General features: G+C 42.9%; 117 protein-coding genes, 1 tRNA gene, 5 pseudogenes, 1 riboswitch and 1 other annotated feature (1 of these 125 running past the window's edge). Of the genes and pseudogenes, 26 read left to right on the plus strand and 97 right to left on the minus strand.

Translation table 11 applies throughout. The features are described 5' to 3' along the window. Positions 1 to 834 (minus strand) — a sequence feature (16S ribosomal RNA rRNA prediction is too short). Positions 835 to 1,783: 949 nt separating this feature from the next. Further along, positions 1,784 to 2,017 carry a hypothetical protein gene (locus COP04_RS11910; RefSeq protein WP_100488225.1) on the plus strand — a complete coding sequence of 78 codons (234 nt, stop codon included), beginning with the start codon at positions 1,784 to 1,786 and terminating at the stop codon, positions 2,015 to 2,017. A 322-nt stretch (positions 2,018 to 2,339) separates the two neighbouring features. Here COP04_RS11910 and COP04_RS11915 read toward each other — a convergent pair whose 3' ends face one another. Further along, positions 2,340 to 3,266: a LysR family transcriptional regulator gene (locus COP04_RS11915; RefSeq protein WP_100489659.1), complete on the minus strand. Its 927-nt coding sequence runs from the start codon at positions 3,264 to 3,266 to the stop codon at positions 2,340 to 2,342. Between the two features lie 116 nt (positions 3,267 to 3,382). Here COP04_RS11915 and COP04_RS11920 point away from each other — a divergent pair, with 116 nt between their 5' ends. After that, positions 3,383 to 3,760, plus strand: coding sequence for a CidA/LrgA family protein (locus COP04_RS11920; protein ID WP_157800279.1), 378 nt, complete (start codon positions 3,383 to 3,385; stop codon positions 3,758 to 3,760). Positions 3,761 to 3,763: 3 nt separating this feature from the next. Further along, positions 3,764 to 4,444, plus strand: a complete 681-nt coding sequence (locus COP04_RS11925) for an LrgB family protein (protein ID WP_100488227.1) — start codon at positions 3,764 to 3,766, stop codon at positions 4,442 to 4,444. A 107-nt stretch (positions 4,445 to 4,551) separates the two neighbouring features. On the opposite strand, the gene COP04_RS11930 is transcribed toward COP04_RS11925, so the two are convergent. From COP04_RS11930 to COP04_RS12070, 29 genes and pseudogenes are all read right to left on the minus strand, one after another. Beyond that, the gene (locus COP04_RS11930; protein WP_100488228.1) at positions 4,552 to 4,821 is read right to left on the minus strand and encodes a phosphocarrier protein HPr; all 270 of its coding nucleotides are present in this window, start codon (positions 4,819 to 4,821) and stop codon (positions 4,552 to 4,554) included. 51 nt (positions 4,822 to 4,872) lie between these two features. Then, positions 4,873 to 5,454 (minus strand): GRP family sugar transporter, encoded by a 582-nt coding sequence (locus COP04_RS11935; protein ID WP_157800280.1) that lies wholly within the window; start codon positions 5,452 to 5,454, stop codon positions 4,873 to 4,875. Between the two features lie 421 nt (positions 5,455 to 5,875). Continuing rightward, positions 5,876 to 6,145, minus strand: a complete 270-nt coding sequence (locus COP04_RS11940) for a hypothetical protein (protein ID WP_239984849.1) — start codon at positions 6,143 to 6,145, stop codon at positions 5,876 to 5,878. 292 nt (positions 6,146 to 6,437) lie between these two features. Next, positions 6,438 to 7,244 (minus strand): sporulation transcription factor Spo0A, encoded by an 807-nt coding sequence (gene spo0A / locus COP04_RS11945; RefSeq protein ID WP_100488230.1) that lies wholly within the window; start codon positions 7,242 to 7,244, stop codon positions 6,438 to 6,440. Positions 7,245 to 7,439: 195 nt separating this feature from the next. Continuing rightward, positions 7,440 to 8,714, minus strand: coding sequence for a SpoIVB peptidase (gene spoIVB, locus COP04_RS11950; protein ID WP_100488231.1), 1,275 nt, complete (start codon positions 8,712 to 8,714; stop codon positions 7,440 to 7,442). A 180-nt stretch (positions 8,715 to 8,894) separates the two neighbouring features. Then, positions 8,895 to 10,595 (minus strand): DNA repair protein RecN, encoded by a 1,701-nt coding sequence (recN, locus tag COP04_RS11955; RefSeq protein WP_100488232.1) that lies wholly within the window; start codon positions 10,593 to 10,595, stop codon positions 8,895 to 8,897. A gap of 110 nt (positions 10,596 to 10,705) precedes the next feature. Beyond that, positions 10,706 to 11,539, minus strand: a complete 834-nt coding sequence (locus COP04_RS11960) for a TlyA family RNA methyltransferase (protein WP_100488233.1) — start codon at positions 11,537 to 11,539, stop codon at positions 10,706 to 10,708. Next, positions 11,536 to 12,548 (minus strand): annotated as a pseudogene (locus COP04_RS11965) (transketolase C-terminal domain-containing protein); the annotation flags it as partial. The gene COP04_RS11960 and the pseudogene COP04_RS11965, both read right to left, overlap by 4 nt. A 60-nt stretch (positions 12,549 to 12,608) precedes the next feature. Continuing rightward, positions 12,609 to 13,565 (minus strand): annotated as a pseudogene (gene dxs / locus COP04_RS11970) (1-deoxy-D-xylulose-5-phosphate synthase); the annotation flags it as partial. A gap of 4 nt (positions 13,566 to 13,569) precedes the next feature. Continuing rightward, positions 13,570 to 14,193 (minus strand): CNNM domain-containing protein, encoded by a 624-nt coding sequence (locus tag COP04_RS11975; RefSeq protein WP_100488235.1) that lies wholly within the window; start codon positions 14,191 to 14,193, stop codon positions 13,570 to 13,572. Between the two features lie 754 nt (positions 14,194 to 14,947). Beyond that, positions 14,948 to 15,466 carry a polyprenyl synthetase family protein gene (locus COP04_RS20510; RefSeq protein WP_100488236.1) on the minus strand — a complete coding sequence of 173 codons (519 nt, stop codon included), beginning with the start codon at positions 15,464 to 15,466 and terminating at the stop codon, positions 14,948 to 14,950. Continuing rightward, positions 15,467 to 15,917: pseudogene (locus COP04_RS20515) on the minus strand (polyprenyl synthetase family protein); the annotation flags it as partial. A 20-nt stretch (positions 15,918 to 15,937) separates the two neighbouring features. Further along, positions 15,938 to 16,195, minus strand: a complete 258-nt coding sequence (gene xseB, locus COP04_RS11990; RefSeq protein WP_100488237.1) for an exodeoxyribonuclease VII small subunit — start codon at positions 16,193 to 16,195, stop codon at positions 15,938 to 15,940. Beyond that, positions 16,188 to 17,543, minus strand: a complete 1,356-nt coding sequence (gene xseA / locus COP04_RS11995; protein ID WP_193437470.1) for an exodeoxyribonuclease VII large subunit — start codon at positions 17,541 to 17,543, stop codon at positions 16,188 to 16,190. Before xseA ends, xseB begins: the two co-directional genes overlap by 8 nt. Continuing rightward, a complete protein-coding gene (gene folD, locus COP04_RS12000; protein WP_100489662.1) occupies positions 17,533 to 18,405 on the minus strand; it encodes a bifunctional methylenetetrahydrofolate dehydrogenase/methenyltetrahydrofolate cyclohydrolase FolD in 873 nt (290 codons plus the stop codon). Before folD ends, xseA begins: the two co-directional genes overlap by 11 nt. Before the next feature lie 99 nt (positions 18,406 to 18,504). Continuing rightward, positions 18,505 to 18,909: a transcription antitermination factor NusB gene (gene nusB, locus COP04_RS12005; RefSeq protein WP_100488239.1), complete on the minus strand. Its 405-nt coding sequence runs from the start codon at positions 18,907 to 18,909 to the stop codon at positions 18,505 to 18,507. 156 nt (positions 18,910 to 19,065) lie between these two features. Beyond that, on the minus strand, positions 19,066 to 19,473 hold the full coding sequence (locus COP04_RS12010; RefSeq protein WP_100488240.1) for an Asp23/Gls24 family envelope stress response protein: 408 nt from the start codon (positions 19,471 to 19,473) through the stop codon (positions 19,066 to 19,068). Positions 19,474 to 19,493: 20 nt separating this feature from the next. Beyond that, positions 19,494 to 20,846, minus strand: a complete 1,353-nt coding sequence (gene accC / locus COP04_RS12015; RefSeq protein ID WP_100488241.1) for an acetyl-CoA carboxylase biotin carboxylase subunit — start codon at positions 20,844 to 20,846, stop codon at positions 19,494 to 19,496. Between the two features lie 14 nt (positions 20,847 to 20,860). After that, positions 20,861 to 21,325 (minus strand): acetyl-CoA carboxylase biotin carboxyl carrier protein, encoded by a 465-nt coding sequence (gene accB / locus COP04_RS12020; RefSeq protein ID WP_100488242.1) that lies wholly within the window; start codon positions 21,323 to 21,325, stop codon positions 20,861 to 20,863. Between the two features lie 309 nt (positions 21,326 to 21,634). After that, positions 21,635 to 22,156: a SpoIIIAH-like family protein gene (locus COP04_RS12025; RefSeq protein WP_100488243.1), complete on the minus strand. Its 522-nt coding sequence runs from the start codon at positions 22,154 to 22,156 to the stop codon at positions 21,635 to 21,637. A gap of 21 nt (positions 22,157 to 22,177) precedes the next feature. After that, positions 22,178 to 22,840, minus strand: a complete 663-nt coding sequence (gene spoIIIAG / locus COP04_RS12030; RefSeq protein WP_239984850.1) for a stage III sporulation protein AG — start codon at positions 22,838 to 22,840, stop codon at positions 22,178 to 22,180. 5 nt (positions 22,841 to 22,845) lie between these two features. Beyond that, positions 22,846 to 23,478, minus strand: coding sequence for a stage III sporulation protein AF (gene spoIIIAF, locus COP04_RS12035; RefSeq protein WP_100488244.1), 633 nt, complete (start codon positions 23,476 to 23,478; stop codon positions 22,846 to 22,848). Between the two features lie 9 nt (positions 23,479 to 23,487). Then, on the minus strand, positions 23,488 to 24,684 hold the full coding sequence (spoIIIAE, locus tag COP04_RS12040; RefSeq protein WP_100488245.1) for a stage III sporulation protein AE: 1,197 nt from the start codon (positions 24,682 to 24,684) through the stop codon (positions 23,488 to 23,490). After that, the gene (gene spoIIIAD, locus COP04_RS12045; RefSeq protein WP_100488246.1) at positions 24,685 to 25,086 is read right to left on the minus strand and encodes a stage III sporulation protein AD; all 402 of its coding nucleotides are present in this window, start codon (positions 25,084 to 25,086) and stop codon (positions 24,685 to 24,687) included. It abuts the gene before it with no gap. Positions 25,087 to 25,096: 10 nt separating this feature from the next. Then, positions 25,097 to 25,300: a stage III sporulation protein AC gene (gene spoIIIAC / locus COP04_RS12050; protein WP_100488247.1), complete on the minus strand. Its 204-nt coding sequence runs from the start codon at positions 25,298 to 25,300 to the stop codon at positions 25,097 to 25,099. A gap of 48 nt (positions 25,301 to 25,348) precedes the next feature. Continuing rightward, positions 25,349 to 25,864 (minus strand): stage III sporulation protein SpoIIIAB, encoded by a 516-nt coding sequence (gene spoIIIAB, locus COP04_RS12055; protein WP_100488248.1) that lies wholly within the window; start codon positions 25,862 to 25,864, stop codon positions 25,349 to 25,351. Beyond that, positions 25,861 to 26,805 (minus strand): stage III sporulation protein AA, encoded by a 945-nt coding sequence (gene spoIIIAA / locus COP04_RS12060; protein ID WP_239984851.1) that lies wholly within the window; start codon positions 26,803 to 26,805, stop codon positions 25,861 to 25,863. Before spoIIIAA ends, spoIIIAB begins: the two co-directional genes overlap by 4 nt. A gap of 223 nt (positions 26,806 to 27,028) precedes the next feature. Beyond that, a complete protein-coding gene (gene efp / locus COP04_RS12065) occupies positions 27,029 to 27,586 on the minus strand; it encodes an elongation factor P (protein WP_100488249.1) in 558 nt (185 codons plus the stop codon). Between the two features lie 221 nt (positions 27,587 to 27,807). Next, positions 27,808 to 28,323 carry a YqhR family membrane protein gene (locus tag COP04_RS12070; protein WP_100488250.1) on the minus strand — a complete coding sequence of 172 codons (516 nt, stop codon included), beginning with the start codon at positions 28,321 to 28,323 and terminating at the stop codon, positions 27,808 to 27,810. Positions 28,324 to 28,583: 260 nt separating this feature from the next. Between COP04_RS12070 and COP04_RS12075 the strand changes: the two genes are divergently transcribed. After that, positions 28,584 to 29,531 carry a DUF1385 domain-containing protein gene (locus COP04_RS12075; protein WP_100488251.1) on the plus strand — a complete coding sequence of 316 codons (948 nt, stop codon included), beginning with the start codon at positions 28,584 to 28,586 and terminating at the stop codon, positions 29,529 to 29,531. 17 nt (positions 29,532 to 29,548) lie between these two features. Then, positions 29,549 to 29,956: an SA1362 family protein gene (locus tag COP04_RS12080; protein ID WP_239984852.1), complete on the plus strand. Its 408-nt coding sequence runs from the start codon at positions 29,549 to 29,551 to the stop codon at positions 29,954 to 29,956. A gap of 93 nt (positions 29,957 to 30,049) precedes the next feature. On the opposite strand, the gene COP04_RS12085 is transcribed toward COP04_RS12080, so the two are convergent. Further along, a complete protein-coding gene (locus COP04_RS12085) occupies positions 30,050 to 30,931 on the minus strand; it encodes a patatin-like phospholipase family protein (protein WP_100488253.1) in 882 nt (293 codons plus the stop codon). Positions 30,932 to 31,036: 105 nt separating this feature from the next. Continuing rightward, a complete protein-coding gene (mntR, locus tag COP04_RS12090) occupies positions 31,037 to 31,468 on the minus strand; it encodes a transcriptional regulator MntR (RefSeq protein WP_100488254.1) in 432 nt (143 codons plus the stop codon). Between the two features lie 201 nt (positions 31,469 to 31,669). On the opposite strand from mntR, the gene COP04_RS12095 reads away from it, so the two are divergent. Further along, positions 31,670 to 32,053 (plus strand): rhodanese-like domain-containing protein, encoded by a 384-nt coding sequence (locus COP04_RS12095; RefSeq protein WP_100488255.1) that lies wholly within the window; start codon positions 31,670 to 31,672, stop codon positions 32,051 to 32,053. A gap of 121 nt (positions 32,054 to 32,174) precedes the next feature. Here the strand turns inward: COP04_RS12095 and gcvPB are convergent, their stop codons facing one another. From gcvPB to gcvT, 3 genes are read right to left on the minus strand one after another with little or no spacing between them, the layout of a single operon-like run. Next, on the minus strand, positions 32,175 to 33,650 hold the full coding sequence (gcvPB, locus tag COP04_RS12100) for an aminomethyl-transferring glycine dehydrogenase subunit GcvPB (RefSeq protein WP_100488256.1): 1,476 nt from the start codon (positions 33,648 to 33,650) through the stop codon (positions 32,175 to 32,177). Next, complete coding sequence (gcvPA, locus tag COP04_RS12105; protein ID WP_100488257.1) at positions 33,643 to 34,998, minus strand: aminomethyl-transferring glycine dehydrogenase subunit GcvPA; 1,356 nt, start codon at positions 34,996 to 34,998, stop codon at positions 33,643 to 33,645. The genes gcvPB and gcvPA overlap by 8 nt, the downstream gene beginning before the upstream one ends. A gap of 14 nt (positions 34,999 to 35,012) precedes the next feature. Beyond that, positions 35,013 to 36,110: a glycine cleavage system aminomethyltransferase GcvT gene (gene gcvT / locus COP04_RS12110; protein WP_100488258.1), complete on the minus strand. Its 1,098-nt coding sequence runs from the start codon at positions 36,108 to 36,110 to the stop codon at positions 35,013 to 35,015. Between the two features lie 175 nt (positions 36,111 to 36,285). Next, positions 36,286 to 36,373, minus strand: a riboswitch (glycine riboswitch). 131 nt (positions 36,374 to 36,504) lie between these two features. On the opposite strand from gcvT, the gene COP04_RS12115 reads away from it, so the two are divergent. Both COP04_RS12115 and COP04_RS12120 read left to right on the plus strand, forming a co-directional pair. Further along, positions 36,505 to 38,181 (plus strand): DEAD/DEAH box helicase, encoded by a 1,677-nt coding sequence (locus COP04_RS12115; protein ID WP_100488259.1) that lies wholly within the window; start codon positions 36,505 to 36,507, stop codon positions 38,179 to 38,181. Next, on the plus strand, positions 38,159 to 38,962 hold the full coding sequence (locus tag COP04_RS12120; protein ID WP_100488260.1) for a YqhG family protein: 804 nt from the start codon (positions 38,159 to 38,161) through the stop codon (positions 38,960 to 38,962). The genes COP04_RS12115 and COP04_RS12120 overlap by 23 nt, the downstream gene beginning before the upstream one ends. Here the strand turns inward: COP04_RS12120 and comGB are convergent. The 3 genes from comGB to COP04_RS12135 all read right to left on the minus strand — a co-directional run bounded on the left by comGB (position 38,949) and on the right by COP04_RS12135 (position 41,728). Then, complete coding sequence (comGB, locus tag COP04_RS12125; RefSeq protein WP_100488261.1) at positions 38,949 to 39,980, minus strand: competence type IV pilus assembly protein ComGB; 1,032 nt, start codon at positions 39,978 to 39,980, stop codon at positions 38,949 to 38,951. The two genes, COP04_RS12120 and comGB, sit on opposite strands and share 14 nt — an antisense overlap. Continuing rightward, on the minus strand, positions 39,955 to 41,049 hold the full coding sequence (comGA, locus tag COP04_RS12130) for a competence type IV pilus ATPase ComGA (RefSeq protein ID WP_100488262.1): 1,095 nt from the start codon (positions 41,047 to 41,049) through the stop codon (positions 39,955 to 39,957). The genes comGB and comGA overlap by 26 nt, the downstream gene beginning before the upstream one ends. A gap of 292 nt (positions 41,050 to 41,341) precedes the next feature. Further along, on the minus strand, positions 41,342 to 41,728 hold the full coding sequence (locus COP04_RS12135; protein ID WP_100488263.1) for a Spx/MgsR family RNA polymerase-binding regulatory protein: 387 nt from the start codon (positions 41,726 to 41,728) through the stop codon (positions 41,342 to 41,344). A gap of 560 nt (positions 41,729 to 42,288) precedes the next feature. On the opposite strand from COP04_RS12135, the gene COP04_RS12140 reads away from it, so the two are divergent. After that, entirely contained in the window at positions 42,289 to 43,110 is an 822-nt protein-coding gene (locus COP04_RS12140) for a DUF6612 family protein (RefSeq protein WP_100488264.1), read from the plus strand. 137 nt (positions 43,111 to 43,247) lie between these two features. Here the strand turns inward: COP04_RS12140 and COP04_RS12145 are convergent, their stop codons facing one another. Next, positions 43,248 to 44,624 carry a murein hydrolase activator EnvC family protein gene (locus tag COP04_RS12145; protein ID WP_100488265.1) on the minus strand — a complete coding sequence of 459 codons (1,377 nt, stop codon included), beginning with the start codon at positions 44,622 to 44,624 and terminating at the stop codon, positions 43,248 to 43,250. 248 nt (positions 44,625 to 44,872) lie between these two features. On the opposite strand from COP04_RS12145, the gene COP04_RS12150 reads away from it, so the two are divergent. Further along, positions 44,873 to 46,510, plus strand: coding sequence for an IS1182 family transposase (locus COP04_RS12150; RefSeq protein WP_100488266.1), 1,638 nt, complete (start codon positions 44,873 to 44,875; stop codon positions 46,508 to 46,510). A gap of 234 nt (positions 46,511 to 46,744) precedes the next feature. Here the strand turns inward: COP04_RS12150 and COP04_RS12155 are convergent, their stop codons facing one another. From COP04_RS12155 to COP04_RS12185, 6 genes are all read right to left on the minus strand, one after another. After that, a complete protein-coding gene (locus COP04_RS12155) occupies positions 46,745 to 47,701 on the minus strand; it encodes a D-2-hydroxyacid dehydrogenase (protein ID WP_100488267.1) in 957 nt (318 codons plus the stop codon). Between the two features lie 331 nt (positions 47,702 to 48,032). Beyond that, positions 48,033 to 48,509, minus strand: a complete 477-nt coding sequence (locus COP04_RS12160) for an S-ribosylhomocysteine lyase (protein ID WP_100488268.1) — start codon at positions 48,507 to 48,509, stop codon at positions 48,033 to 48,035. A gap of 284 nt (positions 48,510 to 48,793) precedes the next feature. Beyond that, positions 48,794 to 49,915 (minus strand): NADH-dependent flavin oxidoreductase, encoded by a 1,122-nt coding sequence (locus COP04_RS12170; RefSeq protein WP_100488270.1) that lies wholly within the window; start codon positions 49,913 to 49,915, stop codon positions 48,794 to 48,796. A gap of 103 nt (positions 49,916 to 50,018) precedes the next feature. Next, the gene (locus COP04_RS12175; RefSeq protein ID WP_100488271.1) at positions 50,019 to 50,777 is read right to left on the minus strand and encodes an exodeoxyribonuclease III; all 759 of its coding nucleotides are present in this window, start codon (positions 50,775 to 50,777) and stop codon (positions 50,019 to 50,021) included. A 132-nt stretch (positions 50,778 to 50,909) separates the two neighbouring features. After that, positions 50,910 to 52,382 (minus strand): nicotinate phosphoribosyltransferase, encoded by a 1,473-nt coding sequence (locus COP04_RS12180; protein ID WP_100488272.1) that lies wholly within the window; start codon positions 52,380 to 52,382, stop codon positions 50,910 to 50,912. A gap of 104 nt (positions 52,383 to 52,486) precedes the next feature. After that, on the minus strand, positions 52,487 to 52,918 hold the full coding sequence (locus COP04_RS12185; RefSeq protein WP_100488273.1) for a GNAT family N-acetyltransferase: 432 nt from the start codon (positions 52,916 to 52,918) through the stop codon (positions 52,487 to 52,489). A 243-nt stretch (positions 52,919 to 53,161) separates the two neighbouring features. Here COP04_RS12185 and yidA point away from each other — a divergent pair, with 243 nt between their 5' ends. Then, positions 53,162 to 53,974, plus strand: coding sequence for a sugar-phosphatase (yidA, locus tag COP04_RS12190; protein ID WP_100488274.1), 813 nt, complete (start codon positions 53,162 to 53,164; stop codon positions 53,972 to 53,974). 135 nt (positions 53,975 to 54,109) lie between these two features. Here the strand turns inward: yidA and COP04_RS12195 are convergent, their stop codons facing one another. The 5 genes and pseudogenes from COP04_RS12195 to COP04_RS12210 form a co-directional block, all read right to left on the minus strand. Next, positions 54,110 to 54,511 carry a DoxX family protein gene (locus tag COP04_RS12195; RefSeq protein WP_100488275.1) on the minus strand — a complete coding sequence of 134 codons (402 nt, stop codon included), beginning with the start codon at positions 54,509 to 54,511 and terminating at the stop codon, positions 54,110 to 54,112. Positions 54,512 to 54,583: 72 nt separating this feature from the next. Then, positions 54,584 to 55,051, minus strand: a complete 468-nt coding sequence (locus tag COP04_RS12200) for a MarR family winged helix-turn-helix transcriptional regulator (protein ID WP_100489665.1) — start codon at positions 55,049 to 55,051, stop codon at positions 54,584 to 54,586. A gap of 102 nt (positions 55,052 to 55,153) precedes the next feature. After that, positions 55,154 to 56,104, minus strand: coding sequence for a ring-cleaving dioxygenase (locus COP04_RS20285; RefSeq protein ID WP_239984988.1), 951 nt, complete (start codon positions 56,102 to 56,104; stop codon positions 55,154 to 55,156). 93 nt (positions 56,105 to 56,197) lie between these two features. Beyond that, positions 56,198 to 57,007: pseudogene (locus COP04_RS20290) on the minus strand (DUF896 domain-containing protein); the annotation flags it as partial. Between the two features lie 202 nt (positions 57,008 to 57,209). Next, positions 57,210 to 58,412, minus strand: coding sequence for an MFS transporter (locus COP04_RS12210; protein WP_100488277.1), 1,203 nt, complete (start codon positions 58,410 to 58,412; stop codon positions 57,210 to 57,212). A gap of 134 nt (positions 58,413 to 58,546) precedes the next feature. Between COP04_RS12210 and COP04_RS12215 the strand changes: the two genes are divergently transcribed. Then, entirely contained in the window at positions 58,547 to 58,906 is a 360-nt protein-coding gene (locus COP04_RS12215) for a winged helix-turn-helix transcriptional regulator (RefSeq protein WP_100488278.1), read from the plus strand. Between the two features lie 68 nt (positions 58,907 to 58,974). Here the strand turns inward: COP04_RS12215 and COP04_RS12220 are convergent, their stop codons facing one another. The 4 genes and pseudogenes from COP04_RS12220 to COP04_RS12235 all read right to left on the minus strand — a co-directional run bounded on the left by COP04_RS12220 (position 58,975) and on the right by COP04_RS12235 (position 63,332). Further along, the gene (locus tag COP04_RS12220; RefSeq protein WP_100488279.1) at positions 58,975 to 59,280 is read right to left on the minus strand and encodes a Dabb family protein; all 306 of its coding nucleotides are present in this window, start codon (positions 59,278 to 59,280) and stop codon (positions 58,975 to 58,977) included. Positions 59,281 to 59,373: 93 nt separating this feature from the next. Then, positions 59,374 to 59,772, minus strand: a pseudogene (locus COP04_RS12225) (SDR family oxidoreductase); the annotation flags it as partial. Positions 59,773 to 59,855: 83 nt separating this feature from the next. Continuing rightward, positions 59,856 to 60,254 carry a DUF4064 domain-containing protein gene (locus tag COP04_RS12230; RefSeq protein WP_100488280.1) on the minus strand — a complete coding sequence of 133 codons (399 nt, stop codon included), beginning with the start codon at positions 60,252 to 60,254 and terminating at the stop codon, positions 59,856 to 59,858. Positions 60,255 to 60,794: 540 nt separating this feature from the next. Next, entirely contained in the window at positions 60,795 to 63,332 is a 2,538-nt protein-coding gene (locus COP04_RS12235; RefSeq protein ID WP_100489666.1) for a glycoside hydrolase family 31 protein, read from the minus strand. Positions 63,333 to 64,112: 780 nt separating this feature from the next. Here COP04_RS12235 and COP04_RS12245 point away from each other — a divergent pair. Beyond that, entirely contained in the window at positions 64,113 to 64,985 is an 873-nt protein-coding gene (locus COP04_RS12245; protein WP_100488282.1) for a helix-turn-helix domain-containing protein, read from the plus strand. A 307-nt stretch (positions 64,986 to 65,292) separates the two neighbouring features. Here the strand turns inward: COP04_RS12245 and COP04_RS12250 are convergent, their stop codons facing one another. The 6 genes from COP04_RS12250 to vanR all read right to left on the minus strand — a co-directional run bounded on the left by COP04_RS12250 (position 65,293) and on the right by vanR (position 71,755). Then, a complete protein-coding gene (locus COP04_RS12250; RefSeq protein WP_100488283.1) occupies positions 65,293 to 66,252 on the minus strand; it encodes an aldo/keto reductase in 960 nt (319 codons plus the stop codon). 152 nt (positions 66,253 to 66,404) lie between these two features. Continuing rightward, complete coding sequence (locus COP04_RS12255; RefSeq protein ID WP_100488284.1) at positions 66,405 to 67,382, minus strand: C40 family peptidase; 978 nt, start codon at positions 67,380 to 67,382, stop codon at positions 66,405 to 66,407. A gap of 439 nt (positions 67,383 to 67,821) precedes the next feature. Further along, positions 67,822 to 68,418: a GNAT family N-acetyltransferase gene (locus COP04_RS12260; RefSeq protein WP_100488285.1), complete on the minus strand. Its 597-nt coding sequence runs from the start codon at positions 68,416 to 68,418 to the stop codon at positions 67,822 to 67,824. A 515-nt stretch (positions 68,419 to 68,933) separates the two neighbouring features. After that, complete coding sequence (locus COP04_RS12265) at positions 68,934 to 69,869, minus strand: D-alanyl-D-alanine carboxypeptidase family protein (RefSeq protein WP_100488286.1); 936 nt, start codon at positions 69,867 to 69,869, stop codon at positions 68,934 to 68,936. An 82-nt stretch (positions 69,870 to 69,951) separates the two neighbouring features. Then, the gene (locus COP04_RS12270) at positions 69,952 to 71,070 is read right to left on the minus strand and encodes a sensor histidine kinase (RefSeq protein ID WP_100488287.1); all 1,119 of its coding nucleotides are present in this window, start codon (positions 71,068 to 71,070) and stop codon (positions 69,952 to 69,954) included. Continuing rightward, positions 71,060 to 71,755, minus strand: a complete 696-nt coding sequence (gene vanR / locus COP04_RS12275; RefSeq protein ID WP_100488288.1) for a VanR-ABDEGLN family response regulator transcription factor — start codon at positions 71,753 to 71,755, stop codon at positions 71,060 to 71,062. The genes COP04_RS12270 and vanR overlap by 11 nt, the downstream gene beginning before the upstream one ends. 299 nt (positions 71,756 to 72,054) lie before the next feature. Here vanR and COP04_RS12280 point away from each other — a divergent pair, with 299 nt between their 5' ends. From COP04_RS12280 to COP04_RS12295, 4 genes are all read left to right on the plus strand, one after another. Further along, complete coding sequence (locus COP04_RS12280; RefSeq protein WP_100488289.1) at positions 72,055 to 72,921, plus strand: aldo/keto reductase; 867 nt, start codon at positions 72,055 to 72,057, stop codon at positions 72,919 to 72,921. A gap of 217 nt (positions 72,922 to 73,138) precedes the next feature. Beyond that, complete coding sequence (locus COP04_RS12285; protein ID WP_157800282.1) at positions 73,139 to 73,579, plus strand: DUF4064 domain-containing protein; 441 nt, start codon at positions 73,139 to 73,141, stop codon at positions 73,577 to 73,579. Positions 73,580 to 73,705: 126 nt separating this feature from the next. Next, positions 73,706 to 73,779, plus strand: a tRNA-Pro gene (locus tag COP04_RS12290). A 308-nt stretch (positions 73,780 to 74,087) separates the two neighbouring features. Then, a complete protein-coding gene (locus tag COP04_RS12295) occupies positions 74,088 to 74,300 on the plus strand; it encodes a transcriptional regulator (RefSeq protein WP_100488291.1) in 213 nt (70 codons plus the stop codon). A 71-nt stretch (positions 74,301 to 74,371) separates the two neighbouring features. Here the strand turns inward: COP04_RS12295 and COP04_RS12300 are convergent, their stop codons facing one another. From COP04_RS12300 to COP04_RS12375, 16 genes are all read right to left on the minus strand, one after another. Then, complete coding sequence (locus COP04_RS12300; RefSeq protein ID WP_162297060.1) at positions 74,372 to 74,656, minus strand: hypothetical protein; 285 nt, start codon at positions 74,654 to 74,656, stop codon at positions 74,372 to 74,374. A gap of 82 nt (positions 74,657 to 74,738) precedes the next feature. Continuing rightward, on the minus strand, positions 74,739 to 75,236 hold the full coding sequence (locus tag COP04_RS12305) for a GNAT family N-acetyltransferase (RefSeq protein WP_100488293.1): 498 nt from the start codon (positions 75,234 to 75,236) through the stop codon (positions 74,739 to 74,741). A 38-nt stretch (positions 75,237 to 75,274) separates the two neighbouring features. Further along, positions 75,275 to 75,811 carry an HXXEE domain-containing protein gene (locus COP04_RS12310; RefSeq protein ID WP_157800283.1) on the minus strand — a complete coding sequence of 179 codons (537 nt, stop codon included), beginning with the start codon at positions 75,809 to 75,811 and terminating at the stop codon, positions 75,275 to 75,277. Between the two features lie 96 nt (positions 75,812 to 75,907). Continuing rightward, positions 75,908 to 76,225: a YqfO family protein gene (locus COP04_RS12315; protein WP_100488295.1), complete on the minus strand. Its 318-nt coding sequence runs from the start codon at positions 76,223 to 76,225 to the stop codon at positions 75,908 to 75,910. A gap of 70 nt (positions 76,226 to 76,295) precedes the next feature. Then, positions 76,296 to 77,084, minus strand: coding sequence for a hypothetical protein (locus COP04_RS12320; RefSeq protein WP_100488296.1), 789 nt, complete (start codon positions 77,082 to 77,084; stop codon positions 76,296 to 76,298). 216 nt (positions 77,085 to 77,300) lie between these two features. After that, entirely contained in the window at positions 77,301 to 77,990 is a 690-nt protein-coding gene (gene uppS / locus COP04_RS12325; protein ID WP_100489667.1) for a polyprenyl diphosphate synthase, read from the minus strand. A 127-nt stretch (positions 77,991 to 78,117) separates the two neighbouring features. Further along, positions 78,118 to 78,576 carry a GNAT family N-acetyltransferase gene (locus COP04_RS12330; protein ID WP_239984853.1) on the minus strand — a complete coding sequence of 153 codons (459 nt, stop codon included), beginning with the start codon at positions 78,574 to 78,576 and terminating at the stop codon, positions 78,118 to 78,120. A 49-nt stretch (positions 78,577 to 78,625) separates the two neighbouring features. Next, positions 78,626 to 79,255, minus strand: a complete 630-nt coding sequence (locus COP04_RS12335) for an NUDIX hydrolase (protein WP_100488297.1) — start codon at positions 79,253 to 79,255, stop codon at positions 78,626 to 78,628. Between the two features lie 2 nt (positions 79,256 to 79,257). After that, complete coding sequence (gene yqeK, locus COP04_RS12340; protein ID WP_420852791.1) at positions 79,258 to 79,887, minus strand: bis(5'-nucleosyl)-tetraphosphatase (symmetrical) YqeK; 630 nt, start codon at positions 79,885 to 79,887, stop codon at positions 79,258 to 79,260. A gap of 112 nt (positions 79,888 to 79,999) precedes the next feature. After that, the gene (purM, locus tag COP04_RS12345) at positions 80,000 to 81,055 is read right to left on the minus strand and encodes a phosphoribosylformylglycinamidine cyclo-ligase (RefSeq protein WP_239984854.1); all 1,056 of its coding nucleotides are present in this window, start codon (positions 81,053 to 81,055) and stop codon (positions 80,000 to 80,002) included. Positions 81,056 to 81,112: 57 nt separating this feature from the next. Beyond that, positions 81,113 to 81,967, minus strand: coding sequence for a DUF2785 domain-containing protein (locus COP04_RS12350; RefSeq protein WP_157800284.1), 855 nt, complete (start codon positions 81,965 to 81,967; stop codon positions 81,113 to 81,115). Between the two features lie 98 nt (positions 81,968 to 82,065). Then, the gene (locus COP04_RS20790) at positions 82,066 to 82,374 is read right to left on the minus strand and encodes a GNAT family N-acetyltransferase (protein WP_100488300.1); all 309 of its coding nucleotides are present in this window, start codon (positions 82,372 to 82,374) and stop codon (positions 82,066 to 82,068) included. 235 nt (positions 82,375 to 82,609) lie between these two features. Then, on the minus strand, positions 82,610 to 83,746 hold the full coding sequence (locus COP04_RS12360; RefSeq protein ID WP_100488301.1) for an ABC transporter permease: 1,137 nt from the start codon (positions 83,744 to 83,746) through the stop codon (positions 82,610 to 82,612). Further along, a complete protein-coding gene (locus COP04_RS12365; RefSeq protein WP_100488302.1) occupies positions 83,733 to 84,440 on the minus strand; it encodes an ABC transporter ATP-binding protein in 708 nt (235 codons plus the stop codon). Before COP04_RS12365 ends, COP04_RS12360 begins: the two co-directional genes overlap by 14 nt. Before the next feature lie 91 nt (positions 84,441 to 84,531). After that, the gene (locus COP04_RS12370) at positions 84,532 to 85,266 is read right to left on the minus strand and encodes an HAD-IA family hydrolase (RefSeq protein ID WP_100488303.1); all 735 of its coding nucleotides are present in this window, start codon (positions 85,264 to 85,266) and stop codon (positions 84,532 to 84,534) included. Next, positions 85,263 to 86,054 (minus strand): LysR substrate-binding domain-containing protein, encoded by a 792-nt coding sequence (locus tag COP04_RS12375; protein ID WP_100488304.1) that lies wholly within the window; start codon positions 86,052 to 86,054, stop codon positions 85,263 to 85,265. Before COP04_RS12375 ends, COP04_RS12370 begins: the two co-directional genes overlap by 4 nt. Positions 86,055 to 86,386: 332 nt before the next feature. Here COP04_RS12375 and COP04_RS12380 point away from each other — a divergent pair, with 332 nt between their 5' ends. The 5 genes from COP04_RS12380 to COP04_RS12400 all read left to right on the plus strand — a co-directional run bounded on the left by COP04_RS12380 (position 86,387) and on the right by COP04_RS12400 (position 91,181). Then, positions 86,387 to 86,803 (plus strand): MerR family transcriptional regulator, encoded by a 417-nt coding sequence (locus tag COP04_RS12380; RefSeq protein ID WP_100488305.1) that lies wholly within the window; start codon positions 86,387 to 86,389, stop codon positions 86,801 to 86,803. Next, on the plus strand, positions 86,800 to 87,333 hold the full coding sequence (locus COP04_RS12385) for a hypothetical protein (protein ID WP_100488306.1): 534 nt from the start codon (positions 86,800 to 86,802) through the stop codon (positions 87,331 to 87,333). Before COP04_RS12380 ends, COP04_RS12385 begins: the two co-directional genes overlap by 4 nt. After that, entirely contained in the window at positions 87,333 to 88,589 is a 1,257-nt protein-coding gene (locus COP04_RS12390; RefSeq protein WP_100488307.1) for an MFS transporter, read from the plus strand. The genes COP04_RS12385 and COP04_RS12390 overlap by 1 nt, the downstream gene beginning before the upstream one ends. Before the next feature lie 722 nt (positions 88,590 to 89,311). Then, a complete protein-coding gene (locus tag COP04_RS12395) occupies positions 89,312 to 90,700 on the plus strand; it encodes a GntP family permease (RefSeq protein ID WP_100488308.1) in 1,389 nt (462 codons plus the stop codon). Between the two features lie 127 nt (positions 90,701 to 90,827). Next, complete coding sequence (locus COP04_RS12400; RefSeq protein WP_100488309.1) at positions 90,828 to 91,181, plus strand: nuclear transport factor 2 family protein; 354 nt, start codon at positions 90,828 to 90,830, stop codon at positions 91,179 to 91,181. Positions 91,182 to 91,410: 229 nt separating this feature from the next. Here the strand turns inward: COP04_RS12400 and COP04_RS12405 are convergent, their stop codons facing one another. Further along, on the minus strand, positions 91,411 to 92,364 hold the full coding sequence (locus tag COP04_RS12405) for a ketopantoate reductase family protein (RefSeq protein ID WP_100488310.1): 954 nt from the start codon (positions 92,362 to 92,364) through the stop codon (positions 91,411 to 91,413). Between the two features lie 271 nt (positions 92,365 to 92,635). On the opposite strand from COP04_RS12405, the gene COP04_RS12410 reads away from it, so the two are divergent. After that, positions 92,636 to 92,968, plus strand: a complete 333-nt coding sequence (locus COP04_RS12410) for a hypothetical protein (RefSeq protein ID WP_239984855.1) — start codon at positions 92,636 to 92,638, stop codon at positions 92,966 to 92,968. A gap of 114 nt (positions 92,969 to 93,082) precedes the next feature. On the opposite strand, the gene COP04_RS12415 is transcribed toward COP04_RS12410, so the two are convergent. The 7 genes from COP04_RS12415 to COP04_RS12445 all read right to left on the minus strand — a co-directional run bounded on the left by COP04_RS12415 (position 93,083) and on the right by COP04_RS12445 (position 97,926). After that, entirely contained in the window at positions 93,083 to 93,943 is an 861-nt protein-coding gene (locus tag COP04_RS12415; protein WP_100488311.1) for an alpha/beta fold hydrolase, read from the minus strand. Between the two features lie 36 nt (positions 93,944 to 93,979). Further along, entirely contained in the window at positions 93,980 to 94,465 is a 486-nt protein-coding gene (locus COP04_RS12420) for a GNAT family N-acetyltransferase (protein ID WP_100488312.1), read from the minus strand. A 169-nt stretch (positions 94,466 to 94,634) separates the two neighbouring features. Continuing rightward, positions 94,635 to 95,051, minus strand: coding sequence for an ABC transporter permease subunit (locus COP04_RS12425; RefSeq protein ID WP_100488313.1), 417 nt, complete (start codon positions 95,049 to 95,051; stop codon positions 94,635 to 94,637). A gap of 156 nt (positions 95,052 to 95,207) precedes the next feature. Next, positions 95,208 to 95,978, minus strand: a complete 771-nt coding sequence (locus COP04_RS12430; protein ID WP_100488314.1) for an HAD family hydrolase — start codon at positions 95,976 to 95,978, stop codon at positions 95,208 to 95,210. A 35-nt stretch (positions 95,979 to 96,013) separates the two neighbouring features. After that, the gene (locus COP04_RS12435; RefSeq protein WP_100488315.1) at positions 96,014 to 96,721 is read right to left on the minus strand and encodes a YjjG family noncanonical pyrimidine nucleotidase; all 708 of its coding nucleotides are present in this window, start codon (positions 96,719 to 96,721) and stop codon (positions 96,014 to 96,016) included. A gap of 84 nt (positions 96,722 to 96,805) precedes the next feature. Beyond that, a complete protein-coding gene (locus tag COP04_RS12440) occupies positions 96,806 to 97,414 on the minus strand; it encodes a dienelactone hydrolase family protein (protein ID WP_100488316.1) in 609 nt (202 codons plus the stop codon). Positions 97,415 to 97,440: 26 nt separating this feature from the next. After that, complete coding sequence (locus COP04_RS12445) at positions 97,441 to 97,926, minus strand: GNAT family N-acetyltransferase (RefSeq protein ID WP_100488317.1); 486 nt, start codon at positions 97,924 to 97,926, stop codon at positions 97,441 to 97,443. Positions 97,927 to 98,253: 327 nt separating this feature from the next. On the opposite strand from COP04_RS12445, the gene COP04_RS12450 reads away from it, so the two are divergent. Both COP04_RS12450 and COP04_RS12460 read left to right on the plus strand, forming a co-directional pair. Further along, entirely contained in the window at positions 98,254 to 98,712 is a 459-nt protein-coding gene (locus COP04_RS12450) for a 2-thiouracil desulfurase family protein (protein ID WP_100488318.1), read from the plus strand. Between the two features lie 788 nt (positions 98,713 to 99,500). Beyond that, positions 99,501 to 101,240: an ABC transporter ATP-binding protein gene (locus tag COP04_RS12460; RefSeq protein ID WP_162297095.1), complete on the plus strand. Its 1,740-nt coding sequence runs from the start codon at positions 99,501 to 99,503 to the stop codon at positions 101,238 to 101,240. Between the two features lie 81 nt (positions 101,241 to 101,321). Here COP04_RS12460 and COP04_RS12465 read toward each other — a convergent pair whose 3' ends face one another. From COP04_RS12465 to COP04_RS12490, 6 genes are all read right to left on the minus strand, one after another. Next, on the minus strand, positions 101,322 to 102,959 hold the full coding sequence (locus tag COP04_RS12465) for an MFS transporter (protein ID WP_204988039.1): 1,638 nt from the start codon (positions 102,957 to 102,959) through the stop codon (positions 101,322 to 101,324). 104 nt (positions 102,960 to 103,063) lie between these two features. Beyond that, on the minus strand, positions 103,064 to 103,534 hold the full coding sequence (locus COP04_RS12470) for a MarR family winged helix-turn-helix transcriptional regulator (RefSeq protein WP_100488321.1): 471 nt from the start codon (positions 103,532 to 103,534) through the stop codon (positions 103,064 to 103,066). Between the two features lie 203 nt (positions 103,535 to 103,737). Continuing rightward, positions 103,738 to 104,244 carry a GNAT family N-acetyltransferase gene (locus COP04_RS12475; RefSeq protein WP_100488322.1) on the minus strand — a complete coding sequence of 169 codons (507 nt, stop codon included), beginning with the start codon at positions 104,242 to 104,244 and terminating at the stop codon, positions 103,738 to 103,740. 141 nt (positions 104,245 to 104,385) lie between these two features. Continuing rightward, complete coding sequence (locus tag COP04_RS12480; protein WP_157800287.1) at positions 104,386 to 104,811, minus strand: GNAT family N-acetyltransferase; 426 nt, start codon at positions 104,809 to 104,811, stop codon at positions 104,386 to 104,388. Positions 104,812 to 104,906: 95 nt separating this feature from the next. Next, entirely contained in the window at positions 104,907 to 105,455 is a 549-nt protein-coding gene (locus COP04_RS12485; RefSeq protein ID WP_100488324.1) for a GNAT family N-acetyltransferase, read from the minus strand. Positions 105,456 to 105,510: 55 nt separating this feature from the next. Next, on the minus strand, positions 105,511 to 106,437 hold the full coding sequence (locus COP04_RS12490; RefSeq protein ID WP_100488325.1) for a helix-turn-helix transcriptional regulator: 927 nt from the start codon (positions 106,435 to 106,437) through the stop codon (positions 105,511 to 105,513). Between the two features lie 893 nt (positions 106,438 to 107,330). On the opposite strand from COP04_RS12490, the gene COP04_RS12500 reads away from it, so the two are divergent. Then, complete coding sequence (locus COP04_RS12500; protein WP_100488327.1) at positions 107,331 to 108,302, plus strand: nuclease-related domain-containing protein; 972 nt, start codon at positions 107,331 to 107,333, stop codon at positions 108,300 to 108,302. Positions 108,303 to 108,621: 319 nt separating this feature from the next. Here COP04_RS12500 and COP04_RS12510 read toward each other — a convergent pair whose 3' ends face one another. The 7 genes from COP04_RS12510 to COP04_RS12535 form a co-directional block, all read right to left on the minus strand. After that, on the minus strand, positions 108,622 to 109,305 hold the full coding sequence (locus COP04_RS12510; protein ID WP_100488329.1) for a response regulator transcription factor: 684 nt from the start codon (positions 109,303 to 109,305) through the stop codon (positions 108,622 to 108,624). After that, positions 109,302 to 110,771, minus strand: coding sequence for a sensor histidine kinase (locus COP04_RS12515; protein WP_162297096.1), 1,470 nt, complete (start codon positions 110,769 to 110,771; stop codon positions 109,302 to 109,304). The genes COP04_RS12510 and COP04_RS12515 overlap by 4 nt, the downstream gene beginning before the upstream one ends. Before the next feature lie 107 nt (positions 110,772 to 110,878). Further along, positions 110,879 to 111,094: an SHOCT domain-containing protein gene (locus tag COP04_RS12520; protein WP_100488331.1), complete on the minus strand. Its 216-nt coding sequence runs from the start codon at positions 111,092 to 111,094 to the stop codon at positions 110,879 to 110,881. A gap of 130 nt (positions 111,095 to 111,224) precedes the next feature. Further along, positions 111,225 to 111,359, minus strand: coding sequence for a hypothetical protein (locus COP04_RS20520; RefSeq protein WP_275656863.1), 135 nt, complete (start codon positions 111,357 to 111,359; stop codon positions 111,225 to 111,227). 199 nt (positions 111,360 to 111,558) lie between these two features. Continuing rightward, entirely contained in the window at positions 111,559 to 112,119 is a 561-nt protein-coding gene (locus COP04_RS12525; protein WP_100488332.1) for a DEAD/DEAH box helicase family protein, read from the minus strand. Between the two features lie 219 nt (positions 112,120 to 112,338). Next, on the minus strand, positions 112,339 to 113,334 hold the full coding sequence (gene galE, locus COP04_RS12530; protein ID WP_100488333.1) for a UDP-glucose 4-epimerase GalE: 996 nt from the start codon (positions 113,332 to 113,334) through the stop codon (positions 112,339 to 112,341). Positions 113,335 to 113,602: 268 nt separating this feature from the next. Then, positions 113,603 to 115,343 carry the 3' portion of an ABC transporter substrate-binding protein gene (locus COP04_RS12535; RefSeq protein ID WP_100488334.1) on the minus strand. 50 nt of this gene lie beyond the right edge of the window, so only the last 1,741 of its 1,791 coding nucleotides appear in the window; the start codon falls outside the window, past its right edge — the gene reads right to left on this strand; it ends in the stop codon at positions 113,603 to 113,605.

The following is a 115,343-nucleotide window of genomic DNA, read 5'->3' on the forward strand; positions in this document are numbered from 1 at the left end:
TAGCATTCATCGTTTACAGCGTGGACTACCAGGGTATCTAATCCTGTTTGCTCCCCACGCTTTCGCACCTCAGCGTCAGTAACAGACCAGAGAGCCGCCTTCGCCACCGGTATTCCTCCACATCTCTACGCATTTCACCGCTACACGTGGAATTCTACTCTCCTCTTCTGTACTCAAGCTCCCCAGTTTCCAATGGCCGCTTGCGGTTGAGCCGCAAGATTTCACATCAGACTTAGGAAGCCGCCTGCGCGCGCTTTACGCCCAATAATTCCGGACAACGCTTGCCACCTACGTATTACCGCGGCTGCTGGCACGTAGTTAGCCGTGGCTTTCTGGCCGGATACCGTCACTGCAAGAGCATTTCCTCTCTCACTCATTCTTCTCCGGCAACAGAGCTTTACGATCCGAAAACCTTCTTCGCTCACGCGGCGTTGCTCCATCAGACTTTCGTCCATTGTGGAAGATTCCCTACTGCTGCCTCCCGTAGGAGTTTGGGCCGTGTCTCAGTCCCAATGTGGCCGATCACCCTCTCAGGTCGGCTATGCATCGCGGTCTTGGTGGGCCGTTGCCCCGCCAACTAACTAATGCACCGCGGGCCCATCTGTAAGCGATGGCCGAAACCATCTTTCAACCCTGCACCATGCGGTGCAGCGTGTTACCCGGTATTAGCTCCCGTTTCCCGGAGTTATCCCCGTCTTACAGGCAGGTTGCCCACGTGTTACTCACCCATCCGCCGCTCACTTCCGGGGGCAAGCCCCCTTCCGTGCGCTCGACTTGCATGTATTAGGCACGCCGCCAGCGTTCGTCCTGAGCCAGGATCAAACTCTCCAAAAAATACTCTTTCAGGAAGCCGAAGCTTCCGCTTATTTCTTTTTCGTTCTGTCGATCCTCAGCAAAAATTTTGAATTGACTTAAGGGTTTCACCCTTTAAATCACGCTTGGCTTTTGTTCAGTTTTCAAGGAACATTCGGTAGACTATCATCGTAAGAAAGACAACTTTTATATATTAGCAAACAACATATAAAAAGTCAACCATCTAAACGTGACAACCTAAATACATTATAACCATGTTGTCGTTATCTGTCAACAAAAATTTAATTGTTGCTAACAGCGACTAAAATAATATACCAATCTTTTTTTACTCTGTCAATCGTTTTTTTAAAAAACAATTCACTTTTTTTGGGACGGTTCATTGTAAAATGAAATGCAACAGTAAAGGATAATAGAAAAACCCTAATGAGACCGTGTAAAATTAATGTCGGCTAGATTACGAAGGTCATCACTATGGCTCAAAAACAATCCAGACAAAGGTTCGTGCATTTAAACATCTTAAAGATGCCGATTGTTCGCTTACCGGACCCTAGTTCGATATGCGGGATCACTCGGAAAATGGAAAATCACGCCAGTGCCTTTTCTAGAGAACCCAAGCGAGACCCTGTTTCCTCAAATAGATGCCACTCGAAAAAAATTCACAAAGTATTTTCCAGACGTGGGCGCACGTATCAGGAAAACCAGCGGCATTGCATTGCGGAGCCCCTTCTTGTGCAATGAAGAACTAGTCCTTTCTTCAATTTTACAGAGCAGAAGATACTGGAAGATTACTGGCGACCAGATGCGGTTGTCAATTATGTACGAACGCATCCAAAATTTCGAAAAGGAGAACGTTCCCTGTGCCAAAACCCTCTGCAACTTGATCGACAAGGGAAATTATCTGTAATCAACTTGAACTTAACGATAAGAGTAAGGAGGTCCACTAAAAAATAGCTGGAAAGAATCGGGTGTTTTGGGGAGGAGCATTGAACAGCGCGATCCAGACATCGAGACACGCGAAGAATTTGGACACCGGGAAATCGATACCGTGATTGGGAAAAAAAGTAAGTATGAAGTGCTTCTCACGTTAATCGAACACAGGAAGCCCGTCGTCAGAATGCCGGGGAAGAATGCGCCCTCAGAGCAGTGCGCCTCGAAGGCGATCATTGTTCCCTATGCAGGGCATCTCTTAACCGCCTTTAATTAAAAGTATTACCACCAATAATGGTCCCGGATTCAGTGAGCTAGGGACATTTTGGGAAGAAGGAATCTCCGTTTACTTTATGCACCCCTATGCCTCCTGTAAAAGTGGTACGAACAACAGATACAACAGGACCTGACAGATTTCAAGAAAGGGCAATCCATTTACCGGTATTCAGCCGCTGGTTCAGAACTTGAAGACGGGGTTGGATAAACTCCCGCTGAAAATTCTATGCTATCCCCCCAATTGGTTCACCAGATCCGCTATGAAGTGTTGCATTTAATGTTGCAATCTACTTTTGAGATGCAGTTTTAATCGAAATCGTTTATTAATGGTCAATCAACGATTTTTCTTCCAATCTCCTAAGCTCTTTTTCCGTTTCCGATATCCAGGTCCTAGCTGCAAACGATAAGTAATGATTTTTTTTCCATATCATTGATAAGCGCCACGAAAGTGACTCGTCATTGAGCGGGATGAGGACAATAGATGGAACACTTGCCTTCCTCACAATACTCATAGGAAGTAAGGTAATACCGAAATTTTCAGACACTAATTTAACCATAAAATCCCATTGAGAGCTCTCGAAAACAATTCGCGGCTGAAAACCGAAATGCTCACAACTTTTAATAATCATTCCGCGCAGTGCAAATTCTTCTGGAAAAAGAATAAAAGATTCCGATTTAAGATCCTGAAGTTTTGCGCTCTTTTTTGAGGAAAGCGGATTTGATTTATGGACAGCCAGACAGAGTGGATCATTAAAGAAAGAAAAAGAGTCCATCGTTCTCTGATCAAACGGGCCGACAGTGACACCAATTTCCAGTGAACCTTCAGACACACAGTCTGCAACTTTTTTTGCGCCGTATTCGACAATATGCAGATCAATCCCCGGGTAATCAGAGCGCAATTTACCCAAAATTTCTGGGAAAAAGTGCACGCCGATCATAGGCGGCAATCCGATCGTCAGTTTCCCTCTTCGTGCATTTGTCAGATCTGTTAATTCATCAGACAAATGATCAAACGACTGAACGATTTTCCTCGATTGTTCAAATACAATCCTGCCTGCGTCAGTCAGTTCGATTTCCTTACCTGAACGATCGAGCAAGGTCATTCCTAATTCATCCTCAATGTCCTTGACCATTTTGCTAATTGTTGGCTGAGTGACGTAAAGATGATGTGCCGCTTTTGTAAAACTTTTTCTAATTGCCACTTCCAAAAAATAATGCAAGTGTTTTATATCCGTATGATCACCTTCCATAGCCAATGGGCATATTGTGCATTCTATTAATCTATTGTACCCGCAATTTTATGTTTTGTATAATTTTCGTGTGATATAAGTCACACAAAATGTTTTTTGGAAAGTGTCGTGACATTTTGATAAAAATATTGCTGACAATCGTTCAGGTTGCCATTCTTTATTTATTTTCTACGCTGGGCAATATAATTGTAAACTGGCTCCGTCTTCCCGTCTCAGGAAGTATCGTCGGCCTCTTTATCGTCCTTGCCCTGCTGCATTTCAATCTATTGAAACTATCGGCTGTCGAATGCGGTGCAAGTTTTTTAATGTCTGAAATGCTGCTCTTCTTTATTCCTTCTGCTATCGCAATAATTCAATATAAAGATCAGATACTTAGGCATGGTTCACAATTCCTGATCGTTATTATTTTAAGCACCGTCACTGTTATGATTGTGACCGGTGTCGTTGCTCAGTTTTATATCCATAAACTCAGCAGAAAAAAAGGAGAGATCTAAACAATGTTTCTTACTGCCGGCTGTATTTTACTGACCGTAGCTGTTTACTGTTTGTCGAAGAAATTATACCGGAAACTCCGGTTTGCATTTCTCTCGCCACTTTTAGTGGCTCCCTGTATCCTGTCATCGCTTCTTCTCGGGTTCCACATTGACTACACGGATTATGACAACGGCGGCCGCTGGTTAAGCAACCTGTTTCAGCCCGCAGTCGTCGGTTTTGCAGTCCCACTGTACAAATTTAGAAAAGTGATGAGAAAGTACTTAAAAGTCATTTTTGTAAGCATGGCAACCGGTGTGACAGTCGCCCTAGTCAGTTCAGGTATCTTCAGCCATCTCGTCCACCTGAACAACAGTTACCTTTTAAGCCTGTTGCCAAGGTCCATTACAACCCCGATTGCCATGGCCGTTTCCTTTGATATCGGCGGAATGCCGACAATGACGGCTATCTTTGTCATTGTCACGGGTATTACCGGATTGATTCTTGGTCCCATGGTGATCAAATATCTTCACATAAAGGAAAAGTTGGCTCGGGGCCTGCTGCTTGGTATGGGGGCACACGGAGCGGGAACATCCAAAGCTCTGGAATTTGGGAGCGAAGAAGGAGCTGCGGCAAGCTTGGCAATGGTTATTGCAGCAATATTCACACTTGTTTTTGCACCCCTGCTGACTCCACTCATTCTTTAACAAGATTCATTTCCAAGAAATTAATTTGAACGAAAAAGAGACAGGCCATTGAAGGATACTCCTTCGGGCTTGTCTCTTTTTTGAACCCTATTTTCAATAAAACAGAATTACTTTTCTTTGCCGATTCCCTGTGCATTGATAACCTTATCAATAGCCGCTGAAGCTTCATCAGCATCAGATCCATCAGCAATAATTTTGAATTCGGCACCCTGCATGATCCCGAGAGCCATGACGCCCATGATGCTCTTCAGATTTGCTTTTTTGCCGTTGTATTCAATATTGATATTTGATTCGAATTTGCTGGCTTCGCTTACCAGTACCGTAGCCGGACGGGCATGAATACCAGTTTCATCAGTGACGACATAAGTTTTTTCCATTTGTTTACTCGCTCCATTCATTTTCTTAATATAAAATTGAACAGGATGCAGTCACAAAAAAAGGCCAACAGAATAACCGTTTACACCTTTTTGTGACAACATTCCGCAAAACCTTATTTTTATTTTATCATTCCTTTTCCCGCATGTCATGGAAAAAGTAAAAAAAATAAGAACGCTACCAAAAAAATCTGCAATCGGCGTTTTGCGAGTTCCAAAAGTATTCCGTCGATGGCGATCAGTGTGCAGACCAACAACCAGGCCAATTCCTTTCACCATCTTGCCAGAGCTGCGGCTTTCGCCGCGCATCTTCTCTTCCCGCGAAGTAAAAAGTACGCCGGCCACAATCAGAATAAGTGTACCAAAACCAGCCGAACAGCGATGCACACCGGTGAGCTGCATACCTGTTGATATTGACATTGTTTCGAGATGCCAATCGTTTTCATTGCGCTGAATTGATGGAACTTTTGACTGCCAGAAAAGGCCTGAGATAAAACCTACGATGATCCACTTTACTGCTAAAATTCGATGACACAATAAAAGAGAGCCAATTGAAATTGCTCCGATCGTCATGCCAAAGCCCTGGTGATGAGTGTCCAGCCCATTTTCGTGCTCACAAGCGGGAGTGTGCCCCACAATAGAACCGCGATCGGTGCGATCAGGATGCCGGACAAAGCGTGCACACCCTCCAATATATCTACACGATCAGCTTGTAGATAAGTTGCCGCAATTTCTGAAAAATATGCAGGAATTTGTCAAAAAAAAAACATTCATTTAGCCTGGCTGGCTTAGTGAATGGCAGATCCTCCCAAACCGACTTGTATATATTAGTAATTTTCTCACATTGCTTTAACAGCACAAATTTTTTCTTTTAAAAATGACAGTTCCGAAAAAAAGTCAGAAAGGTACCGATCCTTGCTTTATGAACTTTTTAAACATTCTTCAAGAAACAGGACTATCTTTTTCAAGTTAAGGTTCCGTTCACTTTTAATTTTTCACCACCCGTATTAAAAGAGACCGATTCCAGTTCTGAAGTCGGCCTCATAACAACTGTTTTTCATTCTCTATGGTCTTCGCTTTTTTGACTGGAACGCCGGAAGAAAAGATCGTTCAACAAATTTTTACTCTGCTGAATAGGCAGTTTATAAAGTTCTTCCCATTGCCGCGCTACTTCTTCAGGGCCGCTGTCCATCAACCTTTTCTTATCTTCTTCACTCAAGTTCTTGAATGCCCCTTCTAGTTCTTCCAAGTGATGATCCAAAGGTTTATTTTCTTTTTTGCGCAATATTTTCTCCAACATCGATTTTCGATCATTTTGTCTGTTCATCTTGCGCCACCCTTTCCGTTCTGAACAATGTAGCCGCATCTTACTGAATTAATATTATAACTAATCATAGTCAAGGGTAATCAATATGATCACTTTTGCTAAAAATTCGGTTTTGATCTATACCCCTTCCTGCTTTCAGAAATTTATCGTTGAAAAAAGTCCCTCTTACTGTCTGTACAAACAATAAGAGGGATAAGGATAAGTTAATAAATCCAGAACCAGAATCGTTTTTCGTACCACAAACCGGCTCAGGCAGCCTTTCTTTCTGGGAAAAATACACTTAGGTCAAAGTTCAATGTATCATCGTTTCTTCCGCGCGGTTTTCAATACGAAGTTTGTCGGCGACCATGGCGATGAATTCCGAATTCGTAGGTTTCGCTTTAGACATGGATACCGTGTAGCCGAAAAGTGAGGAGATCGATTCGACGTTGCCTCGACTCCATGCTACTTCGATCGCGTGGCGAATTGCCCGCTCAACGCGGCTCGGTGTCGTTTTAAATTTTTTTGCTATATCCGGATAAAGCACTTTAGTGATTGATCCGAGTAATTCTATATTGTGATAAACCATCGAAATGGCTTCCCGCAAATACATGTATCCCTTAATATGCGCCGGGACACCAATCTCATGAATAATTTCCGTAATGCTCGCGTTGAGATCATGGTTGCTGTCCTGCTGCGACGGTATAACTCCGGCTCTGTTTGATATTACGGCATCCGTTTCGCGTTCGCCCATCACTTGGCGAATTTGATTGGCCAGATTTTCCATGTCAAAAGGCTTGAGAATAAAGTATGAAGCACCCAATTCAACCGCCTTCTTCGTTACATCTTCCTGTCCAAAGGCAGTAAGCATAATAATTTTAGGCTTCGCCAGCTGATCACTTTTTCGTATTTGCCTTAGTACACCCAGTCCATCGAGATGTGGCATAATAATATCCAGCAATAACACGTCAGGTTTTACTTTCTTTAACATGTCCAGGCATTCTTGCCCATTCTTTGCTGTTGCCACGACTTCAATGTCATCCTGTGTCTTTAGATACTCTGAGATCAAAAAAATCAATTCTTGGTTGTCATCCGTTAAACCCACTTTTATTCTTTGCAAAATAAAAATCCCCCTCACGAAAAGTTCTACAGTTTATCTTTTCGACAATGAGGAGGGTATTCCTTTTTCAGAATCTTTGAATCGCTTTGCTTTTTTCTCGTTTTTGTGCCTAAATTCTTTCATTTTCAGCTGTTTTCGACAAATTATCCTATTTCTTTTTAGGGTTTTGTCGGAGAATATTTCTATTTTCTCCATTCAGCTGACTGTTTCTAGCAGCCGGCCGTCACTTGGGCGAACAATGCCCGCTTCGCGAAGCATCCATTCGATATGAACACCATAACCGCATGTCGGATCGTTGACAAAGACATGTGTGACTGCCCCGACCAGTTTCCCATTCTGAATGATTGGACTCCCGCTCATCCCCTGAATAATACCACCTGTTGCTTTAAGTAGCCGCGGATCAGTGATTTTGATGACCAAGCCCTTAGTAGCTGGATATTTCTGCGGAACGGAATTCAAAATTCTGATATCGAAGGCCTGAATATGATTTCCATCCAACACAGTCAGAATTTGAGCAGGCCCTTCTTTGACCTGATCAGACGATGCAGCAGGTAATCCTTTCCCCCATTCTTCACTTCTGAGCGCCGATCGTTCTTTAAGATGTCCGTAAATGCCAAACGCCGTATTTTTTTCAACGCTTCCGATCGTCATTGCATTTTCAGCAAAAAAGGCAATTTTTTCACCTGGTTTACCCTCTGTCCCTTTATCAATCGCCTGAACCGTCGAGTTGAATATATGTCCGGTCTTAACTAAAATCGGCTGTCCAGTATCCCGGTCTGATATAACATGTCCAAGTGCGCCATAAGAGGATGTTTCAGGATCATAAAAAGTCATTGTTCCGATACCGGATGCAGAGTCTCGGATATAAAGTCCCAATTCATACGGACTTTCCGCTCCTTTTACAGGTACTAATTTCTTTTGAAGTGAAGCTTTTCTCCGAAGTACACTTACAGTCAGCGTTTCACTCTTTGACATATTAACAACACGGCTGCGGACATCGGCTATTGTCATGACTGGTCTGCCATTTATCTTTGTGATCACATCGCCGATTTTTATGCCGGCACTCTCACCCGGCGATAATTGACCCTCTGGGCCATCCACGAGATGATAACCGACAACCAATACACCCTTTGTACTGATCCTGACACCGATCGACTGCCCCCCCGGTATTAGACGAATTTCCTGCCCGTCTCGGGAAGCTGGAAAAGTTTCCGCACTTTTTAAGTATGAAACATTTTGCGCTTTTGCGCTCTTCTGGATGGAAAATGCTTTCATCTTTCGAATTTCCATTGCAATCGGTGAACCGGCTGCCAGTCGTGAATGAATGTTCAGTTTTCCTGTCCCAGTGTCATTAATTGCCCTTGCTACACGATCAATGGTCCATCCGGTCCCCAGGCAGCCTGAAGCGACAATAAAGCCGAGAAGAATCAAACTGATCAATACCCTGAATGTTTTCTTTCTCTTTCTCATAACTCACTCTCCTCGCTCCAGTCCCGCATTTATCTCGCGGTGCATTAATTAAAATTGCCTGAGCCGGGAAGAATTATGAGTGAGACAAGTAAAGGATTTCTCCCATTAAAGGATAGCTGTTCCAAACGGGAAAAATTGTTCGATAAAAAAGCACTCCGAGGGTAATGATCGAAAAAGGCCTCATATTTTTACTTTCTCTGCCATTTTGCGAAGCTCACGAGCGTGACGGCGGGTAAGATCTGTGATCTTTGTGCCGGAAATCATTCGACCGATTTCCCTGATCTTTTCCTCTTCGTCAAGTTTTTTGACGGATGTGACTGTTCTCTGGTTTTCCGTGACCTGTTTTGAAATATATAGATGATGATCAGCCATTGCAGCAACCTGAGGTAAGTGTGTGATGCAGAAAACCTGGGATGACTTTGACAAGTTAAAAATCTTTTCAGCCATGGCTTGTGCCACACGGCCGCTGACCCCGGTGTCGACTTCGTCAAAAATGATGGAAGTCACACCCATGACCTGCCTGAAATTCGACTTTATCGCCAGCATTATGCGAGAAAGTTCACCGCCGGAAGCGATCTTGACCAGCGGTTTTAAGGGTTCGCCGGGATTTGTAGCGATAAAGAATTCAGCATTGTCAATACCATCCGGATGATAATTTCTAAAGGATTCCAGATCATCTTGCTGATTAAGCCGCGCCTCAAACTGTGCCTGTTCCATATAGAGGTCCTTCAGTTCATGATTGATGGCCTGATTTAATTGAATCACCGTTTTCTTGCGCACGCCTGATACAGCCAGCGCCTTTTTTCGCAAGTAATCCATATGGTCGTGAAATGCCTGATTCAGTTCATCATATCGTTCGTCCCGATGGGTAAGATCATCATATTCTTTTTTGATTTTCTCGCAATAATCAAGAATTTCTTTAATATCTGTTCCATATTTTCTCTTCAGGAGATGGATCTCATTCAACCTCATCTCAATTTCGTCCAGCCGCTCAGGGTCGTACTCCATTTGTTCCAGATAACCTCTCATTGAGGACGATTGTTCCTCCAAAATATAATAACAATTAGAGATGGATTCAGCATATCCTTTCAGGTCGTTGTCCAGATCCTGTACTGATTCGAGACTGCCAGAAGCACTTCTAAGCCAGTCAAGACCTCTACTTTCTCCGTCCAGCGCTTCATAGCCTAACTTTAATGCCTGGAACACTTTTTCAAAATTCACAAGCCGGCGTTTCTCTTCATACAGTTTGTCATCCTCGCCTTCATGAAGCTTCGCGTCATTGATTTCCTTGATCTGATACTTCAAAAGATCAATCCGCTGCACAATTTGCTTCTCATTTTTATTAAATCGCTCACACTGCTTCGCAAGATCTGCGGTCTTTTCATACTCCGTACTGTACTCATACTTCAGTTTGGCAAGATCGCTTCCTCCAAACAGATCGATTAATGGTAAATGGCGCTCAGGATCCAAAAGAAGCTGATGTTCATGCTGTCCATGAATATCGATGAGCCTGTGGCCGATTTTCTGAAGTGCGTTCAATGTCACAAGCTTTCCATTGACTCTGCAGATACTTTTCCCCCTGGCTGAAATTTCTCTTCTCAGAATAATCATATTGTCATTTTTATCAATGCCCAGTGCATCAAGGATCGGAATAACTTCGTGTTGCCCGTCAATTTCAAACAGCCCTTCGATCTCCGCTTTATTTGTCCCATGACGGACATACTCGATGGAACCGCGGCCACCGGCAAGCAGGCCAATGGCGTCAATGATAATTGATTTTCCCGCCCCTGTTTCACCAGTAAACACGGTCAAGCCGTTTTCAAACGAAACCCTGAGTTTTTCAATAATTGCAAAGTTCACAACTTGAAGCTCCAGCAGCATGGAAATGCCCCCTTCAAAAACGAACGTAGGTTCTGTATCTATTTTCTTCCGTTATCGATGTTTCGTCAATATTTCAGAGTAAAAAAAGAGAGCGCATGTTTCATGCTCCCTCATTCCAAGGTCTGTTTATTTTTATCCAAAGCCTGATGTGCCCGTGCAACAACCGTTTCAACTGTCTCGGCAGTTTCAGTTTCGACCCGTCTGCTTTCCGCTTTGAGCCAGGCAAGAAATTCGATATTGCCATCACCACCCGTAATGGGTGAAAAATCAAGGCCGCAAAGTCTGAACCCGGTTTCTCTTGCAAATCCAAGAATATCCTGAAGGACCAGTCGGTGGACTCCGGAATCGCGGACAATCCCTTTCTTACCAACCTCATTTCTTCCGGCTTCAAACTGCGGCTTAATCAAAGCAACGATATCACTGCCGGGAACAATAATGTTTATCAACGCAGGAAGGATCTTTTTCAGCGAGATAAACGAGACATCAATCGTCGCAAAATCGGGTTTGCCATCTTGAAAGTCATCTTCTGTGCAATAACGGAAATTTGTTTTTTCCATGACGATAACACGCGGATCATTGCGCAGCTTCCAGGCAAGCTGGTTATAACCGACATCAAGCGCATACACTTTTTCAGCACCATTCTGTAGGGCACAATCGGTAAACCCTCCCGTCGATGCGCCAATGTCAAGCATCAATCTGCCGCTGACGTCGATAGGAAAAACTTTCAGCGCCTTCTCCAATTTAAGCCCTCCGCGTCCCACATAGGGAAGTGTGTGCCCTCTCACTGAGAGGTGGGCGCCGCTGTCGATTTTGCTTCCCGGTTTGTCAACGCGCTGATCACCCATGTAAACGACGCCTGCCATTACGGCCCGCTGTGCTTTTTCACGCGACTCAAATAAGCCATCTCGAACAAGAAGGACATCCACGCGTTCCTTATCTTTCATGGCAAGGTCATCCTCTGGAGTCTGGCACTGTCTCCTGTTTTCGATTTTTTCAGCATTTGCTGGAGCCGCGCACAGACATGATCGCTCGTCAGGCCAAGTTCCTGCAGCAACTCCTTAACACTTCCATGTTCCACAAAGCGGTCGGGAATACCCATTAATTCAATCATCTGGTTCTGAATGCCGCAAGCTGAGTAGAATTCAAGCACGCTTGAGCCGAATCCTCCGGCAAGTACACCCTCTTCAAGCGTCAGCATCGGCATTTTACGGGCGGCCAGCTTCTTGAGCAAATCAGCATCCAGCGGCTTGAGAAAACGCGCATTGATTACCGAAACATGGATACCATCCGACTGCATCACTTTCGCTGCTTCCATGGCCACTTTAATCATAGGACCAAAGGAAAGAATCACTGCATCACTGCCTTCGCGAAGGATTTCCCATTTTCCAATCGGAATCCGAACCGGCTCTTTGTCCATGTTTACACCGATTCCATTGCCTCTTGGATAGCGGACAGCAATCGGACCATGATTGTAATTGACAGCAGTGTAAATCATGTTTCTTAGTTCATTTTCATCTTTGCCCATCATTATGGTAATATTCGGCAGCGCTCGCAGGAAACTAATATCAAACACACCTTGATGTGTTTCCCCGTCAGCACCGACCAGCCCCGCCCGATCAACGGCGATTGTTACATTGAGGTTCTGCCGGCAAACATCATGAACAATTTGGTCATAAGCACGTTGCATGAACGTAGAATAAATTGAAAGAACAGGCTTCATGTTTTGCGTGGCAAGCCCGGCAGCAAACGTTGCAGCATGCTGTTCAGCAATGCCCACATCAAACAGGCGGTCCGGGAATTCCTGTGCAAAGCCTTCCAGCTTTGACCCGACAACCATAGCCGGAGTGATCACAACGATCCGTTTGTCTTTTCTCGCGAGTTCCTGCAAAGAATCGTTAACCACTTTGCTGTAAGAAGGTGCGCTCGTTAACGGCTTAATAAAAGCTCCAGATTCAATTTTGTANAACGATCCGTTTTTCTCGCGAGTTCCTGCAAAGAATCGTTAACCACTTTGCTGTAAGAAGGTGCGCTCGTTAACGGCTTAATAAAAGCTCCAGATTCAATTTTGTAAGGACCGGTACCGTGCCATGTACCGATAGAGTCCATTTCAGCGGGTTTATAACCCTTTCCCTTTTGAGTCAAAACATGAATCAGGACGGGACCTCTGCGTTTGCGCGCAAGCTTTAAATTTTCAATTAATGCACCAATATTGTGACCGTCAACCGGACCCTGATAAGTAATCCCCAGTTCTTCGAAAAAGACCCCGGAGACCAGCATGTATTTGAGCCTGTCTTTCACGCGTTCTGCAACAGAAGCCAGCCTGCCTCCGAAAGCAGGTATCTTCTTCATCAGGTACTCTATATCTTCTTTAGCGCGATTATACTTCTCCGCAGAACGGATCCGATCCAGCATATTATGCATAGCTCCAACATTCGGGGCAATCGACATTTCGTTGTCATTTAAAACAATGATCATGTCTTTTTTCAACTGACCAATATTATTAAGAGCTTCAAGAGCCATTCCGCCGGTCAGGGCACCATCACCAATGATTGCTATAACTTCAAATTTTTCTTTTTTCAGATCTCTGGCAACAGCCATTCCAAGTGCCGCGGACAGAGAGGTTGAACTGTGTCCGGTTTCCCAAATATCATGTTCACTTTCGCTTCTTTTTGGAAAGCCACATAGCCCCTGATATTGGCGGAGCGTATCAAACTGGGCTCCTCTGCCAGTCAATATTTTGTGAACATAGGATTGATGCCCAACATCCCAGATCAGTTTATCAACCGGACTGTTGAATACCTTGTGCAACGCAAGCGTCAGTTCAACAACACCCAGATTCGGTGCGAGATGTCCACCGGTTTTTGAAAGCTTATTAATCAAAAAGTGCCGAATGTCCGCAGCCAGATCGTTCATCTGTGCGATGGACAGTTTCTTCAGAAATTTTGGGTTTTTAATTGAAGTAACATCCATTGGCTCACTCCCCCTTTTTCCTTTTTTGTATTTTTACCTTATTCCCTTTTTTATCAAGGATACTGAGGATAGGAAGATGAAGATGGCATTCTGCAAAATAAATAACACAACCGGCTCTGTAAATAATTTTCGTTGAGTTCTTTATTGCATAGGTTTTCCCAAGTGCTTTGACAAAGACTGTAGTTGCCGCCACCAGGCATGTCACAATCACTGACAGCATGTATTCGACGGCTCCTCCCTCATGCGATGCAATAATTGCCATCAATTCGACAACGACTACCGATGCCGCGGTCCCGCTGATAATGGCACTGATATCGCCAATGACATCCGTACAGAAGGTATTCACACGATCGGCATTCTTTGTCAGCCAGACTGCATATCTGGCTCCTCTCATCCCCTTTGAAGCCATGGAATGGAATGGAGCTTCATTTGATGCAGTCGAGGCCACGCCAATTATATCAAAAAAAAGGGCAATTGTAATAATAACAAGCACAACTGCTATCCCCGAAATGACTCCGGCATTGTTCAGCACCGCAGTCGATATAATTGAAAAAATAGCCGCCAGCACGAGCGTGATAACGGCTAAGGGCAGTGCCCACTTTAAAGATTTTTTTAGTTCATTTTTCATGAATCATCCGGTTTTCACGCACATGACCTGAAAACGGGCTTTCACATCCTTATATTAACCATATTCCTATAAGATGCAGATTATGTAAAGCAGGAGGTCGCCCAAAAAGTAAACATTGCGGCTTAGGTCCAGTAGGTTTTCCCGTCAGGCTACCCGATGTTGCCATACGGGCAGTTTCCCTTTAAAGCCTGACCGACGGAGTCGCCCGAACGCCGAACTGGAACGCCACTCAGACCGCACTATAATCCTTTTCAGACGCTGCACTTGAGCGCAGACAGTCTAGGAGTTTTCCTCTGGCACTCTTGAACTTTATTCTAGCCTCTTTTGCAGAATTGATTTCAAGAAAGCACACGCCTATGACGCCGGCCAAGCAGCCAAAGGTTACGTGTCTCTATCCCCTCTTTTCCACTCAAGGCAGGCTACGCTGTTCGCTTTTCCTCATTAAAGTACTTACAAACAGGTTTTCCACTCAGTTATTATGCTAAAAGCAAACAACGTACGTGTCTCCACGAACGCAGGGTCTTCGCCCACATGCCGTTGCGGATCGCCCTACGCCCTTTACTCCCAGCACGAGCCCAAAGCTGGGCGCCTTAAGCCAGCACCAGGAACTTCATCGATGTGCCCTTTGACGGATTTTTAGCCCCGTCTTCAAATAAAGTGGAGCGACTAGAATACTGCACCACCTGCATGAGATACACGTGATATTCTATCACAATTTCAGCAGTTACTCAAATAATTATTAAATGGAATCACTTTAAGAAGTCCTGCTCAGGAGATAGTCTGCAATCTCTGCCAGGATTCCTTTTTCAAATCCAGCTTCCATGAGGCAGTTTTTCGCACGTGTGACTTGTTCGGCAAGCTCTTCTCTGGCACCGTTCAATGTAAGCAGGCTGACGTAAGTATTTTTATGATTGACGAGATCACTGCCGACTGTTTTCCCGAGGTCTTTTTCGTTTCCTGCAATATCCAGGACATCATCACCAATCTGAAACGCAAGCCCCAGATGATCCGCATAGCTTGTCAGAGATTGCTTCTCCTGCTCAGATGCGTCTGCAATCAGTGCGGCAGCCTCAACAGGAAATCTGATCAGTCTCCCGGTCTTCCGGTGGTGCACGGACACCAATTCTTCAAGTGAAAGAACTCTTTCTTCCGCCTCCAGATCATCTTCCTGACCCCCGACCATGCCTTCAGGCCCTGCAGCACTGGCAAGAAGCCCAATTAATCTGTTTCTACACTCACCGCTCAGCAGATGATCCGAAGCNTCCGCCTCCATCTTCCTGACCCCCGACCATGCCTTCAGGCCCTGCAGCACTGGCAAGAAGCCCAATTAATCTGTTTCTACACTCACCGCTCAGCAGATGATCCGAAGCGATAATCTGAAATGCGCTCGTCAATAGACCGTCACCCGCGAGCATTGCGGTAGCCTCGCCAAAAATAACGTGATTCGTCGGTTTCCCGCGCCTGAGTTCATCGTTATCCATTGCAGGAAGATCATCATGAATGAGAGAATATGTATGTATCATTTCAAGACTGATCGCTGTGGCAAGCCCTTTTTCTTCTTTTTCACCAAGCGTTTCGAGCGCTGCAAAAAGCAAAATCGGACGAAGCCGTTTTCCGCCGGCCATTAAGGAATAAATCATGGATTCCTTAAGTTTTTCGGGAACGGATGCCTGTTCCAGAAAAACAGGAAGCTGTTTTTCGATCCATGCTTTCCTTGAAGCCATATACTCTCTCAGGGGCAGGGTCACTGCTCTTCATCTCCCCCCACGGAGAAGGACGTTGACTGTCCGCTGCTGTCGACCAGCTGATCCATCTTCTTGCTCACAGAATCCAGCTTATCATGACACAATTTAGAAAGCGATACCCCCTCCTGGAACAAGTCAATTGCTTTTTCAAGCGGCACGTTATTTTCTTCCAGTTGTCTGACAATGATCTCCAGCTTCTCCATAGCCTCTTCAAATGTCGGTGCTGCCTTTTTCTCAGTCTCTTTTGCTTCACTCATTTCCGCTTTCCTCCTCAATTCCCCAGACTTGGCAGTCAACTCTGCCATCATTCAGCCTAATACTCAACGGATCGCCCGGTTCAATGCTTTTCACGGATTTTACAAGTATATCTTTCTGGTCGTATACTAAGCCATAGCCTCTCGCCATAATTTTAAGCGGGCTCAATCCATTTAGCTGTAACGTCAATTGATTGAATGCAGAACGCTTAGTCTGCCGATAATTTTGGCTGGCACGAATCAGCCGTTCCCTTCGTTCAAATAAGGCCGTTTTGGCCCGCTTAACCAGGGCATCCGGCCGATTCTTTCCAAGGAGCCTCCCAAACATTGCCAATTGATCCCTTTTAGCCATAATAAGCGTGTCAGTATTCTTTTTCAGCCGATCAGTAAGCCGATCAAATTCCTGCTCTTTCTGAAGAATCAGCTGGCCGGGAAATCTGAACGCGTAAGACTGGCTGATCCCTTTCATACGTTCTTTTTCCCTGATCATTCTGCTTTTCATAGATTGCACAAGACGCACCCGGCGGTCCTCAACACGCCGGTACAGTTCCCGAACATCAGGTACTGCAAATTCACCGGCAGCTGTCGGTGTAGGAGCCCGCCTGTCAGCCACAAAATCAGCAATCGTGAAATCTGTTTCATGACCGACAGCGGAGATGATGGGAAGCTGTGACCTGAAAATTGCATCTGCGACGATTTCTTCATTAAATGCCCACAGATCTTCTATTGATCCGCCGCCTCGGCCAACAATCAGAAGATCCAAACCCTTCAGTTGATTCGCCTGATCAATTGCAGCGGCAATAGACCCTGCAGCGTCTGCACCCTGAACAAGTACCGGAAATACGGTCAAGTGGGCACCCGGGAATCTCCTCTTAATCGTCGTGAACAGATCACGGATAACAGCACCCGTGGGCGAGGTGACGATGCCAATCTCATAGGCGATAGCGGGGATGGGTTTCTTATGCGAATCTTCAAACATTCCTTTCGCCTGAAGCTTCCGCTTAAGAGCTTCATAGGCCAGATAAAGCCTGCCCAGCCCATCCTGCTCCATCTGCCGTATATATATCTGATATTCGCCATAGGGTTCGTATAATGAAATAGATCCCTGAACCAGAACTTTCATACCGTCCTCCGGTTCAAATGCAAGTTGCCTCGCATTTCCTGCAAACATGACTGCTTTTATCCTTGCATTCTTATCTTTCAGGGTCAGATAGAGATGCCCGCGGGAATGCCGTTTAAAATTGGATATTTCGCCTTTAAGCCAGACCTCCTGCAACGCATTGTCAGATTCCATCATTTGCTTGATATACCGTGTCAGTCGGGTGACCGTAACATATTGATCATTTTCCATCATCATGACGGTCTCTGACCTTTCTTTCAGCAGCTTTCAGTGTATTTTCAAGAAGCATAACCCGGGTCATCGGGCCGACCCCTCCTGGAACCGGAGTGATAAAGCCCGCTTTCTCACTTGTTTCTTTGAATACTACATCTCCGACCAGCTTGCCTTTGCCATTTCGGTTCATGCCGACATCAATAACAACCGCACCGGTTTTTACATCCTCAGCACCGATCAGTCCGGCGCGGCCAACTGCTACAACCAGTATATCCGCCTGCCTCGTATAATCAGAAAGCGGCGTAGTTTTCGAATGACAGATGGTGACAGTGGCATTATAATTCAGAAAAAGCTGAGAAGCAGGTTTTCCGACGATGTGGCTTCTTCCGACGATGACAGCATGTTTTCCGGCAATTGAAATGTTTACCGCTTTAAGCATCTCAATAATTCCCGCGGGGGTGCATGGAACGAAGCACTCCTGGTTAGTCATCATTTTACCCAGATTAACGGGATGAAATCCGTCTACGTCCTTATCAGGGTTAATAGCCTGAATGACCTTCTGCTCGGAAATCTGATCCGGAAGAGGAAGTTGGACGAGAATACCATGAATTTCATCCCTTACATTCAGAACATTGATCTTCTCGAGCAGTTCTTTTTCCGGAACCGACTCTGGCAAGCGGATCAACTCGGAATAGATGCCCACCTCTTTACAGTCCCTGATCTTTCCTTTGACATAGGACATTGATGCCGGATTTGCCCCCACAAGGACTACTGCTAATCCGGGAACCACGCCTTCCGATTTCAATCGGGACACCCGTGTTTTCATAGTCAGCCGCTTAGCAGCCGCAATCGCTTTCCCGTCAATCAGCCTTGCCGTCATGATTCCTCCGCCCTTCTTTTTCAGCATTTAGCTCTGTAATTTGAAAAGCTTTTCTTCTTACCAATTGAGCCCGATTAAGCCACCGGCAATCAATAAAATTCAGCGATTCTTAGTTTCTATTTCCTTAGAAATACTTGAAAGAATTCCGTTAACAAACTTCCTTGTCTGTTCATCGCCGTATTTCCTGCATAGCTCTACTGCTTCATTTATGCTTACTGTTGTCGGAATATCGTCAAAATACAACATTTCACAGATTGCAAGCCGCAGGATTGTTTTATCAATATTTCCAATTCGATCAAAAGACCAGTTAACCAGATGAGCCTTGATCTGCCTGTCTATTTCCGTCTCATGGCTGCTTATTTCATTTAACAAACGGACGACAAAAGGGTCAACCGGCACGCCTTCTCCATTAACTGCATCAATTGCTATTTTTCTGTCTGTATTGCTTAGTGTCGTTTGAAATAATACTTGCAGGGCTATTTCCCTTGCCTGTCTCCGATTCATAGTAAACTTCCTCTCTCCGAGAGCATCAGCACTTTCAACCTTTTCAGAAAATGTTCGAACCTTTCAGAGTCTGTTCGAAAAATTATCTTTTCGAACAGACTCTTTTTCAAGGACACGGAAAGAAGCAAAGGGCATCCTGATAGCTCCCTTTGCTTCTTATTCCTCCCCGGTTTCTTTCTTATCCTTTAGTTCAAAGTGAATGCCAACGACATGAATATTAATTTCGTGAACGTCCAGTGCGGTCATTCTTTTCAGTGCGCGAGTAATATTGCTCTGAACTTTTTCCGCAACATCAGGTATGGATACGCCAAAATTCATTGTCAGCTGAACATCGATGATGATCCCATCATCCGTCAGATCAACTTTAATTCCCCGGCCGTATCTTCTGCCGCTCAGCTTTTCAACAACACCCGACGCAAAATTGCCGTGCATATCGCCAACACCGGCCACCTCAACAGTAGCGAGCCCGGCAATAATTTCAATGACTTCAGGAGAGATTTCAATCTTACCGAGGTCTTCTCGCTGATCTTCTACTTCAACCGATCGATTCTCATTATCCGGCATGAATACCACACCTCCAAAAATTAACCCTGCTTATTCAGCGGATATTTTTTTAGAAATTTTGTATTAAATTTACCTCTCTCGAAAACTGGATGCTGCAACAAACGCAAATGAAAAGGTATTGTTGTATGAATGCCTTCAATGACATATTCACCAAGTGCGCGTTTCATTATTGAAATAGCATCTTCCCGGGTTTTTCCATAGGTGATCACTTTTGCGACCATTGAATCGTAATAGGGCGGGATAAAATAGCCCTGATAAACCGCTGAATCGACACGCACACCCGGGCCGCCCGGCGGGAGATAGGTTTCCACACGGCCGCATGAAGGCATGAAATTCTTTCCCGGGTCTTCAGCATTGATCCGGCACTCAATCGCGTGGCCTTTCAACTGTATTTCTGATTGTTTTACCGAAAGGGGCTCGCCCGCAGCAATTCTGATTTGTTCCTTAACAAGATCGACACCTGTGACAAATTCTGTTACGCCGTGTTCAACCTGTATCCGCGTGTTCATTTCCATAAAATAAAACGAGCCATTGGGCTCAAAAATGAATTCAAGTGTGCCCGCGCCGCTGTAATTGACGGCTTTTGCGGCCCTGACTGCGGCAGTCCCCATTTCTTCGCGCTTGTTTTCATCGAGCGCCGGAGACGGAGATTCCTCCAACAATTTCTGAAGTCTTCTCTGAATGGTGCAGTCACGCTCGCCAAGATGAATGACGTTTCCATGTTTATCGGCAAGAATCTGAATCTCAACATGGCGGAAATCTTCAATATATTTTTCAATATAAACACCCGGATTACCGAATGAAGTATTCGCTTCCTGCTGTGTTATGGCAATCCCGTGGCGAAGTTCACCCTCATCACGTGCGACACGGATACCCTTGCCCCCGCCGCCGGCCGTAGCTTTGACCAATACAGGATAACCAATATCATTTGCAATTTTAACACCGTCTTCAACGCTTTCAATCACTCCGTTTGACCCTGGAACAACGGGGACTCCTGCGCTTTTCATCGTCTGCTTAGCAACATCTTTGATTCCCATCTTGCTGATCGCATCAGATGGCGGTCCGATAAAAATCAAGCCGCAGTCCTCACACATTTCCGCAAAATCAGCATTTTCTGAAAGGAAGCCATAGCCTGGATGAACGGCATCGCAGCCCGTCAGCGATGCAATGCTGATGATATTTGTGTAATTCAGGTAACTATCTTTCGGCGCGTCCGGACCAATACAGTACGCCTCGTCAGCCAGCTGGACATGAAGTGCCTCCTTATCCGCCTGCGAATAGATGGCAACCGTTTCTACATTTAATTCTTTACAAGCGCGGATAATTCTAACCGCGATTTCTCCCCTGTTTGCAACTAATACTTTTTTTATCATCGACGACTGACTCCTTAATCTTCCTTAACCAGAAACAGTGGCTGACCGTATTCAACAAGCTGGCCATCCTCAGCAAGAATGTCGACAATCGTCCCTTTGCATTCCGCTTCAATTTCATTGAACAGTTTCATTGCTTCGACAATGCATACAACCGTTTTCTTATCAACTTTCGAACCCTTCTTAACATAAGCTTCCGCATCCGGTTTTGATGAGGAAAAAAAAGTTCCGACCATCGGTGCCGTAATCTTATGTAAAGAAGCATCCGGCTCTGTATCTTTTTCTGTTTTTTCAGGTGCGTCGGAAGCTATTGGCTGAGCAGCAGCAATCTGAACCGGTGCAGGTTGAATTGCAGCCTTTTCAGCTATAGCCGAAGCCTTTCGCAATGTAATTTTCGTTTCCTCAGACTCATATTTCAACTCACTGATTGATGACGAGTCCATTTCTTTCATTAAAGATTTTATGTCTTCGATACTTAACAAACCCAGCACTCCTTTATCCCAACTGCTTTTCAACCTATTATATCATATCATCCATGATAACCCGAATTGCATGACAAATGCAGTCTCAACGGCAGTCAGAATGTTTTTTAATCATAGATTCTTGTATGTCAGGGACCGGCGTGTCCCAGTTCGAGTTTTGTGTGCTGCAACATAGTAACGCAAAAAACTGCTGCGTTTGTTCGCAACAGTTTCTATTGTACCTAATTTTGTTCAAAAAATCTTCAAAAACTAACAATTCACCGTTTGTGTTTTTATATAGAAGACTGATTGTATTTGCTTTAAACGAAACTATTTTGAACCGAGATTATAGCTGACGCTGACTACTCTTCCTGCTCCCAGATACTCGTTAGCTAACTGAATAATCCCGTTGGCTTGTTGATCCGTCAGACTTTTCGTATCAACGTAAACTTGAACCTGGCTGCCATCAGTTTTGACCACAGCATTTTTATAGCCTTTAGACTGGATCACATCTTCGAGCATCATTTCAGCGTTTGCCAGCGTCTGCATGGACTCCATACTGTCATAGGCTGCGCTTGCCTGTTCAGCAGTACTCTTTGGTGAAGCAATGACACTTTCATATTTTTTTTGCTGCTGGCTTCTGGCATCCGCTTTGTCCAGTTCGATTTGCCCGAGTTTATTTTCCGCAGCGGTAGTTGTCACCGCAACCCCATTCTTCCCCGTTGTCACTTGCCCCTGTGGTTTTGCCTGATTGGCAGGGCTGCCTGATGGCGGAGCGGTCAGCGCATACACTGACAGAACAACTATTAAACTAAGCATCGTGAGCAGCCAAACAGTTTGTTTTTTTAACATTTTTACTGAAAGCCTCCTTATTCATTCATTTTTCTGCAAAACTTTGACCTGATAAGTAGGGATGTCCATTACCGTGGATACTGCCTGCATAATTTCCGCACGAATTGCGGGTTGATCGGCACCATTTGCAACAACGATCACGCCCCGCACTGTCGGCTGTTCTTTGCCAATCACAACTGGCTCTTTGACCCCGTTTTTGTCAATCATTACAACCTGGCTGTCTTGGCTGCGTTGATTGATTTGGCGTTTGCCGCCTTTCGGGTCACTTTCGACCGTTTGATTGTCCTGGGTTTTCACATCGTTCTGATAGATGCTTTTCTCAGTTGATGAGAAGGTGGTCATGACCGACACCTCCGATACACCTTGGATTTGTTCGAGAATATTTTTCAAGCTTTGATTAACATAGTCTTCATATTTTGAAATGGATGTCGCAGAACTGCTCCCGACGTCTGAATTAATTTCAGACAGCTTTTTTGCGTCTGTACTGCTGAATGCCGGGCTGCTTCCCGCCTGATTCACTGTTTGAGGAGCAGCCAGCATCCGGTTCCCGAGCAGTAGAGCGACACCAATCATCGCCAGAACAACCAGCCGGATAACAGCCGCTTTCTGTTTCTTTACCGGCTCGCCCTTTTCCCCGGTTACTTGTTTCAGTATTTTTTTTATAAAATCTATCAGTCGCGGCACGTGCTTTAATCCCCCCCTTCCATCCGGAGTGAGATGATCTTTTTATCTACCCCCCAGCGCTCTGCAAGAAAGGAGCGGATCTTGCCCGCTTCGGCGGATGTCATGCCTGCGTTGTTTGGAGGAGCCTGAGATTCTACGTTGATCGATACATCCTTAACTGGTTTAACAGAAGAAAAGTTACTGTCTTGAGCACCGGTTTTATCACCCGATTTTGCAACAATGACTGTGATGCTTTTAAGCGACATATCTTGCGGCTGTACCTGTTGCACAGACAACCCCATATGCTTGATCTGCAGTCCGTACCGCCCATTCAATTCCTCCTTCACACTGTTCTTCAGTTGGACAGCCACCTCTTCCTGAATATATGCGGACTGAGCCTTTTCTATTTCTGTTTTTTGCTGATTTGTCTGGCTCATAACTTGGCTGCTTCCTTGTCCGGTTCTGAGCCCGCTGATAATTTCCCCTGGATCCAGATGGAACAGCTTAATTACCGGATCCAGCAAGGCGACGATCAGAACCAGCCCAATCACAAGCTTGACATATTTCTGAAATCCTCCAGTAGGGAGCAATAGTTCAAGAATCACGGCAAACAGAACGATCAGAACCAGTTGTGAAACCCATCCTTCAAGATATCCCATGGCTTTCTCCTAACGTACCATCAGGGAAATATTCCCCGCGGTGATAATGATTGTCAATGCAAGAAAAAACATCAGCGAAACAACCGCGAGTGCGGAAAATAAGTAAAACATACTCTTTGCCATGATCACCAGAGAATCGGTGACCGCTCCCTTTCCAAGCGGCTGCAAAACAGCCGCAGCTACGTTATAGATAAATGCCAGAGACAGTACTTTAAGAAGTGGAAAAACTGTAATACAAAATAAGATGAGAAGACCGACGATACCGACAGTATTCTTTAAAATGACTGATGCGCCGATCACTGTATCAGCTGCTTCAGTAAACATCCGACCGACTACAGGAAGAAAATTTGCCGTAAAAAACTTTGCGGATTTAACCATCAGTCCGTCTGAGATTGCCGCGGCAGCGCCTTGAACAGACATGACGCCAAGAAAAACGGCAAAAAAAGCGGCAAGTGTGAACAGCGCGACGTTTCTCAACAGGTCGCTTAATTTAGTCAGTTTATAATCATCCGAAAGCGTGCTGACGATGCTCAGCAGGGCTGACATAAACAGAAGAGGCAGAATGAATACAGAGACGAGCCATCCGGAAATATTGACAAGAAATATAATCAAAGGATGAAAAAAAGCAACCGAAGCTGCGCCCCCCGCCGCTGCCGTCAGCCCGAATATCAGTGGAATAAGAGCGAGAAGAAAATGGCTCATGGTCTGCACTGTATCACTCGTATAACCGATGGCCAATCTGAAACTGTTGAGCAGAAGAATTAATAATACAAGTGTGACCACAATATAAGCCACCTTTGAAACCGTCTTAACTTCAAAAGCAGATTGAATGGCCTGCAGCAGCGTTGAGAAAACAGAGAGCATGATTAGTGTGCCAAGAAGCTTGCTGTTCACAACCAGCTCATTGAGAAAAAAATGAAGCAGTCCGTCAAACAGCTTTTTTAAAAAGCCTTGCTTATCAGATTGGACAAAGTTTTTGAAATTTGGGTTCGTTTCCGGAAGATACCCATTGTAATCATTTGCAACTTGATTCCAGTACGATTCAATTTGACTGGTACTGATACTGCCTAGCTGCTCTTTCGACCACTGTTCAGGTGTGGAGTTGCCCTGGGCTGAGGCCGTTTGAGTCTGAAAAAGGAAAAATACAAAAATGGTCAAGGCAAGAAAAAGCAGCCATGAATGAGAGCCCGTCCAGACAGTTTTCATTTACCCCCCTCCTACTTGCGGCATCAGATTCATCACTGTATCAACAATCGCAGTCAGTATCGGAATGGCCATCACAAGAATGGCGATTTTCCCTGCAAGTTCAATTTTCCCTGCAAGCGCACTCTGACCCGCATCTTTGGCAATCTGCGCACCGAATTCAGAGATATAAGCAATACCAATAATTTTAAGCACAGTCGCAACATACACACTGTTCAAATGCGCGGTTTCAGCCATTCTTTTCAGCATGTCCATGACCAGCTTGATCTGATCGACAAGCATGATAAAGATAAAAGTGCCGACGATCACAGTCAGCAGGAGAGCAAATACTGGATTCTTTTCTCTGAGAATAAGCGCCAGAAAGGTCGCCGCCAGGCCAAGGCCGACAATTTGCAAAATATCCATAAGTTCATCCTTACATGAACAAGAAAACGTTTTTTATTTTCACAAATAGGTCGTCAATCATTGTAGCGGCCATATACAGAATGACGACAAAACCAATCAGAGTAACCCATTGCGCCCAGTCGTCTTTTCCCATCTGTTTAAGTACGGTTTGGATCATCGCGACAATGATGCCAATCCCCGCAATCTGAAAGATCGTATTCACGTCCAGCGACATCCGGGTCCCCTCCTCTCTTCGGAAACATTAGGACCTGTTAGATTCAATTCAGATACAGATGAGTACAATCAGAATTCCGGCAAGAAATCCGAGACTACGCGTCATTTTCTCATTTGCCCGCTGCCTGGCGCGTGCTTCCTCCTCTTCACGTTCAAGGTGGGCAAGCGCCAGATGAATATGTTTCTGTTGATTTTCAGCATCTTCTGTACCCAATGTTGACCCAAACTGTAAAATCACTTCTTTTTCAGGCTTGCTCATCGACGTTTCCGGCCAGAACTCATCTGCAGCCTGTGGCCAGGCATCATGGAGCGGTACTCTGTCTAAAATCATTTTCTTCTGCAGAAGCTCGAAAAAACGGGCCACCGGCTGAGGAAGCTGCACGGAGAGATGCACCGCCATATCATCGACCGGCACGCGTCCGTATACAATCTCGGCTTCTATTGACTGAAGCGCGGAACGCCATTGCCGGATTTCTCTCGGGCGGCTGCGATATCCATATGCAATCACAATACCGGCAGCTGTAGAAGCAGCAACAATCAGAATCGATCCCAAGACCTGAATCAATGCCAGATCTCCTCCTCTGCGGCGATCGACCGTCCGAGTTTATCAAGCACGGACATCCTGCAGCCCATGCTTAAGTTTGCCCGTGATAAAATGACATAGCGGTCAAACATGCGAGCTTCAAGCAGTGGTGCAAGTGAAGGTCTGCTTTTCAGCTGGGTCAGAGAAAAACCGTGCGCCGATGCCATGACTGAAACACCTGCATTAAGTGCTTCAAACATTGCTTCCATATCTTCTTTTCTGCCAATCTCATCAACAATCAGTACTTCAGGGCTCATTGAACGTATCATCATCATCATTCCCTCCGCTTTTGGGCATGCGTCGAGGACGTCCGTTCTTTCTCCGACATCGTTCTGTGGCACCCCTGCAACGCATCCGGCGATTTCCGAGCGCTCATCGATAATTCCCGTTTTTTTCGCGGGAATACATCTATCAGGAATTCCCCCACTGATCATCCGTGTCAGGTCACGAAGCAGTGTTGTTTTACCGGTCTGAGGGGCTCCGATAATCAGTGTGCCCAGCCATCGACCCTTCTGGTAAAGGTATGGTACTAATGGCAGAGCAGCTCCTATTTTCTGCTTGGCCAGCCGGATATTAAAAAAAGTCACATCACGAATCCGGAGCACATGGCCATTTTCCGTGATGACACGTCCTGCCAGCCCAATTCTGTGGCCGCCGCGGATCGTGACATAGCCGCGTTTCAGTTCTTCTTCCATCGTGTATAAAGAGTACCGGCTGATTCTCTGAAGCATCTGCACCGCATGCTCTTTTTTAAAGATCGGCAAGTCCTCATCAGGCGTTTCCCAGCAGCTATTGGAGACAATCAGTTCCAGCGGACAACCTGTGCGCAGCCGGATTTCTTCCAAATTATTCCTCACATGTTCAGGCGTCCTGAGAATGACGGCTTGAAACAACTCTGGCAGTAATGACAAAATACTGTCCAATATAACCACCTAGCTTCTTAAAACAGTTTCTGGTCGTTGATCAGCTTCACGAAATTATTCTTTTTAGTCCTGCTTTCATTCAATATATGCATGCCTGTCCTCGATATGCTCACAGCCTGCTTTTATGGCAGCTATTTCACCGTCACCCAAAAAAAGTGTAAAAAAATAAGCCCCCTTTTTCGGGTGCCTATTCTTAATTAATTATTCTTAAAGAGCCACATAATCAGGCGCGTGAAACATAAAGTCCGGACCGAGTATCAATAACTAGTTTGTCCCCTTCGTTGACAAAGAAAGGAACACTGACCACGTACCCGGTTTCAAGAGTCGCCGGCTTTGATCCGCCGGAAGCTGTGTCTCCTTTAATCCCCGGCTCGGTTGCGCTCACTTCAAGCACAACAGTATTAGGAAGCACAACTCCAATTGTCTCACCTTCATAAGATTGGATGTTAACTTCCATGTTTTCCTTGAGAAAATGAAGCTGATCCTGAATCTGGCTGGCGTCCAGATCCATTTGCTCAAAAGTTTCCATGTCCATAAACGTGTAAGCGTTACCGCTGGAGTACAGGTACTGCATCTTACGATTGTCTATGCGAGCAGGATTGACTTTTTCACCACCGCGGAATGTTTTTTCCTGAATTGCCCCGGTTCTGAGATTTCTCAGCTTGGACCGGACAAATGCCGCTCCTTTACCCGGCTTAACGTGCTGAAACTCAATGACAGATAAAATATCTCCGTCAACTTCAATGGTTAGACCCGTTCGAAAATCATTTACCGAAATCATTGTCTTCCTCCTTTAAAATACTCCGCACTCAGTGCAGCCCATACCGGCTAAGCCCCTTCCCGGCAGTAAAGAACACTTGTGAAGACAAGACGGTCGCCCCTCAGAATCAACGGATGCAAGCTTTTCCCGTTGGTGAGAGATTGCAGTCGATAGCTGTCCTCACAAGTCATTATTCTAAATCGGTGCAGACTAAAAACCACTCTGAATATTTTACCACAGCGCTACTCTTTTGAATAGTTTTCAGAATTCGGTTTTTCCTCAATATCAAAGGCAATCGAGTAGCCAATAAAAAGTCCATATAATGCAAATAAACAGGCTGTCGTTGTCAATGTATTCCAGCCAATACGGTTAATTGCGGGCAGCCCCGGCAACCAGCGTCTGAGCACAATAAAAACAACTGCCCAGAGAATTAGCCCGTATCCGATGCCGACCCAGACTGATTTCAATTTACTCAGTGTAAATTGAAAAATCAGGGCAATAGGAATTGAAAGCAGACTAAGTCCGGCAATCGCCAGAAATTGACCGGCAATCGCCTTCTTCCACGATCCCAGCGGAAATGGAGCAAAAAGGAGTTCCGGACCAACCGAAGAAAAGTTGAGTAAATGACAGATCATTGCCGTCGTGCTCCATAAAAGGCCGCCGCACAGTCCGATGACTGAAGCACGACCAAGAGATTTTTCAAGTTTGTTTTTGGGAGCTTCTTTCTTTGCTTTCGTTCTTCGAATTTTTCTTGCCATCGCCATGCTCCTCAGAATCATACATACTGACCTAAATTATGCCCATGCCCAAAACTGCTTATGCCCAAAACCGCCAATTCAATAATGTGCAGAGCCAGTGTGAAAATAGAAAAATGGAGGGAAACTAGATTGTTTTCAAGAAATTTTTCTAATATCGGTACTTCTTCCTAGAGGTTTTTGAACATTTCGGGTAGAATAAAATATGTATAAGTAATTCATGAAAATTAATCTATTACTTCCAGAATCGGGCTGATCATTTTATGACAGAAAATCTTCCTATATATGGCGGGCAGGCAGTGATTGAAGGCGTCATGATGGGCGGAAAATATACGACTGTTACTGCTGTCCGCAGAAAAGACAATTCTGTTACTTTTTTCGAATGTGCGAAAAAGCAGTATCCGTCACTGAAGTTTTTGAAAAAGATCCCGATTCTTCGCGGCATCATAGCTATATTTGAAGCAAGTGCGGTTGGGACGAAACATTTAAACTATGCATCTGAGGTTTATGATGAAGAGCCTTCAGAAGATACAAAAATTGAGAAAAAAGCACCAAGAGGCTTAAGTTCCTGGATTGGGCTCACAGCGTTGGGCATTATATCTTTCTTATTTGCTAAATTTGTGTTTACACTTGTTCCGGCGTATGTGGCCAGCCTTTTTGAGCCATGGATCAACGGCAGGGCCGATCAGGTGTTGCTTGAAGGATTTTTTAAAGTGCTCCTGCTTATGGGCTATATTTATTTTATTTCATTGACTCCAATGATGAAAAGACTGTTTCAATATCATGGATCTGAGCATAAAGTAATAAATACCTTTGAAAGCGGCGAAGCATTGACCGTGGAAAATGTGCGGAAGCATTCGAGACTTCATTATCGCTGCGGATCAAGCTTCATCTTATTCACGGCATTAATCAGCGTTTTTTTATACTTTTTTGTACCTACGAATCCCTTATGGCTCCGCCTGGTCACCCGTATTCTTCTGATACCCCTTGATCTTGGCCTTGCCTTTGAAATTCTGAAATTAACAAACAGTGTTCGCAACATACCTGTGCTGCGCTGGCTGGGATACCCCGGACTGTGCGTCCAGCTGCTGACAACTAAAGAACCGAACGATGAACAAATTGAAATAGGGATACAGGCTTTTGAGAAAATGCGTGCCTGTGAGTCCACCATCGAAAAAAACCGACAGTCCTCTCTTAGTCAGGTGCTATAAAAATCTTGCGGAGGTGAATGTCCGTGAAAACTTTTTTCTATTCGCTTGCCTTTTCACTGATCATTGCGCTCGGAATTTTCGGATTGCTTACTAAAATTTTCAGCAACCCGACTGCTCTGCTTGTGCAGTTGATGATTGTTGCCTGTGTCATCGTTGTCGGTCTCTTCTTTTTCAAGCGGCTTGCGGAAGGTACGGGAAACAACGACCAGGCGCTGTATAGAAGAGCGGCAAAACAATCAGTCAGGCGCCATAAAGACTCTGCACTTACCCGAAGGATACGCGGCATTCATCCGTCAAGACTGAAAGTCATTTCAAATGGTTCGTCACGCTCGTTTAAAGAATCACGACAGCCGTCAAAAGATCACGGCCATTTAACCGTCATCGAGGGTAAGAAAAGCAAGAAAAAGAAGAGGGTCTTATTCTGAGTATTTTTTAATAGCGCACTGAAGGATTGGCTGGTCAGCCAATCCTTTTCGCGTTTATAGCAAGAGTTTAATCTGCACCTTTTCTTATCGATATCAATAAGACCATTTTTGCAAAAAACGTTCAGTCTCCTTTGCACCAATTTGGTAAAGCTTATTTTTCTCATCAGATGATATCTGGAAGTCTTTTGTTGTTACACTCTTTACCGGAATCACAATCACATTCGAATCCTTCAATTTTTCTATCGTCCTCTCGTCATGCGCCTCATGCATCGCAGTGAATATTCCGCGGAATAATTCGACTGCATTTTGAATTTTAGGGCGGTTTTCAGTTTCACCGTCTGTTGTCTGAAGGCCAAGAAAAGGTCTGGTGGGCAAACCATCCTCCCGGTCAAATATCCAAATCGGAAAATTACTCAAAATTCCACCATCAACTATGAGCGAGCGTTCTCCATTTCCGTCAAACAGCGATATCGGTTCAAAAAAGAACGGTAAACCGGCACTCATCCTTACAGCTCTCGCTATTGAAAAGGAACCGGGATTAATTCCATAATCCGGCAAGTCGTCAGGAATCACGGTAAGTCTCCCTTTTGAAACATCGGATACGATGATTTTCAATGAGCCTTGCGGTAAGTCGGAAAAAACCGAGATGCCTTTCCGGGAAAGCGCTTCTTCCAGCCAGTCTTCTAGTGAATCTCCACGGTACAAACCCATTTTGAAATAGACACGCAGCCATTTATAAAAGGGAAAGCGGATATAGGCGGGCGCATCGAGCAGCTTCCTAGTATCCATCTCATCAATTAATTTTTTCATCTCGGAAGCTGTGTATCCAGCCATTAAGAGAGCAGCAACGATTGAACCCGCACTCGTCCCCGCGGCCCTTTTAAATCGATAGCCTGATTTTTCAAGCCTGTCAAGTGCACCCGCAAACGCCAACCCCTTGATTCCTCCTCCTGAGAAGACTACATCTATCCACACAGGCCTCCCCCCTTTTAATACATTAAATGATCGACAACACAGAAACAGACCGGAAACAGGAGTTTCCGGTCATCAAATGTAAGTGCACTCTATTAAATTGAAAGGCTATTCATCTAAATCTTCGCTTCTCTCCTTAATTTCGAGCAGCTGATCCACACGTTTTGGATCTTCCTCAAAATATTGGACAACATCGCCGATTCGGTCAATTGAGTCCCAGCTCAAATGGTGCTCGATCCCTTCCACGTCTTTATATACATTTTCTTCACTGACACCAATCAGTTTCAGAAAATCTTCCAGTAGCTCGTGTCGGTACACCAGCCTCTTCCCCATTTTCTTCCCTTTGGGTGTCAGGATAAAGCCCCGATATTTTTCATAAATCAGATACTGGTCCTTATCCAGTTTCTGAACCATTTTTGTCACGGACGAAGAGTGGACATCCAATGCCTCGGCAATATCAGAGACCCTTGCATATCCCTTATCCTGAATCAACCAGTAAATCCGCTCGATGTAGTCTTCCATACTTGGAGTAGGCGACATCATGTCTCCCCCTAACAACATCCCATAGTCACTTCCACCATGTTACTATAAGAGCGCTTAAAAAACAAGAAAGCCTGACCAGCTGTTTTCATTGCTGCAGAGGGGCGGACAAGAATGATTGACGTGACCTTTATAACTGTCTTTAAAAAAATTCAATAAATCGTTATAATGAATTGTGAATAGTTTTGGGGGGAAATTGGTATGTTGGGTTGGATATTTTTTATCGTATTACTTGCTGCATATTTGGGCTATACATTTGCGTCCAGATATTTTTTACGCAAATATCTCACAACATTAAGTGAGGCTGATTTCCGCGCCGGGTACAGGAAAGCGCAGCTGATTGATGTAAGGGAAGCTAATGAATTCAAGAGCGGCCATATTTTGGGGGCAAGAAACATTCCTCTGGAACAAATTAAAATGAGGAAAACAGAAATCCGTCATGATATGCCCATCTATCTGTACTGTTCAAACGGTTCCCGCAGTTCCCGGGCTGCCAGTGTTTTAAAGAAACTCGGTTATAAAAATCTATTCGATCTGCAGGGCGGTTTTAAAAAATGGGATGGAAGAGTTAAGTCAAGCAATTAAATAGAAGGGTTATAAGCCCGGTTCGAACTCATCTCTGCAATTGCCATAAAAAGCGTACATCTCACACACGATGTACGCTTTTTATTTCTATATAGGATTAAGCTCATTGCAGAATAATAAATCAGACTTGAACTGTATTTTTTTGATAGCGAAGGATCGGATGCCGCGCCGCGCGTGTTTCATCCAGACGTGCAATCACTGTTTTATGCGGAGCGTCCTGAACAATCTCAGGAGTTTTTTCCGCTTCATGGCTGATCTCGATCAGATGATCGGCAAAGGCATCCAGAGTTTCTTTTGATTCTGTCTCCGTCGGTTCAATCATCATTGCCTCATCAACAATCAAAGGAAAATAAATGGTCGGCGGATAATAGCCAAAATCAAGCAGCCGTTTTGCCATATCCAGTGTGCGTACACCCATTTTCTTCTGGCGGCTTCCTGACAGCACAAATTCATGTTTGCAGAACTTATGAAATGGTGTTTCGAAATCTTTGGAAAGCCTCTTCAACAAGTAATTAGCATTAAGTACAGCGTCCCTGGAAACTTGGTTAAGGCCTTCTGCACCCATTGAGCGAATATATGCATAAGCTCGTACGTTGATTCCAAAATTTCCATAGAAAGCTTTAACCCGGCCAATCGATAGCGGCCGATCATCATCGAAGCCGTATGTTCCATCTTCTTTTTTTATGATCAGGGGTTTCGGCAAAAACGGAGCCAGTTCTTCCTTAACACCAACCGGTCCGGAACCTGGTCCCCCACCACCGTGCGGGCCGGTAAACGTTTTGTGCAGATTCAGGTGCACGACGTCATAGCCCATATCGCCCGGTCGGGTGATGCCCATGATGGCATTCATATTAGCCCCGTCATAATAAACTTTTCCACCGGCTGCGTGCACGATTCGTGCAATATCCTGAATATGGGTTTCAAAAAGCCCAAGAGTGTTCGGATTGGTCAGCATCAGTGCAGCAGTATGTTCATCCGCCACATGTTTCAGGTCTTCAAGGTCAACCAGGCCGTTTTCATCAGACTTTACAGTCACTGCCTCAAAGCCAGCCACGGAAGCAGAAGCAGGATTCGTACCATGCGCAGTATCCGGGATAATGACTTTGGTCCGCTTTAAATCATGGTTTGCTTCATGGAATGCGCGGATGATCATCAAACCTGTCCACTCACCATGCGCTCCCGCTGCAGGCTGAAGCGTGATCGCGTCCATTCCCGTAACCGCCTCAAGATTGGTCTGCAGACGATACAACAATTCGAGTGCTCCCTGCACCGTTGCTTCATCCTGATACGGATGAATTTTTGTAAAACCGTCCAGACGGGCAACGACTTCATTAATTTTAGGATTATATTTCATCGTACATGATCCCAGCGGATAGAATCCGTTGTCAACACCAAAATTCCGTTTCGACAGGGCCATGTAATGGCGAATGAGCTGAAGTTCCGATACCTCAGGGAATTCAGGTTCATTTTTTCTAAGGTACTCATCAGGAACCATACTGTCAAGAGGCATTTCAGGGATATCAAGTTCAGGAAGGCTGAATGCAATTCTCCCTTTCTTTGACTCCTCAAAAATCAGTGGCTGATTTTGATCAGGCATTGACAATCCCTCCTAATACTTCAGTAAATTGATCAATTTCAGCTTTCGTCCGCATTTCTGTGACAGCAATAAGCATTTTATTTTCCAGATCTGCTGAACCACGTTCCAAATCAAAGCCGCCGATTATCCCTTTCTTCAGCAGTTCCTGATTGATCTCTTTGACGGGTCTTCCACAGTCAACTATAAATTCATTGAAAAAAGGTCCTTCAGTTTCTATTCTGATTCCCACACGCTTTAATTTTTCAGCAGTGTAGTGCGCTTTTTGAAGATTCTGCTCAGCAACCTCCTGGATACCCTTCTTACCAAATGCGACCATTGCTACTGATGAAGCCAATGCATTCAGGGCTTGATTGGAACATATATTGGAGGTTGCCTTGTCACGACGAATATGTTGCTCACGCGCCTGAAGGGTCAGCACATAGCCGCGTTGTCCTTTTTCATCGACCGTTTCACCGACCAGCCTTCCCGGAATCTTTCGAATCAGTTTTTTGGTCACCGCGAAATAGCCGCAATGCGGTCCACCGAAGGATTCCGAAATGCCAAGCGGCTGACAGTCTCCGACAACGATGTCCGCACCGAATGCTCCGGGTGGGGTAAGCAGACCCAAGGCAATTGGATTGCTGGAAACAATAAGATGTGTGTTTTTAACCTGATGAACACTCGCTTCAATTTCCTTTAGTGGCTCAATAAGGCCGTAAAAATTAGGATACTGGACGATGACACATGCTGTTTCTTCATCCAGCTCTTTTTTAAGTTCATGAAGATCAGTCATCCCATGTTCTGCCGGAATAGTGACGACCTCAAAATGGCGGCCATGCGCGTAAGTGTTGAGGACTTCCCTATATTCAGGGTGCACAGTTTCCGAGACGATGATCTTCGAATGTTTTGTCGATCCGCCGGAAAGAAGCGCCGCTTCCGCAAGTGCCGTTGATCCGTCGTACATCGATGAATTAGCCGCGTCCATGCCCGTCAATTCGCAGATCAGCGTCTGAAATTCAAAAATTGCCTGAAGTTCGCCTTGCGAAACTTCAGCCTGATAGGGAGTGTACGCTGTATAGAACTCTCCTCGCGAAATCACGCTGTCGACGACGGCCGGAATAAAATGATCATATACTCCCGCTCCGAGAAATGATGGAAACCGGCCGGCACTGATGTTTTTTTCAGCCAGCCCGGTCAGAAATCTCAAGAGTTCAGGCTCTGACAGAGCTTTTTCAACATTAAGCCTCCCCTTATAGCGGATCTCATCAGGAACATCCGAGAAAAGTTCTTCTTCATCTGCCACACCAATTGTTTTCAGCATGTTCTTCCGATCGTCTTCCGTGACCGGTAGGTATCGAGACCTTGGCATCTTTATTTTCCTCCTCAGCTTCTTTTATAAAAAGGGGTCTTGACAACTTTTGCCTTTTTCCGTTTTCCACGGATATCTATCTCAAGGGCTGTTCCAATTGAGGTATATTTTGCATCAATCAGAGCCAGCCCTAGATTCTTTCCCAGTGTCGGTGACTGAGTTCCTGTAGTAATTTCTCCGATTTTGTTTTCACCATCGTAAACCGCGTAATGGGTACGCGGTATTGCCCGGTCAATCATTTCAACGCCAATAATTTTCCTGGACAGGCCTTTATTTTTTTGGTTGATGAGGGCAGATTTACCGATAAAATCCACATCCTTTTTTGTTTTAACAGCAAAACCAATCCCTGCTTCAAGAGGCGAGATTGTGGCGCTCAGCTCCTGCCCGTAAAGCGGCAGCCGCGCTTCAAATCTTAGCGTGTCACGCGCACCCAGCCCACAAGGCATCAGCCCCTCTTTTTCACCGGATTGCAGCAATTTATGCCAAAGGTGTTCAGCACTGTCCCACGGGCAATAAATTTCAAAGCCTTGTTCACCTGTGTAGCCCGTTCTTGAAATAAGAACCGGAATGGCATCAAGCAGGACATTTTCTTCAAATTTGAAATGGCTGATCGTGTTTAGTTGAAATTCTGTTATCTTTTGAACCACAGATTCTGCCAAAGGTCCCTGTACCGCTAGCAGTGCAATTTGATCCGATTCATTTTCCAGTGTGCCCTCTCCATTAAGGTGGGATTGTAGCCATTCAAAATCTTTATCAATATTTGCCGCGTTAACGACCAGCATGAAGGATGAATCAGTGAGCCGATAGATCATCAGATCATCTACCGTGCCGCCATCTTCATAACACATGGCTGTGTACAAGGCATCCCCCGGATTTGCTTTTGAAACATCATTTGTAACCATCCGCTGCAAAAAATCCTCGGCATGAGCACCTTCCAGCCGAAATTCACCCATATGGGACACATCAAATATGCCCGCCGCATGCCTAACCGCATGGTGTTCCTTCCCGATCCCGGAAATCTGGACAGGGAGTAAATAGCCACCAAAATCGATCAGTCTGGCATCGATTTTCTTATAAGTTTCGTAAAGCGGTGTTGTTTTCAAACCAGACATTTTCCACAGACCCTCCCAAACTGAAATGATTTGCACTTAATGAGCGATGAAATAAATAAAGAAATTAGGACAGGGGAAAACACAGATGTGTTTTCCCCTGTCCTTAAACCTGAAAGTTTATCGCTTCAGTAAGCGGTATCCCCTTTGGTGGCTGCTCCAGCACTCTCCAGAGGTGCGTCTGTCATGAGTCTTTTTGCCTGAGAGATTCACTATTGTTTGCTCCTTCGGCGTCGCATGATTGCGTTCTCTCCCCATGACATCATCCGCAAAACATTCAATTGTTGTTTATCCCATGCCGATACTGCACATACTAACAAATATTATCCTACCATTTAAAACCACTGAAAAGCAATGGTCTTGTTCACAAAATTTTAACAAACAATGGGTGTCTGATATGGAACCAATGATTTTGTTTGACCGTTCATGGCAGGAAGATTTTATCAAAAAAATTGCCGATGACGGGCCGTGGGGAAAACCCGATATGTTTAATCTGGCCTATCAGGCGGAACGCGCACGCGTCATCCCTTCCTTTCACGGTCTGATCGCACCGGCGATGCTGCCACAGCTCAAGCTTCATACTCACCAGATCGAAACGGCAAGGACAGTGATTGAAGAGATGCATGGCAAAGCTATTCTTGCAGATGAAGTGGGACTGGGAAAAACCATAGAAGCAGGACTGATTATTAAAGAATACATGATTCGCGGACTGGCAAAAAAAATACTCATCCTTGTACCTGCTTCGCTTGTGCTTCAATGGGTGGCTGAACTGAACTCGAAATTTTCCATTCCCGCTGTTGCCCAGCGAAAATCCTACGTGTGGAGTCAATGTGACGTCGTTGTTTCTTCGATCGACACAGCCAAACGCGAACCGCACCGAAGTCTTGTCCTTGAGCAAAATTACGATTTTGTCATTATTGACGAAGCCCACAAATTGAAAAATTATCGAACGAAAAACTACCGATTTGTCCAGCTGCTCAAGAAAAAGTTTTGTCTACTGCTTACAGCGACACCGATACAGAACAAGCTAAACGAAATTTTTTACCTTGTATCCCTGCTTAAGCCCGGCTACCTGGGAAATGAAGAAAATTTTTCAAAAACTTATAAATCCGGAAACCAGTCCGTCAGAAATGAAGGAAAGTTGAAAGAACTAGTCAATCAGCTGATGGTTCGCAACCGCCGTGAAGATACCGGGCTTAACTGGCCGAAAAGGATTGTCTCATCGATCGATATTTCATTTTCCAACGAAGAACAAGCCTTTTACCGTTCACTTGCCAGACTAAAGGAATCTGGTATCATTCAGGGTTTTTCTCTGCTGACTCTCCAGAGAGAAGCATGCAGCAGCCGCGAAGCAGCCTTTGTGACGCTTAGCAAAATTTATCGTAAATCAGTTGAGCCGTCTTTCAACCAACTCTGGACCGGCATATTTGAAAAGTTAAACACGGTTCAAAGGAATTCAAAAGCCGAAAAGACTCTTGACCTAATCAAGAAAATTAATGATAAAGTAATTGTTTTTACAGAATATCGAGCAACGCAGCTTTATCTCCAATGGTTTTTCAAGCAGCATGGCATCACTTCTGTTCCATACAGCGGGGGATTCAGAAGAGGAAAAAAAGACTGGATGCGCTCGCTTTTTCAGAGTCGGGTCCAAGTCCTAATAGCAACAGAAGCAGGTGGTGAAGGGATCAATCTTCAATTCGCCAGCCACCTGATCAATTACGATCTCCCGTGGAACCCAATGCGAATCGAGCAGCGGATCGGGCGTATTCACCGGCTCGGTCAGGAAAACGACGTGCACATCTATAATTTAGCGATTCGTAACACAGTTGAAGGCCATATTCTGAATCTGCTTTACAATAAAATTCACCTGTTTGAACAAGTCATTGGTGAACTCGATGAAATTTTAGCGAAAATTAATTTAAAAGACGTCGATAAGCAGGTCCGGCAGATCTTTGAAGAGTCGGATTCAGAAGGCGAACTTCGAATCAAACTGGATAACTTGAGCTGTGTCATTAATTCTGAGAATAATCATCTTGGGGAAGGTGCTCACAATGCAGCAAGCGGAGATTCTTGACTTTCTGACGCGTTTTTTCAGCACATCCGGATGTACCTTGCTTCCGGCAGAAAACCGTGGTCAGGTGAAAGTCAAATTAAGTGAAGAAATGGATCAGCTTCTAATGAACCGGCCATTTTACTGGCATTACATCAAGCAAACCGGCGGTGTTCCCGAAACGGCCACCCTGCTGCTGAGAACGGATGAAAAGTCGGAAGACGGGGAGCTGATTTATTTCGGTTCCCCCCGCCTGCATCAAATTTTCGAAGCTACAAAAAAACTGGCTCCATTTGTTCGAATGTATCAGGAAACCGGAATCCACTCGTCTACCGCACTGGAACCATGGCTTTGCATTAACATGAAGATCAGCGAACAATGCGATTTAAAAAGGGATCGACTCTTTTCAGCCGGACTCCAGCTCATAAACGGCACATTAATTGAAGGTTTTCATGAAGTGCTTGCAAATCTTTCTTTAAGCCCGAAGGCACCCGACTATTGCTATACACTTAGCCCTCTGATTACCGTTCAAAGTGGCATCAAGCGCATTGAAAAGCTGATTGAAACGGAGCTGCAGAATGAACCGACAGAATGGGCCGATGAAGCAGGAAGAAGATGGAACCGTGACCGGATGCTACTGGACTCTTTCTATGAACAGAAAGAGGAAAAACCGGAGACCTATTACATGGAAAAAGAAGCGCTTAAAGCTCAATATCAGCCGCACATTGCCATTCATTTAATCAATGCAGGGCTTTTCTATCTCCAATCTAAATCTTTTCTTCTCGGCACATCTACAGCCCGTTGATCATCTGAAAGACAGGCAAGAGAACGGATGCAAACAATCCAAGTACGAGCCCACCGATAATCAACAAAAGTACCGGCTGAAAGAAGGACAGCAGCGTGCGGATCTTCTCCTCCATCCTTGCCATGATCACTGCGCTGTACTTGTAAAGTGATTCACCCAATACGCTGTTAAGCTGTCCGTGATAAATCACCGTTGTAAGTTCTGGAAGATAGAAGGAAGAATCAGATACTGCCGTCTCGAAGTCTTCCCCTTCAAGCAGAGTTTGGTGAATACGCATTGCTTCAGATTTCAGAAATGCTGTCGTCCCATTTTCAGATAGCGTCGCGACAGCCTGCCGGATTGAAAGCCCCGAACACAGAAGATTCCCGATGTAGAAAGAAAAATGGTGCGTGAGATAGTAACGGATGTAATGGCCTGCGATCGGCAGACGAATGATCGTCTTTAATCGTTTTTCAATTGAAAATTTGCGAAAACGATAGATGGACGCAAGAAATGCAATGACCATGATCAAAAAAAGGAATAAAAAAAGGGGAACATGATCCGCGACAAAGATTAAAATCTTTGTCGTCAGCGGAAGCTCGATGGAAAGTGAAGCATAAAGTCTGCTAAAGCTTGGAAGAAGAAAACGGCCAACGACAAAAACCATTAGACCAAGCATCCAGATCAATAGTAGCGGGTAGCGCAGCAAACGCGCGAGCTTTTCTTTATATTCTTCCCTTCTGAGCATCATCGTCCCCCCTTCTATCAGCCCCGAAGACAGTTTTCCGCCTGCTTCCGCAAAATAAATTGAGCTGCAGATCTCTCTTGGAAAACCCGAAAGCGATAACGCTTCAAATAGGGACGATCCGTTTTTCAACCGGACGAGCATTCTCTCAAGCTCACTGCGAATTTGCAATCGCTGAGTATAGAGCTGGAGGCGAATGGATAACCCCAATGGATAACCATCGCCGAGACATTCACCCAGGCGAATCAGAAATCCGGCCTGTTCTTTCTTAGTCCACTGTTTTAGGAAAGTCAACCCGCGGTGCACCTCCCTTCAGAATCTCTTTTGCAATCCATCCGGCAGCGACCCCTTCTTCCAAATAATCATCGATAGTTTTATACTGCGGACGCTGCGGCCTTCGTGTTTTTGAAGTAAGCAACTCGTAAAGCGGAAGGCCGGCCAGTATTTCAAAAATCCCGGTTCGCTTCGGGTGATGTCTGTTTTCACATTCGGGCGTGCAAACATTTCCACATTCAGGGCATTGAATGGTTACAAGGCGCTCGGCAATTACAGCGACTAACGTTTCTTTTAAATCAAAGCGGGGAATACCGAGTTCCACCAAACGCCGGATTGTCCCCGCTGCATCAAATGCATGCACCGTCGAAAGCACCAAATGTCCAGTTAAAGACGCTCTGACAGCGATTCTTGCTGTTTCTTCGTCGCGGATTTCACCAATCATCACAATATCCGGATCGTGGCGCAAGATCGCTTTGAATCCATCTGCATACGTAAAATTAGCTTTTTCATTGACTTCCATCTGAACGAACGCATCGTTTCTTTTTTCAATAGGGTCTTCAATTGTGATAATACGGGCGTGGTAGCGTTTCTGCAATGCAGACATTAATGTGTAGAGTGTTGTTGTCTTACCGGATCCGGTCGGACCGGAGACGAGGATTAAGCCGTTTTCATAATTCAAAAGTGATGACAGACCATTTACAGCTTCTTTAAAAACAGACAGGTCATTGATGGAGAGGTTTTTGCTTTGGGGCAGTAATCGAATCACAAGGCTTTCGCGATAGGGTGTCGGTAATGTGGACATCCGGAGAGAGAGGGTATCATGTTTTATCACCGTCATCATGGCACCACTTTGGGGAAGCCGGCGCTCGCCAATGTCCATCCCGGATAAAAATTTAAAATGATTAACCATCCTTTCCGCATCGTCAGAAGCCATGATGGCCATTTCATACAAATACCCGTGAATTCTCAGCTCAATGAGTGTGTCCTGACGGCGCGGAATAAAATGGATGTCAGAAGCATCAGCACTGTAAGCGTGTGCCAGAAGCTCTCTGCTTCTTTTTCCGATTTGATTTGATCGTTCTTCCAATCATTCACCTTCTTTAATTATGATTAATAAACAGGTGTTCGAAAAATCCTGGATGAGCGTGGAGCCAAAAATCCGCGATGTAAGCAAAATCGCCCTGAACGATTCCCGGGGAAGGCTCTTACTACTATTTTTTCAAACATACTTAAATATATTTCGACGCCAAAGTGTAAAATCCTTTTTTTATAGAAAAGATTTCATCAGGCGATGACAAAAAGCAGCCCAAAGCTCTCGCGCTGTGCGCCTCAGGCTGCCGGGCCTCATATTCTCACCATTATTATTGAAAAACATTTTTTTACGTTGCCTGCCTGACTGTACATTCATGGTTTTCAGATATTATTTTCATCAAATCATCAGAATGATAACCGACGATCAGCTTCTCGCCATCGGTTAGGATAGGCCGGCGAAGCAGCCTCGGCTCCGAAGAAAGAAGTTGAAGTGCCTCGCTGAGCGGCAGAGCATCAAGGTCTACATTCAATTGTTTATAAAGTGTGCTTCGTGTAGCCAGAATATCTTCCACACCTGACTTCGACAGTTTAACAAGTTCCATCAGTTCGGAAACATTTGGCTTGTCGCGGAAGAGATGCCGTTCTTCGTATGGAATGTCATGATCTTTTAGCCATCCTTTTGTTTTCCTACACGATGTACAGCTTGGATACGTATAAAAAACTAATTTGCCCATCAACTTCCCTCCTCAGCACTTATTTATTCTTTAAATTCCCGTTTGAAGAGTAAATAAACGCATTATTTCAAAGTTTCTTCATTTTTTTCTTTTTTACGCTAAAATTCGACGCTCATTTTAATTTTGAAAAAAGATGACCTGCAGCAACTGTCAAACTCAAAAAGTTTTCTATTTATTTTTTTTATGATTTTATGGCAAACAGAGTCATACACTTTGACATTGAAGTAACCTATCCGGAGAGAGCGATCGATTTTTATCAAAATGTATTCCATTGATCTTTTTAGAAGTTGGAAAGTTGAAGCTCTGACTAATGGCTAATCAAAACCGCACTCGCGATAAAGCAGGTATTGACGGAAGTTTTGAGCTGTGAACGATAGAGAAACAAAACAACGAATGTAGCGGAAAAATTATTGCCCAGCGCGCGATTCCACATGTCGGGTATCTCGCCTAATATGAGAACCCTCAAGGTTTATGTATTCGGCATTTTTCAAAGCACGCTTAAGATTGCTGCTTCCCGGCCCAGTACGGACAAATGAACACATTGCAGCGGAGGAATTACGATGAAGCTTAAATGGTTTCCGGTTTTTTTTCTATTGTATGCATTAGTTTTATCCGGATGTAGCGCAGCGGGCTTGTCAAATCGGATAAACAGCGGAATGATCATCCAAAAAGCTGTATCTCAAAGTGAGAAAATCAAAAACTCTAATTCGGATCTTACCGTCGACTTTTTTATTAAAACAGGACGCCAGTCAATTAGCAGCAAGGTAACTGCCAAGGGGCAAGTATCGTCCAACCCTTTATTTCTCCATCAGCATTATATGTCCGTCCTTAACGGCAAACAATCCATACAAATAGAGGCCTACCTGAACAAAAACGACATCTATGTGAAGTCCGATTTATTGCCGACAGCTGCCTGGATCAGTATGGGGCTCAATCAGGCCGACAATTCCGGTCTCTCATTAATAAAGGAAAGCTTTCAGCAAATGAATTCCGGAACTCAGATAAAACTATTGCAAAAATTCATTAAAAATATCCAAATTAAAGAATCCGCTAATGATTATTCAATCAATTTCACAGGTGACCAAAATGCTATTAAACAATTCGCTATGGAAATCGTAAGGAGCAATATGGACAATCAGCAGGCGCAAAGCGTGAGCGCTGCGGTCAATAACATGAAAATTACAAAACTGGATTATTCTTACGTTGTCGACAAAAAGACTTTCTATCCGAAATCCTATAATTCAGCGATTAAAATCACAGGTGCTGAAAATGGGCAATCAATCGATATATCTGTGACAGTCAGCGGATCGTTTTCAAAAATTAACCAGCTAAATGATTTATCCTTACCTGCAACAGTCCGCTCTGCCTCACGGATCAACTGATCATCTTTTATTTAATAAGACTCTACAGAAAACACCCGGCGCGGGCGATCACACTTACTGAGATCATCACCGTCCGGGTGTTTTATTTTTTTATCGAGTGCTTATTATAGTGCGCGATTTAGAGTGAGCAATCCTTGTTACTGAGAAATGTATTTTTCCGGGTCAACCGCTCCTGTATGCGGTGGCGGTGTCCACGGACCTATATAGAGTTCAAAATGCAGATGAGAACCGAACGCTTCACCCGTCGCACCCATAGCTCCAATGACTTGGCCCTGCGAGACCTTCTGACCATCCGATACATTGTAACTTGACAGATGTGCATAAACAGTTGTGTAAGTCTGTCCGCTGATAAAATGAGAAATCATCACGCAGTTGCCATAGCTGGAAGACTGGTAAGCTTTAAAAACGATCCCATCGGCGGCAGCGTGAATGGGCGTTCCGGTGCTGTTTGCAATGTCAATGCCGGGATGAAACGAATGATCAAACGTTCTGTAGCCGAACCCCGATGAGATAACACCTGCAGCAGGTTTAATAAAATTGCCTTGAGCGGTTGGGGCAACGGCGGGAACGGGTGCCTGCTGCGGCTGTGCTGTTCCCGCAACAGATGGTGCTCCGTTTGAGCTACCGTTTGTTAAAGCTGAGACTGAGCTACTTGAACTCGCACTTGAATTCGAACCGGAAAGCCCTGCTTTCTTCTTCGCATCTGCGGCTGCAGCTTTCTTGAGTGTCTCTTCCTTTGAAAGACTTGTAATCTGTTGATTAATGACACTTGCCTGCGCCTGCAGGATGCTGGCTTCTTCGTTCTTATTCATGACCGCACTATTAATATCGGACGCTTTTTGCTTCAGCTGTGAAAGGAGTGATTTCTGGTTTTCTTCTTCCCGATTCAGATTCCGATTCAAGGTTGTAAGACTTGCCAGATCCCAGCGTGTCTGATCCAGTTTGTTCTGAACCAGTTTTTGCTTTTCCAGTTGAGCCGTTTTATCTTTTTTCTGATCGTTAATAATTTTATTATCCTGATCTGTTATTGTCTTTACGGCGAGCAACCGGTCGATAAAATTTCCGAAGCTGCTGGATCCCATAAGTACGTCAAGATAGCTGATTGCCCCGCCATTTATGTATATTGACCGTATGCGTTCGCCCAACAGCTTTCCACGCATGTCAATCCTTTTCCCAATCGACTTGATATCGGTTTTAAGCTGCGCTACTCCCTGTTGATTTTGGCTGATGTCCGCTTGTTTTTTCGCTATCTTGCCGTTCATGTTGTCAATTTGCTTCTGAGATTCAATGATCCCGGTCAAAACATCATTTTGCCTTTTATTATTCTGCGACAGTTGTTTTTTTGAAACATTCAGATCGTTTTGATTACTGATCTGTTTCTGCTTGACTGCAGCCAGTTTCTCATTAAGCTGCGATTGAGTTTCCGCAGAAACAAGAGTCGCGTTAAAACCAGTCGCCAGCACGATCGCTAGACATGCGGTCGCTGCGCGGCGGATTACTTTTGCTTTCTTCAATATTATCAATCTCCTTACAAAATCTATCCTAATCTTTCAGCAATTGACAATATCTTTATTATAACAATAGTTTTCAATCATTTGAGACAAATTAGATTACAATTTTATTTCTTCTTCATGAACAAAAAAAGAGGCTGTCCCAAAAGGTAGCCCCAAATATAAAAATCGAGAGGATTTGATGTCCTCTCGATTTTTATATTTCTGTTGGTTTTTCGCAGAAAAAAACCGCCTTTCCTTTTATAATGTAAATGACCAGTCCACATTATTCGGAGGCGATTTTTTTGATTCTCTTTAAAGAGTATAACATGAACCAGCTTATTCTACCAATGGATTTCAGTGACAGTATCCCCAGAAACCATGTTGCCCGGGCGGTGAGTACCTTTGTGGATGGGATTGATCGTCAGGTCTACCTAAAAGCTTACAAGGGCGGCGGCCGTCCCTCCTATAATCCCCGGATGATGACCAAGGTGCTGCTTTACGCTTATACTCAGAAGTGGTATTCCTGCCGACAGATTGCCCGGGCTTTGCGTGAAAATCTGCCGATGATGTGGCTTGCCAGCCAACAGACACCGGATTTTCGCACGATTCAGCGATTTCGTGTGCACCAGATGAAGACCTGTCTTCAGGACGTGTTTGAGGACTTTACGGCGCAGCTGCTTCNATTCAGCGATGTGCACCAGATGAAGACCTGTCTTCAGGACGTGTTTGAGGACTTTACGGCGCAGCTGCTTCAGCTGGGCTATGTGAGCGGTCAAGACTATTTTCTGGATGGAACCAAGATCGAAGCCGATGCCAACCGCTACACGTTTGTTTGGAAAAAGGCGACCCAACACTATCAGGCGGCACTGCTGGAAAAGGTAAAAGTCATTTTCTGTGAAATCAATGCTCAGGTCCGGCTGGATGATCAAGCGATTCAGAACTTCATGAGTGATCCCAAAGGAACCGTCTCCGCGCAGGAAATGGAACAGTGGACGGAAACCGTGGAGGAACAAGCCGGTGAACGGATCAAAACCCCGGCCCGGCGATCCCCCGATCACGTTTTGAAGAAAAGAATCACCTTACTGAAAAAAGACTTCATTCCAAGAGCCTACAAATATGAGGCACAAATACGAACCTGCGGAGAACGCAACAGCTATTCCAAGACGGATACAGACGCCATGAAAAACGGCCAACTGAAACCGGGATACAATGTTCAGATGGGGACGGAAAACCAGATGATCCTGTTCTATACGGTCCACCAAAATCCCACCGATACACGGACGTTGATTCCTCATTTACAACAGTTAGCCCGTTCTCCGGTGGCCCATCCTGAACACGTGATTGCGGATGCCGGCTATGGAAGTGAAGCCCATTACCTCTATCTGATGGAAGGCCATTATCAGGGGCTGATCCCGTATAATCAACTGCGCAAAGAAGAAAAAAGACACTTCAAAAAGGATCTCAGTCACATCCAGAACTGGGACTATCACGAACAGGACGATCTTTTTATCTGTCCCTATCACCGCCGTGTCCTTTTCAAAAAATACATGACCCGAACGGATCATTACGGATACAAACGAGACTTCAAGATCTATGAATGTGAGGATTGTACCGGCTGTCCGTTCAAGAGCCGATGTACCAAAGCCAAAGGGAACCGTCAGGTCCACTACAATCCTGTTTATGAAGAAACCAAGGCAGAGGCCCGCCGAGCGCTCCATTCAGAGGAAGGACGTGCACGGTATCGCCGCCGAAAGCTTGAGGATGAACCTGTTTTTGGCAATCTGAAACAAAACCTGCATTTCCGCCGATTCCATCTCCGGGGACTGAAAAAAGTCCACGTGGAATTCGGTTTATTAGCGTTGGCCCATAACCTGATGAAGAAAGTTAAAATCGATTTTCAGGAATAAAAATAGAGGGAAGGCCTCCCTCTTTTAGGTCAAAAAACAAAGAAAGATGAAAAGTGGAGAGAAACGCTCGAACGTTTCTCTCCACTTTTCATTTCTGGAGGCTTTTAGGACAGCCTCTCCCAATTATTTAAAATTTTTACTATTTCAATAGATTTCTGACGGTTTTAGAAAACTTAGCGTTTTTGTGAACATCTATACTGCACATAGAGTTTCCGCTAAAGAGAAGAATGATCTTCAGTAACCGAGTTTTCTGTCAACTACATTGATTAATGGTTTTCCGTCTCTGAAATTCTCAAGATTCTTCCGGATCAATTCCGCCCTTTTCTTTAGTTTGCCCGGCCCGGCGCCGAGCGAATGAGAAGTAATCAAGACGTTTGGAAAATTCCACAGCTCACTGTCCTCCGGCAGCGGCTCGTGAGATGTAACATCCAGTCCGGCACCGCCCATTCTTCCGCTGCGAAGTGCACGGATCAGTGCCTGTTCATCGACAGTAGCACCGCGCCCGACATTGATAAAAATAGCCCCTTCTTTCATAAACGAGAACTTTGTTTCGTCGAACAGCCCTTCTGTTTCAGCCGTCAGCGGCAGCACATTGACTACAAAATCGCTTTCCCCGAGAACAGTGCTCAGACCGTTCATATCAAATACGTCATCTACACAATCCGGCTTTTTCGTCACGGTACGTTTGACCGCCAAGATGCGGGAACCGAAAGCTTTAAGACGTACAGCAGCTTCCAAACCGATATCTCCAAGCCCGATAATAGCAACCGTTGACCCTTCCAACTGACGTACCTCGGGCTCCACGTGCCAGATATGCTTTTCAGTCTGCCTAACGTAGAGAGGCAACTGGCGAACAAATGCCAAAATCAGCGCTAGGATATGTTCCGCTCCAAGCGCGCCGAATACACCACTTGCGTTGGTCACCGTTACCTGATCTTTCAAAAGATGATGGTGCGCAAAATGATCGGCTCCCGCACTCGGAAGCTGGAGCCAGCTCAGATTCGTCATTGCCTGAATCATCCGATCTGAAGGCCAGCCGATAAAAGCATCAGCGTTCTTAAAAATCTCCGGTTTGCTTTCAAGTCCATCGACGCAGAACTGAAAATCATTTTTAAATTGTTCAGTGAATTGAGTCATCAGCTCAACAGGCAATTTAAATTCATCAGAAAATCCAAATATAATCTTTTTCAACCCGTTTCACCCACCCTTAACTTAAAATAATCATTAACGCAGAGTCGCTTACAGCTATGTAACAAATGCCAGTCGTTCTTCAGAATTCTACGTCAACCATTTTCATCATAGCTATTACTTTTAGTATAAATCACATTTTCTTTTTGAATCCAGAAAAACAGACAGAAGCACTGATCATCATCCTTAATTGTTATGAATAAAGAAAAAGTATCACAGTCGAGTCCTGTGATATCTTAAGATTTTATACTATCTTTTGAAAAAGACATGCCCGGAACGGATTCCGGACATGTCTTTTAATTCTGTCAAGAGACACACAAATACATTATACCTGTTATTGTATTCCCTCAGGAATATGTCTCTGAAACGGATCGTCACTGATACCGGCATCCAGAACGATTTTTGCATACTCTTTGGCGCCAAAAAGTGAGTGGTCTTTATAGTTTCCACAGCTGACCGGCGACACAGCAGGAACAACAGTCGTCGTCAGAACTTTCTCAAGAGAATTCTTTAAGGCGGTTGCTATCTCTGATGGCTTGTGCTCATTCCAAATGATCAGATAAAATCCGGTCCTGCAGCCCATCGGGGAAATATCGATAACTCCCGTCAGCTCATCGCGCATGTAAGTCGCCAAAAGATGCTCCAGTGTATGAAGCGCCCCAGTAGGAACGGCCGACGTATTAGGTTGAAGCAACCTCAGATCAAATTTCTGAACCAAACTTCCCTTCGTGTCATTCTCAGTACCTGCCAGACGGACGTAAGGTGCCTTGACCAGCCTATGATCTAACTGAAAACTTTCAACTTTTGCCACTGTGCTCATCCCCAAGTAAACAGATTGAATTAGTGTAGCCAGAATAACATAAATCAATGAATCTGTAAAACAAGAGCCTCGTTCATAGAAAAACAGCGGGAACCTATTTCTTTTCTGCAGCCTTGCTCCAAAATTAAATGAATCATCAGCTCAGTATATGAAAATCCTTCTTTTCTGACTCCGAGCGAGTACATCAGGTCTTGATAGTGTCTGTTCGAAAGGGAGTGGCGAGGAGAAGGATAGCAGGCTAAAAACAGCGCCTGCATTAGGTCGTCCATCCGGAATCAGGAAAGCGGGAACCAGCCGCTTGGTTTAGTAATGATTTTCCATAGACGATCCGGAACAACCAGTTCATCCTGTTTGTCAGGATTTAGGGTCACATGAATCTGATCAACCTGATTATCGCGCACTTTTTGCGTCCAGTCCGGATCGATAATCGCTTCTCTTCCGAGCGCTACAAGATCAGCCCCGTCGTGAAGACCGGCGACTGCTTCTTCCGGATAGTGAATGCCGCCAACGGCAATCAGCGGGACACGTCCGTGAATATGGGCCGACACAACGTGTACAATCGTGTCGCTTCCTTCTTCTTTTCCTGCCGGAACGGTCTTAATATTATTTTGCGACACATGTAGATAATGCACACCGCGTTCAATCAGCCCATCAACAAGCTGAAGCGTGTCATCGACTGAGTAACCGGCATACCGATGAATTTCCTCAGGTGAAAAGCGGTAACCGACAATAAACGAATCATCGGCATATTTTTTAACGACTGACTGCACTTCTTCAAGCACGGCAAACGGGAAACGCAGCCGTTTTTCCAAGGTTCCGCCCCACTGATCTGAGCGCTGGTTGAAATGTGCGGATACAAACTGCTGGATCAGATAATGATTTGCCCCGTGGATTTCGATTCCATCAAAACCGGCACGGATTGCCTGTCTGGCGGCAAGTCCATATTCATGAATGACCGTCTCGATCTGTTCCTGAGTCATCGCCTGAGGGACAATCTCAGGGTTGGAAAAAGATGGCACTTCGCTGGCGCTGACCGTTTGATTAAACAGGACGAAGTGAGGATCAGCTTCACTTCCGCCATGGTGAATTTGAAGCACTGCTTTGCTCCCGGCAGATTTAATGGCTTCAGCCATTTTTTTCAGCCGTGGCAGTACTGCATCGTCATAAGCAATAAACTGATGATCAAAGGCCACTCCTGTCGGGGAGACAGCAATGCACGCAGACACAAACAGACCGGCAATCGCTGCACGTCGTTTATAGTAAGCCAGTTCCTGATCTGAAACCGTACCGTTCAGATTACCCGACCATGTAGTCATCGGGGCAATCGCCAGCCGGTTTGACAGCCTTACGCCATTGGGCAGAGTAACCGGCTGAAACAATTCATCATATGAAGACATCGAAAACACTCCTTCTTCCCAGCAATGGAATATGAAATTCACTATTCATTATAGACGAATCTGCGCCTTACCATGTAAGATTATGCTTCTGCTATTTCCACGTTCACAAAGAAAGATCAATCTCGACCGGACAATGATCCGACCCTGTGACATCAGCCAATATTTTTGCATCGTCAACTTGCTCTTTGAGCCGGTCCGAGATGACGAAATAATCAATACGCCAGCCAATATTCCTTGCTCTCGCATTTCCCATATACGACCACCATGAATAAGCGCCCCCGCGATCTGGAAAAAGATAACGAAAACTGTCGGTAAATCCAGTATCAAGCAGCTTGGAAAAATCATTTCTTTCCTCGATTGTAAATCCGGCGTTTTTCATGTTGGGCTTAGGATTTTTCAGATCAATAGCCTGATGGGCCACATTCAAATCCCCGCAAAAAACGACCGGTTTATGGGCATCCAGCTCATGAATATAATCCGTAAATGCTTTGCCCCACTGAAGACGATAGTCAAGCCGCTTCAGATCACGCTGAGAATTGGGTGTGTACACAGTTATGAGGTAATAATTTTCATATTCAAGAGTAATCACTCTACCCTCATGGTCATGCTCCTCGATTCCTATCCCATAAGAGACATTCAGGGGCTTATTCCTCGTAAAAATGGCTGTCCCGGAGTATCCCTTCTTTTCCGCGTCATACCAGTATTGCAGGTAATCGGATGTCTGAAAGTCAACCTGATCCCGCTGAAGCTTTGTCTCCTGGATGCAGAGTGCATCGGCTTGAGTCTCTTCCAGCCATTGACCGATATCCATTTTGCGCTGCAATGCCCTAAAACCATTTACATTCCATGAAATAAATTTCAAGTTATTTTCCCCTCACTGACTTTATTATCCATGCTGCTATGATTCTATTACATTATTCCGTTCATTACAAAGGATCCGTCCAGAGACACAATGCCTCAGACGGACCCTTTAAAATTGATTAAGCAATCATCATTATTTTCCACTGAACTCTTCAGAATATCTGTTCAGAAGGTCATATTTGGTATTCCATACTTTTGGCGATAAATCCACATAATAATTATGTGGATTTTCAAAGCGAAGCACTTCCGCCCATTGCCGTTCGACCTGCTGTTTCGCGAAATTTCTGATCGCAATAACGGATGGGCTTTCATAGCAAAGCCGGCCGTCTTTAAATATCTGTTTGCGCAGCAGCTCAGCTTTATAATTTTTCAATGTTTTCTTTTTCCAAGTAAAGACCGGGTCGAAAATGGTCAGTGGTTTGCTTTCATCAAGCGTTTCATTGTTGTCACAAATCAGGTCGGCAATAGCTTTGTCCGCGTCCTTTTCATAGATGCGATAAATTTTCTTAAATCCTGGATTTGTGATTTTTTCCTCGTTCTCACTGATCTTAATTCTCGGTACAACCTTGCCTTCCTTTTCAACTGCGACTAATTTGTAAACACCGCCGAAAACCGGTTCAGATTTTGCCGTGATCAGCCGCTCACCGACACCAAATGAGTTAATCTGCGCGCCTTCTGCCAGCACATCTTTGATAATATGTTCATCCAGTGAGTTGGAAATAACAATAATTGCTTTTGGAAAACCCGCCGCATCAAGAGCCTTCCTGACCCTCTTGGTCAGATAAGTAATATCGCCGGAATCAATCCGGATGCCAAGCGGCTCATGACCGCTTTCACGAAGTTCCTTAAATACTTTAATCGCGTTGGGCAGGCCCGATTTCAATACGTTATACGTATCAATCAGCACGAGGCACTGGTCCGGATAAGCCCGTGCCCAAGCCCGAAAAGCTTCAAGCTCGCTGTCAAAAAGCTGAACCCAGCTGTGCGCCATCGTGCCGGAAACCGGAATGTCAAACATCATGCCGGCAAGCGTATTAGCTGTCGCTGAACAGCCGCCGATCACAGCAGCGCGTGCCCCATAAATAGCACCATCGTAACCCTGAGCGCGCCGTGACCCAAATTCCATAACGGAACGGTTGCCGGCGACGCGGCAGATCCGGCTGGCTTTTGTAGCGATCAGCGTCTGATGGTTAATCGTCACAAGCACCATCGTTTCCAAAAGCTGTGCCTGAATGGCAGGTCCCCTCACAGTGACCAGCGGTTCGTTTGGAAATACGGGATAGCCTTCCGGGATGGCCCAGACATCACAGGAAAATTTAAAATGCGCCAAATAATCCAGAAATTTTTCGGAAAATTGTCCGGTTGACCGAAGATAATTGACATCATCTTCGGTAAACTGAAGATCTTCAAGATATTCAATCAGCTGGTCCACTCCTGCCATGATGCAGTAGCCGCCCCCGTCAGGAACTCTTCGGAAATACATGTCAAAATAAACGATCTGGTCGCCTACTCCCTCTTCCAGATAACTATTCCCCATGGTGAGTTCGTAAAAATCAACCAGCATTGTCAGATCCCGGTCATTCCTCACGTCAAACCTGCATTCCATCTTTTTATTTCCCCCAATTATGGTTGGTTATGTAAGCATATATATTGAGTCGAGTATACTATTGACAGACAATCTTGTAAACCGAAAACGGATTCATGAAAATGTTATTTAAATGGCATCAACCTTTTTTCAAAAAAATGCTGGCTGTAACCTGCCGGATGATCTTCAACGACTCCGTACTCTATATAACCGTGTCTTTTATAAAATTCCGGAGCCTGAAAACTGAAGGTATCCAGTAAAATAAGCCGGCATTGCTTCTCTTTCGCCAATCTTTCAGCCATCCTTAAAAGTTTACTTCCATAACCTTTTCCTCTCATGCTCTGATCCACCCAGAGAAAATCGACGTGCAAGTGGGCCCAAAAAATTGTTCCCGTTATGCCGCCGAATAGTTTACCCGCGTCATCTTTAAGCAGCAAGTTAAGATTTTCAACGGAGGATTTTATTTGATCCGGAAGACAGCTTGCGTTGTATTTGATAAGTTTTGACCGAATGTAATCAGCAGCCCTTTTATCATTCCATTGTTCTGAAATATACATTATTATTCTCCCCCGTAAAGTTTTATTTTTCCCATTCTCAGTCTATATTACCAAAGAATTGTTGTGGTTCGCCGGCAATTTCTCCGGACTTTTCAAACAGCCTCTATTATGAAGATTTGATTTCAGGGCCAATTCTATTAAAAGTCATTTTATGGAAAAGCAGCCTTATTTCCTGTTAACTTCTTATTAGAAAGCGGTATACTGATACTGTGACTGCAAAGTGAAATTTAGGAGGATCCTATTTTGATAAAACTGATTGCCATTGATCTCGACGGTACCCTGCTGAATGACGAAAAAAAAATCAGCTTGAACTCCAGACATGCACTGCTGGAAGCAAAGAAAATGGGCGTCAAAATTGTTATTTGTTCAGGAAGACCGATAGCCGGAATCAGGGAATACCTGGATTTTCTCGGACTGAATGAAGCAGGAAACTATGCGATTACATACAACGGAGGGCTGGTACAGGAAACGGACAGCGGAACTGTTCTTTCCGAAAAAATTCTGACCAGAAATGACATTATTTCACTTTACACGCTCAGCCAGAAGCTCGGGGTACCGATGAATTTTATCGATCGGGAAAATGTTTACTGTCCGATTCCGCCGGAAGGAAGGCCTTCATTATATGGAACGGTCATGCACTCATTGCCTTTTATCGGTGCGTCAATGGAACGTCTGCCCGGTGATCTGAAAGTGAATAAAGTCGTTTTCTGTACAGAACAGCAGCTGCTCGACTCGGCTATCCAGGAAATACCGGAATCCTTCCGTGAGAAATACACGCTAATGAAATCAAGAACGATTCTTTTGGAAATCATGAACAGAGATGTGGATAAGGGTAGGGGACTTCAAGCCTTAGGCAAGTATCTGAATATACGAGCTGAAGAAATAATGACATTAGGAGATCAGGAAAACGATCTGGCTATGATCCGGTACGCTGGAACGGGCGTGGCAATGGGCAATGCTATTCAAAAAGTCAAGGATGCCGCGCAGTTCGTGACCAAAACCAACATTGAAGACGGCGTTGCCTTTGCGGTTGAAAAATTTGTTCTCACTCAATAATCTGCCAAACAACCAGGAACAATACAAATACAGAATCTATTTTTAACAAAAAAAGCGCCTCCCCTGATTGATCTCGTTTCGCTCAGGACTGGAAGGTGCTTTCTGTAATTAATAAGTGAATGAACGTATAGAGTTTTATCCGAAGATCAGTGAGTCCAGGCTATAAGCACCGGCACCAATCAAAGCTATGCCGATGACAACGACAATAATCAGAAGATTGTATTCGAAGCCGTTTTCGGTAATCCAGTAACCATTTTTTCCATGAACCGTTGCTATAGCTACGACCATCGTACCGGTAATGAACAGAGCTGCCAGCGGCGTCAGCAATCCCAGAACAAACAATGCACCGCCGATTAATTCTGATAAACCCGCCATAATAGCCATGAATGCTCCCGGTTTAACCCCGATCGATTCAAAGAAACCAGCGGTCCCCTTAATTCCATGACCGCCAAACCAGCCAAACAGTTTTTGCGTGCCGTGTCCGGCAAAAGTCACTCCTAGAACAATACGGATTATCAGCAATCCTAAATTCATCAATTTAATCACTCCAATATTATTAATTAATATATTCTTAATTCGAGATATCAAGGAAAAATCCAATAGGTAATATTATTGAACAACATCTGCTGCGAACAATCCGAGCTTTTTCAATTGTCCGGTCATCTCATGTTTTTCCGAAGAATTTAAGCCGCCGAGAATCTGATCGACCGCATCCCGATGCTCCGGAAAAATCTTTTCCATCAAATGCGATCCCGCAGCTGTCAGCGCAGCAAAAGTCACACGGCGATCCGTAGGACAAGGTTTTCTGTGCAGCAGTTTTTTCTTTTCCAACTGGTCAATCACATAAGTTGTACTGCTGCTGGCAATCAGAATCTTACCGCCAATCTTTTGAATCGGCTGATCACCTTTATGGTAGAGCAGTTCAAGAACGCCAAACTCGGTCAGATTAAGGCCGTAGCTTTTGATATTTTCTTCAATTTTTTTTCTGATTGACTGTTGCGCTCTTGTCAGAACCACCCATAGTTTCAGGGAGATATCTTTACCTTCAGCAATCTGTTCGTGATTCATTTTGCTCATAAAAATCAATCCTTTATCTCTAATTCGAGATAATTATATTACTTGCTCTCTTCCCTGTCAAGAATATTGATAATGTCTTTCCGGATCAGGAATGGCAAAAAGTTATTTCAGGTCCAGCGGTTCCAGCTGATTTTCAATAAACTCGCGTCTCCCTTCCAGAAAAGGCGGCAATGACAGCGTGCTACCGAGGGCAGATTCGTCCTCATCTGAAGTAAAGCCTGGACCGTCAGTCGCGAATTCAAACAGGATATGGTTAAATTCACGGACGTACAATGACTTAAAGTAAAAACGATCAACAAATCCGGAATTAGGCAGCCCTGTCTGATTGATGACTTTGATCCATTCGTTCAGGGCATCCTGGTCTGCAACGCGAAGAGCAAGATGATGCACACTTCCAAAACCCGGAACTTCATCCATATGTTGCTGGTCTTCCCGGACAATGATCTGCGCGCCATGCCCGCCTTCTCCGACTTCAAAGAGGATATTTTCTTCCTCGCGTGCCACTTCCCTGAAGTGCAGCACATCTTTCAGAAATGAGCGTATCATCCCGAGGCGTGACACTGTGAGCGTTACACTCCCTAGTCCCCGGATTGCGTACTCAATCGGAACAGGTCCATTCTCCCAAGGTATTCCTCCTGCAACTCCTTTGTCCTTTTCGTCTGATATAAGACGTAAGGGGGTGCCGTCAAAGTCTTCAAATTCGAGCATCTTGTGTCCGAACAGAGTTGAAATTTCATGATGGCTTACTTTGAATTCATCAAAACGCCTGTTCCAGTAATCAAGAGACTTGTCGCTTGGCACGCGCAGTGAAACCCGGGAGATGGAATTTGTTCCCTTTTGGGTCGGCCGTGTCCCGGGAAATTCAAAAAAGGTCAGATCGGTGCCGGGACTCCCCTTTTGATCGGCATAAAATAGATGATAGACTGAAACATCGTCCTGATTGACGGTCTTTTTGACCAGTCGCATACCCAGTACTTTCGTATAAAAAGAGAAATTTGTCTTCGCATTGCTCGTTACAATAGAAATGTGGTGAATTCCGAGTAACTGATTCATTATTTCTGCCTCCTTCATTCTGTTTTTCAACACATTTAACTTTCTTTCATCACGCATTTGGTCCGACTGGGCCTGAATGACCTTCACTTTATTCGGTGTCACATCATTGCCTTTTTCATCGATAAGTTTGACATTAAGCAGGTTCTGTCTGAACGTTCCGCGAAAGATATCGAGATACCGCTTCCTCAGCTTTCCCTGAGTCTCACGCTCCTCAGAGTTCAAAGGCCTAATTTTAGCCACCCTGGCGAGTCGGTTGATTTCTTTCAATAAACCTTTCATTTCTTGGTCTCCGCTGACAAAAGATTGATACCACTTTCGTGATGCATCCACTTCTACCTCCGTCAGCTGATGACCGGCAGATGACCATTTCTCTTGAACTTCAGCATGTGCATTATTCAAATTCAAGATCATCTGCTTTACTGATGCCTGAGAAATCAGCGGATCATCAAAGCCTGCGGCAACAAAAACAGAGAGCCCTTCCAAATCGTCATAGATATCTGCAGAACGATAGTCGGTACCGTGGAACAGAATAGCCCCATTAAAAACAGGTTTCTCGTGATGCAAAAGGCTGACAATCATATTCGCCCCATTTGAATATCCGACACCGATCACTTTCCGATGAGTAAATCCATGTTTCAAACCAAATTTAGCAAGAAAACGATGAATATGTTCTGTTTCACTTTTTAAATCATCAAGATCGATTCCTCCTTCAGAAAAACGGTTGAAAAACCGATTCATCCCATTTTCCTTACGATTACCGCGAAGACTGAGCACCGCAGCGTCCGGTGCAATGGATTCAGCAAGAGAAAGTAATGAATACTCATCTCCTCCAGTGCTGTGAAACAGAACAAGAACCGGAGCAAGGACTGTCTCACTTTCGTTAAAAACATATCGAAAGCTCATTGATTCACCACCGCCATTTGTTTTTAATTAGAATATCTCTGTTTCGAGATAATAATATTCTTTTTTTCTACATTTGTCAATTCCGTGAACACACCTCTCTAAATATAAAATTACCCCGAAAAAGATCAACCTTTTTCGGGGATAGTCAGCCATTAATGTCTTATTCTTTTACATAATCATGTCGTATAGCTTCAGTAACTGCTCAATCTGAAAGCAGCCGTTCCTTTGCAGCTGCTGATTTCTTCTCAAGGCCGTAACTCCACATACTGAGAAAAGCAGCCGCCAGAACCATGAGTGCACCAATCCACGTTGTGTCAATCAAACCGATATTGGCGACAACTTGTCCGCCAATCAGTGAACCGAGGGCAACTCCGCCATTGAACGCAGCGATGTTGACCGCCGAAGCAACGTCGACGCCTTCCGGTACCAGCCTCTCTGCAAGAACGACGGCATATAACTGGAGACCTGGAACGTTCATGAAGGCAAACAATCCCATAAGGATCACGGTCAGGACGCCCAGCGTTTTATAAGGTGCAGTGAAATACAAGATAAAAATAGCTGCCGCCTGAAACAGGAACATATAAATCAGAGCCTTCATGGGCTGATTATTGGACACTTTGCCGCCAAATGTGTTTCCTATCGCAATGGCAATGCCGTAAGCAAACAATATCAAAGCAACCAAATTGGGTGAATAGCCGGTAATCTTTTCAAGCAAAGGCGATAAATAGGTAAAGACGACGAACGTCCCACCGTATCCAAGTGCCGTGATAATAAAGACCAGCAATAGCGGACCTGTTTTGATCAGTTTGAACTGGTCTCTGAACTTCATGCTCGCCGCTTGCCTAAGATTTGAAGGAATAAGCAGACTGTTTGCGATCAGAGCGAGCAGGCCAATGGCAACAATAATCATAAATGCGGCACGCCAGCCGAATGTCTGGCCAATAAATGTTCCGAGTGGCACCCCGGTCACGGTAGCCAGCGTAACACCTGTAAACATAATCGCAATCGCGCTCGCTCTTTTATTCGGCGCAACGATATCCGCCGCAATTGTAGACCCGATCGACATAAATACCCCATGGGAAAACGATGAAATCACCCGCGCTACAAGCAGCATGCTGATGCTTGTAGCTGCTGCAGCTACTGAATTGCCAATGATGAAAACAACCATAATCAAGATCAGCAATGTTTTTTTAGGTATTTTGACCGTCAACGAGGTCAAAACAGGCGCGCCGACAGTAACGCCCAGCGCATATAACGTAACAGTCAGACCGGCCAAAGAATAAGAGACATGGTATTCGTTCATGATCAGCGGCAGAAGACCAACGCTGATAAATTCGGTCGTGCCAATTGCAAAAGCACTGATTGCCAATGAAATAAGTGGCAGTAAACTTCTATTTGATGCCAAATCTTTAACTCCTTTCAAAATATATGTTCAAATTTGTCCGCATATGTTATTATGAATGGTGCATATCTCATCAACAAGTACGCACTTTATTGTAATGTAGATACTTTTTAGTATCTATAAGGAGGTAAAATGTCTTGGAAAAAAAATATAATATCTCCGTTGAAGCCACCCTGGAAGTGATCGGTGGTAAGTGGAAGCCTGTCATTTTATGCCACTTGATTAATGGGAAAAAAAGGACCGGCGAACTGAAGAGGCTGATTCCGAACATCACACAGAAAATGCTGACACAACAGCTGCGTGAACTGGAACATGACGGCATTATTAACCGAAGAGTATATAACCAGGTTCCTCCAAAAGTGGAATATGAATTAAGTGAATACGGCGAGACATTGAAAGATGTTCTGCACAGATTGTGCCTCTGGGGAGAAAACCATATCAGAAGAACCTACGGGGAAACAGAAGGGCATTTGGAAGAAAGTGTACTGAATCAGTAATCAAGATTACTGGTTACAACGAAAAAGCCTGGCTCAATCTACTGATCGGGCCAGGCTTTTTCGTTGTATTACTTATCGGCATCTGCATGGAAATTAAATTCAAGTACATCCGCAAGGCCTATTTCTTTAAGATAGGATACTACGGCCTGATGTTCTTTGGAAGGAACATAATTTTCGAAAGCTGCCATATTGGTAAATTGCGCAGCAAGCCCCACTTCATATCCCTTTGCCATCTTTGAAAAATCGACATTCGTGTGCAGATCGAGAATTCCCGGCAATTCTTCTTTCAGATGGCGCAGCCTCTTCATTGCTTCTTCTTTCTGTTCCTTTGTCGTTCCACTGCTGAACTTAAATAAAACAAGATGTTGTATCATCATGCATTCCTCCTCACAGTCCTCAATCCTATACCAGAGTTTCGATGATGCCAAGTAAACTGGCTCCGGCGCCGCAGGACCGAGCTTGTTGGCCTATTGAACAAACCCGCCGTTCACACGGATAGTCTGTCCGGTGATCCACTGTGATTCCTCACTGACCAGCAGGGCAACAACATTGGCAATATCCTCCGGTTCACCGATCCGGGTATTCATCTGCGCCAACCTGTCAATCTGCTCCCCTGTCTTCTCAGTGCTGAATAGTTCTGTATTGACCGGTCCGGGTGCAACGGTATTAATTGTGATTTTCTTCGAGTCGAATTCTTTGGCAAGCTGCCTCGTAAACTGCTCAACCGCGCCTTTCGATCCGGCATAAACACTGTATGTCGGGAACATCTGTCCGTTGACAGACGTCGCGAAGATCCGCCCACCATCTTCCAGACAGTCCATCGCTTTCTGGATGCTGAAATAGGTGCCCTTGACATTAACCGCGAACAATCAATCAAATTCCTCAAAATTTATTTGTAGCTTAGGAAGTGTAAAAAACCATGATGAGGATAACCCCATCATGGATAAAGTCAGTCAATCTGAACCGGTGGCTTCCGCACTAAGTTCATAATACCGGCAATCAGATAAAGAACCCCCGGGAAGAACGCCGGAAGACTAAGCACACCAGCAACGATCAGCAGGCAACCAGAAAGAATTGGCAAACTGCGCCGGAAAAGGAAAATCAGTGCAACGACTGCCAAAATGATGCTGATCACCGATAAGACAACCAATAAGACACCAAATAAATGAAACACTTGAATCACCTGGTTGATATCTTGGGATGTAATATTCTGATTAGTTCCCGATGCCATGAGCTGTACTCTGAGAGTCCTCGAATCTACATTAAGGATGCGGAAGCCTCCGAGCATGACCAGAAGATTCAAAGCGCCGGCAATGATCGATAATGTAATTTCCCCAGTTCTTTTCAACAAAAAACCTCCCAGCAAATAAGATAACTTCAAAAGTTCAATCTTCCTCCCGCTGAACTGCGTGGAGAATCATTTCTTTCACTTTTTTTTACAGATGCATCATCTTTTAAAATTATTTTACAAAACCACGGCTGCCATCTGATCGAAATAGATAAAGAGATGCTCCTCGTGCCAAAATGTTAATCTACTATTAACTATACATGATTCGCGCACTTTGTACACTAAACATTAAGCAATTCTTTTATACATGGAAACATGCCACAAGATCAGATCTAACGACTTAAAGAAGCAGCCACAGCCACCAATCGTTGGTGACAGAACAGCACTGTTAAAGCAGAGTCCAGGCTCAATAAAAAGAATCAGGCATTCTGATTGCACACAAAAAGATTTAGCAGGGGCGTCGTAGTGCCATTCCCTGCTAAATCTTTTCAGATCATTGATTACAACTGTCTTATCAAGAAGAGAGCTTCAACGTTATCAGGATCCGCAGCTGATACTGGGAAAATTCTTTCGGCGTGCCGTACCTCTATTCTTATATTCTTAGCGAATGAAAACTTTTCCCTTTTCATTCACCGGAATTTTCACATAAAGTACGCTGCTGCTGCTGTCATAGTAGAAGCCGTTTTCCTGCTTATTCAAATCATCCAGACTTGCGGCTTTCTGGTAGACAGTGGAATTGTTCTGTACCTTATTAGGTTCCTGAACATTATGAAGTTTCAATGTGTACGACTGCAGAGCTGAGTCGTATTTCTGAATTTTCTTGTTCTGATCAAACTCAATTTGATTTCCTCTCTTGGCAACGTGGAAATCGGTCACATTATATTGGCCCTTATTGTGATTGAGTGTAGCTCCATCATCCTCGTAGAAGCTGTAGGATGCGTCATGACTTAGATAGGTTTCAAGATTAAGATTCGTTAGTTTGTTTTGCCCGGTATACTGCTGGACTTCGCGTGTTGGAATGATTGAATCCTTCTTTACAAAGATTGGCATGTTATCCAGTGGTGCGTCGACTGTGATCGTCTGCCCTCCTGTATATTCTTTCTGGTTCCAGTAGTCAATCCAATCGGTACCCTTAGGCAGATAGACACTGCGCGATGTAGCGCCTTGCGTCACGACAGGAGCAATCATTAAAGAGTCGCCGAACATATACTGATCACTAATGTTATAGGTGCCCGGATCCTTTTGGAACTGATAGACGAGCGGCTGCTCGACAGGCGCTCCGTTCGTCGATGCTTCATGAAATGCGTCGTACAGGTACGGAAGCAGCTGGTAACGCATGTCGATATACTTTTTGCTTATGCTTTCAACATCTGAACCAAATGACCAGGGCTCCTGATGATAATTCCGGTCAGTCCACTGATCGTAGTGGATACGGGAAAATGGCAGGAATGCGCCCATCTCAATCCAACGGGCGAATAGTTCGGGCGTCGCTTCACCGCCGAATCCGCCGATATCATTGCCGACAAAGGCCTGACCGGAAAGGCCAATGTTCATATTCATCGGAAGTGCCATCTGAAGGTGCTCCCAGTCGCTCAGGCTATCACCCGTCCAGATAGCTGCATAGCGCTGAGTCCCGGCAAACATATCACGTGAAAGCACAAACGGACGTTTGTTGGAATTGTTGGAGTTAGCGGTTGTCCATGCGTTATAGCTCGCCTCATCCTCCAGTCCTCCGTACATATTATGGAACTCAGTCGCAAGCACTTTATTTCCCTGATCGTCAACGCCATAGGAGTCATCAGGAAGCGTGTGATTCAGACCCTGATTATCGTTGAATACAGCCGGTTCATTCATGTCATTCCAAATACCGTCAACGCCTTGATTCAGAAGCGTCGAAGCGATATTCGATGACCACCAGTTGCGCACATTTGTGCTGAGGAAATTCGGAAATGCAGAATCACCAGCCCAGACAGGCCCGATATAGGGCGTTCCGTCCGCGTTCTTTACCCAGTAATCATTTGCGGTCCCTTCATTGTATACTGAATAACTGGTGTCCTGTTTCACGCCCGGATCATTAATAACAACAGCATGCATGCCGGGGATACTTTTGACTTTATCGAAAGCCTGCTTGTATGCGTCATTAAAGGTAAACATTCTGTAACCGTTCATGTAATCAATGTCGAAGTTCATCGTATCCAGAGGAATCCCCTTATCCCGATAGGTCTGTGTCACATTGACTAACTGTTCCGGAGTATACGCCCATGCACTTTGCTGAAGTCCAAGTGCCCATTCAGGAGGCAAGTTGATCTTCCCGGTCAGCTGAGTATACTGATCCAGCACATGGGAGATAGACGGGCCGTTCATGAAATAATACGTCAGCGGGCCGCCATTCGCGTAAATATAATAATAATCGTTAGACTCACTCGCCATGTTGTAGTATGAATGGTAGGAATTGTCAAAAAGGATCCCGTATGCATTGCCATTTTTCAGTCCGATAAAGAAAGGAATCGTTGTGTACACATATTTCGTGCCATTATTATAACCATACGAATCCGAGTTCCACATGCCCATGCTCTTGCCGCGCTTGTTCAATGTACTGCCTGTTTGTTCACCAAAGCCGTAAAAATTTTCGCTGCTGTCCGTTTTCTTGAAGAAATAGGGTTTACCATTCTCATAACCGGACGTTGAACCATTTTTTGAATAATCTTCATTAATAACCTTCCCGTGTTTATCCAGAATTTTGACGCCAAAAGGCTTTTCATTGACATCTACTGTAATTTCACTCGTTTTCAGTGCATAGACATTATTCTTTTCCTGAGTAGAAAATTCAGGTGTTTTCCAGTCTTTTTTTGCAATCGCCGGTGAGTCCTTTTCTGCCGTTCCTTTTGGAAGTACCGAAACCTTAATCATGCCTGTCGACAGCAAATGAATGTAGCCGTCATACTTCCCAAGATCAAATTTCACACCGTCGCTGATTCTCTGCGCTTGATCTACATAAAGTGTTTGCAGGTTATTTTCGTTTAGCGAGGTTTCCGGCGGGTCCGCTGCGAGCGCTGTTGAGAACGCAGCTGAAAAAGTCACAATTAAAGCAACGAGAAGAGACACAATAACTTTAATGTTTGGCTTTAATGCAGTCACCTGAATCACCCTTTTTTGATATATTTTGGCAATAAAAAGCATAGAGATGGCAGGTCTCATGCAGATATATAAACGTTCTTTTATATTCAGTGAAAGCCTGCCTACAATTCCGTGCGCTTTACTAAAAGAAAATATAAAGCAGTTCTGCAAGTTCGATTTCTTAGATTTACTGCCCGATCATTAACCGTCCTTAATTTAGAATACTGTTTGGTACCATCAATCTCTCATTCTTAAGCAAAAAGCTCATCGCAAAAAATTGAATTGATCATTATAATAAAAACTTCGGCTAGCCCATTTTGCCTTCAAAATAGTTTTTCTTAATTTTATATCTGAATATTCAGATATAATGGTGTAAAAATATTTATGGAGATAAGGGCAAAAATTAATAGATACTTTTTATTACTTTTTTTACATATTTTTACACATAAAAAGAAAAAAATATAATTGAGAGTTGTATAATACTGCTAATAAGAGCTTTCTTATACTTCTCTCAATTCTGACCAGCGGATCCATGTCCCTTATGTAAATCAAAACATCTTCTGCAGGATCCAACCGACAGGCTGCAATCACAGCCAAAATAATATATGCTATTCTAATGGGGAGCATTAGCATTAGCGTTAGTAACAACAGCATTAAAAACCCAATCGGCCGATAAGAAGAACCCAAACATAGCTGGGATTGAACATTGGTTTCACCTCCTTTGATATATCTATATTAGCATGATTCGACATGGTAATTTTATAATGTATAATATATTCACATAGAAAGGAGAATGATCACGTGGCATACCAATTAGGTGAAGTTGTAAAGAAAATCAGGCAATCCAAAAGATACACACAAAAATATGTTTCTGGTAATCAGATGTCGCGCACAACCTTTTCAAAAATTGAGGCTGGCGAAATGCAACCAACTGTAGGCAAGTTCATGCATATTCTTGAGAGACTAGATATTACCTATGAAGAATTTAAGTATATAGAAAATATGTATACGCTGAATGGAAAAGACGAGATTATGTTCGATTTTTTTCAGATTTCCACTAATGTCGAAGTCAAGGATATGGAGATGCTTATCGATAAATGTTCTGACTTTCTGGATAATTATTCAGACAGCATTGTTGATGATATTCGTTCTGTCTGCAAAGCCCTCGTACTTGTACATTTACAAAATAGCTTTGAAGAAGCATACCCTTTCGCTGAAAAGGTATGGAAACGCCTTTCCCAGCTTGATAATTGGTACTCAACAGAGTTAAAGTTGATTAATAACATTTTCTTCTTTTTCCCGCTTGAGACAGGTATATCAATAGTAGAGAGAGCACTTAGAGAGATTGACCGATTTTCATACTTTAATCAGAATAAAGAACTTAAAGCTGCTTATCTAATCAATATGACACTTCTGCTTATTAATAATGAGCAGTTTGCCGAGGCTAATAACTGTGCTGAAAAAGCCATTCAGGAATGCATTGTGACAAAAAGATACGAGGTCATCTCATTGGCTTTTGCAAGAAAGGGTATTGCGTTAATCAATCTTGGCAAAGAGGAACAAGGAATTTCGGCCATTAGGAAGGCTATTCAAATCAGTTCCGCCCTTGGTCAAACAGGGCTAATTGAATCATTTAAAGGGGAAATTCGAGAAAAAACAAAGATCAGCATTTAAAAAAATGCCATCATGATTCAATAAAATTAAACTACCGCCTGTTGCAGCAGGCGGTAGTTTAATTTCTGTCTCTCACGCGAGAAAATGCATTATGTTAATCATCCTCGAAAAAGGGAACAGAGTCTTTCTTCTTTCAGAAAAACAGCTGCAATAAATACAACATTAATTCAAAATCAAAAGATCGAACTAATTCGAAAGAAGTTAAAATAACAGACGCAAGCACCTAATTTTTTATTTTTAATTGACTTAGAAAGCGGTAAAAATGGTACATATGCCTCATTAACAGCAAGAGTAAAATCGTTCTTTTTCAAATATTGTTAACTTCCTGAATCAGCTCGGTGTCCCATTTCCAGTCGCTGATTGCCGCGGCATCAGTCACATGCTGCACCTTGCTGGCACCAAGAATGGCTGTTGTCACCGCCGGTTGATTCAGGATCCAGGAAAGTGCAAACTGTGGCATTTTCTTTTCATAACGTTTGGCGATTTCTTGATATTTCGCCACTCTTTTAAAATTATCGTCATTTATATATTGAAAAATCAGCTTTTCTCCGTTCGCTGCCCTGCTTCCCGCCGGATAATCTGCTCCGGATGCATATTTGCCGGTAAGCATCCCTCTGGCAAGCGGACTGTAGACGAGCAGCCCGACATTTTCAGACAGGCAATACGGAATCAGTTCCTGCTCGGCTTCCCTTGACAGAAGATTATATTGGGACTGTGAAGAAACAAATGAAACCAGTCGATCCAGTTTGCTGATTTTTCTTGATTTTTCAATCTGCCAGGCGGCAAAATTAGAACAGCCAATATATCTGACCTTTCCCTGTTCTACAAGGGTCGTGAGTGCTTCAAGCGTTTCTTCAAGAGGCGTGTTCTCATCAAACCGGTGTACTTGATATAAATCGATATAATCGGTTTTCAGCCTGCTTAATGAGTCTTCAGCCTGCTTAAGAATGTGTTTTTTTGACAAACCTTGCTCGTTGACACCTCTTCCCATCGGAAGCCCCACTTTTGTAGCCAGAACAATCTTGTCCCTTCTGCCTTGCAACGCTCTCCCGATAATCTCTTCCGAAGCGCCTGTGCCGTATCTGAATGCTTCGTCCTGGCCTTTGCCATAAAAGTTGGCTGTGTCAATAACGTTAATTCCGGAGTCAAGCGCGGCGTCAATGATCCGATCTGATTCTTTTTCATCGATCCAGCGCCCGAAAGCCATAGTGCCCAGAGATAAATTAGAAACTTTCAATCCTGTGTTGCCCAAGAAATTATAGATCATAAAGTATCCCTCCTAAGAAAAATCCTACATCCTGACTCTTTCATTATCAGCATTTTAAAAAATGCTGTCCAGAAATGGAGCCTAAAAAAACTCTCGGCTGATGATGCAGAGAGTTTTTTTACAAATTTTTCAATTATCTCAAACATAAAGCTTTACTGTTGTGGAATAGTGAGCATATCGTTCGGGTAAATCATCGTGGAAGACAGATGGTTTGCTTTTATTAACTGGCTGACAGAGATGCCATTTGCGCGGGCAATAGCCCAAAGTGTGTCACCTTTTTTAATCGAATAACTCTGTGTCTGCTGCAGATTCAACTTTTGCCCTGGGAAAATCATACTGGTCGAGAGCTGATTCAGTTTTTCAATCTGCGAAACAGTAATGCCGTTGTCCCTTGATATCGCCCACAGTGTATCGCCTGTCTGAACGATGTAAGTTCCGCGTTTTGCCTTAGCAGACGGTGCTGAAGGGGCGTTTGTCTCAGCGGATACAGATGCTGTCTTCGCTGGCTGTACCGATGGTTTTGCAGCAGATTGCGATGTTTGATTGGTTGTCGTTGGTGCGGTCGTTGGTTGAGAAGTTGTGCTCTCTGAGCTTTGAGCCTGATTTGACTGAGCCGCAGGAGCACTGGCCTTCATCGACACCGGACTTGCAACCACTTGATTTGCCTGCGGAACCGAGTCACTGGTCAAGCGCCGCGCCGTCACATACCTCGGTGACCAATAACTTGATTCCCCTCCTCCTCCAAATATCTGCGTCTCTATAACTCCAGTGTTCTCGTTTTCCGAACTGATCATTCGATTGTTGCCGACATAAATACCGACATGGGTAATCCCGGTTCCATAGGTGTGAAAAAAGACCAGATCCCCCGGCTGAAGATCCTGTCTGCTGACATAAGTCCCATAACCAGCCTGTGCTGCCGCACTATGCGGCAGCGCGATACCTAATTGTGCAAATACTTTCATTGTAAAACCTGAGCAATCATTGGCTCCCCAAGTATACGCTTCGCCAATACCCTGCTTTGCAATGTCTGCAGGGTTCGGCAGCGAATCCGCCTTTGCCTGATGCAGACTCCCTGTTCCTGCAATAACCAGCCCGCCAGCCAGCGCCATGGACAAAATACTTTTTTTCATTTTTAAAGTCCTCCCCATTCGCACTCAGTAACTCTCTGAAACGCAAACCCTGATTCTTATGTAAAATGTATCTGGTAACGCTTCAACACCTCTTATGTTAGACCTGAATCTTATCAAAGCGATTACGCGAAAATGACAGAGATGCTACGTCTTCATTACAGCTCGATAATAATTCATCAAAAGAAAGTAAGCTAATTGAGTTTTTCCCTTAATTAACAGGTAATGACATTTTCCGTGTGCTTTCTCGCTCTTAGATTTCACGCTAATCCTGCATCGCCTGCGAAAATTAAAAAACCATGGAAATATGTCAGTGTCCGAGAACCATTGAATTTTAAAGCAGGAGAAAAAACGAACCCGGCAAAATCAAAAAAGTTTACCGGGTTCGTTTTCATTTCATCCTCTTATAGCACCGTTTACACGGAATGCACGAAAGAATCTTTTATTTAAAAAGCGTTTTTTGAAAGCCTTCCAGATGTAATTCACCCCATTCCTCTCTTAAGATCCCATACCCGATTGAATCAAAATATTCACCATTTACAATTCTTGCTTTTCTAAAACACGCTTCCTTTACATAGCCCAATTTCTCAGCTAACCGCATCATGCCAAAGTTGCCCGACCATGTTCTTAAATCTACTCTAACAATCTCAGGCATTGCTTTAAAAAGATAGTCAGTCCACAGGCCAAATGCCTCAAAACCTCTGCCATTCCCCCAATATTCCGGGTTGAAAATGGCGATGCCGGCCGATAACCAGTTCGTCTCCTCACTCTCCCAATACCAGCTTACGCGACCAAGAAGTTTATCTGTTTCTCTGTCAGCAATGGCTAAATCTTTTCTTGGTGCTTCTAATTGATGCGTCTTTATTTTCAGGCAAAGTTTTTTAACGAGCTGAACAACTTCATCCTTGGACATTCTAGGGTAATATGGGCCATCAAATTTTTGCCAGAATTGACCGGGCTGTCTCCAATAAATATAATCGTCGGCATCCTCCAGTTTCCAATCGCGAATGATAACCTTTTTCCCCTCAAGTTTTAACATAAATCTACCGCCTTCACTATGTACATTTAAATGCTTTCAAATTACCACGTCATTCCCGGAAAACTCTTTGCTTGATCACTCACGAATTGAAACCGGTTTTCTTATGAATCATGTTGTTTTTATATAATTTCACTCCATTCAGCCTGATTCTACTTTACCATTTTCTCCCTAAAAGCTGAATATTTTTTATATGGTTTTGTGCACAGATTATCAATAATCTTTTTTTCTTTGGCTGATGGACCGTCCGGTTGATCTAATAAAAATACACGCATTCTGTTTCTACCTGACATTTCAATGCTGGTGACTTGGCGATGTTGTGCCCCTATAACTGAACGCTTTGCAATATTTCAGGGAGCAAACGCAGAAGGTGTATAGTCTCAAAGTACTTGAGCCTTTTAAAGCCATTGAACATTGTGTTATTCATTCCAGGACAAGCAGAAATTCTGACCAAATGCTCTCCAAACCGCTTGAATGCCATTTTCTAAATTTTCTCGAACCGCAGATCGTCCTCCCTATCATTCCAAAAACTTTTTATAAATCATAGAAGCATCGAGAACATTGAATTGCAAGGTCTGATGATTGCCTCGCGCGCCCATCGTTACTAAAATGTATTCCCGATGGTCTTTTCTGGCAAGAGTAGCCAGGCATAGACCGGCTTCTTCCGTATATCCGGTTTTCCCGCCCGTAACGCTGATCCCGTCAAATTCGGGGTGAGTCATTTCTTGAAATAAAGTGCTGTACAGAGTCATACCATCAGGATGCAAATTGGTCGGTGGGATGATGTGCCGATGAGCTGTAAACAACTCGCGAAATGTATGATTTTTCAAGGCATATTTTAATAAAATAGCGATATCCCTTGCGGTCGTGTAATGATCGGCATCCTGCAACCCACTGTCATTAGCAAAATGGGTATTTCTCATGCCCAGCCCTGCTGCTTTTTGGTTCATCAGTTTTACAAAGGCTGCCTCCGATCCAGACACTGCTATCGCTAATCCTTGTGCAGCGTCCGCACCCGATGGGAGCATGGCCCCATAAAGTAAATCGGCAATCTTTAAGCGTTCATTTGGAAAAAATCCTGCTGTTGAAGCATCCATCTCCCGCAAATCTCGAAATACTCGATTTGATAAAGTCACACTAGCCTGAAGATCAGGAAGATGTTCAATGGCTACAATGACCGTCATGATTTTTGTTAAAGAAGCCGGATAAGCTTTTTCATCACCCGCTTTTTGATAGAGCACTCTGCCATTTGACAGATCCATCAGGACAGCGTTTGAACTGTATATGCCTGGCGACTGACTGGTGGAGGTACTTATGCCATTCGTTTGGTTTACCCCTTCTTTTTGAAATGTTGTGGATTTTCCAGCTTGAAATAGCTCCCATACGCAAAACGCAAAAACGACAGAAAGACAAAGTAACCCCATGAGCAATCTGCCCGATCTTTTCTTCGCCATAAAAAAACAGCTCCTTTCATAGTTTCATTGAACCATTTGTTGAGGAGTTGTTTATTAAGATCATCTTATTAAAACCTTAAGATTATTGGGGAAAAGACACAACAAACTCAGTAAAATGCTCATTGCTTGAAGCTGCAATCGTTCCCTGATGTTGTTCTACAATCTTTTTAGCAATGGCAAGCCCCAGTCCTGTACCTCCTGTATGGCTGGACCGTGCGGCATCAAGGCGATAAAATTTTTCAAAAATATGGTCGAGCTGCTGCCCTGATATCTTATCTCCTCTGTTTTTAAACGAAATATCTGTCCGCCCATCCCTTTTTTCAGCAGAAATCTCAATGGTACTATCCTCGTACCCATACGTTACCGCATTCTTAAGTAAATTATTGAAAACCCTAGCTAATTTGTTAGCGTCTCCTGTGATGACTAAATCATCTGACTGAACAACGGCTTTCATATTTTTGGGTTCAAAAATGGGATAAAACTCATCTGCCAATTGGTTAAGCATCAGAGAAATATTGATTTTATTCTGTTCCAACTCAATATTTTGAAGATTAAACCGTGTTATTTCAAAAAATTCATTAATCAAATCTTCCAATCGCAGCGCCTTATTAAGCGCTATGGCTGTGTATTTTTTCCTCTGTGCATCCGGCAGATCATCAGCCTCCTGAAGCAGGCTGAGATACCCGATCACGGATGTAAGTGGTGTTTTAAGATCATGAGCTAAATAAACGACCAAATCATTTTTCCTCTGTTCGCTTTCGGCAGCACTTTTTTTCCTTTCTATCAATATAGACTTCACCTTGTTCAGCTTGACCTGCATGGAAGAAAGCTCAGGTTTTAAAATAATCGGCTGCTCCGAATCAATCAGTAATTGATCCACACCTTTGCTGACTTGATCAAAATAGTGGACGACCTTCGTTAAAACTGCGGAGAGCGAGAACAGGAGCAGGATAAAATAGGCAACGATAAGTATTTCCACTTTATGAAAGACAAAAATCTGCTGGTAATAATAAATGGCGCTATATTCATTCATTGAGAAAAAGGTTTGAAAAAATGCTAAAACTGCATCCGCAAATGGTTTTTGAAAAATACCATCCACAAGAACCGTGCAAAGAAAAATTCCTGCCATTCCAGTCAACAAAATAGTAGCTAAAATTTGGACTAATATCCTTATTTTTAATTGTCTATAGTCACTTTTCAATTTTATAGCCCACCCCCCACACCGTTTGAATCAATCTTGGATTTCCAGCCGGTTCATTCATTTTTTCCCGCAAGTGCCGTATATGAACCATGACGGTATTGTTGCCATTTCCAAAATATTTTTCGCCCCACACTTCGTGGAAAATGCGTTCAGAACTGATCACCTGTCCTTTGTTTTCACACAATATCAGCAAAATAGAAAATTCAGTTGGGGTCAGGTGTAGTGGTTTTTCATTGAACAAACATTCATGCGTCCTCCTATTGAGGACAAGCCCGGAAAAATCAATAACATCCTGTCCCAGCTGAACATTATCATTGTATTTTATAAACCGGCGCAGCTGCGCTTTTACTCTTGCCAGCATCTCTAATGGACTGAACGGTTTGGTTATATAATCGTCGGCACCTAAGGTCAGACCGGTTATTTTATCCATTTCCTCAACCTTTGCAGTCAGCATGATCACCGGGAAGTTATATTTTTCGCGGATTTTTTGACAAACAGCCAACCCGTTGATTTCAGGGAGCATGATATCGAGAATAGCTAAATCAAGTCGGACTTTTTCAATACAATCCAGGGCTTCCTCTGCCCGATAAAATTTATAAACCTTATAATTTTCATTTTTTAAATACAATTCTACCAAGTCGGCAATTTCTCGCTCATCATCCACAACCAAAATATTTACATCCATCTCAACATACCCGCCTTCGAAACATATGCTCTTGCTATTATTTTACCAAGTAAAGCGCCGTCCTTAAAAATAATCTCTTAAGAATTACTTAAGATTATCTTAAATTTTTCAGAAAACATTGTGAAGGCTTAATATAAGTGTTAAATATTTCCTTTGAACAAGCGATTTTGTGACAATTGTGTAACTTCAGTACATCTCTTTTGAATCAGCAAAAAAAGAAAACTATGATAAATTTGATGCAAGGAATTCATCTGCAGGATTCAGGATGATTTTCCTGGTGTGCCAAAGGAGGAAACAAAATGTCAGAACAAACAGTTACAGCATCTTCATCAGGCACTTTTAAAATCGGCGGTGATCTGTCGGTCAATCGGCTCGGTTATGGAACGATGCAGCTGACCGGCCCCGGTATCTGGGGAGATCCGAAAGATCCCGATGAAGCGGTACGCGTGCTTCAGAAAGCTATTGATCTCGGTGTTAATTTTATTGATACAGCTGATGTTTATGGTCCTTACGTTGCCAACGAATTCGTTAAAAAAGCGCTCCACCCTTATCCGGATGATCTGGTGATCGCAACCAAGGTAGGGTTTACTCGTCAGGGACCGGACAGATGGATACCTGTCGGCCGGCCGGAATATCTTCGGCAGCAGGTCGAAATGAATCTGCGCACTCTAGGTGTCGATCGCATTGATCTTCTTCAGTTACATCGGATTGATCCCAAAGTTCCACTGGCCGATCAGATCGGTGAATTGGCACTAATGAAGATGGAAGGAAAAATCCACCACATCGGACTGAGCCAGGTCAGTGTTGGCGAGCTTCAGGCAGCTAATGAAATTACGCCGATCGTCTCCGTTCAGAACCTTTATAATTTGGCAAAACGAGATTCAGAATTGATCCTGAATTACTGTGAGAAACATCAGATCGGTTTCATTCCTTGGTTCCCGCTCGCCACGGGCGCTCTGGCAAAAGAAGGCGGACCGCTGGATCAGATTGCAAAGAAATATGATGCAAAACCGGCTCAGATTGCCCTTGCCTGGCTGCTGAAGCGATCACCGGTCATCCTTCCGATCCCCGGAACATCTTCTGTCGCTCATGTCAAAGAAAATATCGCTGCAGCCGGAATCAAACTGAGCGATGAAGATTTTCAGGCTCTTTCTGCGGCTGTGTAATCGGGTTTTCAATCGAAGTATTCTGAATGAAAATTTTATGAAAAAGGAACTTTTCACTATGAGGAAAAGTTCCTTTTTCTTGTTTCTACTTAACGATAGTTAGGTTGAAACAAGTTGAGTGATAAATAACTAAAATGAAACGGGAGCACGCAGCCATTTATTATGGTAAAATTAACTAAATTGCGTTTGAATCCAATCGAACAGGATGATTTTCTCAATGAAGTCAGATTTAAAAACACCCAAAGTCTTAGCGGCTATTTCTTTGATTTTACTGATAATCTTTCTTATCTCGCTGCTAATCTTTGACCTCACAATGGAGCACAACACCGCCTTACGCACATTGATCATTAATATATATAATCATGATCCCAAGGTACAAAGAGATGCGGCAAACGGCGCTTTGACGATTACGGCAGAACAATTTGCGGCAAATACGATCATTTACTTAAAAAAGGCATTAATCTATTCCATAAGTTTTTTATTAGTCATGTGTGCCATGAATGGGGCGGGAATTTTCTGCATAAAACGTTATCCACGGGGTTCCGCAGTTATTTTTATTATAAATGGAATGCTATTAATTTTTACAGCGATCATCCCTGCCTTATTAATTCCGGTTGGCCTGATCCTTTTGAGGCGAACAAAAAAAGCGATTGTCTGACCGCAACCGTTATTCGTGCTCTGCAGGATGGCCTTTCATTGATTCACTTGACCACTCTTGCCGACCGCAGTACAATGTAACAGCTGACAGTTTACAACTAATGCCGTTTAAGTCTTGTTACATCATCGGAAAGTAGCTCAGCTTGGTAGAGCACATGGCTGGGGGCCATGTGGTCGCAGGTTCAAATCCTGTCTTTCCGATAAACAGTTTTATTGAGGAAAATTTGAAGATCCCCTAGAGAAAAATCACTTAACGTTCATTGGCAGAGCGTTTGATAGTTTCTCTGGCCTCCAAGCAGGTACAATCGAGTAGATGACTTGGAGGTCCTTTTTTATGCTGATTTCATTATTTCGTAGGAAAATATTAATATAATCTCAACACGATTCTAAAACGTAGCCCTCTCTTTCAATATAGAGCTGTTCTCTACTAATACCTGACTTTTTCCATTAATTTCATGCAGGAAATCAGCATCTTTTGCAGAATTATGTAGTAAAAAGGAGATGGTTTTATGGCTGAGCCAAAGTGCCCGGAGTGTGGAATCGTCGGCATGGATCACATTGTCTCTGAGAAGAGTATTCAGAGCAGCCCGATAGGTGATCCATGGTTCAATGTAGCATTCTGTGATCAGTGCGGTCATATCTATGGCGTCTTCGCAAAGACTGTGAATCATCCTTCTTCAACAATTCCACCGGTACCGAAACATTATTTTACCCGATCATGATCGAAGGGCACCCATTCAGGTGCCCTTCTGCTTTGATTGATTCGCATTAAAACCGGAAAAAATTTTTTACTTTACAGGCAGACCTGTCGAGGGGTCAAGGAAAAGTTTCCTAGTTTTTGACCCTTGTCCGAAATGGGCATATTTTCGATTGAACCAGCAATGGCTCTTGTACCGGGGTTCGCTGCAAATCCTGGTTCTCCGGATGTTTTGTTTGCCACGTTCGGATAGGTTCCGAAATAGGGATCAAACGAAATATTTTCATCGAATAATACAATAAGACGCTTGATCGGCGTTGTCATCCTGATTTTTAAACCGCTCACCGAAAATGTCTTCAGAACAGAACGATCTGCGGCCATCGGGCTTGCGTCTTCGAAAGAATAAAAACTATGCCGGTCCAATTTCATTTGATTTTCATGAAAAAGAATTTTACACCATCTCCTACTCCCTCACCAATCGGTATGAATAACCGAGTTTCGTCTTAACGTCCTTCTTAAAACCGCATTTTTCAAAAAGTCCTTGCGACGCGGTATTGTAGCTGTATATTTCCCGGACATGAAGTTCTTTTAATCCCTGATCGTACGCCCTTTCAATCAGAGTCTGAATGACCTGAAAACCAATGCCTTTTCCCCGTAAACCGGCGTCGCCAATGACAATCGGCAAATCACGGATCGCAAGCGTAACATCGCCAATCGCCTGAAAAAGGTTGTCCTTTTTATATTCAATATAATAAAGCTCTCCCAAATCATTCAGAGCAGCATACATACGCGACAGAGTTTCCTCACTGTACGGTTTTCTACCTGGTCCGTCGACAAACCGGAGCATTTTCTCATCCTGATACCACCCTAAAGCTTGCGGAATAATTCCATTAAATTTTCTCAGCCGCAGCTGTTCAGAAATGAAAAGAAAATCCGGCTGATTTTCTTTGAATATATTCATGGCGGGATCCACCTTCGTGCACGATTAAAAAATAATGTTCACAATATTTGTGTGGAAATGAGACATTTTTCATTAAACATTACGTGAACCGTAGAGTTTATCAGTTTCGAAGCAAGTTTAAACATAACAGGTATGAGCAAAAGGATACATAATGCCATAATTATTGTCCCTAACAACAATCCACTTATCGAGATGAATCGATACTGAATGCTTCTAATGATCATTATTGTGTGGATTGGAATAATTAAGGAGAGACCTGTCATTAAACCGGGAGAATACTTTTTTTCGACAATCGTCAAAAGCAGATGTGGAAAAATGACGTTTAGCATCATTATGGCAAGAAAGCCAAAGTAAGCATATTTTACTATCGAATTTTGCGGATAAAAAAGGAACATAGCAGTGATGAAATAAGCAGCGGCGGTCACTGCAATGACAGCAAATAAAAACTGATCTTGTGTAATAGCTTTGTGCCGCTGCATCTTTGAATCCATTGTCATTTGAATCAACCAGATTCCCTCTTCCGTATTATGCAGAGAGATGGTGAATAAAAAAAGCAGAAAGATTGATGTATGCAAAATAACGGAACTCCTCCCTGTTTAATACTTTTTTCTGTTTGCTTAACTTATCAACCTCTGATGCCCCCACGGCAATACGTATTTCGTTCAAAAAATTTACAGTAAGGGGAAAACATTAATGATCGGTTCCTCATATGGATGAACGCTTTTAATAACCCTTTTCACATCGCCAATGCTTTCGTAGGGACATCTGAACTCCATTTTACATTCTGAACCTGAGGAAATTTTACCAACTTCTCCATCGTACGGATTTGCTCCTTCCAAAGGTCTCCAGTATCCCCTCACTTCTGAATAAGATAGGACATGATCATACTTTCCAACCTTAAGAACACCCATCTCATTCAATCGGTTTCTCAGTTTCACAATAAATACTTCTGGAATCAGCACTTCAACCTTGCAGTTTTTAATAGTCATTTTTTCTCTCCCATTCATCATCTATTATTTAATTCCTTCAGCATGCTGCGCAGCAAGGGGGCAGACAATGTTAATCCATATTCTTCTTGAATTTTTTCCAACCACTCGCATACGTCCTTTTTACTCCATGAATTCCTGAAACTGAATACACAGCAGCCCAAAGAAACATACCGGCAATGCACGCAAACTTGTCCCAAAAATGACCGGTACAGGCCTCTTTTAACAAGATATTTTGCTTATTCTCGTCCCGTTCTTGAAAGGCTTCAGTAAATGATCGGAAGGATTTTTTCTTTCGGGCGATTGATTCCGCACTGTTCCAGTCATAATGGTTAATCCTTTCGTCCATTGAAAGGAAATGGGCAAGTCCTTCATCAAAAAGTAAAAAATCCATTTTCTCCTGATAAGGCGCAGCACGGTTTTCCGGATAATCCTGATGCAGCAAAATATGTACACATTCATGCGTCAGCATCGCCCTGACAATTTCCGAAGCACGATGCCAGCCGTAGCGGGTAAATCTGATTAAATCAAAAACAATCACTTCTCTATGGTCGGCATCCTCTCTGACCATTGCTTCATAGGGATACGGGCAGCCTACAACTAATTGAATAGAAATTGTGCTCAGCCGCTGTTCTGATTCCGGAAACAGTTCATTCCAGATTTCATAATTAAACGGGACAAATGATTGAATCTCTTTATAGACGCTATTTCGAATTTCCAGGACTTTGGAAGATAAGTTTTTGTCCGGTTCTTCAAACAAATAATGGCCTTCTTCTATTTCAGAAAAAATCCATGAATCAGAATAATTTTGAGATGGAACCTCTTTTAAATAATCATCCACAATCGTAGCGTCTATTTTCAAGACTTACACCTTCCGACTTTACCTTTTAAAGAATCTTGAAAGATTATGTCAAGCGCACCTTTTCCTGTCTTATAAGCCAGCTCATCTTCCTTATATCCAAAAAAATTCATATAAAAGTCCTGGTTCCATGTCTCCATTCCTGTATCGGGAATGATCAAATTACTTACTTCTCGTCGTTGATGTACTTTGGCCTAGTCTCATCAGAAGATCAAATGATCAGGAAAGTTTCTGTGCATCTCTTTGATTTACTTCTTGAATGGCCTTTATCAGTAATTGTTTATTGAAATCAGGAAAATAGACATCGGTAAACCATAATTCCGTTTTGTCCAATTGCCATAATAAAAAATTGCTTAATCGCTTCTCTCCGCCGGTTCGGATAAACAGATCCGGACTGGGCAGGTTTTTTGTAAACAAATGTTTTTCAATCGTTTCTTCATTGATACCATCAACAGACATGGCCGAGTTGCACACCTCACTAATTATTGTCTTAGCCACAGTGAGAATCTCATTTTTCCCTCCATAATTCAATGCGAAGTTGACAGTAAGTTTATCATTATTCTTCGTCTTCTCCGCCGCAATCTCCACAGCCTTTCGTGTTGGTTCCGGAAGCCCATTTATATTGCCCGAAAAAATCAACTTAATATCCTTCTGAATAAATTTTGATAGTTTTGTATGCAAAAATTTTACGGGCAGTTTCATAAGATCATCCACTTCAGCTTTTGGACGTTTCCAGTTCTCTGTAGAAAAAACGTATAGAGTTAGTATTTTGATATTCAATTCCAGCGCTGCATCTATTGTTCTTTCCAAAGCCTGGGCACCAGCAAAATGACCCTGGCTTCTTGTCATTCCTCTTTGTTTTCCCCATCGTCCGTTGCCATCCATCATGATGGCAACGTGGGTTGGCATGCGATTCAAGTGATTCGTCCTCCCCTATTCACATAAACTGACAAGAGTGATGCCTAATTACAAATAAAGAGATTTCATTTTGCTGTTGCACGTAAAATTTCGAGCTGCACAAGTAAGCTGATTTATATTAGATTTCTTTAAGAAGTTTTTGATACGCCCCGTATGCGTCTTTTCCTTGAAACAGTACCTTAATAAATCCCTCTTTTCTATACAGATTTCTTGCAACGAGATTATCTATATCGACTCCAATTGACATTTCTTGATACCCTAAATCTCTGGCATAATCAATAAGAAAGTTTATAATTTGACTTCCGATCCCTTGATTTCTAAATGCCTCTTTTACTATTAATCTGGATAAATAAATTCGTTTGCCTTTTATTGTGTAATCGGAATCATTCATATCAAAAACTAAAGAACCCTCACCAATAAATTCATTATTCTTTACGTAGACAAAGGTGACTCTATTCCCAGTGATCAATTCATTGTAGAATTGATCAGCTAATTTTTGTTGCTTTTTCATATCCCAAATGTTATTGCACTTAAAAAACTCATCTACCTCCATTTTTCTAATGTCGAGTTGTTTCAAGCTATTCCCCCCTTTCTATCCTATACTTCTTACCGGATTAACGAGCTGATTACAGTTCTTGAAGTTTTTTCTCTATGCGTTTAATTATTTGTGTCACATATTCTTGGCTATGGGGAACCCATTCATTAATTGAAATAAGTTTTTCAACCGCTTTCTTCTGACTGCGGGTTTCATCGAATCCCGATGCCTTTATGAAATCCGTGTGATTTGAAAGATGTGTCTTAAACTCGGACAGGGATATTTTGTATAATCCTGAAACCTCTTCTTCCTGGAACTTAAAATCTTTAATTTGAAAGTGATTTACATAAATATATATATGACAAAATTCACGATCAATAAAGTTTGAGGTGATCATCTCATCCTTGACTATGCCCAGTGAGATAAGATCATCTATTTCAATGGGTATGCCTAATTCTTCACGAACTTCACGGATGCCTTCACGATCGGATTCATCACATTTAATATATCCGGCTGCCGTTATATCATATAGATCGGGAAAGTCCCGTTTTTCATGGCATCTTTGTTGAAAATAAATAAACCAACCTCCTTCTGTGTTTTTTTCGACAAACCAGCAATGAAATGTTTCATGCCAGTATCCTTTTTCGTGAATCTCTTTTCTGGATTTGATTCCAATAAAACCGCCGCCCACATTGAAAGCTTTTAATTTTTCATCCGACATGTTTACTGAATCTCCAATGCTGTCTTTTGCTTTAGATCCATATATGATTCGGCTAACCAAGGGTGGATTACTTTTAATTTATCTTTTTGTTCCCAGAGATAATCAATATATGAAAATGCCCCTTGCTCCAATGAAACTGTCAATGATTTCTTTAATACTTCAATATATGGAGGCGTTCCAGTTTGATCCCATTCAATTTTATCGGCCACAAAAACAATGAGTTCCAAGAGAGATGGATCTTTTTTTAACGTTGTATGACACTCAATCGCATTCAATATTGCTGGATCGTGTACTTGAAACAATTCCCTTGCCATCACTTTTGAAATTTTTTGATGAATAATCATCGGAAAAGCCTTTTCTTCTTCTAAAATATCTATTCCTAGCTGCTTTGCAATATAAAGACGTTGATGGGCGGGGAATACTGCACTAATATCATGTAAAATGCCGGCTATTTCTGCTTTTTTCTCAGAACTGTGATACCTTTGTGCTAATCTTTTTGATTCTAAGCTAACACGTTTTGAATGTTCAGCTGTTTCAGTTAAATGATGAGTCTTTAAAAATTCATAAGCATCGGTAACAATATGCCCGGTAAAGGTAAAGTTTCGGACTAATTCAGTGAATTCTTCTTCCATAATCATCACCTGAGTTCTCTTCTTCTCAATCAAAATAAGCTACGAATATCCTTCGTTCGTTGAAATCTCTTATCATATGGACATTCTTATAGTAAATTAGGCTGACCGACCGTCAGTCGCCCCATATTAATTGATTACAAAACGCTATTTTGGATGTTTCGGATTTTTTAATGTCTCCAATGGCGTAGCATTGACTGTATTTTTTTATAGCTTTTTCAATTTCAGATTGTTTGTTTTTAGCACAGACAATAACCATTCCAACGCCGCAGTTGAATGTGCGCAGCATTTCTGGATCGTCGATATTGCCCCACTGTTTAAGCAACTTGAATAAAGGCAAAGTCTTAATTCTGGATAAATCAATTTTGGCAGATAAACCATCAGGAATGACTCGTGAAAGATTGCCTTCAATACCTCCTCCGGTAATATGCGCCATTCCCGAAATTCCGCCCACTTCCAGGGCTTCCTGTACTCCACGGCAATAAGAAGTGTGAGGCGCCATAATGCTCTCAATAAATGTATGATCATCTATTTTTTGTTTCAAGATGTCAGGCTTTTTTTCCATAAGATAACGAACGAGAGAGTATCCGTTGGTATGGATACCATTGGAGGCCAAAGCAATAACTACATCGCCTTCCTTAATATGCGAACCATCAATGATGTTCTCCTTATCGACAATTCCTGCAACACTGGAAGTAAGCACGCTGGTTCCGTCTTTAATGATTCCGGGCTGAATGGAAGTCTCTCCACCTACTAAAGAACAATTGTTATCCTTACATGCATCTGACATCCCTTTTACAAGCGAATGAATCACCTGATCATCAGACTGTCCGGAGACAATGACATCCAAAACCGCCATCGGACGTGCACCCATCACAATAATGTCATTGACCAAATGATTAATCATGTCATGACAAAGAGATTCTATGTAACCATATTCAAAGGCAAGTTTCTGCTTAGATCCTGGTTCCTCTACTTTCAGTACCAACACAGGATGCTTTATTTCATCAAATTGAAGATCATAAAGCGAGGCAAAAGCGCCAAGACGATTCAGTACCCGAGTATCTTCCGTACGAAGTTGTTCACTCATGCCCCTCTTGATCTCATCGGTCTGTGCAATATCAACCCCCGCGGCTTTATAAGAAATTTCATGCTCCAATTTATCCGGCAAGTTATTTCCCCCTCAGTTAGATAGAATATTATTAATTCAACGATATGAAATAATTCTTTAGATATTGTAGAAATACGGATTAAATTTGTGCTCAAGTCTAATTAACTGCTCCTCCTCTTCTTTTTTCAGCAGTGATTTCTCTTTCATTCTCATGTACAGACATCGTATAAAATGTTTCATGTTTACTCTTTTCGTTAAGTTTACTCTGTTTACTACGGAATAGACGGGTACTTCTGCCGAATCTTGTATGTCGATCTTTTTCAGCCATTCCAACAAATCAGCCGCAGAAACTTTTTTAAATTCCACCATTGCAAGTGCAGGGATAGCAATCCGTTCGTCTTCTTCTGCATCAAAAACAAAAGGGGCATTTTGCAGCAAAGTCTGAAGGCCGTCCCACAATATCCTGCATTCATCAAAACCCACAAAGCGGCTCCTGACACATTCATCAAGAGCGTCACTCATATGTGCCGGAGCATGTGCCCAGCCTTTTCCTTCTACAAAACTCCGATAATCTTTTTCCAGCTTACAATAATGTATTAATTGATTCATTGTTTCTCGAAATTCAACTTTAGTCAGGAATTTATCCTGATTATCACGAAACAGTATCAGCGCGATGAGCAACGATGAAAATGTTCTTAAAAAAACACTGTCATTTCCTGATTCTCCAATTTTGAAATAAAGCATGTTTTCTGACGTGGCTTGTCCAAGGATTTCCTTCAACTGATCGCTATCAAGAAAATGTTTTTCTAACAACCATTTTGACAATATGGTATAGCCCAACGCATCGCGCAATTCCCCGTCAGGTGAACGCAATGAACACATCACAAGTTGGACTGCTTCAAGTTCGCTTAGCTCATTGGGCAGACGATAAGCATTCTGGCGAATTTCTAACAACTGATTTTTTAGTTCCATAGCCAACATCTCTCTCTACCGTATTTAACGTTATGTAGTACAATTGAATTTGCTCGCCGTTCCCATTTGCAGTATGATAATGAACAAATATGTAATATTTAAATTGTTAGCTCAAGAAGTGGAAGCAATAAACTAGATGGAACAGTAGATGGGCTCTCCCCTATTCGAACTGCTCCATGTTTAACGTAAAACCCTTCTGCAAAAGGATCACTTTTAATAATTATCCGTTTAGCATGTAAGTCTCCTGCCAGCCGAACTGCATGCTCCCATAACTTTTTCCCACATCCGTGACCGATTTCAGACGGAGTTACAAAAATCCAAACTAAATCAAACGTATTGGGTTGTCTTTTCGCTTTCAATTCAATGATTTGTCCGCCATTTATATAGAATAAACACATTTTGATCATAAATTTTATGAGGTGGAATCGTTAGATCTTTTTTTGCGGGTTCCCTATATTCATTGCTATATCCCTAGTATCCTTTTGACTTAAATACAATGTCACTCAAAATCCTTGCTTCGTTTTCTTTGGCACGGCGAATTTCCATCTTTTTATCTCCAAATTTTGGTTGTTTAAATTTTTTCCCCGCAGTCTATTGTGCGGTATTCGTCAATCGTGTCATCTCGTGGCCACAAGCGGGCATTCAGCGCATGCTCAATGTCAGGATCGTGGATAAGGTCACAACAATGCCCATAAAGATGCTTGGCGGAACAGCCAGCCATTTTTGTAAACGAAGCCAGACCGGATCGGAAATTGCCGGATCAAACGAAACAATGGTAAAGAAATCGTGGGCGCACATTTTTCTGAAGAGGATTTTCACCCAGAAATTAATGAACCAAATAAAAAGGATGAATGCCACCCATTTTAGCCATAACGGGAGCAAGACAGCTGCGAAACAGGTTATGATGGTCAGTTGATAATAGGAAAGAACATAGGACTTGTTTCGCAAAAAGGTTTTCAGCAGAAACTCTAATAAGCCGTTCTCTTTGCTCCGCTTTTTAAAAATCCGTCCGGAGTTGCGAAAAAAAACGAGCGGTCTTTTTCTTCTGGTGACGGACGGCTTTTCAACTCCCATTGAGAATGCAAGAATGAACTTTATATATTTGGTTTGTTCAGCGCTTTCGGTTTCCAGATCTTTAATCCACCGATTCGTCTTCTTCAGCTGGATAATGTTCAAATAGATCATGATGACGAAACAGAACATGCCGCAGACGGCCCATAGAATTGGAGCCGACACCAGCAGAACGCTGGCCAGACAATATGCCAGAATCATGAACAACCAGCGATAGACGAGCGAATCCGTCAACTTTTTAATCGTCATTAAAGTTAACTTAAACGCACTCACCGCCAGAAAAAGGGATAAGAGCTGCACTTGTGAATAATGATAAATAGTGATCAGTACAGGCAGTGCCAAAATAAACAGCACCGTTTCAAATAAAAAAAGGAAGAGCAACGAAAGCAGCAGACCGCATCGTTTAAGCTGAAGAATCTCCTTTTTCTTTTGAATGAGAAAAAGCAAGTCAGCATCCAGGAGATAGGTTCTGATGTTCCCACTGACAGACAGCAGAAGGAGCAGTATGACCAGCAGTGAAGAGGGCAGACGGGCATCCCAGTAACTATGTATGTTTCGCCAGAAATCGGCGTAAAGAAAAGGAGCAATAGCTGCCGCAGGTATAACAATATAAAGCATAATCGGCCAATCAACAACGGATCGTATAACGTTCCACTGAAATTGGAACTGTTGCCTGAATCTTTTTATAAAAAGTTTAGTCCCGGACATCGGATTCATCCTCTGTCAGCACATCAAAGCAGTCCAGCAAAGATCCGGTGCTTAACCCGCTGTACTTCCGAATTTCATCAAGCGCGCCCTGTACAATGAGCCTTCCATTGGAAATCAAAACAAAGCGGTCGCAGATCTTTTCTGCTGTATCCAGCACATGGGTGGACATCAGGATTCCGGCGCCCTGCTCTTTTTCCTTTTGCAGTGATTGCAGCAGCCTCTTCACGGCTTTAGGATCCAACCCCATAAAAGGTTCATCGACGATGTACAGATCCGGCTGTTTGAGAAAGGCGAGCACGAGCATCACCTTTTGCTGCATCCCTTTTGAAAAACTTTCCGGATACTGATGAATGACACGGGTCAGCTGGAAGCGTTCCAAGAGCGTATTGGTGCGATCAATATAGGACTTTTCATCCGTATCAAGCGTCGTCAGCAAGAATTCGATGTGTTCCCATAACGTCAATTTCTCATAAAGAATGGGGCGTTCTGGTATATAGGCGTAGTTACCAAGCTGACAATCGCCCTTCACGTTTTTCATAATGCCAAGAATTGACTTGATCGTTGTGCTCTTTCCGGCCCCATTCGGACCTATCAATCCGACCAGTTCTCCGGTGTCAACCGAAAAATGAACATCTCTTAACACAGGTGAATCTGCAGCATATCCGGCTTCATTTATATCAACAGATAAAAGCAAGAGAATCCCTTCTTTTAGATCATAATGATATGCTAGTAATCATAAGCCGCGCAATAAACAACCTCTTAAGTCATTGTACCTTATTAATCAATCAATCTAATAGGTCTTTTAAGTCGTATAAATGACGAATAAAATGGTAATCTCTATGCATGAGTTTATTCAATAGATACAATTTCCAGTTTCGATTGATAACGAGAGACTGAATGCCTAATTTCAGTGCTCCATTACAATTTCGAATACTGTCATCCACAAAAATGGCCTGCTTGGGCGAAATGTTTAGTTCAACTAATGCTGATTGATACATTAACGGGTTAGGCTTTGTTACCCCTTTCTTAGATGAAATCACAAATGATGAAAAATAAGCCCTCAAGTTCGCTTTATTGAATACACCTTCTAACGAAGGCCATGCATCTGAAACAACAGCAAGCTTGTAATGCCGGCTTAATTTGGGAATAAGCTGTACCGCGTCCTCAAAGAATGTATACTTGCTTGGATTAAAAACCAAATCTTTAGCGATGGCTTGTATCGAGATGTCGTCTAAGGCCAGCTCCGGAAGACAACCGGCAAAAATGCGGTAAAACTGAATAAAGTGTGCATACTCCTCTTTTTCATTTATGATGAGATTTTGTTGTTTGATATACTGTGATGAATGAAAAAAAGCTTCCTCCCTTTTTTTAGATGAAATCGAATAAAATTTTTCCTTGTTAACGTAACTAAAGAAATTTGGGGGAATAAACCAGTGGCCTGATTTGGGTTCATTCAACACTCTCCCCGAATCAAATAATATGGCTTTTAGTTGCCCCCTCTGCAAATTTTTTATTGTCATTCAAATTCACTCCTCTTCATCGTTGGGTAATGAAGTTCCCGAATCAGCGCAGCTATTGATTTTGTCATATAAGCATCTTTTCTTCGAATAAAAACAGCTTGAACCCTTCCATTCTCGTCCGGTATCTGAATAAAGTGTAAGCCTTCATGGTTGGTTTTTTCATAAAAACTTCTGGGTAAAACCGCAATCCCATTTTCCCGCCGAACACTGTCCAGTATCGCTTCCAAAGATCCCCTTATCAAAATTCTTACCGGTCCGATCCCCCTTTTTAACATGAACCGATTCACTTTTAATCCAATACAATTTGGATTTAACATAAAAAACCGCTGACGAACAAGTTTCACTGCATCAAGAGTTGCGCGCAAGCCGGACACAAATCCAATTTCTTCATCAAAAGAAAATTCATTAACAATTTGTGAATGAGCAACAGGGCCATCAACAAAAGCACCGTGCAAAGTGAAATCAATGACTTGGTTAATCAGTGATTCCGTATCTGCCACTTCAACATTTATTTTAACATTCGGAAATTTGTTTTGAAATGAGGAAATGATATCCGGTATTTTAGTTGCCGCAAATCTGTATGCCCATGGCGACCGATGCACCTGTTCGATTAACGGAATCTGGGCAAAGTGCAGCTGTATCATCCCGTCTTTAAATTTTGCATTTCTGTCTCTGTTCTGTTTATTCGAATCAGTGTAGATCATTAAATCAATATCGCTATACAGGTCTGCTTCCCCTCGGGCTGCGGAACCACCTATCGATACAAACGTGCGTCGGGGATATCGCATGCGATAAACTCTTTTGCCAAACCAAACAGATAGTTGCTTCTTTCATTCATTGACGATCACCTGCTCAGATTTCATAAGAAAATATCAGTTTGAACATAACATCATACACAATTTAAAAAGGTATATGATTTATGCCCATGTTTCTTTTTTCAAGCCAACTCGATTTTTAATCTATCATAGACCGATAAATATCAGCCTATCTTCTTCAATTTAATGTGACCGGACAAAAATAAATATGTTATTGACAATATTCATCGATTACAGTAAAGTGTAATCAATACAGTTTAGTGTTACACGTACAGTAAAGTGCTAATAAAAAGGAGGAAAAGGGATTGGGTTATTTTACGGCACAGCAAATCACCGATGTACTTAAAAACAGCGACATCAACATCAATTTAAGAACGGTCAGATATTATACTCAGATAGGCATGGTCCCACCACTTCAAACGGTTGGAAAAAGACGCGTCTACACCGATGTTCACCTTGCCTACTTTCGGGCGATACTGACATTGGCGAAAATGGGAGAAACACTGGCGACAATCCGCGAAGAGCTAAAGGATCAATCAATCGACGAGATTAAAAAGATTGGCGATCAGATCACTCTGTATCAGTCAAACAAAATTTTGAACCGTGAGACAACAAAAATAAATGATGATGCATTTATTATACTCAACTCCAGAATAAATCCTGAGACAAAGCAAAAAATCTTTGATTCCATATCAGAAATCATGAAAGAAGATGGGGAATGATGAAAGTTGAAGCAAGACTCGAAAAAGCAGAATTGGAATGTCTTGAAGGTTTAAACCATTTATGGATTCATCTTGAATGTGTTGACTGTTCTGTAATCGTTAATTTCAGGCTTCATCTTGATTTTCCTGAGGGTATCTGCCTTTTGAAAAACTTAAATGATTTTCCCGAAGATCAGTCCCATACGGTGACAGTTCCAAAAGTCGATCAAAATCTGGATATGGTCTTCGAACTATTTACAGAAAAAAAGCTGCCATTGGGACGAATATTTCTGATCCTTCTTTTCTCTTTTCAAAATCATGGCCAATTTTACAAAGATCAGAGGCAAATACCTCTGACCATCGTTTCTGAAGAAGCAAGCGATAAGATCATCATGGATCAAGAAGTTGTTTCCCTTGTAGAGAAAATGAAAAAGCATACGAAACAGGGATATACTTTTGAGACCATTCCGAGGGTGATTCAGGAAGCGATCACGGAACTTTCCCCTTTGGAAAGAAAATATCGTATTGATGGTGTTTGTGGGGCGGTTTAATGCATGCCTTCCTAGATATTTTCAAAAATTCAAACTATCGCCAGCTATTTCTTGCTTCCTTTGCATCACAATTTGGAACGGTGACGTCCACCACGGCCTTTACTTTTTATCTGCTTGATCAGTACGCAAACAAGCCTTACTATGCAACCCTTGTCGAATTAATGTACACTCTGCCTTCACTTTTTGTTTTTTTCATCGTTGGTGTGCTAGCAGACAACATCAACCGACAAAAAATCATGATTTATTCTGATTGGCTGAATGCCTGTCTCTGTGTCATGCTGGTTACAGCCACTCTTTTAAAAATCGTTACGATCATCTTTGTCCTGCTTTTTATGATAACAGCCGTGTCCAAATTCTTTGTTCCGGCGCAAACCGCTGCAATTCAAGGAATTCTTCATGACCGAGAATACGCTGTGGCTGGTGGACTGAATCAAATGCTTATTAGCATATTTCTCCTTTTTGGAACTGCTTTTGGAGCTTTCTTTTACTGGAATCTAGGGATTTCAGGCGCCATATTGATGAACTGTTTCAGTTTTCTTTTCTCAAGTTTTTTAATTTATCATTGTCATTTTCCGAAGAAAGCGATTCTGCCCAAGGAAAATCCCAAAGACACTCGTTTAAACATCAGCATGATCTTCTCTGAATTTAAACAGGGAATGGTTTATATTTTAAGACATCGCCTGTTGAGTGCCCTGATGCTCGGTACGGCTGTATTAGGTTTTGTAAACGGCGGGCTGTCCATCATGCCCATCTACCTGCTGAAATATAAATTAGCTCCCAATGACTATCAGCAGGCCGCTGCGGTATCAGGAGTGGTTTTCGGAATGGGCATTCTCTCAGGCAGTTTTGTTGCTTCTTTAATTGTTAATAAAATTAAATTGTCTCAGTTAATGATTTTGGGCTTTCTTATAGCGAGTGTCTTTATTTCTTTAGAATATTTTGCGAAAAGCTTTCTTCTTTATCTTTTCTTTTATTTTTGTGTCGCACTGTGCATCCCCATTGTCAATGTTGCCTTATCGGGATGGCTCCCCAGGATTGTCGATTCCAGATTTATGGGACGCGTGCAGGCTTGGTTCGACCCGATTGGTAATCTGACACAATCACTGCTTTTTGGAATTATTGCGCTCGCTTTTCCAAGGTATATAAAAGTTGAAACACCCTTTCTTTGGTTTGGTGGCTGCCTCTTATTCGTAGCGATCTTTTACATGTTTGTGTTTCCAAAATCAGTAAAGACATTACAAAGTATAGATAGCTAAAAATCGTTCTTTTCGCTTATTTTGACTCTCAGTACTTGAAGAAGGATCTCATCGGCCTTTAATGACAGTGTTAAAAGGCCGTACTGTTTTTTATCGGATTAATACAGCTGCCTAACATTTTTCAGGTGGATAATGCCCTATGCGCTCAAAGCAATTATTTTAGATTTCTAGCATATCAGGACGAATAAAAGATCTCATCAGTATAAATTCAACCTCTTCTCTCAGTTGCATGTTGCAAAAGATTGGCTTACGCTTTAACTGTTTAGTAATTATTAAATAGTTAAAGCATAAGGAGCTGATACGATGGATAGAACTGTGTTGGATAAATATTTCCATCTCTCGGACGCGATAGACTCTTTTGCCGAACTAATCAAATAATGGCTTCTTTCATTCATTGACGATCACCCGCTCAGATTTCATGCAAAATTATTGCCAACTTCGCGAAAGTAAGAAGCAAATACCTCTGACAACGTTGATTCCAAATTTTTGAGACGCATGCAGGGTGGCTAGAAAGCCGAATCTATCAAACCACGAAGTTACTGGAAAGCTACTTATTCTGCGCAAATTCACATAAATAAAAAATAATTTGACAAAATATGTGCGTCTTATTACTTCAAATGATCGATTTCGAGCGTTATAGTTAACAAAAATAAACAGTAGATCAGATGAACGATTATAGAGATATCGTCCGGTTTTTTCTGTTCTGGAAAGGGTGATACAAGTTGACGAGTCATGATGTTCTTCTACTTACAATTGCCATCTTCAGTATTTTACTTCTCATTTTCCTGATTGTTTCCAGACTTCACATGCATCCACTGCTGGCCCTGTTAATCGTCTCGGTTGGCGTTGGCATCGCTTCAGGAATCAAAATCCAGGATCTGGCCGCTTCAATTGAAGCCGGAGCCGGCAACACATTGGGCGGCGTCGGCCTGACGGTAGCGCTTGGTGCTATGTTTGGTAAAATTCTTGCGGATTCAGGTGTGAGCAATCGGATTGCTTCTCAGCTTCTGAGCCACTCAAACAGCCATAATTTGCCCTGGCTGATGGCATTGGCTGCTTTTATTATTGGTATTCCAATGTTCTTTGAAGTCGGCCTAATTATTCTGCTACCGCTTATTTTTACGGTTGCTCGTAAGGTGGAAAAACAGGGCAAAGTAAAGGGTTCTCCGTATATTATGATCGGTGTTCCTGTGATTGCGGCACTCGCTTCGATGCACGGTATGGTTCCGCCGCATCCTGGGCCGCTGGTTGCAATCAACGGCTTTAAAGCGAATTTGGGCATGACGATGATTTACGGTATCATCTGCGCAATTCCGGCAATTATTCTTGCCGGACCGCTATATGCCAGATTTATCGCACCGCGGCTCAGCGTCCGACCGGATGAACAGTTGATGGCGCAATATACTACGGCTATTGTTTCCCCGACTGTGGGCAGGCACCCCGTGTCAAAGGTGACCGCCTGGGTCGTTACGCTGCTTCCGATGATTATGATGCTCATCCGGACACTTGCCCAAACACTGCTGCATGAGAACTCAATCATTTATCAAATAACTGCCTTTATTGGCGATCCGGTCATGGCGATGCTGATCGGACTTCTGGTTGCGATTGTCGTTCTCGGTTATGCACGGGGTGAGGATGGGAAAACGTTGCGCACTTCACTGGGAAACAGTCTGAAACCGATCGCGGGCATCCTGCTGATTATTGCCGGTGGTGGAGCTTTTGCCAAAGTTCTGGTTGATTCACACGTCGGAGATGCGATCGTACATCTCTCATCAACTTTTTCTCTCCCGGCGATCGTGCTCGGCTGGGTAATTGCTGCTCTTCTTTCTGTAACTACCGGTTCGGCAACCGTCGGTATTGTCGGTGCCACCGGATTGCTCGCACCGATGATTGCGGCAAATCCGGGAATCAACACATCGCTGCTCGTTGTAGCGATTGGCTCCGGTTCGCTGTTCTTTAACTACGCCAATCACGCGGGTTTCTGGCTGGTCAAGGAATCTTTTGGAATGACCATGGGGGAGACTTTTAAAACGATTACGGTGATCCAGTCGATCGTTGGACTTGTTGGCCTGATCATGGCTTTGGTACTCAATATGTTTCCGGTTATTTAAAATAAGCATTTTCGTGTTATCAAAATTGTAATTCATCCACCCTCTCAGTTGCATTTTACAGGAGAGCAATCTATAATTTGATTGTTTATTTATTATTAAACTATAAAAGTGAAAAGGAGTTGATACGTTGGCACGTACTACATTGGACGAATATTTCCATCTCTCGGATTTGGCGGGGCATGATGAGGAGAATTTTAGAAAACTGATCGCACTGTTTGCAGACGATGCAACAATTATACCCAATCAATCAGGCGAAATTAAAGGGAAGGAAAGTATTGCCCGTTTTTTCAATGAATTTTTCAAAAGGAATGCTGAGGTCCATCATGTCTGGCATACGACGAAAAAAAACAATCAATTGGAAACCAAATGGGCCGTATCCGGTCGTAGGGAAACCGGAGAAATATTTGCTTTATCCGGAAAGGATATTGCGAAATTAAATGCTGCAAGTGAAATTCAACATTTAAAAGTGATTGTTGATTAATTCTGCTGTGTCTATACAAATGTTCTCTACTGAGTAAGATTAACTGTCAGTAAGGAACGAATTGCAAAACATTCGTCCACCCGTGCTTTTTTGCACTTTCGGTTCGTTTTTAAAAATTCGGTTTGCCTTGTTGCAGATTTTACATACCCATTATGAGATTCAAAAAGATCACTTTTTAAATCGAGCTAAAAAGTGATCTTTTTGTAATTAATTCAGTTATAGCAGCAAATCATGCTCTGAATTGCCTTGTATGTTCCGCCAAATGGACTAAATTCCGTAAAAACTCATGAGTGGCTGCTTCGTAATTGTACTTTTTCCCCAATTCATAAATATAACCATTGATATAATCAACTTCTGTTGGCCTGTCCTTTGACATATCCTGATACATTGATGGGTAATGAAGGGGATTGGTTTCTTCACTGACATGCTTGATCGTTTCCCACTCTTCTTGCCGCGTGGTCAACAACTGAATCCCCGCCCGTTCACAGACATCATATGCTTCATTGATCAACTGTTTTCCCAGTTTATCTGCATTGGGATAAGAAATAAATTGTCCCATTTGAATTTCAAAAAGTGTGCACAAAGTATTAATAACCGAATTGAACACAACCTTAGCCATTAAAGTGCCTTGAAAATTCCTTGTTAATGTCGGATTAAGATTTGCCTTGGTAAAGTCTTTCACGATTTGTTCCGTTGTTTCATCCGGTTCTTCGGTTTCATTCGCCATATTCATCGAACCGGCACCTGGCTTGCCAATAAAATCAACGTCACCGGCTTTATTCAAAACCGTGCCGATGAGGGCTGTGCCGCCGATTACCTTGCTCTTATCAAAGTACTGATTAAGCTTTTCAATATGACCCATCCCATTCATCCCAGTAACAACATACTGATGGCTTTTGAAAAAACGGGCACTGCGCTTCAGAAGGTCAGCCAGCAACATTTGCTTTGAGAAGACAATATAAACATCCGGATCATGGGTATAATTTTCAGGTGAAAAAACATTTATCGGAACCAAATGACGATTCTCACCGTCCCGTGATACGTAAACGCCGCCTTGTTCCTTGATCGCATCGATCTGCGCATCCCACGTATCAACGAAATCTACTTCGAAGCCTGCTTCTTGAAGCAGGACGCCATAGCGTAATCCCATTGCTCCAGAACCTAACACAGTATACTTTAACATTCACTCATCCTCCTCAATGATTTAACCCAGGCTGCAGAATCGAAGATCGAAGCTAACCCTTGACCCTATTGAATATAAAAAGATATCCTATTCATCTGGTAAAATATAGGCATGATACCAGTCAATAGAGTTACGAGTTTATTTTAACAGAACAATCGAAAAAGGAGCAACTTTATACATGCGCTGAACCTGTCAGTCTTTAATAGACTATGTCCAAGAGTCATGATATGGCCTATAATGGGAACAACTCTTTAAGATGGGACGAGCAAAATTGATCTTGGACTATGGTCTGAAGTTTATTATTGGTGGAACGATCTTTGTATTAATGTCCTATTTCAGTGAATCGAAGCTTTTATTTCTATCAGGTGTCATCACGTTTATTCCAATCATGACCTTGATCAATATGGGTATGCAAATGAGAAGCATGAACCTGAAAGAATTTCGGACAACTGAGTTTAATGCGATATTCGGCGCTTTTGGTGCTGTCGTTTTGATTCTGTTTGTTTTTATTTTAACCAACTGGATTAAGCCCGCCTATGCAGCCACCATTTCCGTGGCCCTTTATATTATTTATATGTTGCTCTGCAAGCATTTTTTGCAATGAAACAAAAGGGCATTATCGAGGAACTTTTTCAGCTATTAGTGGATTAGAAATTTGCTTAATAAATACTTGTTGCGCGATCATTACAATTAGACAATTATTCAATACAGCCAAAAATTAAGAAATGCTGTGGATGAAAGCAGCGATCTCGGGAAGCGGTGATTCTTTGGACCAGAGTACATAATGTGCCCCAGCTACTTTTACAATGTGGATATTGGGCTGATTTAAAAAAGATTTGATATTTTTCTTCTCGAATTGTTCCCTTTTCCTTTCAATACCTTCATAAGAAGCATAGCAGAGACAGACGGGAAGCCGGATAGCGGATAACATCTTTTTGGGCCGTGCCTGATAAAAGCATAAATGAAAAGGCAAACCAGCCTGCTTCAATGGAACAACCGCTTCAAAAAAAGCTTTCGAAATATATGGATTCGTATAGTCCAAATGCATCCATCGGCAAAATTTCAGGAAGTCCTCCTGCGTTCCATCCGTCTCCGATGACTCTTCAATGGAAGGCAGAATATAACGTCCGACAAAAGGATATACTTTTCTTTTAAAAACCCTGGACAGCAGACTGAGCAGAGGCATCAACAGCGCAGATTTTCCCATTTCGGAAGGAAAACGCGGCAAATTAAAATGACCACTGTCAAGTAAGGTCAGGCTTTTGACACGATTTGGATAATGATAAGCTGCGCATAAGCAGACGAAGCCGCCAACAGAATGTCCGATCAGGTGAACTTTGTCCAGTTTTTCTTCATTAAAGAATTGAACTACCCAATCTGCTAAATCCTTTGTTGTGATCGATTGTTCGAAACCATTGTTTTTCCCATATCCGGGTAAATCACAGAGAAACAATTGATAATTTTGTTGCAGATCATCTGCTATGTTTTGCCCTTCAATCCCTGAGAAACCCGCAGCCGGAAAGAACACAATTGATTCCCTTCCCGTTCCGGTTTTTTTATAATGACAGTGAACAGCCATATACCCTTATCTCTTTTCCCATTGTCTTCTTATTGATTAAACGAGATGCTTATGGAGTATAAACATTTCTCCTTTTCTGCCTATTGCTCGCTTTCCTGTATCTGTGAAGCCGGACTTTTTATAAACATGTTGCGCGATAAAATTGTTATGGTTTACTGCCAAAATAATTTCTTTTTTATCTGGAAAATTTTTCTTTACAAAAGAATCCAGTAATAATAACGATTGAGTGGCGATTCCCTTTCCCTGATAAGCGCCATCAATCGAATAAGCTCTGAGAAGAAGGGCCGCTCTGTTTTCACTGTAATCTTTAACCCCTTCCCATCCATGAAGAACAAGAAAGCCTGCCGGTTCTCCTCTATATAAAATAATAATAGGACACCTTTCACTATCTTTTTTACATTTTTTAATAGCCTCTAACGGTGAAGCAGTATAGTTCAGCTGATCTTCAGTTAAATGATAATGGCTCAGTTGAGCGTTATATTTGTCACTATAAAACTCAAGAGCTACTGATCCCTCAATCATGGTGAGTCGTCTCCTTCATCTTGTACTGTCCACTATTTCTTGACAACCCTATCCAAACGAATCGCAGGAAACACGAATGTTTATTGATTCTTCTCTCAGAGACATCGCTTCACCTGCATTTGCAAGTTGTATTTTAAACGCCCATTAGTGATTTACTCACAATGTTATTTTAAACGACTAATTGTCGTTGGCCCATAAAACTATGCTGAATACAAATCAAGCTGAACCTTGGAATAAAATGGGGCCTAATCTCATTCCAGAAAATCTGTAGGGAATTGGCACCCAGCACTTTAGCGCTGACGATAAAATCGCGCCGCTTGATTTCACCAATTGGATTGCCGATGTCCAGTGCCGCGATAGGAATACCGATGGCCGCCACAATAATGATTTCTGCAATCTCACGTTCAGTTTGTGAATAGGCATAAATTTCAGTCATTATATTCGGCTGAAGAATAGGAACAAGAATGACAAAGGCTAAAAGCATCATCGGAATATAGTGCATGCCGTCAAGCAGCCCCGTGATCGTCCTTCTGAACCGATAGAGATACATGCCATAAACCCAGCCAAAGAAAGAAGCAAATAGCAAACGAATAAGGGCAATGATAAAGGCAACACCCTCTGAAAGATTAAATTTTGCAAAAAAGTCATTGTAAACCTTACATTAAGTTGAGAACAATTAATACCCAAATTATTTGGTGTTTACTTTTTAATCAGCAAATAATAGCTTTCGCCCAATTAAACTTTATTGACCAATGACATGAGACACAATCCACTTGGCGACACCATCGTTTTCATTGCTGTCGCATATAAAATTTGCAGCTCTTTTTGCCCAATCTATTCCATTAGAAACAGCCACCCCAATACCACATTTCTGAAGCATCTCGATGTCATTGAAGTCATTCCCGAACGCTGCAACGCTGGAAAAACTTAAATGGGTCTCCTTTAGGATTGCTGCAATACCGTTTACTTTTGAAGCATTTTGGTTTACGATTTGATACCAGTCCTCGCCATAATTGGATACCAAGCGAAGCCTCGGATACTTTTTTAAAATGGATTGCAGTGTTTCACCATTGCTGCATTCCGCTGATATTTTGGGCGCGTCAAATTTCATTTCTGTTTTAAAATCATTATAGACAGGCTTCCACTCTTCTTCCCACAATGTCCCTTCATAAGTCGTATAGAGACAATCTCCTGCTTCAACAGTGATGCAAGTCACGTCCTCCGCAGAAATGAGGTCTGAGAGCAATTCATTAGTCATTTGTCTTGGAATATTTTGGTTATAGACGATTTTACCTTTGTGTGACAGGGTGGCTCCATTGTTCGAAATAACATAATCACATTTGATTTTTCTTTGAAAAGGTCGTAGTGTACGCTCCGGACGTGCGGTCGCAAAGGCAAATTCGATCCCCTTTTGATGGCAGCGGTTTAAAATATCAGCGGTATAGTCAGATATCATTTTCTGATGGTTTAATAAAGTGTCATCAAGATCCGTCACAATCATTCGTATTTCCATTTTGTCATCTCTTGTCTATGTACTTTTCAATCATTCTATCTTATCTGATCAGGAAAAACGATCTTGTGAAGCTCATCCAGCGACTGGATTTCAAAATCCGCCTTGATCTTCGTCTTATTGATTGCTTTGTTACAATTGAACCAGCACGTATCAATTCCCGCATTGATTCCGCCAAGAATATCCGTCGATAAATTATCACCAACCATCAGTACCCGGTTTTTATCAGCGATTTGCAGAGAAGCAAATACATAATCAAACAGTTCTGTTTGCGGCTTTTGAAACCCGATGTCCCCAGAAATAAACAGAGCCTCAAAATCTTTTTTTATTGTTGATTTTCCAAATCTTCTGCGTTGTGTTCTTGAAATCCCATTAGTCACAATCGTCAACCTGAAGAACTGGCTCAAATCATCGCATAATTTCTGAGCGCCGCTGATTAATTGCGTGCCATCTGCCAGCTCATTCAAATAATGTGAATTGAAGTCATCCGCACTTTCTTTGACTCCAGTTTTTCTAAATAATAGCTTGAACCTTTCCACCTGCAGTTCATCAACAGTAATCTTTTTCATTTCAAGCTCATGCCATAGACTTTGATTAATCAATCTGTATTCTGTTTGAATGTCATGATCGTAAGCATGTCCAAAATAGGCTAACGTTTTTTGAAGTGCAACCGTTTCTGCTTTTTTATAATCAAACAGCGTGTCGTCTGCATCAAATAAAATATCATCATATTTTTTTACGGACATTTCCAAATAACACCTGCTTTTATCTCCTTATGATTGCATGAGCAGCCACAATGTATTAAGCGTGATGAGACCTTAAGACATCTGTTATGATAACTGCTTAAGCATTGATTTCACTTGAGCCAGAGCCTGTTGATAAACTTGATCATCAAATTGTTCAGAAAAAGGATTCGCAAATCCATGCTTTGCTTCTAATAAATGAAGATCAACATTTTCATAGTTCCTGTCCTTCAATTTGATAATAAAATCATCAACGCTGAAGGATTTTTCATCGTGAGCAAGAAATAACGTTACCGGGCATTTCGGATCTAACTGATCATAGTCTCGAATTCTTGACCCGTAGAAGCAAATGACTCCCTTCAGAGATCTGCTTTGCGCGCTGTAAATCCATGCGATCGTTGCCCCGACACTAAAACCGATCAGATAAATGTCATCATACTTATTTTGGAATTGGTGAATTATCCGGTTAATCGCAATAGAGCCTTTTTCAAAACCCACATGATTCATAAAATATTGGTATGCCTCTTCCTCCAAAAATTCCTTAAATGGTTCTTCTTTGGATAGCAGATCCGGGCAAACTACATCTGTTCCAAGATGATCCAGCCACTGGGCAAACAAATGCATCTGCTCATTTACACCGTATATTTCATGAATAAGAATGACTAACTTTCTGCGATTTCTAATGTATGTGAGCATTATTCCTCCCCTATAATCAAAATCTTTCAGCCTAAAAATTCCTGTATTCTTCTTCCGGGTTCATATCGATCAGTGAACGTTCCATCAGTATATGCGTCAATCACGCGAAGCCAAAACAGCTGTGAAGGGCCATTTTTCTCATCCTGAGACACTTCCCAATGACAGCCCTTGTGCCTGACAAACAGGGCCGTTGCAACTTTCCTGCCTACACCCAGTCTCCGATATTTTTTCATAACGAAAAATTCAGCGATTGAATAATAGGGCTGCCTATATCTTTGCTCTATGTATCTTACTAAGGCAAATCCGGCATACTTCCTATCCACCATGATAAAGTAGGGAAAACGGTGCACTACATCAATCCAATAGTCTTCTAGATAAGGATAGATCCCAAACATTCCATTTGCTAATACATCCGATCCCTTATATCCGGAAAAATCGTAGAAGTAGAACTGCATGAGACAGCTCAGTATACTCTTTTTCTCCTTAGGAACTTCGATGAGCTGGATGTCCAATCAAACCGCATCCCCTTCGTTCGTTGACTTCTAAATAGCTGGTTAAGGTGGATCGTGTCTCCATATGACTCCAATTACGTAAAGTTACTCGTTTCCAGTTTACTTATTATGGTGTGCGCACTTCTTTTAATATTTTACTTGTTAGTTTTTTTTTGTTAAGAGCGGTTCTACATAGTTAGGAACGACTCAGCAATCACTTGAAATGTTAATATATGGTTGTTAATATTGATTATATCAAATACTAGAATGTTAGCTGATGCAATAGAATGCATTTTTGGAGCTGATTTCTTAATTGTGTTCGGCAGAGAGTTGTGAGGTGAGAGATTAATGATTTTAGTAAGCTCCTGTTTAGCAGGATATGACGTGCGATATAACGGAACACATTGTTTAAATGATGAAATAAGACAAATGATTCGAGAAGGAAAAGCTACTGCCGTATGTCCTGAGCTGTTAGCCGGCTTTGCGATTCCCAGGGAACCTGCTGAAATCATCGGTGGTGATGGTGATGACGTGCTGGACGGAAGAGCTAAAGTTATCGAAAAATCCGGTAAAGATGTTACGAATGCTTATATAAAAGGAGCAAACGCTGCATTAAGGAAAGCTCAAGAAATAAATGCAACAACAATAGTACTTAAAGAATACAGTCCTTCATGCGGTAGTTCTATGATTTATAACGGCAAATTTAATGGTGAAAGAGTCTATGGGATTGGTGTTACTGCTGCTTGGCTTAGAAAAAACGGGATTAAAGTTTTTTCCGAAGAACAGATTTCAGAAGTTTTCAAGTGATTTTTAATCAGGAATCCAAATATAAATTTTACTAAGTACTCTCATCATTCTTACTCCTGTTTTCTTAATCTTTCTTTTGAAAAAAGATAAATATTGAATAAGATTCCAAGGGTCACACATATTTCCAATATAATAAACGATAAATTTTTAGACATTTGCCAAAGCACGATCGAAGCAATGATCACACCGATCAACACAAACCAATGAAAAGTTATAATTACATTACCAATGCTATGATTTAGATCTTTATTCTTGTTGATTTTATTAGTCACAATGATAGGCCTCCTTTTCGTAAGAGCTTTCAATGCTTTTTACAGCAAATATGCTTTCGGAGTGATTGTCGGCTTTTCTTCTATTTTCCTTCGATATCATTAAGTATACTACGAGTTAACAAACTATTTTGTCAAAAAATGATTGATTCCTTCAACCATTGATCCTTTTTTTATTTTATTCACCGTCATTGGGAACTCCTACATGTATCCGTTCAATAAAGAATTATTGAGAAAAACAAATCTAACATTAACATCCGCATAACAACAAACCTCATTATTTGATTTATTATTAAGTTTTGTTGGGTATTCAATCAAAATAAGCGAAGGAGCGACCTTTTCGGGAAAAGCCATAAGATCATATTGTTTTCTTGTGCCCAGAAACAGTCAACACCTCTAACACCATGAAGCCGGCAAAATCGTTATTGTATGAATTCTTTTCCGATGTCGTGAGAAGTTGTCCTGAGATGGCCTGTATAGGAGCAATTTAAAGACGACATGATACAAAGGGATGGAAAAATGGGAAATGCGCGGAAAAACGAAGCCCTGTTTTGGCCGGTTATCTGGGACAAAAAATGGCTGATGCTGCTTGGTATTTTAACGATGCTGGTTGGGACTGTCCTCAGCTTGCTGTCCCCATGGGTCATGAGAACGCTGATTGACGATGTTATCCCGCGAAACAAATTATCACTGCTCTCCATCTACATTCCTGCCCTCATCCTCCTCCCGGTTGTTGCAACTGCGTTTACCGCCGTTCAAACATTCATATTCACTTATATCGGTGGTGAGACTACAGATCATCTACGTGCGAAGGTCATTGCGAAAATCTTGAGGCTGTCCCCAAGGGTGCTGAATAACATGACCGTGGGTGATCTGGTTCATCGAATCACGCGAGTCTGCGGGATGATCGGGGACGTTTATGTAGCAAATCAATTACTTCCGTCCTTGACCAGTATTTTAACCTTTCTGGGGACATTCGCTTTTATGTTATATCTGAATTTCCGTCTGACTCTTGTATCCCTCTCCGTGATTCCTCTCGCCATCACAAGCGCCAGGTTACTGGGTTCATATGTTGAGCGTAATATGACCCGGTCATCAGCATTAATAACGAAGGGGCAGTCATTTTTCACTGAATTAGTGAGCGGTATCAAAACGGTTCAATTGTTTGCGCAAAACACCCAGGAGCAGGCGAGAGCGGATGAATGGCGCCGTCAGCAGAAACCCTTGCGCACAAAAACCAGTATCGCCAATACTTTTTACAGACAGGTATTATCCGTTTTTATACAGTCCCTTGCTATTGGCATTGTTTTTTCCACAGGCGTTTATTTTATCGTCAACCACGTACTGACACTCGGGATACTGATTGCTTTCATGATGTACGTCCCTCAACTTTACTCAGGGGTGAACAGCATTCAGGGGATTTATGTCTGGACAAAGAATATTAATCCCACGCTGAAACAGATGCGTGAAACCTTTCTCCTGTCACCTGAGCTGAGTGACCGTCCGAATGCCAGACCCGTGCAGGACGTTAAAGGAACGATTGAATTCCGGGATGTTTCATTCCAATATCAAAATGACCGCAGTGGACTCCATCACATATCGTTCAAGATCGATTCCGGAGAATTTCTAGGGATTGTCGGGCCCACTGGCGGTGGAAAGAGCACCATTCTTGAACTGATCACCCGATTTCTAGATCCGGATACGGGTTCTCTATTCATTGACGGGACTGACATCCGCGACTATCAGCTGGCGGATCTCAGAAGAAACATTGCAGTCGTCTCTCAGGATGTTTTTCTCTGGAATCGGTCGCTCCGGGACAATTTGTCGTACGGCTCACCCCAGGCTACGGAAGATGAAATTAAAGAAGTGGCAAGAATCGTACAGATGGGCGATTTCATCAATGCCCTTCCACAGAAATATGACACGATCGTTGGTGAACGCGGGGTTCACCTATCCGGTGGCGAACGACAGCGTATCTCTATTGCCCAAGCTATTTTACGTCATCCGCAAATTTTATTACTGGATGAACCTTCCTCTGCCCTCGATGCCAATACTGAGCAGGCCATACAGCAGTATGTCGAGAAATTATTCCATGGGAAAACGTTAATCGTTGTGGCACACCGCCTGATCACAGTACGCCACGCCTCCAAAATCATCGTGGTGCAAAACGGGACGATCATTGAACAGGGTTCACACCAGGACTTGATGAACGCTCACGGTGTCTATCAAGAGATGTGCCTCAAACAGCAGATACGATGAGGGCTAGTGTGCCTCTATATGACTTTGAATTAGGAATTGTCTTGGTAAAAAAAGTTTCATTGAGCCTATGAGTGCATCATCTCAAATGGGCTCTTTTTTTGTCGGACGCTTTTCATGTTCATCAACATCAACGAACTCTTTTTTACGATCTGTAAATAGTCCAAAAATAGATGAAAGTAGAATAATGAATCCGGCGGCTCCAAAAGTCTTAGTGAATGCAGTAACACTCTTTGCGTTTTTGCTAGTGTGTAACTCTTTCATTAATTTTTCAACTCGAATTTGTTGATCATTCAAATTAAAAAGCCTCAATATTTTATCTGACCCGTTCGACAAAGCGATATGATCGTTATTATTCAGAACACCTTTTTTGACATCACGCACAATCATTTTTTTAACTGACGGCTGGATTTGCGAATGGCTAATGGTTGTTATGGCCTGATTTTCTATTTGTGCTTTTGCGGTGTCGATGTTGTGACTCATCATGCCCACGAGTAGGGCAATCCCCATGCAGGTGCCTAATTGTCTGGCCGCATTAACCATTCCTGAAGCAATACCGGCTTTTACTTGTGGTACGAATTGTACGGATGAAACGATGGCAAGGCTGGATAATCCAAAACCAAAGCCCAGTACAATCATATCTAGAATCATGACAGCAATTGTTGTATTGAATTTTAGTTGAGCTAGCATGAACAAGCTGATACTCATGAATAAAACACCAGCAAAAATGACTGGCCGATAGTCGTATCGCTGAGCTAACATACTGCCTAAAGGCATCGCGATCATCACCATCAAAGATGTGAACATGATGATGTATGCCGCATGAAGTGTGGTAAGATGACGTATGTTCTCCAAGAAGAAATTAAAAATCACTGACGAACAGATGATTGAAAATCCACAAATAAAGTATACAATCACTGATGCCGTAAATGTACGTTCTCGAAAAAGAGTGAGTTCAAGCAGTGGTTCTTCCATTCTCTGCTCTACAAATGTAAACAGGGCCAACGAAAAAAAAGTACCCGCAATCATGAACAATATTGGACGTGAAGTCCAGCCATAGTCGTACCCTTTAAGTAACACAAAAGTCAATTGAAATAAACCCATCGTTAGAAGAATCATGCCCAGCCCATCAATTTTTTTCGATAGAGTGTCGTCATAGGATTCAGTGAAGCAAATTGATGTAAGAACCAATGTGACAATAACAATGGGAACATTGACAAAGAAAATGGCATGCCATGTCGTGAATCTAATGATTAGTCCGCCAATCGGAGGACCGGCTGCCGCGGCAACAGCAGCAACTGCTCCAATGACACCCACTGCCTGGTTGGCTTTTTCCCTGCCAAATAAGTCTACCGAAAGCGGGATCATAACTGGTGTTGCAATCGCACCGCCAAGCCCTTGAATCATCCGCATGATGATCAGAAATAACAGCGAGTGCGCCAAACCACATAATACCGATCCTAATCCAAAAAGCAGTAAACCAATGAGCATGATTCGTTTACGTCCCAACTGATCTGCTAGTTTTGATGCCGGAATCATAGATACTGACAAAACTAATACATAGATCGTGCTTACCCAATTACTGTCAATTAGGTTAGCGTGAAAATAGCTCGTAATCGTAGGTAATGCGATATTCGTAATCGTTGTATCGAGTGTCACGATAAACATAATCATGGAAAGGGCTGTGAGCCCCAGTATATTTTTCACTTTTTCGCTTAACAATAGAAAGCACCTCTATGTCTTTATTTATAAACGAAACAATTTACTTGGTAAACAAAATGAGTAAAAAAAATGACCCAATGATTTGTTTCAGGAAAAAATTATTGTTATCTGCTCCGTTCGACGATAATTGACTTGAATAGTTGTTCTGTTTCGCTTCCCAGTTTCTCTATCTGAACTAATACATCGTTTGGAACAGTTGCATAGATATCGGCAAACTGCTGATTCAAGTGTTTTCTATAATGCTGGTGGCTACTATATGCTCTTTGGCCAATAGCTGTCAGGCTTAATACCCTTTCATTTTCAGAATCAGGGGCAAATTTTTTGATCACCAGCCCTTTTTTCACCAGATTTTGAACCATTTTAGTTGTGGCGCCCTTAGTAATGTTCAAGTATCCAGACAACTTGGTTAGATTGCTGTTTTCATGATCGCCAATAGCTGCAATCATATGGATTTCTGAAGGGTGAAGCATAATTTCAGTGCCATATGAATCAGTTGTTTTTTCAACCTCGTTATAGAGACTGACAATGCTTTCAAACTGTTTAATTAGGCTATTAACTAATGCAGTATCGTTCATGTATTTCTCCTAAACAGTTTACTTGGTAAATAAATGATAAGTCCGTTTTCAGCTTATGTCAAATGAAACCATTTTTATACCGTGAATGCTTCATTCCCTTCAATGCCATAAATCATTGTCCTGAATGGCAGTAAAACTATTAAATTTTCAAAAAACGATGTACCTTCCCTACTGCAAAGCAAGCATGAGTCGTGCGACAAACTTTATCCCTCTACGGAGAAAACGCCGACTTTTTTCTCTGAGAGCGTCATTTCTCTTTCTAACTCCATTCCGATATTCTTGGCCACTTTTTGCGAAGCAATATTTCCATTTTGAATGAGAGCAATAAATCGACGCATTCCGCAATTGGATTTTCCATAATCAAGCAATGCTTTCGCCGCTTCAGTCGCATAACCGTTGTGCCAATAGTTGCGGGCAATCCAGTACCCAATTTCAATTTCCTTAACCCCATTAATGACTTGAGGTACAAGACCGGCGTGTCCGATCTTGACATTATCTTTTTTTCGGGTTAAGACCATTAGCCCAAAGTCCGGGTTTATTTTATAAGAACCGTAAATCCAGTTTAAAAATTGCTTTGCACCTTCCCGATTATGGGTTTTTCCACTCCCTATGAAACGGACTTCTTGAGGATCAGAAAGCAGTGACAGTAAAAAATCAAGGTCATTATCATTATATTGACGAAAGTGTAATCTTTCAGAAGTGAGATTCACCAAAATTCCCTCCTTCAATTTTTTCTTATAAACAGGAATGCTGGTTTGTAATAATTTTTAGGAAAACACGATGAAACTTGCAAAGACTATGAAACTATCTATTGCTAAGTAAATCCTTTGCTCGCAGAAAAAAGTACCAAATTAATTCAGTGTCCGGTCAAATACTTTTTGCCATTTTTTATTTCTGTAACCCATTTGACTATAAAATTGATGCGCTTTTTCTCTTGTCCCGCCCGAACGTACCCTGATGCCAAAATATCCCTGTTCCAATGCCCATTTTTCGCACGCTTTTAACAAGATTTTCCCTATGCCAAGTCGTCTGTGCCGGGAGTCAACAACGATTCCGCCAAGTTCCGCATAGACTCCTTCAAGCAAATGTTTACCGAAAATATGTGCCCACCCGGAAACTAATCCATCCTCATCTTCATAGACAAATAGTGCATGATCATTATTTTCCAAGATGTATTGAAGTCTTTCCTTGATTTCTGCTTCGCTTTCTTCATAACCGAGCTGGGAGCATAAAGTCCTCAGTTCCTTCACATCGGATATCTGCGCCGTCCTGATCACTTTAAATATCACCTCTATAAAAACTATGAGTAGCGTTACCTATTCAAACGGGTAACGCCCAGACATCTGAAATGTTACACAGATGAACTAAATAATTAACGTTTTTCACTTCTGCAATAATAATTCGCCTTCTCGAATGAGGCAGGCACGTAACCCATCTGTGTTAGCGCAATTATACGCTCTTCTGCGTCCGGAATCGCTTTGGTAAGAATCCACGTTACATCGAAATCCTCATAAAAATGCCGATTGGCTATTTCTAAAATACCACAGATCGTCTGCCGATTTTCGCAGTTGCTCTGTAAATCAATCCGCAACACTCCATGTGAGCCAATGTCAGCCAAAATTCCTCTGTTGAACATTTCAACCGTGCCGACTTTTTCGGATGTATCATTTTGCATAACCGTCCAGCGCACAAACCATTTTGTCTGATAGGATCTGTCCCAAAAACTAATCTCATTCTGCATTTGTTCCAAGGTTGTGAAATGAAAATCGCCGGGACAATTGTCAGCGTTGAAAAATGGAATGGCTTTTTCATCAGAGTAACATCTGAGCAGATCCTCTGCATCCTCCGTTGTAGTCTGTTTCAAAGTTACTGTTTCATTTTGATAAAACGGACACTCCTCATAAATATTCTTGTGTTTCATAACCATACCTCCTTGTTTTTCTCCAGCATAGCAGAGGAATGGCGACAACATGCTGTCACAGTTCTTTGTAAAGTTGCAAAATTTCCGTGCATTTTTGGCAAAGACGTTCTTTTAAGTTCTCCGGCTCGATGACTTGTACCAGATTTCCGAGTGATAGCAAGGTACTAAACCAAAGTTGCTCATTTTCAGGAAGATGCAACTTCATTATAAAATCGCCGTTCTCATTTTCTGTTTCAATCACACCGTTCAGATATTCTATCGCCCGCATTCTGATTTCTGCTTTGCAAAGGAGGCGAATGTCGCTATATTTTCTACAGTCAGTTTCTTCATGCTGTTGCAAAAGCGTATCCGCGGAGTCATGTTCATGAGAAATTTGCCGGTCAGTCAAATGAATATTTTCCATGCGGACCAGCTTATACAACCGGTAGTCCTCTCTCGCAGGCAGATAGGCCAACAAGTACCAGGTATACCATTTGTACGCCAGTACGATGGGTTCAACTTCCGGCACGGTAATAAGATTGTCAGAATTGGTGTAATCAAAAGTAACGATGCGTTTCGTTCCGATGGCTTTTTCAAGCATTTCTAACTTGCGGCTGGTTTCATTGCCCTCTTTCAAAGTGCTGAAATCAAGAAAAATATTGGCGTCTGGCTTTTGTTGCGGAAACAGTGCGATCATTTTTTCAAGCGTGTCATCGACCACCGGATTATCATAAGCGGAGGCCAGCCCTCTCAGAGCTGTAATGATAAAAGAATAATCGCTTTGTCCTGCAACCTGCCGTTCCATTTTAAAACGATCGAGGATCTCGTATCCGCCATTCATACCATAAGCGGAAACAACCGGAATTCCCGCCTGGCACAGCGTGTCGATGTCGCGCTGGATCGTCCTGAGTGAAACTTCATACCTCTCGGCGAACGTTTTCGCGCTGACCCGGCCATGATTCAGTAAATAAATAGTTATGCCAAGCAACCGGTCAATCTTCATACAGACAACTCCATTATTTTGTTCTACGGTCCAAGTTCTCTCTCAATCCAAGACATAATACGAGTTTAATTTATTTATGCGGAAAATAATGCTCCGGTTCTATCGATATTTTTTAATATTCGTTATGTACACATGATTAAGACTTGACAACACTGCAGCCTTTAATCAGGATGCAGACATAAAAAAGCAGTGGATCACGCCCGGTTCAAGTAACGTAAAACCATCCGTTTTCAAAAAATTAAAAGCAACAGGTTTCCGACCAGTAAAGCGATATGAAAAACAAAAAATATTTTAAAACAGACGTTGGCACTGAAACTTTTATTAAATGGGACGCAAAGAAGCATGACAAGAGGAGAAAAAAACAAGGCGATACTTTTGTTCAATGTCCACTGCATATAACCGCCAATTTCCATTTGGATCAATCGCGGTGCAAAGGGATAGAAGATTAAGGAAAGTAGAATCGAGACGATAAGGAATACCCATCTTGTTCTTTTTTGCATGTATCGGTTAAATAGATCAAAAAAGTAAAACCGCATCCCGGGGCTCCTCCTTTATTTAATTCAAGTAGCCAATCGGCCGAAAAAAATTCATGATTCTCGCTTCTATTATATTTTTCAGATCAGCATTTTTCAAATGAATTATCGCAGTTGTTGATTCCTCCCTACTTTTTGTTGATTCTGCCATCGTTTGTGTCGATTGTTTCACCTGTTGTGTCGATTCTGATCATGTTTTCGTCGATTCTTCCACAAATTGTGTCGATTAGATTAAAGCCATGTTTCCGTTGATAGTCTTAATTGATGGCGTTTTTTAAGATCCGTCCCTTTGAAAAATAAAAAAGAAATGCGCTGCCTCGTGTCGAATTAATAAGTATACCTATATATCGAGGTGTTGAAATGATCCTTAAGAAATTGAAAATCCCGTATCATGTGCTTCAACTTGAATCTGTAGTGCCCCGTTTACGACACGGACCGACGCATGAAAAGCTATCAGAAAAGCTCAGAAGGTATCAGTCGGGTTTTAATGGTGAGAAATCAGTCTGTTATCCGCTCAGTTTTCTTCCCCAAGATGACTATCACCTGATTCACGATCTTCGGTTATGCGATGGTACCCACCACTTTCAAATGGATTGGCTGATCATTCATACAAATTTTATCACTTTGCTGGAAATCAAAAATTTAGCCGGCATGATCACACTCGATACACGGCTGAATCAAATGAAACGTGAGCTCAATGGAAAAACTGAACTATTTAATGATCCATTAGTCCAAGCCGAAAACCTGAAAGATCTACTGAATATCTGGATCCGGCAGCACAACCTCTGCTCCATCCCAATCTATGAATTCGTCGTTTTCTCTTCTCCACATGCATACGTTCAAACAACGAGTCATGATGACCCTGCTCTTCGAAAAATAGTCAAACCCGCAAATCTGAAACGAACGATAACGGCGTTACCCCAAGTTGATTCACGGCATTCACTTACAAAGGAAAAACTGCTGACCTTGGGACATGATATGGTAAGCAGCCACCAAACACGTAAACCCAATCTATTTCAATCAGAAAATCTTTCAGTGGATGATATTATGCCTGGTGTCAGATGTCCAAACTGTGGAAGGTTACAAATGAAGAAAGTTGAAGCTTCCTGGTTCTGTTCATCGTGTAAAACATTATCAAAGCATGCCGGAATCACGGCATTGCGTGATTACTACCTCATAAACGGCCCCAAAATCACTAATCAGCAATGCAGAAATTTTTTATTAATGGACTCTGCTTCTTCAGCGAAACATTTGCTGCAATCCTTGAATTTAAAATATAAGGGCGATAATCGTGGGCGCGTTTATTTTCTGTCTTTTACCGATCTTGATTAAATTTCGATTTGGCTCCATTTTTAGTTGGTACAGATACTAAAACAGTTGATTCTATAAACCAAATTGTTACATTCAGTAAATTAAAGGGACGCCTTTTCACCTCCGACGTGTGAAAAAGCGTCATTTTTGTACACATTCTGAATTATGGTGCATGTGTCGATTTTTGATCTATTTATGTTGATTTTAAAACCAGTTACGTCGATTTCACTCCACTTAATGTCGATTCCTCTTCTGTTTACGTTGATTTTGCTACTCTTTGTGCCGATTTCGCTGATGTTTCTGTTGATTCCATTGCTGCTGACAGGCTGCTTTCCTTTAATCATGCGTCAAACCGATAACCCGCACCCCAGATTGTGATGATATATTGCGGGTTCGACGGATCCGCTTCGATTTTCTCCCGGAGCTTGCGGATATGTACGGTGACGGTGGTCAGATCCCCCATCGAGTCAAGGCCCCAGAGTCGTTCAAACAAGTGCTCCTTGCTGAAGACATGATTTGGGTGTGTGATGAAAAACAGTAGCAGATCAAACTCTTTTGCTGTCAGTTCAGTTTCTTTTTCATTAACAAAAACTTGCCGGGAACCCCTGTCGATTTTTAAGCCGCGGACATTTAGCGTGTTTGACTGCTTCCGCCCCGACAGCCGTTCATATCTGGATAGATGTGCCTTCACTCTGGCCACAAGTTCCCCCGGGCTGAACGGCTTGACCATATAGTCATCTGCTCCAAGTCCAAAGCCGCGGATTTTATCGATATCCTCTTTTTTTGCTGAGACAAATATGATCGGTATTTCTTTTGTTTTTCGGATCTCCCTGCAAATGTCGAAACCGTCTCTTCCCGGCAACATCAGATCAAGGATGATCAACTGATAGTCTTCAGTCAGTGCCTTCATCAGGCCGCGGTCTCCCGATGTCTCAATTTCAGCCTGAAATCCGTTGATTTCCAGATAGTCTCGTTCCAGTTCGGCAATACTCTGTTCATCTTCAACAATCAACACTCGTTTCATTCCGGTTCACCTTTTTGTGCCTTAAAGTTTTTGATTGTAAAACAAATTCTTGTACCTTCATGAACGGTACTCTCCGCCCATACCTCTCCACCATGGTCTTCAACGATCCGTTTGACGATGGCCAGTCCGACCCCGCTTCCTCCAGTTTTACTGTTTCTGGATCGATCAGCCCGGTAAAAGCGATCAAAAATTTGCGACAGTGCTTCCCTTGAAATGCCTGTCCCATTGTCTTCAATCCAAACAGCAACATGATCCCTGCTCTGAATGAGGCTGATTCGAACTTTCGTCTGATCTTTGTCGCTGTATTTTATGCTGTTGCCGACAATATTGGTGACCACTCGTTTCAGCTTTTCTCTGTCACCCAAAATCAGATATCGACTTCCCTCGTCAGCATGAAAAGTCAGAGAAACTCCTTTATTTTCAAGATCAAATTGGATTTCTTCAATGAGATCGGACAAAAATTCTTTCAGATCCACCTTTTCAAAATGATACGGCAAGCGATTCATGTCCAGTTTTGAATATAATGCAAGCTCATCGATCAGTTGGTCCATATCGATTGATTTCGCGTAGATCGTATTTAAGTAACGCGCCATCTTTTCCGGCGTATTGGCAACACCGTCGCGTATTCCTTCAACGTAACCCTTAACGGACGTGATCGGTGTTTTCAAATCGTGCGAGATGTTGGCAATGACTTCCTTTCGATTTTCCTCATATCTGATCTGCCGTTCAATCGAATCTTTTAATTTTCGGCGCATCATTTCGAATGCCCGGGAAAGTTTACCCAGCTCATCTTTTTTATTCGTATCGATCTGAAAATCGAGATCGCCTTCTCCGATTTTCTGAGCGGCCCGCGTCATCGTGTTCACAGGCCTGATGATACTTCTGGATACAAAATAAGTGAGCAGCCCATTCGTTGCAATTAGGATCAGAAGCAGAAAAAGAAAGAGGATCGGAAATATCGTTAATCCCGGGCTGCCGTCCGCCCACGCGTCACGGACAATGAACAGAGTGGCCGCCGCCCCGTCCGGATAGTAAAAATCATAAGACTGCACGTGAAAGGGACGGTGACTAATCCACAGATTTGGCCACGGATTAGCCGGTTCCGCCCCAAACCCGGGCAGATCCTTAGCCGGCAGCTTTTTTAATCCAGATGACTGAAACATGATCTGCCCGTTTTTTCTTAAAATCAGCGATGCATGATGACTGTTCAGCTTCCTGCTGATTGGTGTGATGTAGTTCCGATCATCCAGTCGATCAGGAGACAAAGAAGCTGTCTTTTTAAGCTGGGCAAACTCGTCGTTTACTAGCCGGGTATCCGTGTTCGACGTACTGCCGGCCGGATTCCACGGCAGTCCCACACTCCCCAAGAAAAGATTAAACAGCAGCATTGCCGCGACTATAAATAGAAATACGGGGATCAGGATCATCGCTATATTGGATAATACCAGCCGTTTCCGGATCGACATCATTCCACCTGCTTCCGACTTAATCCAGTAAAGTGTATCATATCATAAACCATTCAGTCACATACAGAAAGACACCGCGCTGGAATGCCGGGCGGTGCCGATCGATGTTATTTCTTTTTAAGATTCGCTTTGATTTTGTGGAATTCATTTTCATCGATCTCACCATTAACATACCGCTTCTCAAGCAGATCCATCGAGCTGTCCATGCCTTGCCGGCACCAGTAGGCTCTTTGGTGTCTCGCAATATTACCGACAATAAAAACAATGATCAGAAAGAAAAGAAAACCAAACAACGGAAAAGGGAAAAATGCTGCATAATGCATGTCAACCACTCCTCGAAGAATTTATTAAAATCTCATCTACAACGAACAGAATAACGCAGACTCCTTAACAGCCGCTAAATGAGAGATTAAATAATTCTTAAGTCGTGCAACTTTGACTCATCAATCAATCTCATTTTCCGAAGTAATAAACCAGCAGAATAATCACCACAATCAGCATCAGGGATCCTTGCAACCACCCCGCAATAAACCAGGTTTTCCAAGTGGAATCTCGCTCCGACCATTTTATTCTGCTCTTTTTCGCCATTTTGCTTCTCTCCTTTGAACTCGACCGTTTCTTACGCCCATCGAAAGAGCCGTACCGCGAGAATGCTGAAAACGACAGCCATTCCGGCAAGTACTCCAACATCAAGACCAGGAGCGTTGACTGCCTGCCCCCTCCATTCCGCTGTCAAAAGATCATTCACATAATGCAGCGGCAGACATTTGGCCAGAAGTTGTAATTTTCACTCTAGACGGAATTTCTGCTTGATCATTCGGGCTGCTTCTTCCGCGCTTAGTTCTGTATTATTGATTCGCAGATAGTTTTTTTCGGTTATTTCTCCTTCTGTCGAATTTAACCGATATTTTTCCATCGCATCGAGTAATTCGTGTTCAGATGCGACGATGTCCCGCTTTAATTGTTTTTGTTTCAGCCTGTTGGCCGTCCTGTTCCGTTTTAACCGTTCTTCGACACTTGCCTCGAGTTCTACAAAATAGATGTCGGCACCCGAAGAGCGAAAGACATCGCATGCTCTTTGAATGTAGTTCCATTTTTCGGGGTCATCAAACTTCCAGACCGTGGTGAAAATAATGCCGCACTGACCGCTTTTTGCATACGTTCGGAATATTTCTTCACGAAACATATGGCACAGCTGCCACATTTCACGGGTAAAGCCGAACAAAGGAACTAGCAAATCGATGGTCATATGGTTATGGAATAATTTCAAATCCGTTATTTTTGTCAGTTCCTGTCCAACCGTCATTTTTCCGACGGCCTGAGGCCCAAAGAGCAGGAGAAATTTCATTTAAGTCATCTCCATTTCTGTCCAGTACAGATCATTCTATTGAATCGATGCTTTTTCCTTTGTGATTCTGCAATTTTGGAAATCTGTGATGCCTATACAGAAAAGAGGTGCTCACCTCCGCACCTCTTTTAAATGCACATTATTCATTTCACGGCAAGGCATAGGAATAAAATCACCCTCATGTTCCGGATGTCGTTTCTATTGCCGGGCTTTTTCATATCATTTTTTATCACCGTAACCATTCGGGTGTTTTTGGGCCCACGTCCACGCGGTTCCGATCATATCATTCATATTGCCGTATCGCGGTTTCCAGCCTAAAATTTTTCTTGCCTTGTCACTGTTTGCCACTAAGGCATCCGGATCGCCACCGCGCCGCGGTGCAATTCTGACGGGAATCGGCTTCCCAGTTACTTTCCGGGCTGCTTCAACCATCTCACTCACCGAAAACCCGGCTGATGATCCTAGATTGAACGCTTGACTCGGATTGCCCTTCTCCAAATAATCAAGTGCAAGGATGTGGGCATCTGCTAAATCAACGACATGAACATAATCACGAACGTTGGTACCATCCGGTGTATCATAGTCGTTGCCGCAAATATCGAATACTTTCCGTTGTCCCAGCGACGTTTGCAGGATAATTGGAATAAGGTGGGTTTCCGGCTGATGATCTTCACCGATGCTTCCATCCGCTTTGGAACCGGCGACGTTAAAGTACCGAAGAGCTACAAACTTAATACCGTAAGCAACATCCGCCCAATGAACGATTTTTTCCATCATTAATTTACTTTCACCATACGGATTGATGGGCTTTTGCGGATCAGCTTCTTCTATTGGAATTTGTTTGGAAACACCATAGGTCGCGGCAGTTGAAGAGAAGACCATTTTTTTAACACCTTGTTCCTGCATGACTTCAAGCAAGGTGATCATACCGCCAACATTATTGTCAAAGTACTTCAATGGATGCTTCATGGACTCCGGAATGACCGAGAAAGCATCCATGTGAATAACTGCATCAACCTTCTCTTTCTTAAAGACATCAATTAAAAATTGTTTATCTCTTGTATCCCCTTCGTAAAAACTTGCCTGATCATTCACGGCCGCACGATGCCCGGTTGAAAGGTTGTCAATCACGGCAACATCCCTTCCTTTTTCAATCAGGCGGCTGACCATGTGAGAGCCAATATAGCCCGCACCCCCAGCAACTAAAATTGTCATTACGACACTTCCAATCTACTAATTTTAATTCCCGGCTGTGATTATTTTTTGTGAGTCTGGATTGTCCTGCTCGCTTCCTATAAGACCATTATTCACCATTCCAAAGGTGTGAAAAAGTGTAGAAAATAAATAATGGCTTCACCTTTTTGAAGAATACCTCGGGCGTTGTCCCCGAATGACCGTGATCACGCGTTCTCCAACCGGATAAGGTCTTCAAAGCAAAAAAGCCATTTGAATCTGTTTTACTTGTTTGTTCTATGCAAAGCAGTCATACGTGGATTGGAAATACAGAAACGTCCGGGGGCCGGATCCACAGTTTGCTGAAATCCGCCCAACCGTACGCGTTCATCTCGATTCCGGCAAGTTCTTTCGAAAAAGTTGAAGCACTTCCAGCATGATAATTGAACAGGATGAACAGATTACGGCGTATATAGTCCTCCGTTTCATCGATTACTTTTCGGCGGACAGCCCAATCTGTGCACAGCATCAATCGATTGGCGAGATGATCCAGAACCTTGCGCTGATCTTGATTAAGAAAACGACGTAGAAAAACCGTTTTATCCCTTAGCAGACTGACAAAACCAAGCTCCAAGTCCTCCTCGAAAATCTCTCCGCACAGCAGCAGATCTGCGCTGCGGTCAATTCCCCGGTCAAAAAATTGGGTCATGGCAAAGGGATGAATCTTAAGATTTAAACCAACTGTTTCTGCCCTTCTGCGCAACCACTCGGCATCCTCAATGCTGCCCTTCTGATCGAAACAGAATAACTGCATCATTTCACCGTGATAACCGGATTTTTCAAGCAATGAACCCGCTTTTGCCAGTGGAAGGCTTGTGACAGACGATTTGCGGCTTGTTTTTCTGAAAAAACTATCTGCGGGCTCTTCACGGTCACCCTTCAGCTCCTGAATCAGCTTAGATCGGTCACATATGATTCTAAATGCTTGCCTGAAATAAAAATCCAGCTGAGCGCCGCTTTTGTTGAAATTGAAAGCAAGATAACGGCAGCCAGATAAGCGTGAGAAATAATGATGACTGGTTTCCTCACCGTAATACGATCCTCCATGGTCAGCCGGATAGAAACTGACATGATCAGATTTGATATCCGTTCGATAGACGGCAATCCTGTCAATCAATGCCTGTTCACGAAAATACCCTTCAAACCGTTCAAGGATCAGTGAGTCTTCGGACTTCTGAACGAGTTTGAACGGACCCGTTCCCGACATATGGTTCTGCTGAAAACCAATGTCTGAGGGCAAAATGGCCGCGTGCAGCGAGCTTAAGAGATGCATCAGAAAACCCATCGGCTTTGAAAAAGTTAACGTGACAGCATATCGTCCGTTCTTTTCCATTCCGATGAGATTTTCAAAATACCAGGCGCATGGGCTTGATTCCGCCTGAATCCTGTGGAAGGTAAAAAGAACATCCACTGCAGTCAGCTCCCGGCCATGATGAAAGCGCACGCCTTTGCGCAGATAAAAAGTCCATTGTTTTTGATCCGGACTGCAGATCCAGCTATGTGCAATATGAGGTTCAAAATGACAAGTCTTCAGATTAAAACGGACTAATGAGTCAAAGATCTGTCTAGAAAAATGAGCCTCGGTCGTGACCGAAGCTTGCAAAGGATCCAGTGCGGAAAGCTCCCGGCCAAAAGGAATGCGGATCACATCCTGGGGATAGGGATGAGCATGTTCCGTATGCAATCCAAACTGTTCGGTAAGAAATCGGCGCAGGTCGTCAGCTGTTCGGCCCGTTAAGCTAGGGTTGTCCAAGAGTTTGATCGCCCTGTTGAGCTGTCCCTGTTCGATCCACTCTATTGCCTGCTGCTGTAGCAGATCAATCAGCTTTTTATAGAAAATGATTTGCGATTTGTGCCCGCGCCCTTTCCCAGGCTGCCATGCAATCCAGCCGCGTTCCTGCATTTTGCGGAGAACCAGTTTGGTATTCCGCTCGCTGCAGCAAAGCACCTCAGTAAGTTCCTTAAGAGACACGGCCTGAGGTTCATCCATT

This window comes from Sporolactobacillus pectinivorans (assembly GCF_002802965.1).
Taxonomy (GTDB): domain Bacteria; phylum Bacillota; class Bacilli; order Bacillales; family Sporolactobacillaceae; genus Sporolactobacillus; species Sporolactobacillus pectinivorans.

Excerpts from the sequence above, each read along its gene's own strand:
- COP04_RS11915 (WP_100489659.1), bottom strand. The coding sequence starts at position 3,266 with ATGGAAGGTGATCATACGGATATAAAACACTTGCATTATTTTTTGGAA.
- COP04_RS11925 (WP_100488227.1), top strand. The coding sequence starts at position 3,764 with ATGTTTCTTACTGCCGGCTGTATTTTACTGACCGTAGCTGTTTACTGT.
- COP04_RS11930 (WP_100488228.1), bottom strand. The coding sequence starts at position 4,821 with ATGGAAAAAACTTATGTCGTCACTGATGAAACTGGTATTCATGCCCGT.
- COP04_RS11940 (WP_239984849.1), bottom strand. The coding sequence starts at position 6,145 with ATGAACAGACAAAATGATCGAAAATCGATGTTGGAGAAAATATTGCGC.
- spoIVB (WP_100488231.1), bottom strand. The coding sequence starts at position 8,714 with ATGAGAAAGAGAAAGAAAACATTCAGGGTATTGATCAGTTTGATTCTT.
- recN (WP_100488232.1), bottom strand. The coding sequence starts at position 10,595 with ATGCTGCTGGAGCTTCAAGTTGTGAACTTTGCAATTATTGAAAAACTC.
- COP04_RS11960 (WP_100488233.1), bottom strand. The coding sequence starts at position 11,539 with ATGAAAGATAAGGAACGCGTGGATGTCCTTCTTGTTCGAGATGGCTTA.
- COP04_RS11975 (WP_100488235.1), bottom strand. The coding sequence starts at position 14,193 with ATGAAAAATGAACTAAAAAAATCTTTAAAGTGGGCACTGCCCTTAGCC.
- xseB (WP_100488237.1), bottom strand. The coding sequence starts at position 16,195 with ATGAGTGAAGCAAAAGAGACTGAGAAAAAGGCAGCACCGACATTTGAA.
- xseA (WP_193437470.1), bottom strand. The coding sequence starts at position 17,543 with ATGGAAAATGATCAATATGTTACGGTCACCCGACTGACACGGTATATC.
- folD (WP_100489662.1), bottom strand. The coding sequence starts at position 18,405 with ATGACGGCAAGGCTGATTGACGGGAAAGCGATTGCGGCTGCTAAGCGG.
- nusB (WP_100488239.1), bottom strand. The coding sequence starts at position 18,909 with ATGAATCGGAGACAGGCAAGGGAAATAGCCCTGCAAGTATTATTTCAA.
- COP04_RS12010 (WP_100488240.1), bottom strand. The coding sequence starts at position 19,473 with ATGCCGGATAATGAGAATCGATCGGTTGAAGTAGAAGATCAGCGAGAA.
- accC (WP_100488241.1), bottom strand. The coding sequence starts at position 20,846 with ATGATAAAAAAAGTATTAGTTGCAAACAGGGGAGAAATCGCGGTTAGA.
- COP04_RS12025 (WP_100488243.1), bottom strand. The coding sequence starts at position 22,156 with ATGTTAAAAAAACAAACTGTTTGGCTGCTCACGATGCTTAGTTTAATA.
- spoIIIAF (WP_100488244.1), bottom strand. The coding sequence starts at position 23,478 with ATGGGATATCTTGAAGGATGGGTTTCACAACTGGTTCTGATCGTTCTG.
- spoIIIAE (WP_100488245.1), bottom strand. The coding sequence starts at position 24,684 with ATGAAAACTGTCTGGACGGGCTCTCATTCATGGCTGCTTTTTCTTGCC.
- spoIIIAD (WP_100488246.1), bottom strand. The coding sequence starts at position 25,086 with ATGGATATTTTGCAAATTGTCGGCCTTGGCCTGGCGGCGACCTTTCTG.
- spoIIIAC (WP_100488247.1), bottom strand. The coding sequence starts at position 25,300 with ATGTCGCTGGACGTGAATACGATCTTTCAGATTGCGGGGATTGGCATC.
- efp (WP_100488249.1), bottom strand. The coding sequence starts at position 27,586 with ATGATTTCGGTAAATGATTTTCGAACGGGTCTAACCATTGAAGTTGAC.
- COP04_RS12070 (WP_100488250.1), bottom strand. The coding sequence starts at position 28,323 with ATGGCAAGAAAAATTCGAAGAACGAAAGCAAAGAAAGAAGCTCCCAAA.
- COP04_RS12075 (WP_100488251.1), top strand. The coding sequence starts at position 28,584 with ATGACAGAAAATCTTCCTATATATGGCGGGCAGGCAGTGATTGAAGGC.
- COP04_RS12080 (WP_239984852.1), top strand. The coding sequence starts at position 29,549 with ATGTCCGTGAAAACTTTTTTCTATTCGCTTGCCTTTTCACTGATCATT.
- mntR (WP_100488254.1), bottom strand. The coding sequence starts at position 31,468 with ATGTCGCCTACTCCAAGTATGGAAGACTACATCGAGCGGATTTACTGG.
- COP04_RS12095 (WP_100488255.1), top strand. The coding sequence starts at position 31,670 with ATGTTGGGTTGGATATTTTTTATCGTATTACTTGCTGCATATTTGGGC.
- gcvPB (WP_100488256.1), bottom strand. The coding sequence starts at position 33,650 with ATGCCTGATCAAAATCAGCCACTGATTTTTGAGGAGTCAAAGAAAGGG.
- gcvPA (WP_100488257.1), bottom strand. The coding sequence starts at position 34,998 with ATGCCAAGGTCTCGATACCTACCGGTCACGGAAGACGATCGGAAGAAC.
- gcvT (WP_100488258.1), bottom strand. The coding sequence starts at position 36,110 with ATGTCTGGTTTGAAAACAACACCGCTTTACGAAACTTATAAGAAAATC.
- COP04_RS12115 (WP_100488259.1), top strand. The coding sequence starts at position 36,505 with ATGGAACCAATGATTTTGTTTGACCGTTCATGGCAGGAAGATTTTATC.
- COP04_RS12120 (WP_100488260.1), top strand. The coding sequence starts at position 38,159 with ATGCAGCAAGCGGAGATTCTTGACTTTCTGACGCGTTTTTTCAGCACA.
- COP04_RS12135 (WP_100488263.1), bottom strand. The coding sequence starts at position 41,728 with ATGGGCAAATTAGTTTTTTATACGTATCCAAGCTGTACATCGTGTAGG.
- COP04_RS12140 (WP_100488264.1), top strand. The coding sequence starts at position 42,289 with ATGAAGCTTAAATGGTTTCCGGTTTTTTTTCTATTGTATGCATTAGTT.
- COP04_RS12170 (WP_100488270.1), bottom strand. The coding sequence starts at position 49,915 with ATGTCTTCATATGATGAATTGTTTCAGCCGGTTACTCTGCCCAATGGC.
- COP04_RS12180 (WP_100488272.1), bottom strand. The coding sequence starts at position 52,382 with ATGGAATGCAGGTTTGACGTGAGGAATGACCGGGATCTGACAATGCTG.
- COP04_RS12185 (WP_100488273.1), bottom strand. The coding sequence starts at position 52,918 with ATGTATATTTCAGAACAATGGAATGATAAAAGGGCTGCTGATTACATT.
- COP04_RS12200 (WP_100489665.1), bottom strand. The coding sequence starts at position 55,051 with ATGAGCAAAATGAATCACGAACAGATTGCTGAAGGTAAAGATATCTCC.
- COP04_RS20285 (WP_239984988.1), bottom strand. The coding sequence starts at position 56,104 with ATGAATCAGTTACTCGGAATTCACCACATTTCTATTGTAACGAGCAAT.
- COP04_RS12220 (WP_100488279.1), bottom strand. The coding sequence starts at position 59,280 with ATGATACAACATCTTGTTTTATTTAAGTTCAGCAGTGGAACGACAAAG.
- COP04_RS12250 (WP_100488283.1), bottom strand. The coding sequence starts at position 66,252 with ATGATCTATAATTTCTTGGGCAACACAGGATTGAAAGTTTCTAATTTA.
- COP04_RS12255 (WP_100488284.1), bottom strand. The coding sequence starts at position 67,382 with ATGAAAAAAAGTATTTTGTCCATGGCGCTGGCTGGCGGGCTGGTTATT.
- COP04_RS12260 (WP_100488285.1), bottom strand. The coding sequence starts at position 68,418 with ATGTTAAAACTTGAGGGGAAAAAGGTTATCATTCGCGATTGGAAACTG.
- COP04_RS12265 (WP_100488286.1), bottom strand. The coding sequence starts at position 69,869 with ATGGCGAAGAAAAGATCGGGCAGATTGCTCATGGGGTTACTTTGTCTT.
- vanR (WP_100488288.1), bottom strand. The coding sequence starts at position 71,755 with ATGGATGTAAATATTTTGGTTGTGGATGATGAGCGAGAAATTGCCGAC.
- COP04_RS12280 (WP_100488289.1), top strand. The coding sequence starts at position 72,055 with ATGTCAGAACAAACAGTTACAGCATCTTCATCAGGCACTTTTAAAATC.
- COP04_RS12285 (WP_157800282.1), top strand. The coding sequence starts at position 73,139 with ATGAAGTCAGATTTAAAAACACCCAAAGTCTTAGCGGCTATTTCTTTG.
- COP04_RS12295 (WP_100488291.1), top strand. The coding sequence starts at position 74,088 with ATGGCTGAGCCAAAGTGCCCGGAGTGTGGAATCGTCGGCATGGATCAC.
- COP04_RS12300 (WP_162297060.1), bottom strand. The coding sequence starts at position 74,656 with ATGGCCGCAGATCGTTCTGTTCTGAAGACATTTTCGGTGAGCGGTTTA.
- COP04_RS12305 (WP_100488293.1), bottom strand. The coding sequence starts at position 75,236 with ATGAATATATTCAAAGAAAATCAGCCGGATTTTCTTTTCATTTCTGAA.
- COP04_RS12315 (WP_100488295.1), bottom strand. The coding sequence starts at position 76,225 with ATGACTATTAAAAACTGCAAGGTTGAAGTGCTGATTCCAGAAGTATTT.
- uppS (WP_100489667.1), bottom strand. The coding sequence starts at position 77,990 with ATGCCAACCCACGTTGCCATCATGATGGATGGCAACGGACGATGGGGA.
- COP04_RS12335 (WP_100488297.1), bottom strand. The coding sequence starts at position 79,255 with ATGTCGGATGAAAAATTAAAAGCTTTCAATGTGGGCGGCGGTTTTATT.
- yqeK (WP_420852791.1), bottom strand. The coding sequence starts at position 79,887 with ATGGAAGAAGAATTCACTGAATTAGTCCGAAACTTTACCTTTACCGGG.
- COP04_RS12350 (WP_157800284.1), bottom strand. The coding sequence starts at position 81,967 with ATGGAACTAAAAAATCAGTTGTTAGAAATTCGCCAGAATGCTTATCGT.
- COP04_RS20790 (WP_100488300.1), bottom strand. The coding sequence starts at position 82,374 with ATGATCAAAATGTGTTTATTCTATATAAATGGCGGACAAATCATTGAA.
- COP04_RS12360 (WP_100488301.1), bottom strand. The coding sequence starts at position 83,746 with ATGTCCGGGACTAAACTTTTTATAAAAAGATTCAGGCAACAGTTCCAA.
- COP04_RS12370 (WP_100488303.1), bottom strand. The coding sequence starts at position 85,266 with ATGACAATAAAAAATTTGCAGAGGGGGCAACTAAAAGCCATATTATTT.
- COP04_RS12375 (WP_100488304.1), bottom strand. The coding sequence starts at position 86,054 with ATGCGATATCCCCGACGCACGTTTGTATCGATAGGTGGTTCCGCAGCC.
- COP04_RS12385 (WP_100488306.1), top strand. The coding sequence starts at position 86,800 with ATGATGAAAGTTGAAGCAAGACTCGAAAAAGCAGAATTGGAATGTCTT.
- COP04_RS12390 (WP_100488307.1), top strand. The coding sequence starts at position 87,333 with ATGCATGCCTTCCTAGATATTTTCAAAAATTCAAACTATCGCCAGCTA.
- COP04_RS12405 (WP_100488310.1), bottom strand. The coding sequence starts at position 92,364 with ATGTTAAAGTATACTGTGTTAGGTTCTGGAGCAATGGGATTACGCTAT.
- COP04_RS12415 (WP_100488311.1), bottom strand. The coding sequence starts at position 93,943 with ATGGCTGTTCACTGTCATTATAAAAAAACCGGAACGGGAAGGGAATCA.
- COP04_RS12420 (WP_100488312.1), bottom strand. The coding sequence starts at position 94,465 with ATGATTGAGGGATCAGTAGCTCTTGAGTTTTATAGTGACAAATATAAC.
- COP04_RS12430 (WP_100488314.1), bottom strand. The coding sequence starts at position 95,978 with ATGGAAATACGAATGATTGTGACGGATCTTGATGACACTTTATTAAAC.
- COP04_RS12435 (WP_100488315.1), bottom strand. The coding sequence starts at position 96,721 with ATGTCCGTAAAAAAATATGATGATATTTTATTTGATGCAGACGACACG.
- COP04_RS12440 (WP_100488316.1), bottom strand. The coding sequence starts at position 97,414 with ATGCTCACATACATTAGAAATCGCAGAAAGTTAGTCATTCTTATTCAT.
- COP04_RS12450 (WP_100488318.1), top strand. The coding sequence starts at position 98,254 with ATGATTTTAGTAAGCTCCTGTTTAGCAGGATATGACGTGCGATATAAC.
- COP04_RS12460 (WP_162297095.1), top strand. The coding sequence starts at position 99,501 with ATGGGAAATGCGCGGAAAAACGAAGCCCTGTTTTGGCCGGTTATCTGG.
- COP04_RS12470 (WP_100488321.1), bottom strand. The coding sequence starts at position 103,534 with ATGAACGATACTGCATTAGTTAATAGCCTAATTAAACAGTTTGAAAGC.
- COP04_RS12485 (WP_100488324.1), bottom strand. The coding sequence starts at position 105,455 with ATGAAACACAAGAATATTTATGAGGAGTGTCCGTTTTATCAAAATGAA.
- COP04_RS12490 (WP_100488325.1), bottom strand. The coding sequence starts at position 106,437 with ATGAAGATTGACCGGTTGCTTGGCATAACTATTTATTTACTGAATCAT.
- COP04_RS12500 (WP_100488327.1), top strand. The coding sequence starts at position 107,331 with ATGATCCTTAAGAAATTGAAAATCCCGTATCATGTGCTTCAACTTGAA.
- COP04_RS12510 (WP_100488329.1), bottom strand. The coding sequence starts at position 109,305 with ATGAAACGAGTGTTGATTGTTGAAGATGAACAGAGTATTGCCGAACTG.
- COP04_RS12515 (WP_162297096.1), bottom strand. The coding sequence starts at position 110,771 with ATGTCGATCCGGAAACGGCTGGTATTATCCAATATAGCGATGATCCTG.
- COP04_RS12520 (WP_100488331.1), bottom strand. The coding sequence starts at position 111,094 with ATGCATTATGCAGCATTTTTCCCTTTTCCGTTGTTTGGTTTTCTTTTC.
- COP04_RS20520 (WP_275656863.1), bottom strand. The coding sequence starts at position 111,359 with ATGGCGAAAAAGAGCAGAATAAAATGGTCGGAGCGAGATTCCACTTGG.
- COP04_RS12525 (WP_100488332.1), bottom strand. The coding sequence starts at position 112,119 with ATGAAATTTCTCCTGCTCTTTGGGCCTCAGGCCGTCGGAAAAATGACG.
- galE (WP_100488333.1), bottom strand. The coding sequence starts at position 113,334 with ATGACAATTTTAGTTGCTGGGGGTGCGGGCTATATTGGCTCTCACATG.